The sequence below is a fragment of the Bacillus sp. FSL R9-9410 genome (assembly GCF_038050385.1).
In the GTDB taxonomy this organism is placed as follows: Bacteria; Bacillota; Bacilli; order Bacillales; family Bacillaceae_G; genus Bacillus_A; species Bacillus_A cereus_U.
Map to the genome: position 1 here is coordinate 4,515,344 of NZ_JBBOTV010000001.1, position 94,095 is coordinate 4,609,438.

Genomic DNA, 94,095 nt, shown 5'->3' on the forward strand with positions numbered 1-94,095 from the left:
AAGCACATCTAGCACATTTACGCCATCAGCAGTGATTACTGTTACTCCTGGGATATTGCGAGCAGATAACTCTACAGATTCGTTTGCATCAGCAGTTACGATAAGAGCTTTCTTCTCAACAGTTAATCCTTTAAGTACTGCTACCATGTCTTTTGTTTTTGGTGCATTTAACACTAGGTCTTCAAGAACTACAATGTTGTTCTCTACTACTTTAGTAGCTAATGCAGATTTGATTGCTAAACGACGAACTTTCTTAGGAAGTTTGTACGCATAGCTTCTTGGTGTAGGTCCGAATACCGTACCACCACCACGCCATTGAGGAGAGCGGATAGAACCTTGACGAGCACGTCCAGTTCCTTTTTGACGCCATGGTTTACGACCACCACCACGAACTTCAGAGCGAGTTTTTACTTTATGTGTACCTTGACGTAAAGATGCACGTTGCATCATTACAGCTTCAAATAGTACAGCTTCATTTGGTTCGATACCGAAAATAGCTTCAGCTAATTCGATTTCACCAACCTGTGAACCAGTTTGGTTATATACAGTAACTTTTGGCATTGGAATTCCTCCTTCCTATTGTGAATTATTTGCTAACCTTCACAGCGCCTTGAACAACTACAAGAGATTTCTTAGCACCTGGAACGTTACCTTTTACTAGTAATAAGTTGCGCTCAGTGTCAACTTGAACGATTTCTAAGTTTTGGATAGTAACTTGGTCTCCACCCATACGTCCAGCAAGTTTTTTGCCTTTGAATACACGGTTCGGAGCAACTGGCCCCATTGAACCTGGACGACGGTGATAGCGAGAACCATGAGACATAGGTCCGCGAGATTGTCCGTGGCGTTTAATAACACCTTGGAAACCTTTACCTTTAGAAATTCCTGTTACGTCAACGATTTCACCTGCAGCGAAAACTTCAACTTTTACCTCTTGACCAACCTCTAATCCGTCCACGTCTGCATCGCGGATTTCGCGAATGAAGCGCTTAGGAGTTGTAGATGCTTTAGCAGTGTGGCCTTGTTCAGGTTTGTTAGTTAACTTTTCACGTTTATCTTCAAATCCTAACTGAATTGCGTTGTAGCCATCAGTTTCAGTTGTTTTCTTTTGAAGAACAACGTTTGGATTAGCAGCGATTACCGTTACTGGGATTAACTCACCGTTCTCAGCAAATACTTGAGTCATACCGATCTTTCTTCCTAAGATTCCTTTGGTCATGAGTTACACCTCCTACATTTTTAAGTTATATAATTTATAATTTGATTTCGATATCTACACCAGATGGTAAGTCTAAACGCATTAATGAATCTACTGTTTGCGGAGTAGGACTCACGATGTCGATTAGACGTTTGTGCGTGCGCATTTCGAATTGTTCACGAGAATCTTTGTACTTATGAACAGCACGAAGAATTGTGTAAATAGTCTTCTCAGTTGGTAATGGGATCGGACCAGAAACTGTTGCCCCAGAACGCTTAGCTGTTTCTACAATTTTCTCAGCTGATTGATCAAGAATACGGTGATCATAAGCTTTTAAACGGATACGAATTTTTTCTTTTGCCATTATTTTCCCTCCTTCGTTCGCCTATTTCTAAAATAGACCTTCTCCATGGAAATTTCCCCACACCATGCCATGGCAAAGCGGCCGGGTGTGTCAGCAACCTTCCACTTCATCGCAGTCAAAGACCAACATTGTCTATTATACAATGTTATTCGTCTAGATGCAAGCATCTTTTTGTTTGCATCTGCTTTTCTCTACTTTTGCTATTATACATGGCACTTTAAAGAATATCAAGTTTTCATCTACTCTTATTTAACTTACAGTTTTTGGGTGTTACTTTCGTTTTATATACTATAGAAGAAACTCATCCAAAAATAGAAAATGCATCTCTTTCTTCTATAGTAATAAGCAATAAAAAAACTCAAGGGAGAATCCCTTGAGTTTTTAATAATCTAATTAAAGACTACTCAGCAACGATTGTAGCAACTACACCGTAACCTACTGTACGTCCACCTTCACGAATAGAGAATTTAGTTCCCTCTTCGATAGCGATTGGAGCGATAAGTTCGATAGTCATTTCGATGTTGTCACCAGGCATTACCATTTCAGTACCTTCTGGTAATTGGATGATACCAGTTACGTCAGTTGTACGGAAGTAGAACTGTGGACGGTAGTTAGCGAAGAATGGAGTATGACGTCCACCTTCTTCTTTAGATAATACGAAAACTTCAGCTTTGAATTTAGCGTGTGCTTTTACAGAGCCAGTTTTAGCAAGAACTTGTCCACGTTGGATGTCTTCACGAGCAACCCCACGAAGTAGAGCACCGATGTTGTCTCCAGCTTGAGCTTGGTCAAGAAGCTTACGGAACATTTCTACACCAGTTACAGTTGTAGTAGCATTCTCTTCAGCAAGACCGATGATTTCTACTACGTCACCAACTTTAACGATTCCACGCTCAACACGACCAGTTGCAACTGTACCACGACCTGTGATAGAGAATACATCCTCGATAGGCATTAAGAATGGTTTGTCAGTTTCACGTTCTGGAGTTGGGATGTAAGCATCAACTTCAGCCATTAATTCGATGATTTTTTCTTCCCACTCAGCTTCTCCTTGAAGAGCTTTAAGAGCAGAACCTTTAATTACAGGAATATCGTCACCTGGGAATCCGTATTCAGATAATAGGTCGCGAACTTCCATTTCAACTAATTCTAATAATTCTTCGTCGTCTACCATGTCGCATTTGTTTAAGAATACAACGATGTAAGGAACACCTACTTGACGAGAAAGAAGGATGTGCTCACGTGTTTGAGGCATTGGGCCATCAGCAGCAGATACTACTAAGATACCGCCGTCCATTTGAGCAGCACCAGTGATCATGTTTTTAACATAGTCAGCATGACCTGGGCAGTCAACGTGTGCATAGTGACGAGTTTCAGTTTCGTACTCAACGTGTGCAGTTGAGATTGTGATTCCGCGCTCTCTTTCTTCTGGAGCAGCGTCGATTTGATCGTATCCGCGTGCTTCAGCACCACCAGCTTTTGCAAGAACTGTAGTGATCGCAGCAGTTAATGTAGTTTTACCATGGTCAACGTGGCCGATTGTACCGATGTTAACATGGGGTTTAGAACGTTCGAATTTAGCTTTAGCCATTCTAAATTCCTCCTTAGTTTATATAGGTTATTTTATATTTAGACTAGAAAGCGAGACATAAGCCTCACTTTCTAAGCTTACATAAGTAGTTATACTTGAACAATCGATAAAAATCAATTATTCACCTTTATTTTTTTTAATAATTTCTTCTGAAACAGACTTCGGTACTTCTTCATAATGATCAAATGTCATTGAGAATGTTCCGCGTCCTTGAGTGTTAGAACGTAATGCCGTTGCATAACCGAACATTTCAGAAAGTGGAACCATAGCGCGAACAACTTGTGCGTTACCGCGAGCTTCCATACCTTCTACACGGCCACGACGAGATGTTACGTCACCCATAATGTCACCCATGTACTCTTCAGGAATTACAACTTCAACTTTCATCATTGGCTCAAGAATTACTGGGCTACATTTAGAAACCGCAGCTTTAAGCGCCATAGATGCAGCGATTTTGAACGCCATCTCAGAGGAGTCAACATCATGGTAAGATCCGTCAACTAACGCAGCTTTAATGTCAACTAGTGGATAACCAGCTAGTACACCATTTTTAAGTGAGTCTTCAAGACCCGCTCCAACAGCTGGGATGTATTCACGTGGAACTACACCGCCGACAACCTTGTTTTGGAATTCGAATCCTTTACCTTCTTCATTAGGTTCAAACTCAATCCAAACGTGACCGAATTGTCCACGACCACCAGATTGACGAGCGAACTTACCTTCAACTTTCGCAGCAGCGCGGAAAGTCTCACGATATGCTACCTGAGGAGCACCAACGTTTGCTTCCACTTTGAATTCACGGCGCATACGGTCAACGATGATATCAAGGTGAAGTTCACCCATACCAGCGATGATTGTTTGGCCAGTTTCTTGGTCAGTGTGAGCACGGAATGTTGGATCTTCTTCAGAAAGCTTAGATAATGCTGTACCCATTTTATCTTGGTCAGCTTTAGATTTCGGTTCGATAGCTACAGAGATAACTGGCTCTGGGAATTCCATAGACTCAAGGATAACAAGGCTCTTCTCGTCACAAAGAGTATCACCAGTAGTAGTATCTTTTAAACCTACAGCAGCAGCGATATCACCAGCGTAAACTGTTGAAATCTCTTCACGGCTGTTAGCGTGCATTTGTAGGATACGACCTACACGCTCACGCTTACCTTTAGTTGAATTTCTCACGTATGATCCAGCATTTAACACACCAGAGTACACACGGAAGAACGTTAATTTACCAACATAAGGGTCAGTCATGATTTTGAATGCTAGAGCTGCGAATGGTTCTTCATCGCTAGACTTACGCTCGATAGCTTCTTCTGTATCCGGAAGAGTACCTTTAATAGCAGGTACATCTAATGGAGATGGTAGGTAGTCAATAACTGCGTCTAACAGAATTTGAACACCTTTATTTTTGAATGCAGAACCACAGATTACTGGGAAGAATTCAACAGAAGTTGTAGCCTTACGGATACCAGCTTTAAGCTCTTCTACAGTGATTTCTTCACCTTCTAGGTACTTCATCATCATTTCTTCATCAAGCTCAGCTACCGCTTCAATAAGTTTTCCACGGTATTCTTCAGCTAATTCTTTGTGCTCTTCAGGAATTTCAACACGCTCGATGTCTGTTCCTAAATCGTTACTGTACATGTAAGCACACTCTTCAACAAGGTCAATGATACCATTGAACTCGTCTTCAGCACCGATTGGTAACTGAATTGGATGTGCGTTTGCTTGTAAACGATCGTGGATTGTTCCTACAGAGTATAAGAAATCTGCACCAATCTTATCCATTTTGTTAACGAATACGATACGAGGTACACCATAAGTAGTAGCCTGACGCCAAACAGTTTCTGTTTGTGGTTCTACACCAGATTGTGCATCAAGTACTGCTACTGCACCATCAAGTACGCGTAAAGAACGTTCTACTTCTACTGTGAAATCTACGTGTCCTGGAGTGTCAATGATATTTACACGGTGACCTTTCCATTGTGCTGTAGTTGCAGCAGAAGTAATTGTGATACCACGTTCTTGCTCTTGCTCCATCCAGTCCATCTGAGATGCACCTTCATGAGTTTCACCGATTTTATGAATACGTCCTGTGTAATACAGAATACGCTCAGTTGCTGTTGTTTTACCAGCATCGATGTGAGCCATGATACCAATATTACGAGTGTTTCCTAAAGAGAACTCTCTAGTCATTTGGTGTCTTGCTCCTTCCATATATGGATTGGATTATTTTATTTTAAGTAGCAAAAAAGCCACTTTATATTGTTACATATGCCAGTGTCCAGTACCCTCATTATGTAAAACGAGCGCCCAACGAAAGGGAGAGGCATTCTCCCTCTCCACACTTCCATAAGCGACAAATAAAGCGGTTTATGCTTACATTTATTTTACGTTGAATCCTACCAACGGTAATGAGCAAATGCTTTGTTAGCTTCTGCCATTTTATGAGTGTCTTCACGTTTCTTAACAGCTGCACCAGCGTTGTTAGATGCATCTAAGATTTCGTAAGCTAGACGCTCTTCCATAGTTTTTTCACCACGAAGACGAGCATAGTTTACTAACCAGCGAAGACCTAAAGTTGTACGGCGTTCTGGACGAACCTCAACTGGAACTTGGTAGTTAGCACCACCAACACGACGAGCGCGTACTTCAAGAACAGGCATGATGTTCTTAAGAGCTTGCTCGAATACTTCCATTGGTTCTTTATCTGAACGTTCACGAACGATATCGAAAGCGTTATAAAGAATTGTTTGAGATTTACCTTTTTTACCGTCAACCATCATTTTGTTGATTAGGCGTGTTACAAGTTTAGAATTGTACATTGGATCTGGTAACACGTCACGTTTCGCAACAGGACCTTTACGAGGCATATTGAGTTCCTCCTTTCATTATAAGTTTATTATTTTTTAGCAGGTTTTGGTCGCTTAGTACCATATTTAGAACGTCCTTGCATACGTTTGTCAACACCAGCTGTATCAAGTGCACCACGAACGATGTGGTAACGTACCCCTGGTAAATCCTTTACTCGACCACCGCGAATTAATACTACGCTATGCTCTTGTAGGTTATGACCGATACCTGGGATGTAAGCTGTAACTTCAATACCATTTGTTAAACGTACACGAGCGTATTTACGTAACGCTGAGTTAGGTTTCTTCGGAGTCATTGTACCAACACGAGTACACACACCACGTTTTTGAGGTGCAGAGATATCAGTTGATTTTTTCTTTAAAGAATTAAAACCTTTGTTTAACGCAGGTGATTTAGACTTCCATACTTTATCAGTACGACCATTTCTCACTAATTGGTTAATAGTAGGCATTTGTTTATCCTCCCTTCGCATGTTTGTATGACCACATATCCAGGTGGTTCATTATTAGTTGAAAACAAAGTTTTTGCAAGGAAGAGCAAATGCTCTCTCCTCACAAAAACAGTTTTAACTTATTATTCCTATTGCTGAAGCTCCCACTTGAATCCCCGAAACTTTTCCAAGCTTACGAACTGATTCAACTTTGGTTATGGGTATGTTATGTTGCAAGGCAGTACTAATGATAACATGGGTTAACCGCACATCAGCATCTTCCGCAATAACAACTTCTTTAACTATACCATTTTTGATTGCTTCCAATGTCCGTTTATGACCAACGACTACATTTTCAGCATTTGACACTTTTTGATAAGACATATAAATATCCTCCAAAGCATCGTTCAGGAGCAACCTTGATTATAGTAACATTTTGTCTCATACAATGTCAACTAGGATTAGCTGTTTTTATACAAAATTTACGACGGAAAATTTTACTGTTCCACATAAACTTCATCGTTTTCTACATTCATGTTATCTTGTGTTGTTTTTACAAGATCCACTTGGCGATAACGATTCATACCTGTTCCAGCAGGAACAAGCTTACCGATAATAACATTCTCTTTCAATCCTAGAAGCTCATCGCGTTTACCCTTAATTGCTGCATCTGTTAGAACACGAGTTGTTTCTTGGAACGATGCTGCAGATAAGAACGAATCAGTTTCAAGTGAAGCTTTAGTAATACCAAGTAGAACCGGTCTAGCTGTTGCTGGTTGTTTACCTTTCAGTAACACCTTCGCATTCGCATCAGTAAACTGATGGATGTCTAGTAATGTTCCTGGTAATACATCTGTTTCACCCGCATCACTTACACGAACTTTACGTAGCATTTGACGTACCATTACTTCTACGTGTTTGTCACCAATTTCTACCCCTTGCATACGGTATACTTTTTGAACTTCACGTAATAAGTATTCTTGAACTGCTGTAATATCCGTTACTTTTAGTAATTCCTTCGGATCAATAGAACCTTCTGTTAACTCTTTACCGTGGCTAATTGGCTGTCCTAGAGTTACTTTCAGACGAGCACCGTAAGGAATAGCATACGTACGAGCTTCAACTTCACCCTGTACAACTACTTCTTGGCGATCTTTAACATCGTTGATCGCTGCGATAACACCGTCGATTTCACTGATAACTGCCTGACCTTTCGGATTACGAGCTTCGAAGATCTCTTGGATACGAGGTAAACCTTGTGTGATATCATCTCCGGCAACCCCACCTGTATGGAACGTACGCATCGTTAACTGTGTACCTGGCTCACCGATAGATTGAGCTGCGATAATACCTACCGCCTCTCCTACTTCTACGTCTGTACCAGTTGCTAAGTTACGACCGTAACACTTCTTACATACACCATGGCGAGTATTACACGTAAACGCTGAACGAATATTTACAGTTTCAACACCCGACTTTTCAACGATATAAGCAATATCTTCAGTAATTAATTGATTTTCAGCAATTAATACTTCACCTGTTTCAGGATGTTTTACAGTTTTTCTCGCAAAACGTCCAACAAGACGATCATATAGTGACTCAATAACTTCATTACCCTCTTTAATCGCACCAATTAGTAAACCACGATCTGTTCCACAATCATCTTGACGAACAATTACATCTTGTGCAACGTCTACAAGACGACGTGTTAAGTAACCAGAATCGGCAGTTTTAAGTGCTGTATCGGCAAGACCTTTACGCGCACCATGCGTAGAGATGAAGTACTCAAGCACTGTTAAACCTTCACGGAAACTTGATTTGATCGGAAGCTCAATGATACGACCAGATGGATTGGCCATCAGACCACGCATACCAGCAAGCTGAGTAAAGTTCGATGCGTTACCACGGGCACCGGAATCACTCATCATGAAGATTGGGTTGCGTTTATTCAAGGATTTCATCAGTTTTCCTTGGATAACATCTTTTGCATTACTCCAAATAGAGATAACGCGATCGTAACGTTCTTCTTCCGTGATTAAACCGCGACGGAATTGTTTAATTACATTATCTACTTTTGCTTGTGCTTCATGGAGAATTTCATTTTTTTCGCCTAATACAAGAATGTCTGATACCCCAACTGTAATACCAGCTTTTGTAGAGTATTTAAATCCTAAGTTTTTCATACGGTCAAGCATGCGAGATGTTTCCGTAATTTGGAAACGTTTGAATACTTCCGCAATAATATTACCAAGGATTTTCTTGCTAAATGGCGCCACTTCTTCGCGACTAGCAATAATTTCTTTAATGTTCGCACCTTTTTCAACGAAATATTCCGCTGGTGTTTCTTTTTCAAGGTTTGAGTTTGTTGGTTCATTAATATAAGGGAACGACTCTGGTAAGATTTCGTTAAATATTAATTTACCAACTGTTGTTAATAGAAGCTTACTCTTTTGCTCTTCAGTAAACGTTACATTATTTACCGAACTCGCAGCAACTGCAACACGTGTGTGCAGATGTACATATCCATTTTGGTATGCAAGTATTGCTTCGTTTGCATCTTTGAAGACCATACCTTCACCGATTGCACCCTCGCGCTCAAGTGTTAAGTAATAGTTACCTAATACCATATCCTGAGATGGAGTAACAACTGGTTTTCCGTCTTTTGGATTCAAGATGTTTTGTGCCGCTAACATAAGAATACGAGCTTCTGCTTGTGCCTCTGATGATAACGGAACGTGAACCGCCATTTGGTCACCGTCAAAGTCCGCGTTGTATGCAGTACATACAAGTGGGTGAAGACGGATTGCACGACCTTCTACTAGTGTAGGTTCAAACGCCTGGATACCAAGACGGTGAAGTGTTGGTGCGCGGTTTAGAAGTACTGGATGCTCTTTGATCACAGATTCTAAAACGTCCCAAACTTCAGGGTGTACACGCTCGATTTTACGTTTAGCACTCTTAATGTTGTGTGCTAATCCTTTTCCAACTAACTCTTTCATAACGAAAGGTTTAAACAATTCAAGTGCCATTTCTTTCGGCAATCCACATTGGTACATCTTTAAGTTCGGTCCTACAACGATTACAGAACGGCCAGAGTAGTCAACACGTTTACCTAATAAGTTTTGACGGAAACGTCCTTGTTTACCTTTAAGCATGTGAGATAGTGATTTTAATGGACGGTTACCTGGTCCAGTAACTGGACGGCCGCGGCGACCATTATCGATTAATGCGTCTACAGCTTCTTGTAACATACGTTTTTCGTTTTGAACGATGATGCTTGGTGCACCTAAGTCCAATAGACGTTTTAAACGGTTGTTACGGTTAATTACACGACGATATAAGTCGTTTAAGTCAGAAGTAGCAAAACGTCCACCATCTAACTGTACCATCGGGCGTAGTTCTGGTGGGATAACTGGAAGAACCTCTAAGATCATCCAAGATGGGTGATTTCCAGAGTTACGGAATGCTTCTAATACTTCTAGACGTTTAATAGCACGAGTACGGCGTTGTCCTTGTGCTGTTTTTAATTCTTCCTTTAAGAAGTCTACTTCTTTATCTAAATCGATGTCTTGCAGTAATTTTTTAATCGCTTCTGCACCCATAGCAGCATGGAATGTACTGCCATATCGATCACGATATGCACGGTATTCTTTTTCAGAAAGTAATTGCTTCTTATCAAGTGGTGTATCTCCACTTTCTGTTACAACATAAGAAGCGAAATAAATTACTTCTTCAAGCGCGCGAGGGGACATGTCTAAGACAAGTCCCATGCGGCTCGGGATACCTTTGAAATACCAAATATGAGATACAGGAGCAGCTAATTCGATATGACCCATACGTTCACGACGAACTTTTGCACGCGTTACTTCAACGCCACATCGATCACAAACTACACCTTTATAACGTACACGTTTATATTTTCCGCAATGACATTCCCAGTCCTTTTGTGGTCCGAAAATACGCTCACAGAACAAGCCATCTTTTTCAGGCTTTAACGTACGATAGTTAATTGTTTCTGGTTTCTTAACTTCACCGTATGACCAAGAACGAATCTTGTCAGGTGAAGCAAGTCCAATCTTCATATATTCAAAGTTATTTACATCTATCAAGGGGCCTACCTCCCTTTTAGTCTACAGGTTATCCCAATTATTCCTTAGTTGTCTCAACTTCAACATTCAATTTATCTGCTGATTGATGATCATCATCTTCCGTATCACGCATTTCAATTTCTGTATCATTGATCGACATCATTTTAACGTCCATACCTAAACTTTGCAGTTCTTTAATCAATACTTTGAATGATTCAGGAACGCCTGGTTCTGGAACATTTTCACCTTTAACAATTGCTTCATACGTCTTAACACGTCCAATAACATCATCAGACTTCACTGTTAAGATTTCTTGAAGAGTATAAGCGGCACCATAAGCTTCAAGTGCCCAAACCTCCATCTCACCGAAACGCTGTCCACCGAACTGAGCTTTACCTCCAAGAGGTTGCTGCGTTACAAGTGAGTATGGTCCAGTAGAACGAGCATGAAGCTTATCGTCAACCATGTGCGCAAGTTTGATCATATACATGACACCAACAGATACACGGTTATCGAATGTCTCACCAGTACGTCCATCATACAGGATTGTTTTCGCGTCATTTGCCATACCAGCTTCTTCAATTGTGCCCCATACATCTTCCTCACGAGCACCATCGAATACCGGTGTTGCAATGTGAATACCAAGGTATCTTGCTGCCATACCAAGATGAAGCTCTAATACCTGACCGATATTCATACGAGATGGTACCCCTAATGGGTTTAACATGATATCGATTGGCGTACCATCTGGTAAGTAAGGCATATCTTCTTCCGGTAAAATACGGGAAATAACACCTTTGTTACCATGACGACCGGCCATTTTGTCACCTTCAGAAATTTTACGCTTTTGAACGATATATGCACGTACAAGTTGATTCACGCCTGGTGGCAATTCATCGCCATCTTCACGGTTAAACACTTTTACGTCTAAGATAATACCGCCACCACCGTGTGGTACACGTAGTGATGTATCACGTACTTCACGTGCTTTCTCACCGAAGATTGCATGTAATAGACGTTCTTCTGCCGTTAATTCTGTTACACCTTTTGGCGTTACTTTACCAACAAGTAGATCTCCATCTTTTACTTCAGCACCGACGCGAATAATACCGCGCTCGTCAAGATTACGAAGTGCATCTTCTCCAACATTCGGGATATCACGTGTAATTTCTTCTGGTCCAAGCTTCGTATCACGAGCTTCTGATTCATATTCTTCAATATGGATAGAAGTGTACACATCATCTTTTACAAGGCGCTCACTCATGATGATCGCATCCTCATAGTTATAACCGTCCCATGTCATAAAGCCAACAAGCACGTTACGTCCAAGCGCTAGTTCACCTAGTTCCATAGAAGGACCATCCGCAAGGATTTCACCTTTTACAACTTGGTCTCCAACACTTACGATTGGACGTTGGTTGTAGCAAGTTCCTTGATTAGAACGAATGAATTTTTGCATTTTGTAGCGATCTAAGTCGCCTTTTACTGTTTGACCGTCAACGTCTACATAGCGACGTACCCAAACTTCACGTGCTTCTACGCGCTCAACAACACCAGGCTGTTTACAGATTACTGCAGCACCTGAGTCTTTTGCTGATACGTACTCCATACCTGTACCTACAATCGGAGATTCCGGATTTATTAACGGAACCGCCTGACGTTGCATGTTCGCTCCCATAAGTGCGCGGTTAGAGTCATCGTTTTCTAAGAACGGAATACAAGCTGTCGCTGCCGACACTACTTGTTTTGGAGATACATCCATGTAGTCGATGCGTTCTTTATTTGTGACAATGTTTTCACCACGGAAACGAGCTACGATATCTTCATCAAGGAATTCCCCTACTTCAGATAATTTCATATTCGCTTGGGCTACAACATAGTTATCTTCTTCATCTGCTGTTAAATAATCAACCTGCCCTGTTACAAGACCAGTTTCTGGGTCAACACGACGGTATGGCGTTTCAATGAAACCAAACTCATTTACTTTCGCAAACGAAGATAATGAGTTAATCAAACCGATGTTTGGTCCCTCTGGTGTTTCGATTGGACACATACGACCATAGTGAGAGTAGTGAACGTCACGTACTTCAAAGCCTGCGCGCTCACGCGTTAAACCACCGGGTCCTAATGCAGATAGTCTTCGTTTGTGAGTTAACTCTGCTAATGGGTTTGTTTGATCCATGAACTGAGATAACTGAGAACTTCCGAAGAACTCTTTAATAGATGCAATAACCGGGCGAATGTTAATTAACGCTTGTGGTGTAATTGCATTTGTATCTTGAATCGACATTCTCTCACGAACAACACGTTCCATACGAGAAAGACCGATACGGAATTGGTTTTGTAGTAACTCTCCTACAGAACGCAGACGACGATTTCCTAAGTGGTCAATATCATCTGTATCCCCTACTTTATATAGCAAGTTAAAGAAGTAGCTAATAGAAGCAAGAATATCACCTGGTGTGATGTTTTTTATATCACGAGTAATATTTGCATTCCCAATTACGTTTATAGATCGTTCGCCTTCTGATTCTGGAGCATAGATCTTAATAGATTGCAGCTCAACTTCGCCTGCTACCACTCCACCCATTGGTTTCGCTGTTTTGAATCCAATGTTTTTCTCTAAGTAAGGTAGAATGCGATCCAGTGTACGACGATCTAAGACTGTTCCTTCTGCCGCTAAAATTTCACCAGTTTCTGGATCCACCAGTGTTTCAGCTAAACGTTGGTTAAACAATCTGTTTTTAATGTGTAGCTTTTTGTTGATCTTATAGCGACCTACATTTGCTAAATCGTAGCGCTTCGGATCAAAGAAACGAGACACAAGTAAGCTCTTTGCATTTTCTACTGTTGGTGGTTCACCAGGGCGTAGACGCTCATAAATTTCAAGCAATGCTTTCTCTGTGCTATCTGTGTTGTCTTTTTCTAACGTATTGCTTAAGTATTCGTTATCACCTAAAAGCTCGGTGATTTCTTGATCAGAGCCAAACCCTAATGCGCGTAACAAAACAGTTACAGGAAGTTTACGCGTACGGTCAATACGCACATATACAACATCCTTAGCATCTGTTTCATACTCTAACCAAGCCCCGCGGTTTGGAATTACAGTAGCAGTAAAACCACGTTTTCCGTTTTTATCCACTTTGCCACTATAGTATACGCTTGGAGAGCGAACTAACTGGGAAACGATAACACGTTCTGCACCGTTAATTACGAATGTTCCAGTCTCTGTCATGAGTGGGAAATCTCCCATGAACACATCTTGTTCTTTTACTTCACCAGTTTCCTTGTTGATTAGACGCACTTTTACACGAAGTGGTGCTGCATACGTCACATCACGCTCTTTGCATTCTTCTACAGAGTATTTAGGTTCACCTAAGCTGTAGTCGATAAATTCAAGCGATAGATTTCCCGTAAAGTCTTCGATCGGAGAAATGTCTTGGAACATTTCTCGCAAACCCTCATCAAGAAACCACTGATAAGAAGAGGTTTGAATTTCGATAAGATTTGGTAACTCTAATACTTCACTAATACGGGCATAACTTCTTCGTTGGCGGTGGCGTCCGTATTGAACTAGTTGACCTGTCAACTGCTTCACCCCTCAAATCATGAGTATTATAAATGCACAAAAAAATTTGTGCAAAAATCACAAATAAATACAACTACTGCTATTAGCGTAGTTTTTTTCTCTTAAAGATAGATACGTTGAGTCTTTCTATCTGCTCAAAAAAGAAAAATGGCTTCTATAAGAAAACCATCATTCTGTTTCATAATCTGCTGATTTTACTATCTTTTCCAAGAGAAGCAAAAATATACATCTTTCTCAACGCAGAAAATCATATATTGGCATTGTATAATGTTAACATAGCCAAAAATAACCGTCAACGCTTTTTTGATTTTATGATATAATATCCTTTTTTCTTTTCTACAACTTCAACTTCAGAAAATGCTTCTTCTAGTTTTTTCAGCGCAGATGGCGCACCTTGTTTCTTTTGAATAACAATCCACAGTTCTCCACCTGAAACTAAATACTCCACAGCCTTTTCTAAAATCTCATGCACGATATCTTTACCAGCACGAATTGGAGGATTAGATAGAATAGCAGCATACTTGCCATCTACATTTTCATAGACACTACTTTGCAAAATACGTATATTTTCAATTCTGTTATTAGCGGCATTTTCTTTTGCAAGTCCCAAGGCCCTTTCATTCACATCCACCATGTGAATTTCACGATCTTGAAACTCTTTCGCTAACGACAAACCGATTGGACCGTACCCACATCCTACGTCTAACACATTACCTTTAACATCTGGCATTTGAAACGCTTCAATTAAAAGACGAGAACCAAAGTCCACTTCGTTTTTCGAGAACACCCCATGGTCAGATAAAAAAGTAAATCGAGATTCACGAAGTGTAAATTCCCATCGTTTACGATCACTTTTACTAGAAGGGTCGTTAGAAAAATAATGGTCTGCCATATGGCCACCTCTTTTCTTTACAGTTAAAAAAAAAGCTCGCATGAGAGCGAGCTTTTTTTTAAAGCACCAAAAGTTAATTACTTAACTTCTACAACAGCGCCAACTTCTTCAAGTTTAGCTTTCATTTCTTCAGCTTCCTCTTTAGTAACGCCTTCTTTGATTGCTTTTGGAGTGTTGTCAACTAATTCTTTAGCTTCTTTTAAGCCAAGACCAGTGATTTCACGTACAGCTTTGATAACTTTGATTTTTTGAGCGCCAGCACTTGCAAGTACTACGTCAAATTCAGTTTGCTCAGCAGCAGCTTCACCAGCGCCACCAGCTACAGCTACAGGAGCAGCAGCAGTTACGCCGAATTCTTCCTCGATAGCTTTTACTAAGTCGTTAAGTTCTAATACAGTCATAGATTTAACTGCTTCAATGATTTGTTCTTTAGTCATTGTAAATATCCTCCCTTAAATAGGTTTGTATTGTTTTATAGATAACAAATAATTATCTTTTAAAAAATTAAGCGCCTTGCTCTTCCTTTTGATCTGCAACTGCTTTAGTAGCAAGTGCAAGATTACGGATTGGAGCTTGAAGAACGCTAAGAAGCATAGAAAGTAAGCCTTCACGTGATGGAAGAGTAGCGATAGCTTCAACCTCATCAAGTGTCACAAGTTTACCTTCGATTACGCCCGCTTTAATTTCTAAAGCTTCATGATTTTTAGCGAAGTCGTTTAATACTTTCGCAGGAGCAACTACATCCTCGTTACTGAACGCGATTGCGTTTGGTCCTGTTAAGAATTCGTTTAACTCAGCCATTTCAGCAGACTCTGCAGCACGACGAGTTAAAGAGTTTTTGTAAACTTTGAACTCAACGCCAGCTTCACGTAAGTTTTTACGTAATTCTGTTACTTCAGAAACTGTTAAACCACGGTAGTCAACAACAATTGTAGATTTACTCGCGCGAAGTTTTTCAGCGATTTCAGTTACAACTTGTTGTTTAGTTTCGATTACTTTGCTCATGTTATTACACCTCCTGTAGATTATATAGAAGATGTACCGAAAGTGCACTAAAAACCTCCATGCCCAACTTGTAGACATGGAGGCATATAGTCACAGAAAAAAGATTCCGTTTCGTATATTAACACCTAGGTAGGAAATTAAGTCGAATCGACTCCTACTGTCTACGGTACACTATTAAAATTCACAACATAAATGATTATATTAAAACTTCTTTATGAAGTCAACTTCCAATTTTTACGCAAGTGTAGAAACGTCTACGCGTACGCCAGGTCCCATTGTAGAAGCAACAGTTGCGTTCTTCATGTAAGTACCTTTTGCAGCAGCTGGCTTAGCTTTTTGTAGCGTGTCAGCAATTGTTTTGAAGTTTTCTACTAATTTAGCATCTTCGAAAGATACTTTACCGATTGGAACGTGGATGTTACCAGCTTTATCAACGCGGTATTCAACTTTACCAGCTTTGATTTCGTTAACAGCTTTAGTTACATCGAAAGTAACTGTTCCAGTTTTAGGGTTTGGCATTAAACCTTTAGGTCCTAATACACGACCAAGTTTACCAACTTCACCCATCATGTCAGGAGTTGCTACTACTACATCGAAATCGAACCAACCTTTTTGGATTTTACCGATGTAATCAGCATCGCCTACGAATTCAGCGCCAGCAGCTTCAGCTTCTTTTGCTTTTTCGCCTTTAGCGAATACTAATACACGTTGTACTTTACCAGTACCGTGTGGAAGAACAACTGCACCACGAATTTGTTGGTCAGCTTTCTTAGGGTCAACACCTAAACGGAATGCAGCTTCTACAGTTGCATCAAATTTAGCTGTGTTTGTTTTCTTTACTAATTCTACTGCTTCTGTTGCAGAGTAAGCAGATGCACGATCAACAAGCTTCGCAGCTTCAACGTACTTTTTACCTCTTTTAGCCATGTTTGTTTCCTCCTTGAATGTGGTTTTAGCGGAATAACCTCCCACGTTTACGCCTTCATTCCGGGAACCCCCGAGGATGTGCGCCCATCCATTTATTTAAAAATGATAATCATTTACGATAATAAAGGTTGCGAATTGGAATTCCAGACCCGCAACCTTTTTTACAAAAAACAAATCGAATTAGTCTTCGATAACGATGCCCATACTGCGCGCAGTACCTTCAACCATACGCATTGCAGCTTCTACGCTAGCAGCGTTTAGGTCAGGCATTTTAGTTTCAGCGATTTCGCGTACTTTATCACGCTTAACAGTTGCCACTTTATTACGGTTTGGTTCACCAGAACCAGACTCAATACCAGCTACTTTCTTAAGAAGAACAGCAGCAGGAGGAGTTTTAGTAATGAAAGTGAATGAACGGTCCTCAAATACCGTAATTTCAACAGGGATGATAAGACCAGCTTGATCAGCTGTACGAGCGTTAAACTCTTTACAGAAGCCCATGATGTTAACACCTGCTTGTCCTAATGCTGGACCAACCGGCGGAGCTGGATTAGCTTTACCTGCAGGAATTTGAAGTTTTACTATTTTAATTACCTTTTTAGCCACGAGACACACCTCCTTAAGTCCGTGATGTGGTCAATTGGGCAGTGATTTGCCCTCCCACTTCATATTTTATCATAATGATAAAATCTTTTTCAAAAAACGTCTCCGTTACCGAAGACGTACTGACTTAAAAGATATTATCACTTTTTACAATTCATTTCAAGTTTCATTTTATAATTTTTCAATTTGATGGAAATCAAGTTCAACCGGAGTCTCGCGACCAAACATGTCTACAAGCACGCTAACTTTTTTCTTTTCCACATCAATTTCTTCAATCGCACCCGTATAATCCGCGAATGGCCCTTCATTTACACGCACTGTTTCATGAAGTTCAAATTCGAAATCAACCACTTCATTGTCCATTCCCATATGCTTCATGATGGTAACAACTTCCTCTTCTAATAGAGGCGATGGTTTAGATCCTGAACCAGAAGAACCAACAAAACCTGTTACACCTGGCGTATTACGAACAACATACCAAGAGTCGTCAGTCATGATTAGTTCTACTAATACGTAACCTGGGAACACTTTTCTTTTCGTTATTTTTTCTTTACCATTTTTCATTTCTACTTCTACTTCTTCCGGGACAACAACACGGAAAATTTTATCTTGCATACCCATTGATTCTACACGTTTCTCTAGGTTTGCCTTTACTTTATTTTCATATCCAGAATAAGTATGGACAACATACCAACTTTTTTCCATTCATTTAGGACGAGCGTCCTTCCCTCCCTGACGTACATTTTTTTGCGCAAATGAAAAAACCCGTTCACCGGGCTTTTACACAGTTCTTATAAATAACATTATATCATGGATAAGTGCTTCTTATTCAAGAATTAACCAAGAATTAACCGAATTAAAGAAGAAATGCCCATATCAACCACTGCGAAGAAAATCGCAAAGAACACAACTGTCGCAATAACAGTCGTTGTTGAGCGGAGTAATTCATCTTTTTTAGGCCAACTTACTTTTTTCATTTCGCGACCTACATCGCCGAAAAAGTTCGTTAAACGCATCTACGGGACCTCCAGTGTATTATTTATTTTGTTTCTTTGTGAACTGTATGCTTATTGCATGTTTTACAAAACTTCTTTATCTCAAGTCGCTCTACTGAGCTCGTATCTTTCATCGTAGAGTAGTTTCGATTTTTACACTCTTCACATGAGAGTACAACTTTTTTCCTCATTAGTTACACCAACCTTGTAACATTGTCCCTAAAAATGTATCATACAACAAAAGACAATGTCAATGTCATGACTTTCACTCTCTTAACAAAAAGAAAACAGGTGAATTATTTTACACCTGCGGCACTTGCTATGAATTTAAAGTTGTACTCTCTCTCATCTCCATATATCTTTCTAATTTCCTTTTTACACGCTGCAATGCGTTATCAATAGATTTCACATGCCTGTTTAACTGTTCTGAAATTTCTTGATAGGAACGACCATCTAAGTATAAAGAGAGCACTTTTCTTTCTAAATCGCTTAATAATTCAGATATTTTTGATTCTATGTCTGTATATTCTTCCTGACTGATAATCATCTCTTCTGGATCAGTTACTTTCGATTCCGAAATAACATCTAATAATGTTCGATCAGATTCCTCATCGTAAATTGGCTTGTCTAAAGACACATACGAATTTAACGGAATATGTTTTTGCCTTGTTGCTGTTTTAATAGCGGTAATAATTTGTCGAGTGATACACAGTTCAGCAAATGCTTTGAACGAAGACAGCTTGTCCCCTTTATAATCACGAATGGCTTTAAACAATCCAATCATGCCTTCTTGAACAATATCTTCTCGATCGGCACCCACTAAGAAATAAGATCTTGATTTCGCGCGAACAAAGTTCTTATATTTGTGAATTAAATATTCTAGAGCGTCAGTATTACCTTTTCGAACTAACTCAACGATTGCCTCATCCTCTAAATCACGAAATGTAACGTCGCCTACACTTACGAAGCCTGCTTCCACCTTGATCCCTCCGACCGCTATATATTTAGCAATATTATACAGTAAAAAGATAAAGAGCGTCAATGCTTCAACGCTCTCCTCTTCTTAATTTTTCTAATTTTTCTGTAATATCTTCACTAAATATCTTTCGCATGGCGGGTTGCTTTTCTTTCGTGTCTTTTGTACGCCTTCTTACTTGTTGTTCCATCGCTTGCACTTCTAACTCTAATTCACGCGCAGATTTTCGAAGTGCACCTTGCGCAAATATAATCCACTGCTCCGTATAATCCGAAGTTGCAACGTATATTTGTGTATTTATATTTCTAAGCTCAATCGCAAGTTGCTCTATCTTTTCATCTGCAGTTTGATTCTTTCTCGTGAATATTACTTCCACCCGCGATTGTTTCATCTTTTTTTCAATACCATAGACTGTATAGGCATCAAAGACAATCATTACCTTTGTGCCTGTATAGCCTTGATAATCCGCCATCTTATCAATAAGTGCGTCTCTTGATGATTGTAAATCTACATCCCGCAGTTTCTTCAAGTCTCCCCAAGCCCCGATAATGTTGTAACCGTCAACGATTAAAATATCGTCCATTTTTTATTTACCAATTTCGTGACGTTTACGATATACCTCATACATTAACAAACTTGCGGCTACTGAAGCATTTAAGGATGTAACTTTACCGACCATCGGTAAAGTAATTAGGAAATCACACTTTTCACCAATAATACGACTCATACCTTTTCCTTCACTACCAATTACTAGTCCGATTGGCATATTACCATCTAAATTACGGTAATCTGTTTTCCCTTTGGCATCTGTACCAGCAATCCAAAGTCCACGTTCTTTTAATTCATCAATTGTACGCGATAAATTTGTTACACGTGCAACAGGAATATATTCAATTGCCCCAGTCGACGCTTTCGCAACTGACGCTGTAAGTCCCACCGCTCTTCTTTTCGGAATAATAACCCCATGAGCACCTGTTGCATCCGCAGTACGCATAATAGAACCTAAGTTATGTGGGTCTTCAATTTCATCTAAAATTAAGAAGAACGGATCTTCATTACGTTTTTCTGCTAATTTAAACAAATCCTCTAACTCAGCATATTGATATGCAGCTACTTGAGCAATTACACCTTGATGATTTCCCTCAACCAATTGATCTAATTTCTTCTTTGGTGCGTGTTGCAAAATAACCTTATTCTCTTTTGCTAATGCTAGTACAATCTGCACTTGTCCTTTGGCAGCACCTTCCGCTACCAAAATTTTATTAATATCTCGCCCCGCTCTTAAAGCTTCAATTACAGGGTTACGTCCGATAATATATTCACTACTCATGATGATGTGCTCCCTTCCTTTTCGTCCAAAACGTCAATCGCCTTATATACAATCTCGTCCAATCTTTCACGATTATTCAACAAGTGATGATAACCGATTAGCGCTTCAAAGGCTGTACTGTATCGATATGTTTGTACATCTGTATTTTTCGGAACAGTACCCGAATTTGCATTACGCCCTCTTCTTAATACCGCCTCTTCCTCTTCTGTCAAAAATGCCGTATCTAATAAATGATAAACAACTTTCGCCTGTGCTTTTGCCGAAACAAAGCTCGTCCCTAAGCGATGTAATTGATTAGGGCGAACTTTCCCCTTTTGAAGGAGGTGATAGCGGATATATTGTTCATATACCGCATCACCCATATATGCTAACGCTAAGCTGTTCAATTGCTTTGCATCAATCATTCTTATCCTCTTTTCCATCTTGTACCTTGAGCGGTATCTTCTAAAATAATATTACGTCCTTTTAAATCATCGCGAATTTGATCAGATAATGCGAAGTCACGATTTTGACGAGCTTCAATACGCTTTTGGATTAGTGCTTCAATTTCTTCATCAAGCAACTCTTCTTGTGCTAATTCTAATCCTAAAATACTAAATAATGTTTCAAGTTGTTTTACATACGCTTCAATTACAATTTTAGAAGTATGTTCTTCTAACAAATATTGATTTGCGTGATTTGCTACGTTATATAATTCAGTAATCGCATTAGCCGTATTGAAATCATCATCCATCGCTTCTTCGAATGCAACCTGGAACTTTTCCATTTCAGCTAACCATTTTTCATTATGGTCCGTTAAATCCGTACTACTTTCCATACGATGCTTTAAGTTACCGTAAGCTGTTTTAATTCTTTCTAGTCCATTATTCGTACTTTGCAATAAATCTTCGCTAAAGTTAATTGGGTGACGGTAATGTACCGATAACATAAAGAACCTAATTAACTGTGGATCATATTGTTTAATAATATCATGAACTAAAATGAAGTTTCCAAGCGACTTAGACATCTTCTCGTTATTAATATTAATATATCCATTATGCATCCAATAACGTGCAAATGTTTTTCCTGTCAACGCCTCAGACTGCGCAATTTCATTTTCATGATGAGGAAATGCTAAATCTTGACCACCAGCATGAATATCAATTGTATCCCCTAAATATTTACGTGCCATTGCTGAGCATTCAATATGCCACCCTGGGCGTCCTTTCCCCCAAGGGCTTTCCCAGAAGATTTCTCCTTCTTTCGCAGCTTTCCATAAAACAAAGTCAAGAGGGTCTTGTTTCTTTTCTCCTACTTCAATACGTGCACCGTGACGTAAGTCTGCAATTGGTTGATGTGATAATTTACCGTAACCTTCGAATTCTTTCGTTTTAAAGTACACATCACCTTCTGATTCATATGCATACCCTTTATTCACAAGTTCTTGAATAAATTCAATAATGATATCCATATTTTCTGTTACACGTGGATGAACCGTTGCATGCTTGCAACCTAGTGCCGTTACATCTTCAAAGTAAGCTTCAACAAAACGATCTGCAATTGTTGGCACATCCTCACCTAATTCATTTGCCGCCTTAATTAATTTATCATCCACGTCAGTAAAGTTAGATACATACTGCACATCATATCCTTTATATTCTAAGTAACGGCGTACTGTATCAAATACCATAGGTGGTCTTGCATTCCCAATGTGAATGTAGTTATACACTGTAGGTCCGCACACATACATCTTTACCTTATTTTCTTCTAATGGCATAAACTCTTCTTTTTGACGCGTTAACGTATTATAAATGTGAATAGTCATTTTTATCCTTCCTTTCTACCTTTACTTCGAGTTGCTTTCTCAATTTATCAAGTTCTGCTTCCATAACCTTTAATTTATCAAAAATCGGATCCGGAAGATCAGAATGATTTAATTCTTGACCAATCTTTACTCCATTTTGAATGACGACTCGGCCAGGTATACCTACAACTGTAGAATGCGCTGGAACTTCCTTCAACACGACAGATCCTGCTCCAATTTTAGAATTCTCTCCAACAGTAATAGAACCTAGTACTTTAGCACCTGTTGCAATTAATACATTATCCTGAATTGTAGGGTGCCTCTTTCCTTTTTCTTTACCTGTACCACCTAATGTGACACCTTGATAAATTGTTACGTTTTCGCCAATTTCACACGTTTCGCCAATTACAACCCCCATTCCATGATCAATGAAAAAACGACGACCAATAGTTGCTCCTGGATGAATCTCAATGCCAGTAAAAAAACGACTAACTTGCGAAATCCAACGTGCCATAAAGAAAAAATTCCTTTTATAAAAAGCATGTGCAATTCGATGGGTCCAAACTGCATGTAATCCAGAGTAAGTTAAAATGACTTCGAAATAACTTCGTGCCGCTGGATCCTGTTCAAAAACGACTTCAATATCTTCCCGAAGCCTCTTAAACATCGATGTTCCCTCCCCTTTATGGGCTGCTTTTTTCGAGTGAACTAACTCCCCCTAAATCTTTATACAAGGGGATAAAACTTATACTCACACCCATTTACATGGTATAAAAAAAAGACGCCTCTGTCATATAGACAGAGACGCCTTTTAAGCGCGGTTCCACTCTGTTTAGGCTAAAGAAGCCTCAAACTCATCCATGATAACGGTTTACACCGCTTCTGTTTACTTTGCGCCCTAAGACGTTCCGCGAAATACTTCGCTGTTCAACAGAAGACTCGAAGGGGCATTTCAAAAATCCGCTTATAAACCACTTCCAGCCTAAGGGTGGTTCTCTCTGTAAAAAGCCTGATTTTCTACTTCTCCTTCTCGTCGCTTTTCCTTATTAGATTTTAGGTATACTTATTATATTGCTAAACCTAGAAAATGTTAACCAATTACTTTTTGAATACGATTTAAAACTTTTTCTTTTCCAAGAAGAGCAATAGCGTTAGGAAGCTCTGGACCATGTGTTTGTCCAGTAGTAGCAACACGGATTGGCATAAATAGGTTTTTACCTTTATGTCCTGTTTCCTTTTGAACTGCTTTAATAGCCGCCTTAACTGCCGCTGGCTCCATTGCTTCTAAAGCTTCTAATTGATCGGCAAATGTACGAAGTACTTCAGGTACTTGTTCACCCTTCAATACTTCTTGTCCCTCTTCTTCATGATCAACATGATCTTTAAAGAACATTTCAGAAAGCTCTACAATTTCAGCTCCAAAGCTCATTTGGTCATGATATAAAGCAATTACATCACGAACCCATGCTTGTTCTTGTTCACTTAAGTTTTCACCTACGCGACCCGCTTTCACTAAATGCGGTAAGCTTAGTTCAACAACCGTATCTAAATCTTGTTTTTTCATATATTGGTTGTTCATCCATTTTAGTTTTTGAGAATCAAATAATGCAGGTGATTTTGATAAACGAGCTGCATCAAACATTTTGATAAACTCATCTTGAGAGAAGATTTCTTCTTCACCTACTGGTGACCAACCTAGTAATGCAATAAAGTTAAAGATTGCTTCTGGAAGATATCCAAGCTCTTTATATTGCTCAATAAATTGAATAATAGATTCGTCACGCTTACTTAGCTTTTTACGGCTTTCGTTTACAATTAAAGTCATATGACCGAACTTCGGGATATCCCAACCGAAAGCTTCATAAATCATCATTTGTTTTGGCGTGTTTGAAATATGATCATCACCACGAAGTACGTGTGTAATCTCCATTAAGTGATCATCTACCGCTACCGCAAAGTTATAAGTTGGAATTCCATCTTTTTTCACGATAACGAAATCACCAAAATCATTTGAATGGAATGCAACTTCATCTTTTACGATATCTTTAAACGTGAAGTCGCTATCAGCCGGCACACGGAAGCGAATACTTGGAATACGGCCTTCAGCCTCAAATCCTTTAATTTGCTCCTCAGTTAAATCACGGTGGTTTCCTGCATAACGCGGTGTTTCACTACGAGCGATTTGTCCTTCACGCTCTGCCTCTAGCTCTTCTTCTGTCATATAACATTTGTAAGCTAAATCACGCTCTAATAAATCTTCATATAATTTTTTATAAATATCTAAACGCTCTGTTTGACGATATGGTCCAAATTCACCACCAACATCAACACCTTCATCCCAGTCCATACCGAGCCATTTCAAGTATTTTAATTGGCTTTCTTCTCCACCAGCAACATTACGTTTCACATCAGTATCTTCAATACGAATAATAAACTTACCATCTTGATGACGAGCAAATAAATAATTAAATAATGCCGTACGCGCATTTCCGATATGTAAGTGTCCTGTTGGACTTGGCGCATAGCGCACTCTCACTTGCTTTTCCATAGTTGGTACACCTTCCAATCTTAATGTCAACACATTCTATAATTGTACACCAAAAAAACGTGATTATCCATCTTACGAATTAAAAACCACTATTTTTTCTGTAATAAAACAACCGCTTGAGAAGCAATCCCTTCTTCTCTACCTGTAAATCCTAATTTTTCTGTTGTTGTTGCCTTTACATTAATATTATCAATAGACGTTTCTAGTAGTTCACTAATGCGTTTACGCATGCTTTCAATATGCGGTGCCATTTTTGGCTTTTGGGCAATAATTGTACAATCTAGGTTCCCTAGCTCATAACCTTGTTCACGTACAAATTCCCAAACCTTTTGTAACAATACAGCTGAATCCGCATCTTTAAAGGCAGGATCTGTATCAGGAAAATGCTTTCCAATATCTCCTGCTGCAATTGCTCCTAGACATGCGTCAGCAATCGTATGTAACAATACATCTGCATCCGAGTGACCGATTAATCCTTTTTCATGAGGAATTGTAATTCCGCCGATAATTAACGGTCTACCTTCCGCAAATTCATGTACATCAAAACCTTGTCCAATTCGAAACATTCTTTACATCCTCCTCAGTCTAAACTACTTTATGAATTCTATATTATATTGCTATCTCTATAAAGAAAAGCTCGGCAACTGCCGAGCTTTTCTTTACTATAATACCATCACTTCTATTTCTCCTGAACATGAAGGAAACTTTCAGCAATTAGTAAATCCTCTGGAGTCGTCACTTTAATATTATAGTAACTCCCCTCTACTACGCCTACTTGCTTCCCGACACGTTCTACGAGACTTGCATCATCTGTACCAAGAAAACAACTTTGCTTTGCACTTCTATGAGCTTCTAATAAAAGAGGAACAGAAAATCCTTGCGGTGTTTGAACCGCTTTAAGCTGAGAACGTTCTACCGTTTCAACAACAACACCCTGTTCTACTTTCTTAATTGTATCCTTCACTGGCACTGCACAAATGGAAGCACCATATTTCTCTGCTACAGTTAATACATCTTGCATCATCTTATTCGTTACGAACGGGCGCGCACCATCGTGTACGAGAACATACTCAACTCCGCTCACATACTGAAGCGCATTATACACACTATCTTGTCTTTCAGCCCCGCCTTGAATAAATTGCACCTGCTTTTCAACCGGGTACTTCTGCATTAACTCCTCAAAATAAGGACGTTCCTCTTCGTTAATTGCCATGATAATACATTTACATGCTTTATCTTTTTCAAAAGCACGTAATGTATGCACAATGATAGGTACTCCATCTATAAGTAAGAACAACTTGTTTTTACCAGCACCCATCCGTTTCCCTTGACCCGCTGCCGGAATAATTAATGTATACATATTAATAATCCCCTACTTATAATGCTTTTTCTAATAATTTACGTTTTGCGAAAATCATACGACCAGCCGATGTTTGCAACACACTTGTAACTAGTACATTAAGTTGCGAACCGACATATTCTCTACCGTCTTCTACTACAATCATCGTGCCATCATCTAAGTATGCAACACCTTGATTTTGTTCTTTACCATCTTTCACAACATAAACACTTAATTCTTCACCAGGGAGTACGACTGGTTTAATTGCATTTGCTAAATCGTTAATGTTTAACACTGTTACTCCTTGTAGTTCAGAAACTTTGTTTAAGTTGAAATCATTTGTTACAACAGTTCCACCAGTGATTTTAGCTAACTTTACAAGCTTGCTATCCACCTCTTGGATATCCTCAAAATCGCCTTCATAAATTTCCACCGGAATTGGTAGCTCTTTTTGAATACGATTTAAAATGTCTAATCCTCTGCGACCACGATTACGCTTTAAAGCATCAGAAGAATCGGCAATATGCTGAAGCTCTTCTAATACGAATTGTGGAATCACAATTGTTCCTTCTAAAAACTTCGTTTGGCAAATATCCGCAATACGTCCATCAATAATTACACTTGTATCGAGAATTTTCCAATGAGTTGTAGATTTTTCTACCTCTACCTCTTCGTTCTCGCTATTGTTTTTCTTCTTACCTCCGCGCTGGGGTAATGTAAATAATCCTAGCAATTCATTTCTCTTTTTAAATCCTACTTGGAATCCTAAATAACCAAGTAAAAGAGTAAAGAACACTTGTAATACTGTACTAATGACTGGAATCGTGAATTCACGAATTGGTATCAAAATTAAATATGCAACAATAAGACCAGAGATCAACCCTAATGTACCAAATAAAACATCCGCTACCGGTGCCTTTACAAGGGCTTCTTCGATATGTTTAATAAGTTGAACAATATAATCTACAAGCCAAAATGTTGTTAAAAATAAAATAATGGCACCAATAATTGCACGAACGTACGATCCCTCAAGCCAAGGAACAGCACCGACGTCCAATACATTAATAACTTTTGGGATTAGAAAAATCCCTAACGCTCCCCCGATCACTAAAAAGAAGAGCTGTACGATCCTTTTTAACATCCAACCACCTCCTACTCATTATTAACCATTGTTTTGCTAATCAAAACGCCGAATGCAAAAGCGGACGTGTTTTTTTATATAAATAGTTTTATTTACCAATATACCATATCATATACCAAAAATGTTCTAGTGTCGTTATATTATGGAATCAATGTAATATTCTTAATTGTGTCTACTCATATAGAGATGCTCTTGAATTCTTTTTAGGCCCTCTCGTATTTTCTTCGCCCTAACTTCCCCAATTCCTTCCACATCATCCAATTCATTAATAGTTGCACGACAAACACCTTGTAGCGTTTTAAATCGATTAATTAAATTTTCAATGATAAGTGGTGGAACACGAGAAATTTTGCTTGCGATTCGGTATCCCCTCGGTGTCACGCTTTCTTCTAAGCTCATTTGCCCTGGATAGCCAAGCAATTTAACTAAATCGCTATCCTCTAAAAGCTGTGTATTTGCAAGATCTTGTAACTTTTTCAAAATTTGATGGTGATCCTGCGTTTTTTCTTGATAATAATCCTTAATTAATAACGCTGCCTCTGCTTCTAAGTCGGCTAGTAATTCTGTAAGTTGTAAACGAATTAACCTTCCTTCCGTTCCTAACTCATGAATGTAGCTCACTATTTCATTTTTAATACGCAGTACCATTTCAACACTATGTAAAACGTGAACTACCTCGGACATTGTAACAACCTCTTCAAATTCTAGAATGCCCAAATTCGTAATCCCATCATTCCATACAGCTTTATATTTTTCTAACGTTTGAATAGCTTGGTTTGCCTTTGTTAAAATTACACCTATATCTTTTAGTGTATAACGTAAGTTCCCTTGATATAGTGTAATTACGTTACGTCTTTGTGAAATAGCCACAACAAGGCTAGCCGTCTGCTTTGCTACACGCTCTGCCGTTCGGTGACGCATACCTGTTTCAATAGAATCAATGGATGGATCTGGAACTAATTGTGCATTTGCAATTAAAATTTTGCTCCCAGTTTCATTTAAAATAAGTGCCCCATCCATTTTTGCTAATTCATATAAACTAGCCGGGGAGAATGCACAATTAATGTGAAATCCTCCATCAACAATACTTTTAATCTGCTCATTATACCCAAGAACAATTAGCCCTCCAGTTTGCGCACGAAGTACGTTATCTATCCCTTCGCGTAGTGGTGTTCCTGGGGCAACGAGCTGTAGAATGTTAATCATACTTTTGACACGTTGCTTGTTTTCCTCCATAGCCTAGCCTCCTAATGTCAAACGAAGCGCCTCTCCTAAATTAGAAACACCTACTACCTCAATCCCATCTGGAATTGTCCATCCTCCCAAATTTTTTCTAGGAATAATAGCACGTTGAAATCCTAATTTTGCTGCTTCTTGTACACGTTGTTCAATTCTTGATACTCTTCTTATTTCTCCAGTTAGGCCTACTTCTCCTATTACCGCATCGGTTGGTGCAGTAGCTTTATCTCTGAAACTTGAAGCAATACTTAAGGCAACAGCTAAATCGATTGCTGGTTCATCTAATTTCAAGCCACCCGCGACTTTTAAATATGCGTCTTGATTTTGCAACAATAAACCTGTTCTTTTTTCTAGCACTGCCATAATAAGTGAAACGCGATTATGATCAATTCCCGTCGCCATTCTTCGAGGATTTCCAAAACTAGTAGGGGAGATTAATGCTTGTATTTCTACTAAAACCGGTCTTGTTCCTTCCATTGAAGCAACCACTGTGGATCCTGCAACTCCAACTGGACGTTCCTCAAGGAAAATTTCAGAAGGATTTAGTACTTCTGCAAGACCTAGTTCCTTCATTTCAAAGATACCCATTTCATTTGTGGAACCAAAACGGTTCTTCACAGCTCGCAAAATACGATATGTATGGTGACGATCTCCTTCAAAGTAAAGAACTGCATCAACCATATGTTCTAGCATACGTGGTCCTGCAATTGCCCCTTCTTTCGTCACATGTCCGACGATAAAAATAGGAATCCCTTTCGTCTTTGCAAGCTTCATTAATTCCGCTGTACATTCACGTACTTGCGCTACACTTCCTGGGGCTGACGTCACTTCAGGTAAATGTATCGTCTGAATGGAGTCAATAACAACAAAAGCTGGATTCATCTCTTCAATGTGTGCTGCAATTCGTTGTAAATCAGTTTCTGCTACAACAAATAGATTACTACCCTTTACATGCAAACGATCTGCACGAAGTTTAATCTGCTTTGCTGACTCCTCACCTGATATGTATAGTACATCATATGAAGAATCTGCTAATTGCGATGAAATTTGTAATAACAATGTTGATTTTCCAATCCCGGGGTCTCCACCAATAAGTACTAAAGATCCATCTACAATCCCGCCACCAAGTACACGGTTAAACTCTTGAAATTTCGTTTCAATACGCGCCTCAGAATTTGTTTCTACCTCTGTTAAGCGTCTTGGTTTTGTTACTTCTGATTGAATTGCATTGACATAATTAAGGCGCCTTGATGATACAACTGGTTCCATCTCTTCAACAAGCGTATTCCATTTACCACACCCAGGACATTTCCCCATATATTTTGGCGACTGATAACCACACTCTTGACATGTGAATTTTGTTTTCTTTTTAGCCATATCTTTTATAGTTCACTTCACTTTCATCTACAAACGTTTATCCTTCTCGTACAAGAAAGAGGGCTATCGCGTAGCCCTCTTTGTTTGTCTATACTTATTTTACCTTTTCCGCACTATGAATGACAAATGATTCTCCTTCTATATCAAAGATAACTTTTTGCCCTTTCTCAATAGCACCTTTTAACAGTTCTTCTGATAGTCTATCTTCTACATGTTTTTGAATTGCTCTACGAAGCGGACGAGCACCGTACTCTCGATCAAATCCTTTATCAGCAATTGCTGAAATTGCTCCTTCTGTTAAGTGCAATTCAATCTCTTGTTCTTTTAAGCGATTCACTAACTGATTCACCATAAGAGTTACAATTTCTTGAATATGTTTTTTCTCAAGCATATGGAACACGATAATTTCATCAATACGGTTTAAGAATTCTGGACGAAATGCTTTTTTCAATTCATCCATTACTTTACCTTTCATATCTGAATAATCGCGGCTCTCATCTTGTACGTTAAATCCAAGATGTTTATTACGTTTTAATGCGTCTGCACCAACATTAGACGTCATAATAACAATTGTATTACGGAAATCAACTGTACGTCCTTTAGAATCTGTTAAACGGCCATCTTCTAATACTTGTAGTAAAATATTAAACACGTCAGGATGAGCTTTCTCTACTTCATCTAATAAGACAACTGAATATGGCTTACGACGAACTTTCTCTGTTAATTGTCCACCTTCTTCATATCCAACATATCCTGGAGGAGATCCAACTAAACGAGAGGTAGAATGCTTTTCCATGTACTCAGACATATCAATGCGGATCATTGCATCCTCATCACCGAACATAGATTCCGCTAACGCCCTCGCTAGTTCTGTTTTACCTACACCAGTCGGTCCTAGGAAAATAAATGAGCCAATTGGACGTTTCGGATCTTTTAATCCCGCTCTCGCACGACGAACAGCTTTAGCCACAGCTACAACTGCTTCATCCTGCCCAATTAAACGATCATGTAAAATTGATTCCAAGTTTAATAATTTATCTGTCTCTGTTTGTGCAAGTTTAGAAACTGGAATACGTGTCCATGTGGAAACGACATTTGCAATATCTTCTACTGTTACTTCTGAGTTTTCTTGTCCTTGTTTCTCTTTCCACTGACGCTTTGTATCTTCTAACTTTTCACGTAAACGTTGTTCCATATCACGTAAGGAAGCAGCTTTTTCAAATTCTTGGCTTTGTACAGCCGCATCTTTTTCTTTTCTAATTTCCTCAAGCTTCACTTCAAGCTCTTTTAAGTTTGGTGGTGTTGTATAAGAACGTAAGCGTACTTTTGATGCAGCCTCATCAATTAAATCGATTGCTTTATCAGGTAAAAAACGGTCTGTAATGTAACGATCTGAAAGTTTTACAGCTGCATCGATTGCATCATCTGTAATAGATACGCGGTGATGCGCCTCATAACGGTCACGTAAACCTTTTAAAATTTGAACTGATTCTTCTAAGTTTGGTTCATCAACATGAATTGGTTGGAAACGTCTTTCTAATGCCGCATCCTTTTCAATATATTTACGATATTCGTCTAAAGTTGTTGCACCAATACATTGTAATTCACCACGTGCTAAAGATGGTTTTAAAATATTCGATGCATCAATTGCACCTTCTGCCCCTCCTGCACCAATTAATGTATGAAGCTCATCAATAAATAGAATGATGTTACCAGCTTGGCGAATCTCATCCATCACTTTCTTTAAACGATCCTCAAATTCACCACGATATTTTGTTCCAGCAACAACTGTACCCATATCTAATGTCATAACACGCTTATCTCTTAAAGTTTCAGGAACTTCATTATTTACAATTTGCTGTGCTAATCCTTCCGCAATTGCTGTCTTACCTACACCAGGTTCTCCAATTAATACTGGATTGTTTTTTGTTCTACGGCTTAACACTTCAATTACACGTTGAATTTCTTTACCACGTCCAATAACAGGATCTAAACGATTTTCACGTGCAACAACTGTTAAATCACGTGCTAGACTGTCAAGTGTAGGTGTATTCGCATTTGTTGATGAACCACCTTGGTGACCTGAACTAGCTTCATTACTTCCAAGGAGTTGTAACACTTGTTGTCTTGCTTTGTTTAGGCTTACACCTAAATTATTTAAAACACGTGCTGCTACACCTTCACCTTCACGGATTAAACCAAGTAAAATATGTTCTGTTCCAACGTAGGAATGGCCCAATTTACGAGCTTCGTCCATAGACAACTCAATAACTTTTTTAGCACGAGGTGTGTAATGTACTGTTTGAGAAGCTTCCGTTCCACGTCCAATTAATGCTTCTACCTCTTTTTGAACTTTCTCTGGACTTAATCCAAGAGCAATTAACGCTTTTGCTGCAATTCCTTCACCTTCGCGTACAAGCCCAAGTAAAATATGTTCTGTTCCAATATTATTATGCCCAATGCGAATTGCTTCCTCTTGAGATAAAGCTAATACTTTCTGTGCTCGTTCTGTAAATCTTCCAAACATCATAGAAATCGCCTCCTACTTGCGCTTAATTTTGTTCAATTCGTAATCGCTCACGGATTAAGGTTGCTCTTCGATAATCTCTTTCTTCTGGTCCTAGAGGTCCTCCTGCATATTGTTGCAAAATGCCTGGCTGAGTAAGAACCATTAACTCAGTTAAAATATTTCTCGATATACCTTGTATATATCCTAAGTCAATACCAAGTCGTACATCTGATAAGCAAGTGGCTGCTTCTGCAGATTGAATTAAACGACTGTTAGCTAGTATTCCGTAAGAACGATATACTTTATCTTCAAGCTCAATACTTGAATTTTGTACAATTAATTCTCTAGCCATTTTTTCTTGATGGATGATTTGTTGAATGACACTCTTTAAATCTGCAATAATATCTTCTTCTGATTTCCCTAGTGTCATTTGATTTGACACTTGAAATATATTACCTAACGCTTCGCTACCTTCACCGTATATTCCTCTTACTACTAACCCTAATTTTTGAATTACTTGTATAATACGGTTAATTCTTTTCGTTAAAACCAGTCCCGGCAAATGAATCATTACCGAAGCCCTTAATCCTGTACCGACGTTAGTGGGGCAACTCGTAATATATCCAAGCGATTCATCAAAAGCATATTCAACCTGTTCCTCGATCCAGTTATCTATTTGATTGGCACTTTGAAGCGCCTCTGATAACTGTAAACCCGAAAATAGGCACTGAATCCTAACATGATCCTCTTCATTAAGCATGATACTTATATGTTCACTTTCTGATAGTAGGCATGCTCCGTATTCTGTTCCTGCAAGATTCGGACTAATTAAATGCTTCTCAACTAAAACTCTCCTTTGGAGAGGATTTAATTCATTCATTTTTAATAATTCAAACTCCCCAAAAGGTTCTACAGGTTTATTTATAAACTTCTTCTTAAATAACTCATGAATCTGTTTAGCTTCTTCCTCGTTTTGCATAGTAGAGAATTGATATTTTTTAAAATTACGAGCCAAACGAATTCGACTACTTAAAACAATATCAGAATCAGGGCCATCCCCCTTCATCCATGGACTAATCGCTTCATTCATGATTCTGTCCAGTGACATAGAACTATTCCCCCTCTCTATGCTCACTAAGCTGATTTACAAGACATCGAATTTTATCTCGTACTTCAGCCGCTTTCTCAAATTCCTCTTTCTGTACATATTGTTTCAGATTGAGTTTTAGTTCATCTAATTCTTTCTTTAAGTAGATATTTCCTTCTATACGTTCAGGAATTTTTCCACAATGATCTGTATGCCCACCGTGAAGACGTTTTAACAATGGTTTTAAATGCCCCTTAAATGTATCGTAACAAGAAGCACATCCAAAGCGTCCCACTTTTGTAAATTGTTCATATGTCATCTTACAATTTGGACATCTTGATATATTTGTATTTGAAAATGCATCTTGCCCTTCTTCAAACATTGCTGGTTCACCATGCAATAATCCGGCTAATAGGTCATGGAATGAAAAATTAGACTGCGGCGATTGAAAGAAAGACGTATAGCCACTTTGTTCTGCACATTGCTCGCAAAGATGAACTTCCGCCTTTTTTTCGTTGATTACTTTTGTATAATGTAAAGTTGCTGGTCTTATATTACAGTTTTGACAAGTCATCGCTATCCCCCACCTTTACAACAGGAACGATCTATCTCATGATACTTTTCATACATTACTAGATTGTTCTCTTTCCTTAATCCATTTAGTAAAAGCACATGTCATCTTTCAAAATTCCTACAATATTAAACTGCATTATCTTAGTTATCATTCTTAACAAAAGTTATATTTATTTATATTTCAGTGTTCTTAACATTGCGCATAATATTCGAGCCCTAAGTTCATCTCGAGAAGGAACATCCATTAATAATACAGAACGATCTAGTACGCTTAACATAAGTTTAGCTTCACGATTTGTTATAATACCCTCTTCTATTAAACGTATAATCATGCTTTCTGCATTTCCTTGTGCAACGCTATGATCAATCATATGAAGCATTTGATCAATAATGTCTATATCATCATGCAGTTTGACTTTTATAATGCGAATGTAACCTCCTCCACCTCGTTTACTTTCTACTACGAATCCTCTTTCTAACGTAAAACGGGTATTGATTACATAGTTGATTTGAGACGGCACACAATCGAATCGATCAGCGACCTCATTCCTCTTGATTTCAATCGCATTATTATTGCTTAAGTCAATAACTTGCTTTAGATATTTCTCAATGATATCAGATATATTTCTCATTTATCCGCCACCTTTATTGACTTTGACTATCTTTGACTTTAATTATATACGTATTAAAAAAATTTGCAACTCTTTTGCTTATTCACTATCCTAGCCACATTTCCCTGTCTTTAATCAAAAGGACGATTCTTTAAGAAAATGATTTTTTAAATTACTATGAATTATAAAAGAAACACGAAAAAACACGAGTCAAATGACTCGTGTTTTAGTTGCTTGGCGACGTCCTACTCTCACAGGGACAAGGTCCCAACTACCATCGGCGCTAGAGAGCTTAACTTCCGTGTTCGGTATGGGAACGGGTGTGACCTCTCTGCCATCATCACCAAACTATTGAAGGTATATTCCTTCAAAACTAGATAACATTAGCTTCATATTATATGGTTAAGTCCTCGATCTATTAGTATTCGTCAGCTCCACATGTCACCATGCTTCCACCTCGAACCTATCAACCTGATCATCTTTCAGGGATCTTACTAGCTTACGCTATGGGAAATCTCATCTTGAGGGGGGCTTCATGCTTAGATGCTTTCAGCACTTATCCCTTCCGCACATAGCTACCCAGCTATGCCCTTGGCAGAACAACTGGTACACCAGCGGTGCGTCCATCCCGGTCCTCTCGTACTAAGGACAGCTCCTCTCAAATTTCCTGCGCCCACGACGGATAGGGACCGAACTGTCTCACGACGTTCTGAACCCAGCTCGCGTACCGCTTTAATGGGCGAACAGCCCAACCCTTGGGACCGACTACAGCCCCAGGATGCGATGAGCCGACATCGAGGTGCCAAACCTCCCCGTCGATGTGGACTCTTGGGGGAGATAAGCCTGTTATCCCCGGGGTAGCTTTTATCCGTTGAGCGATGGCCCTTCCATGCGGAACCACCGGATCACTAAGCCCGACTTTCGTCCCTGCTCGACTTGTAGGTCTCGCAGTCAAGCTCCCTTATGCCTTTGCACTCTACGAATGATTTCCAACCATTCTGAGGGAACCTTTGGGCGCCTCCGTTACACTTTAGGAGGCGACCGCCCCAGTCAAACTGCCCACCTGACACTGTCTCCCGGGTCGATAAGACCCGTAGGTTAGAATTTCAATACAGTCAGGGCGGTATCCCACCAGCGCCTCCACCGAAGCTAGCGCTCCGGTTTCAATGGCTCCCGCCTATCCTGTACAAACTGTACCAAAATTCAATATCAGGCTACAGTAAAGCTCCACGGGGTCTTTCCGTCCTGTCGCGGGTAACCTGCATCTTCACAGGTACTATAATTTCACCGAGTCTCTGGTTGAGACAGTGCCCAAATCGTTACACCTTTCGTGCGGGTCGGAACTTACCCGACAAGGAATTTCGCTACCTTAGGACCGTTATAGTTACGGCCGCCGTTTACTGGGGCTTCAGTTCAGAGCTTCGCTTACGCTAACCCCTCTCCTTAACCTTCCAGCACCGGGCAGGTGTCAGCCCCTATACTTCGCCTTACGGCTTCGCAGAGACCTGTGTTTTTGCTAAACAGTCGCTTGGGCCTATTCACTGCGGCTTTCCGTTAAGAAAGCACCCCTTCTCCCGAAGTTACGGGGTCATTTTGCCGAGTTCCTTAACCAGAGTTCTCTCGCACACCTTAGGATTCTCTCCTCGCCTACCTGTGTCGGTTTGCGGTACAGGCACCTTTTATCTCGCTAGAAGCTTTTCTTGGCAGCGGGGAATCAAAGACTTCGCTCCATAAGGAGCTTCCCCATCACAGCTCAGCCTTCACGATAAGCGGATTTGCCTACTTATCAGCCTAACTGCTTGGACGTGCACAACCAATCGCACGCTTCTTCTATCCTTCTGCGTCCCTCCATTGCTCAAACGATAAAGAGGTGGTACAGGAATATCAACCTGTTGTCCATCGCCTACGCCTGTCGGCCTCGGCTTAGGTCCTGACTAACCCTGAGCGGACGAGCCTTCCTCAGGAAACCTTAGGCATTCGGTGGACGGGATTCTCACCCGTCTTTCGCTACTCATACCGGCATTCTCACTTCTAAGCGCTCCACCAGTCCTTCCGGTCTGACTTCACTGCACTTAGAACGCTCCCCTACCACTGATACCATTGGTATCAATTCGCAGCTTCGGTGGTGTATTTAGCCCCGGTACATTTTCGGCGCAGAGTCACTCGACTAGTGAGCTATTACGCACTCTTTAAATGGTGGCTGCTTCTGAGCCAACATCCTAGTTGTCTAAGCAACTCCACATCCTTTTCCACTTAATACACACTTTGGGACCTTAGCTGGCGATCTGGGCTGTTTCCCTCTTGACTACGGATCTTATCACTCGCAGTCTGACTCCTAAGGATAAGTCATTGGCATTCGGAGTTTGACTGAATTCGGTAATCCGATGAGGACCCCTAGTTCAATCAGTGCTCTACCTCCAAGACTCTTACACTTAAGGCTAGCCCTAAAGCTATTTCGGGGAGAACCAGCTATCTCCAGGTTCGATTGGAATTTCTCCGCTACCCACACCTCATCCCCGCACTTTTCAACGTGCGTGGGTTCGGGCCTCCATTCAGTGTTACCTGAACTTCACCCTGGACATGGGTAGATCACCTGGTTTCGGGTCTACGACCACGTACTAAACGCCCTATTCAGACTCGCTTTCGCTGCGGCTCCGCCTCTTCAGCTTAACCTTGCACGGGATCGTAACTCGCCGGTTCATTCTACAAAAGGCACGCCATCACCCATTAACGGGCTCTGACTATTTGTAGGCACACGGTTTCAGGATCTCTTTCACTCCCCTTCCGGGGTGCTTTTCACCTTTCCCTCACGGTACTGGTTCACTATCGATCACTAGGGAGTATTTAGCCTTGGGAGATGGTCCTCCCAGATTCCGACGGAATTTCACGTGTTCCGCCGTACTCAGGATACATTCAAGAGAGAACGAAGTTTCGACTACGGGGTTGTTACCCTCTGTGACGGACCTTTCCAGGTCGCTTCGTCTACCTCGTTCCTTTGTAACTCCGTATAGAATGTCCTACAACCCCAAGAGGCAAGCCTCTTGGTTTGGGCTAGATTCCGTTTCGCTCGCCGCTACTCAGGAAATCGCATTTGCTTTCTCTTCCTCCAGGTACTTAGATGTTTCAGTTCCCTGGGTCTGTCTTCCATACCCTATGTATTCAGGTAAGGATACCATACCATTACGTATAGTGGGTTTCCCCATTCGGAAATCTTCGGATCAAAGCTTACTTACAGCTCCCCGAAGCATATCGGCGTTAGTCCCGTCCTTCATCGACTCCTAGTGTCAAGGCATCCACCGTGCGCCCTTTCTAACTTAACCAAACTAAAATTAAAAAAATATGAGCTACACTGTTATCTAGTTTTCAAAGAACATACATTTAAACTTGAGAGATAGTTCTCTCAAAACTGAACGAAACAAAACAAGTCAACGTTTATTGATGAACTGCGTTCATCAATTCTCCATAGAAAGGAGGTGATCCAGCCGCACCTTCCGATACGGCTACCTTGTTACGACTTCACCCCAATCATCTGTCCCACCTTAGGCGGCTGGCTCCATAAAGGTTACCCCACCGACTTCGGGTGTTACAAACTCTCGTGGTGTGACGGGCGGTGTGTACAAGGCCCGGGAACGTATTCACCGCGGCATGCTGATCCGCGATTACTAGCGATTCCAGCTTCATGTAGGCGAGTTGCAGCCTACAATCCGAACTGAGAACGGTTTTATGAGATTAGCTCCACCTCGCGGTCTTGCAGCTCTTTGTACCGTCCATTGTAGCACGTGTGTAGCCCAGGTCATAAGGGGCATGATGATTTGACGTCATCCCCACCTTCCTCCGGTTTGTCACCGGCAGTCACCTTAGAGTGCCCAACTTAATGATGGCAACTAAGATCAAGGGTTGCGCTCGTTGCGGGACTTAACCCAACATCTCACGACACGAGCTGACGACAACCATGCACCACCTGTCACTCTGCTCCCGAAGGAGAAGCTCTATCTCTAGAGTTTTCAGAGGATGTCAAGACCTGGTAAGGTTCTTCGCGTTGCTTCGAATTAAACCACATGCTCCACCGCTTGTGCGGGCCCCCGTCAATTCCTTTGAGTTTCAGCCTTGCGGCCGTACTCCCCAGGCGGAGTGCTTAATGCGTTAACTTCAGCACTAAAGGGCGGAAACCCTCTAACACTTAGCACTCATCGTTTACGGCGTGGACTACCAGGGTATCTAATCCTGTTTGCTCCCCACGCTTTCGCGCCTCAGTGTCAGTTACAGACCAGAAAGTCGCCTTCGCCACTGGTGTTCCTCCATATCTCTACGCATTTCACCGCTACACATGGAATTCCACTTTCCTCTTCTGCACTCAAGTCTCCCAGTTTCCAATGACCCTCCACGGTTGAGCCGTGGGCTTTCACATCAGACTTAAGAAACCACCTGCGCGCGCTTTACGCCCAATAATTCCGGATAACGCTTGCCACCTACGTATTACCGCGGCTGCTGGCACGTAGTTAGCCGTGGCTTTCTGGTTAGGTACCGTCAAGGTGCCAGCTTATTCAACTAGCACTTGTTCTTCCCTAACAACAGAGTTTTACGACCCGAAAGCCTTCATCACTCACGCGGCGTTGCTCCGTCAGACTTTCGTCCATTGCGGAAGATTCCCTACTGCTGCCTCCCGTAGGAGTCTGGGCCGTGTCTCAGTCCCAGTGTGGCCGATCACCCTCTCAGGTCGGCTACGCATCGTTGCCTTGGTGAGCCGTTACCTCACCAACTAGCTAATGCGACGCGGGTCCATCCATAAGTGACAGCCGAAGCCGCCTTTCAATTTCGAACTATGCAGTTCAAAATATTATCCGGTATTAGCCCCGGTTTCCCGGAGTTATCCCAGTCTTATGGGTAGGTTACCCACGTGTTACTCACCCGTCCGCCGCTAACTTCATAAGAGCAAGCTCTTAATCCATTCGCTCGACTTGCATGTATTAGGCACGCCGCCAGCGTTCATCCTGAGCCAGGATCAAACTCTCCAATAAAGTTAGTTTGTCTAGCATCTAAAAATAAAAATTGACGTTTACGTTGTTTGTTTCGTTCAGTTTTCAAAGAACTTTTTTGGTGGAGCCTAGCGGGATCGAACCGCTGACCTCCTGCGTGCAAGGCAGGCGCTCTCCCAGCTGAGCTAAGGCCCCAAACAAGTATCGGGAAGACAGGATTTGAACCTGCGACCCCCTGGTCCCAAACCAGGTGCTCTACCAAGCTGAGCCACTTCCCGAAAAAAACGCGCCCGAGAGGAGTCGAACCCCTAACCTCTTGATCCGTAGTCAAACGCTCTATCCAATTGAGCTACGGGCGCATATGGTGCCGAGGGCGGGGGTCGAACCCGCACGGTGGTCACCCACCGCAGGATTTTAAGTCCTGTGCGTCTGCCTGTTCCGCCACCCCGGCATGTCATACTGAAAATTGGAGCGGAAGACGGGATTCGAACCCGCGACCCCAACCTTGGCAAGGTTGTATTCTACCACTGAACTACTTCCGCAAGACATGTTTGAGTTATTTTATTAAAAGTGCGGGTGAAGGGAGTCGAACCCCCACGCCAAAGGCGCTAGATCCTAAGTCTAGTGCGTCTGCCAATTCCGCCACACCCGCATATTTCATTAAAATGGTGAGCCATGAAGGATTCGAACCTTCGACCCTCTGATTAAAAGTCAGATGCTCTACCAACTGAGCTAATGGCTCTTGCAATAATAACTGGTGCCGACTAGAGGACTTGAACCCCCAACCTACTGATTACAAGTCAGTTGCTCTACCAATTGAGCTAAGTCGGCTAAATGGTGGAGGATGACGGGATCGAACCGCCGACCCCCTGCTTGTAAGGCAGGTGCTCTCCCAGCTGAGCTAATCCTCCGAATTGCCTGGCAACGTCCTACTCTCACAGGGACAAGGTCCCAACTACCATCGGCGCTAGAGAGCTTAACTTCCGTGTTCGGTATGGGAACGGGTGTGGCCTCTCTGCCATCATTACCAGACTATATTCATTTAAGACAAGAATTATTATAACTTATTTACTTTTGAAAGTCAATAAGTTTTTTATATTCCTTCAAAACTAGATAACATTAGCTTCATATTATATGGTTAAGTCCTCGATCTATTAGTATTCGTCAGCTCCACATGTCACCATGCTTCCACCTCGAACCTATCAACCTGATCATCTTTCAGGGATCTTACTAGCTTACGCTATGGGAAATCTCATCTTGAGGGGGGCTTCATGCTTAGATGCTTTCAGCACTTATCCCTTCCGCACATAGCTACCCAGCTATGCCCTTGGCAGAACAACTGGTACACCAGCGGTGCGTCCATCCCGGTCCTCTCGTACTAAGGACAGCTCCTCTCAAATTTCCTGCGCCCACGACGGATAGGGACCGAACTGTCTCACGACGTTCTGAACCCAGCTCGCGTACCGCTTTAATGGGCGAACAGCCCAACCCTTGGGACCGACTACAGCCCCAGGATGCGATGAGCCGACATCGAGGTGCCAAACCTCCCCGTCGATGTGGACTCTTGGGGGAGATAAGCCTGTTATCCCCGGGGTAGCTTTTATCCGTTGAGCGATGGCCCTTCCATGCGGAACCACCGGATCACTAAGCCCGACTTTCGTCCCTGCTCGACTTGTAGGTCTCGCAGTCAAGCTCCCTTATGCCTTTGCACTCTACGAATGATTTCCAACCATTCTGAGGGAACCTTTGGGCGCCTCCGTTACACTTTAGGAGGCGACCGCCCCAGTCAAACTGCCCACCTGACACTGTCTCCCGGGTCGATAAGACCCGTAGGTTAGAATTTCAATACAGTCAGGGCGGTATCCCACCAGCGCCTCCACCGAAGCTAGCGCTCCGGTTTCAATGGCTCCCGCCTATCCTGTACAAACTGTACCAAAATTCAATATCAGGCTACAGTAAAGCTCCACGGGGTCTTTCCGTCCTGTCGCGGGTAACCTGCATCTTCACAGGTACTATAATTTCACCGAGTCTCTGGTTGAGACAGTGCCCAAATCGTTACACCTTTCGTGCGGGTCGGAACTTACCCGACAAGGAATTTCGCTACCTTAGGACCGTTATAGTTACGGCCGCCGTTTACTGGGGCTTCAGTTCAGAGCTTCGCTTACGCTAACCCCTCTCCTTAACCTTCCAGCACCGGGCAGGTGTCAGCCCCTATACTTCGCCTTACGGCTTCGCAGAGACCTGTGTTTTTGCTAAACAGTCGCTTGGGCCTATTCACTGCGGCTTTCCGTTAAGAAAGCACCCCTTCTCCCGAAGTTACGGGGTCATTTTGCCGAGTTCCTTAACCAGAGTTCTCTCGCACACCTTAGGATTCTCTCCTCGCCTACCTGTGTCGGTTTGCGGTACAGGCACCTTTTATCTCGCTAGAAGCTTTTCTTGGCAGCGGGGAATCAAAGACTTCGCTCCATAAGGAGCTTCCCCATCACAGCTCAGCCTTCACGATAAGCGGATTTGCCTACTTATCAGCCTAACTGCTTGGACGTGCACAACCAATCGCACGCTTCTTCTATCCTTCTGCGTCCCTCCATTGCTCAAACGATAAAGAGGTGGTACAGGAATATCAACCTGTTGTCCATCGCCTACGCCTGTCGGCCTCGGCTTAGGTCCTGACTAACCCTGAGCGGACGAGCCTTCCTCAGGAAACCTTAGGCATTCGGTGGACGGGATTCTCACCCGTCTTTCGCTACTCATACCGGCATTCTCACTTCTAAGCGCTCCACCAGTCCTTCCGGTCTGACTTCACTGCACTTAGAACGCTCCCCTACCACTGATACCATTGGTATCAATTCGCAGCTTCGGTGGTGTATTTAGCCCCGGTACATTTTCGGCGCAGAGTCACTCGACTAGTGAGCTATTACGCACTCTTTAAATGGTGGCTGCTTCTGAGCCAACATCCTAGTTGTCTAAGCAACTCCACATCCTTTTCCACTTAATACACACTTTGGGACCTTAGCTGGCGATCTGGGCTGTTTCCCTCTTGACTACGGATCTTATCACTCGCAGTCTGACTCCTAAGGATAAGTCATTGGCATTCGGAGTTTGACTGAATTCGGTAATCCGATGAGGACCCCTAGTTCAATCAGTGCTCTACCTCCAAGACTCTTACACTTAAGGCTAGCCCTAAAGCTATTTCGGGGAGAACCAGCTATCTCCAGGTTCGATTGGAATTTCTCCGCTACCCACACCTCATCCCCGCACTTTTCAACGTGCGTGGGTTCGGGCCTCCATTCAGTGTTACCTGAACTTCACCCTGGACATGGGTAGATCACCTGGTTTCGGGTCTACGACCACGTACTAAACGCCCTATTCAGACTCGCTTTCGCTGCGGCTCCGCCTCTTCAGCTTAACCTTGCACGGGATCGTAACTCGCCGGTTCATTCTACAAAAGGCACGCCATCACCCATTAACGGGCTCTGACTATTTGTAGGCACACGGTTTCAGGATCTCTTTCACTCCCCTTCCGGGGTGCTTTTCACCTTTCCCTCACGGTACTGGTTCACTATCGATCACTAGGGAGTATTTAGCCTTGGGAGATGGTCCTCCCAGATTCCGACGGAATTTCACGTGTTCCGCCGTACTCAGGATACATTCAAGAGAGAACGAAGTTTCGACTACGGGGTTGTTACCCTCTGTGACGGACCTTTCCAGGTCGCTTCGTCTACCTCGTTCCTTTGTAACTCCGTATAGAATGTCCTACAACCCCAAGAGGCAAGCCTCTTGGTTTGGGCTAGATTCCGTTTCGCTCGCCGCTACTCAGGAAATCGCATTTGCTTTCTCTTCCTCCAGGTACTTAGATGTTTCAGTTCCCTGGGTCTGTCTTCCATACCCTATGTATTCAGGTAAGGATACCATACCATTACGTATAGTGGGTTTCCCCATTCGGAAATCTTCGGATCAAAGCTTACTTACAGCTCCCCGAAGCATATCGGCGTTAGTCCCGTCCTTCATCGACTCCTAGTGTCAAGGCATCCACCGTGCGCCCTTTCTAACTTAACCAAACTAAAATTAAAAAAATATGAGCTACACTGTTATCTAGTTTTCAAAGAACATACATTTAAACTTGAGAGATAGTTCTCTCAAAACTGAACGAAACAAAACAAGTCAACGTTTATTGATGAACTGCGTTCATCAATTCTCCATAGAAAGGAGGTGATCCAGCCGCACCTTCCGATACGGCTACCTTGTTACGACTTCACCCCAATCATCTGTCCCACCTTAGGCGGCTGGCTCCATAAAGGTTACCCCACCGACTTCGGGTGTTACAAACTCTCGTGGTGTGACGGGCGGTGTGTACAAGGCCCGGGAACGTATTCACCGCGGCATGCTGATCCGCGATTACTAGCGATTCCAGCTTCATGTAGGCGAGTTGCAGCCTACAATCCGAACTGAGAACGGTTTTATGAGATTAGCTCCACCTCGCGGTCTTGCAGCTCTTTGTACCGTCCATTGTAGCACGTGTGTAGCCCAGGTCATAAGGGGCATGATGATTTGACGTCATCCCCACCTTCCTCCGGTTTGTCACCGGCAGTCACCTTAGAGTGCCCAACTTAATGATGGCAACTAAGATCAAGGGTTGCGCTCGTTGCGGGACTTAACCCAACATCTCACGACACGAGCTGACGACAACCATGCACCACCTGTCACTCTGCTCCCGAAGGAGAAGCTCTATCTCTAGAGTTTTCAGAGGATGTCAAGACCTGGTAAGGTTCTTCGCGTTGCTTCGAATTAAACCACATGCTCCACCGCTTGTGCGGGCCCCCGTCAATTCCTTTGAGTTTCAGCCTTGCGGCCGTACTCCCCAGGCGGAGTGCTTAATGCGTTAACTTCAGCACTAAAGGGCGGAAACCCTCTAACACTTAGCACTCATCGTTTACGGCGTGGACTACCAGGGTATCTAATCCTGTTTGCTCCCCACGCTTTCGCGCCTCAGTGTCAGTTACAGACCAGAAAGTCGCCTTCGCCACTGGTGTTCCTCCATATCTCTACGCATTTCACCGCTACACATGGAATTCCACTTTCCTCTTCTGCACTCAAGTCTCCCAGTTTCCAATGACCCTCCACGGTTGAGCCGTGGGCTTTCACATCAGACTTAAGAAACCACCTGCGCGCGCTTTACGCCCAATAATTCCGGATAACGCTTGCCACCTACGTATTACCGCGGCTGCTGGCACGTAGTTAGCCGTGGCTTTCTGGTTAGGTACCGTCAAGGTGCCAGCTTATTCAACTAGCACTTGTTCTTCCCTAACAACAGAGTTTTACGACCCGAAAGCCTTCATCACTCACGCGGCGTTGCTCCGTCAGACTTTCGTCCATTGCGGAAGATTCCCTACTGCTGCCTCCCGTAGGAGTCTGGGCCGTGTCTCAGTCCCAGTGTGGCCGATCACCCTCTCAGGTCGGCTACGCATCGTTGCCTTGGTGAGCCGTTACCTCACCAACTAGCTAATGCGACGCGGGTCCATCCATAAGTGACAGCCGAAGCCGCCTTTCAATTTCGAACTATGCAGTTCAAAATATTATCCGGTATTAGCCCCGGTTTCCCGGAGTTATCCCAGTCTTATGGGTAGGTTACCCACGTGTTACTCACCCGTCCGCCGCTAACTTCATAAGAGCAAGCTCTTAATCCATTCGCTCGACTTGCATGTATTAGGCACGCCGCCAGCGTTCATCCTGAGCCAGGATCAAACTCTCCAATAAAGTTAGTTTGTCTAGCATCTAAAAATAAAAATTGACGTTTACGTTGTTTGTTTCGTTCAGTTTTCAAAGAACTTGTCTGCCGCTCAGAAGCGACTTTATTAATATAACATTTCGTTATATTTTCGTCAACAACTTTTTTCAATAAGTTGTTTTTCGTTTGTTTCTTATGTTGTCTTTCGTGACAACGAATATAAATATACCAGTTTGATTATTAAAATGCAATAGTTTTTCTAATAAAATTTTTAACTTAGTAAAAAAGCATAAAAACAGCACCTTTCTTCTATATAAGTATAGTTTTTTAATCTAGCATCCATTTAACGAGCAATAATCTCGCTTTCCTTTTAATAGAAGGTTTCTCCCCCCTCAAATAAATAAAGAAATAAAAAAGCTTTGGAGAAATCTCCAAAGCTTAGTCTTGTTTATGGCGCATAGCTGGGAATAATAGTACATCACGAATAGATGGTGCGTTTGTTAATAACATAACAAGACGATCAATACCGATTCCTAATCCACCCGTAGGAGGCATACCGTACTCAAGAGCTTCGATATAGTCATCATCCATCATATGAGCTTCATCATTACCTTGCTCGCGCTCTTTTAATTGAGCTTCAAAACGTTCCTTTTGATCGATTGGATCATTTAACTCAGTGAATGCATTCGCATGTTCACGAGCAACAATGAATAATTCGAAACGATCTGTGAATCGTGGATCTTCATCATTCTTTTTCGCAAGTGGTGAAATCTCTACCGGATGACCGTAAATAAATGTTGGTTGGATTAATTTATCTTCTACTTTTTGTTCGAAGAATTCATTAATAATATGACCAACTTCCATTGTATTCTTAATTTCTACATTATGTTCTTTTGCAAGTTCACGCGCTTCTTCTACACTCATTGGATTCCAGAAATCCGCTCCAGAGTGTTGCTTAATTGCATCTACCATATGAAGACGTGTCCATTCTGGTTCTAGATTAATTTCATAATCACCATATTGGATTGTTGTTGTACCCAATACTTTTTTCGCGATATGAGCAACCATATTTTCTGTTAGTTTCATAATATCATTATAATCAGCGTACGCCTCATATAATTCAATCATCGTAAACTCGGGGTTATGACGAGTTGATACACCCTCATTACGGAATACACGGCCGATCTCATAAACCTTTTCTAATCCGCCCACAATAAGACGTTTTAAATGAAGTTCAATTGCGATACGCATATATAATTCCATATCTAACGCATTATGGTGTGTAGTGAAAGGACGAGCAGACGCTCCACCTGCAATCGCGTGCATCATAGGCGTTTCTACTTCAAGATAACCGTTGTCATCTAAATATCTTCTCATTTCACGAATGATTTTACTACGAGTAACGAATGTTTCACGGCTTTCCATACTTGTAATTAAGTCCAAGTAACGTTGACGATAGCGTTGTTCAACATCTTTTAATCCATGGTATTTATCCGGTAATGGACGAAGAGATTTCGTTAAAAGTGTAAATCCTGTTACTTTTACTGAAAGTTCTCCAACGTTTGTTTTGAACACTTTACCTTCAATACCTACTAAGTCACCTAAATCTGCTGTCGTAAATAACTCGTACTCTTCGTCTCCAACAGTATCTTTACGAACATAAATTTGAACTTGCCCCTGTAAATCTTGAATGTGCGCAAATCCCGCTTTTCCTTTACCGCGTTTTGTCATAATACGACCAGCGATAGAAACAGTGATTGCTTTCTCTTCTAATTCTTCTTTAGAGAATTCTCCATATAGACTTACTAAGTCAGTTGTTGAATTTGTGCGTTCAAATCGTTTACCGAACGGATCGATCCCTTGTTCACGTAAGTTATGTAACTTTTCACGACGAACAAGCAATTGGTCGTTTAATTCTTCGTGGTTCATGTTATCCATGATATTGATATCACTCCAGCTCCATTAAATTTTACAATATATACAGTATAGCATTTTCTACTCAACTAGAAAAACTGCCAGCAACTAACTGGCAGTTCTTCTTTCTTTCACGTAATTATAGGAAGTGTATAGAAGAATGTCAATCTCCTATGCCCCCTTATTAACCAACGTAAATTGTTTGTTGTTTCGCTTCTACTTCTTCTACAAATGCACCTAATAAATTCGCAAGGTCTTCACGTGTGTTACAAATATTGATACCATTGCGCACACTTGCATTACCACGAACACCTTTTAAATACCAAGCTGCATGCTTTCTCATCTCTCTTACAGCGACATTCTCGTTCTTTAAATCGATAAGACGATCTAGATGCAGCATACATACATCAATTTTCTCACGCACTGTTGGTTCCGGCATTAATTCGCCTGTCTCTAAATACTTTACCGTACGATAAATCATCCACGGGTCTCCAAGAGCAGCGCGGCCAATCATAACTCCATCTACACCAACTTCATCAAGCATACGCTTTGCATCTTGCGGTGTTTCCACATCACCATTTCCGATAACCGGGATATTCACAGATTGCTTTACTTGTTTAATAATATCCCAATCCGCTTTCCCTTCATACATTTGCACTCGTGTACGTCCATGAACTGCTACCGCTTGCCCACCAGCACGCTCAACAGCTCTAGCGTTTTCAACTGCAAAAATATGATCTTCATCCCAACCAATACGCATTTTAACTGTAACTGGTTTTTCAACAGCATCTACAACTGCCGCTACCATCTCATATATTTTATTTGGGTCTAAGAGCCATTTCGCTCCCGCATCACACTTAGTGATTTTCGGCACCGGACAACCCATATTAATATCAATAATGTCTGCTGTCGTATATTTATCTACGTATTTCGCAGCATCTACAAGAGTTTCTTTCTCTCCACCAAAAATTTGTAAACTTAATGGCTTTTCTCTCTCATCGATATATAACATATCTAATGTTCTTTTGTTATTAAGTAATATTGCCTTATCACTTACCATTTCAGCACAAACTAAACCTGCACCAAATTCTTTTACTGTCAAACGGAATGCAGAGTTACACACTCCCGCCATCGGTGCTAGTACAACCGGATTTTTCATCTCAATATTTGCAATCTTTAACACCCGACTTACTCCTTCCTTTACGGTCACTTCGGCATCAATTCGTCTATTGAAACGTTTAATGTTTTAGCGACCTCTACTACAAAATCTTGGGAAGGTGATCTATTGCCCCTCTCAACTTCACCTAAAACCGATACAGATACCCCTAATTCTTTCGCAAAACCTTCTTGCGTATAGCCTTTTAGCTTTCGAAAAGCACGAATGCGTCTTCCCCATTTTTCTGCTTCCATACCGTTACTCCCTCTCGCCTTTTCATTTCTTCTACTTGTGAACGTGAAATGTTTTGTTTTATATCTTGATTAATCTCTAACAACGGAACGATAACAAAAGCTCTTTCGAACATCCGCGGATGCGGAACAATAAGATTCTCTGCTTCAATATTTTCTTGATTATATAGTAAAATGTCAAGGTCGATGGTCCTCGGGCCCCATCTAATTTCCCTTTTTCTTCCTAGGTCATTCTCTACCTTTTGTGTTACTTTCAATAATTCTTGCGGTGATAAATTGGTAGAAATTTTTATAACTAAATTTAAAAAGCAATTTTGGTCAGTATAGCCAACCGGATCAGTTTCATATACAGACGAAACATCATCGACTTGAATATGCTGGTTTTTATTTAAAAACTGAATTGCTTCAGTTAAATAAATATAACGCTCCCCAATATTCGAACCTAATGCAATGTACGCTATATTATTCATGGACGTTCTCTCGTAATTTCTACCGCTACAGCACGATAATGCCCCGGTATCGGCGGATCTGGTTTAATTACCTTAATTGTACATTGTGAAATACTCTCATATTGTTTCAATATATCTGTAGCGATATTTTCAGCGATACTTTCTACAAGCTTATACGTTCTATCTTCAACAACTTTTCTACATAGTTCGAAAAGCTCCCCGTAATTGACAGAATGCTCTAAGTCATCACTTTCTCCTGCACGTTTTAAATCCAACTCCACCGTTAAATCCACTTTAAATCTCTGACCCAATTTATTTTCTTCCGGGAATACACCATGATAACCGTAAAACTCCATATCATGGATATAAATTTTATCCAATTACTTTGCCCCCTTACCAATCATTGCATCCATCATCTTAGCCATACGCGCCATTTCTTTCACATCATGAACACGGATAAACTCACAGCCCTTTTCAATACCAAGACAAACGGTAGCGCCCGTTCCTTCAAGACGTTCCTCCACTGGTAAATCTAATACATGGCCAATAAAGGACTTTCTTGAAGTACCTAATAGAACTGGGTAACCCAGTACATTTAACTGCTCTAAATTACGCATCGCTTCTAAATTTTGCTCAGGTGTTTTCGCAAAGCCAATACCTGGGTCTAAAATAATATTCTCATCTCGCACGCCCGCATCTTTAGCAATTTTAATACTCTCATACAAATCAGCAATCATATCAGCCATTAAGTTGCGGTAGTTCATATTATCTCGGTTATGCATTAAGATAATAGGCACATCATAATAAGCTGCAACTTCAGCAATCTTCGGTTCCGCCTTCGCCCCCCAAATATCATTAATAATATGAGCACCAGCTTCAATCGCTTGTTTCGCAACTTCAGCTTTATACGTATCAATAGAAATAGGTATCTTTGCTTCTTTTGACACTGCCTGAATCATTGGAACAACTCGCTTTATTTCTTCTTCTACTGAAACTTTAGCGAAACCTGGTCGAGTAGATTCGCCGCCAATATCAATAATATGAGCACCTTCATTTTTCATTTCTTTCGCATGTCGTACTGCAGCATCTACTTCGTTGTAACTCCCACCATCAGAAAATGAATCTGGCGTTACATTTAAAATCCCCATAATTAATGTCTTTTCATTTAAGTTCAATGTATATTCGCCGCAGCGCAAATCATAATCCCACTTCAAACTACACATCTCCTCTTCGCAATTCATTTCTGCTCCACAATTTCTCTCTCTGCACTCCATAAAGATCCATAAATCTTTTTGTAACCACTCCCACTTTACCCGGGAAATCTTTCTCCTCTATACGATAAAGGGGAACAATCTCTTGAATAGAGTTCGTTACGAACACTTCATCCGCTGAAAGCAATTCATCTTTTGTAAAGAAACCTTCCTTTACTTCTATATCTAGCTCTTCAGCAGCCTTTATAATAAACGTACGAGTGATTCCGTTTAAAATCCCTGTTTCTAATGAAGGAGTATATAAAATATCTCCTTTAACCAAAAAGAGATTCGAAACAATACCCTCTGCAACATAACCTGTTTCGGTAAGAAAAATACCTTCCTTATTCACAACATTTCCAATTTCGCGTTTCCCTAAAATATTATTTAAATAATGATGGGACTTCAAGCGAAATGCACCCTCTGGTGTATTTCTCACTTGCTTTAAAATAACTCCTTCTTTTTCCACTACATTCCCTGGAGCTGCTAAAGGTTTTATAAAAACAATAACAGACGGTTCTTCATATACTTCCGTTTGTAATCCTATTTCATCTATACCCGCCGATACATTTAAGCGCACATATGCATGCTTTAACCCATTCTTAACGAGTAGATTCTTTAAAATAAGCATCACTTCATCTTTTGTCATTGTCCATTTGATTTGCAATATATCAAGCGCACCCATTAAGCGTTCATAATGATCATCCAATAAAAAGGGATGACCATTATAAATACGAAACGTCTCAAAAACCCCAAGCCCATATAGGTAACCGTGGTCATACGGAGAAATTTTCGCTTCACTCGCTTCTACATACGTGCCATTTACGTAAATTAACACGATGTCACACTTGGGGTATATTTGCGAATGAAATTCTGTAACAACTCTTTCCCGTGAGAAGTCATAATAGATTCCGGATGGAATTGTACCCCTTCAATCGGCAACGTTTTATGACGAAGCGCCATAATTTCACCCTCTTCAGTCCAAGATGTTATCTCTAAACAATTCGGTAACGTCTCTTTTTTTACGATAAGAGAGTGATAACGTGTTGCGGTAAATGGATTTGGAATATCAGAAAAAATCGTCTGCCCATCATGATGCATTAAAGATGTTTTTCCATGCATCAAACGCTCTGCCCTGACAACATCCCCTCCAAATACTTGTGCAATGGATTGATGTCCAAGACAGACCCCAAAAATCGGGAGCTTACCTGCAAAATATTTAATAACATCCATACTGATTCCCGCCTCATTAGGACTACATGGACCTGGCGAAATCATTAAAAAATCTGGTTTCATGTTCTCAATATCCGAAATAGTCACTTCATCATTACGCTTAACAACAAGCTCTTGTCCAAGTTCTCCAAGAAACTGCACTAAATTAAATGTAAAAGAATCATAATTATCAATCATTAATATCATTTCTCTCACCTAACCGTTTCTTCGCTACTTTCTTTTGCACGCCATAAAGCGATTGCTTTTTTTAACGACTCTTTATATTCATTTTTTGGATTTGAATCAATTACAATACCCGCTCCAGCTTGCACATGCGCTTGCCCATCTTTAGCAAGCAGTGTTCGGATTACAATATTCAATTCCGTATCTCCAGAATAACCAATCCAACCAATTGAACCCGTATAAATTCCTCGACGAACAGGTTCTAATTCTTCAATAATTTCCATCGTACGTATTTTGGGGGCACCGGTAATTGTCCCACCAGGAAATACAGCCTTCACCAAATCGAAAGCATCTTTATCTGCTTCCACCTCACCACGCACATTAGAAACAATATGCATAACGTGTGAGTATTTTTCAATTACCATAAATTCATCTACTTCAACAGTGCCATATTTACAAACACGGCCCAAGTCATTTCGTTCTAAATCCACAAGCATTACATGCTCTGCTCTTTCCTTTTCGTTTTCAATTAATTCTTTCGCTAATTCCTCATCCTCTTGCTCACTTGCTCCTCGAGAGCGCGTACCAGCAATTGGTCTTGTACTCACTTCTTTTCCTTGCTTTTTAATTAGCAATTCAGGCGAAGCACTAACAATTTGAAAATCTCCAAACTCCAAGTAACCCATATATGGAGATGGATTAATTTCACGAAGACTTGTATATATTTCTAGCGGATGTGTTTGTAATGTTCTTTCTTGTCTTGTCGACAAGTTTACTTGAAACACATCACCCGCTCCAATATATTCTTGAATACGTTCAACAGCCTTCATAAAGCCCTCTTCCGTAAAAGCGACTGCTTCATTTTTCTTTTCAGGACATTCAAACGGCATAGTCACTTTGGGTGCTTCTTTCATCCAAAGACCCTTCCATTCATTTAATCGCTCTTCTGCCTCTTCACACTCATCTACATAATGCGTAATAATCCATAATACTCTCTCCTGTTGATCATACACAAACACGTCATCAAATAACAAAAAGAATATGTCAGGTATATTAATATCATCCTTCGCAAGAGAAGAAAGTTTTTCAATATAACGGATACAATCATAACTAAAGTATCCAATTGCCCCACCTTGAAAAGGTGGGTACTCCGGATTATAATCCGTTTTCCATTTCTCCATATACGCTTGCATTAAATCTAATGGATTCCCTCGCTTTATTGTTTCCTTACCACTTTCACTTATATGTAACGTCTCATTCTTACCCTGAATTACCGCTACTGGATCCATCCCAACAATGTTATAACGACCACCACGTCCACTTTCTAACAAAATATGTTGCGGCTTATCCTGAGAAAGAAATTTATATTGCTTAAAGAAATCTAACTGATATGGAATAGAAAGAGCTAAAGATTTTCTTCGTTGCATATCAACACCCCGTCTTCTGTTATCCCACCCTCTTAAGCCAATCAACTCAAACTACATAAAATTATTTACATAGAGAATGATTATACTTGAGGGCTAGTGAAAATAAATTAATTATACTACTTCTTATTTTACATGAAGTTTTCTAGTCATTCACTCTTTTCCTTTTTCCAATCAAAAAAGAAAAGCATCCTTTTTTTAAGGATGCTTTTCAAATCAAATTCACTTATGACTCAAATTGATAAAGTGGTGTACTTAAATAACGTTCACCGTTACTTGGGATAATAACAAGTACCTTTTTCCCTTTACCTAATTTCTTCGCAACTTCTATCGCTGCATAAACGACTGCTCCCGAAGAGATACCAACTAAAATACCTTCTTCTCTAGCCACTCTTCTCGCATATTCGAACGCTTGCTCCGTTTTCACTTGAATAATTTCATCATATACCTCTACATCCAATGTCTCCGGAACAAACCCCGCTCCAATTCCTTGGATCTTATGTGGTCCTGGCTTTCCACCAGATAATACTGGTGAATCCGCAGGTTCTACCGCGTAAATTTTGATATCTTTATAAGCTTCTTTCAGCACTTCACCGGCACCTGTAATTGTTCCACCTGTACCAATACCTGCGATAAACGCATCTAATTGATCACCCATTTGTTCAACAATTTCTGGACCTGTTGTTATACGATGGATTTCTGGATTCGCTTGGTTTTGGAATTGTTGTGGTATAAAGTATCCATGTTCTTCCGCTAATTCAGTTGCCTTTCGAATTGCTCCGCCCATTCCTTCAGGTCCTGGAGTCAATACTAATTCAGCACCGTAAGCACGTAATAAATTACGACGCTCAATACTCATTGTTTCTGGCATTACTAAAATTGCCTTATATCCTTTAGCAGCTGCTACCATCGCTAAGCCAATACCTGTGTTACCACTTGTCGGCTCAATGATTGTATCGCCCTCTTTTAATAATCCTTTATTTTCAGCATCTTCAATCATAGCTAACGCGATACGATCTTTAACACTGCTCCCCGGATTCATAAATTCTAATTTTAAGTATACATCTGCGCTGTCTGATTCTACGATGCGGTTCAACTTAACGATCGGCGTTTTCCCGATTAATTCTGAAACTGATTGTGCCACTCGCATTCCTGTCACTCCTAACACCGAGTATTTTTATTGGTTTTATCTATATTTAGATTTTGTCAGAAAATTCCCTATTTGTCAATCTATTTGGTCGGCTGATTCTCCGCCTAAACTTCTTTATTACAGGTTCTCAATTAGACTTGTAATATCTTCTTTAGCGAATTTATATCGTTCATTACAGAAGTGACAGTGAACTTCCGTCTCTTCTTCTTCTGCACGAATTTGTTCTAACTCCGCTTTCCCTAAACTAATTAATACACCTTCAATACGCTCACGTGAACATGTACAATTAAATTGAACATCCATTGTTTCTAACACTTTCACTTTATCTTCTCCAAGCACTTCATACAGTAATTCTTCTGGAGAAAGACCTTGTTCGATTAATTGTGATACCTGCGGGATTTGTTGCAGACGCTCTTCAATAAATGAAATTGTTTCTTCCTGCGCACCTGGCATAATTTGAAGAATGAATCCACCCGCCGCTAATACGCTATCATCTCCATTTACAAGAACACCAACACCTACAGAAGAAGGTGTCTGCTCAGAAACTGCGAAATAATATGTGAAATCTTCCCCTAGTTCTCCTGAAACAATTGGAGATTGACCGATAAACGGTTCACGCATACCGATATCTTTAATTACCGTTACAAATCCTTCTGTACCTACCGCTTGATATACACGTAATTTTCCTTGTTCCGTTCCTTCAAAATCAACATGAGGATTCGTTACATAACCACGTACATCCCCATTTGCATGAGCATCGACTAAGATAGGACCAATCGGGCCGTTACCCTCTACTTTAATCGTTAACTTCTGCTCGCCTTTTAACATAGCACCCATCATTGTACCCGCAGTTAAAGAACGACCAAGTGCCGCTGAAGCTGTTCTCCATGTATCATGACGTTTTTGCGCCTCACTTACTGTATTTGTTGTACGCACACTATAAGCACGAACTTCTCCATTAAACGCTAACGCTTTTACTAAATAATCTTTCATACTTATTTATTCACCCTTCTCATGTTGTAAATTTGCATTACGTTCATATAACATATACAAACCTTTTAACGTTAAAAACGGATCTACAATATCAATTGCATTTGATTCTTCTGAAATTAATTTTGCTAATCCACCTGTTGCAATAACTTTTGGTTCTTGCTTAGCTTCTTCCTTCATACGCTTAACAATACCTTCCACTTGTCCAACGTATCCATAAAGAATACCTGATTGCATTGCACTTACTGTATTCTTCCCTATAACACTACTCGGTTTTGTAATTTCAATACGAGGAAGCTTTGCTGCTCTGCTATATAAAGCCTCTGCCGAAATCATAATTCCTGGCGTAATGACGCCACCCATATAATGCTTCTCTTCGTTAATATAACAATATGTAGTAGCCGTACCAAAATCAACAATAATAAGCGGACTTCCATATAAGTGGATTCCTGCTACTGCATTTACAATTCGGTCCGCGCCTACTTCACGCGGATTTTCATATTTAATATTCAAGCCAGTTTTTATCCCAGGCCCCACTACAAGCGGTTTAATTTTAAAATACTTTTCACACATACGCTCTAAAGCGAACATAATTGGCGGTACGACTGAAGACACAATAATACCTTTCACATCTTCAAAAGAAAGATCTTCATGCTCAAGTAACTGCTTTACAAGCATCCCATACTCATCTTCTGTTTTATGACGATCTGTTTCCATGCGCCAATGCTGACGAAGTTTCCCCTCTTCAAACACACCTAGTACCGCATTTGTGTTCCCTACATCCAATACAAAAATCATATTCTCACCACTTATCTTATTTAATCTATATTTGTGCAGTATGTATAAAACTTATAAAAACATCATATCACACATACTTATATAATCAGTTTTTCTATACTCATCATTGTACAAAAAGATTACTCTCTATTTCAATTTTTAATAATAGTTTCAGTTAAATTCTTTTGCCACTTAAATTCATTCCACAAAAAAAAGGAGTGACTATTGTCACTCCTTCATCTCTTACTTATCTTCTGTATCTTCATCGTCTTTCTTCATATTGATGTTTACTTTCACATCATCTGAAGATGTTGGACGCTCAGGTAATCTGCCATAATCATATAAATGATTAATTTGCTCTGCATCTAATGTTTCTACTTCAAGTAACGTTTTCGCGATAATATCAAGCTTATCTCGTTTTTCAGTAAGAATTTGTTTCGCACGAGCATAACAGCCTTTAATAATGACTTGCATTTCCACATCAATTTCATGTGCGATTGCATCACTGTAGTTTTGTTCTGAGTGGAAGTCTCTTCCTAAGAATACCTGACCACCTTGTGAGCTACCAAATTGCATCGGTCCAAGCTTATCACTCATCCCGAATTCTGTAACCATACGTCTTGCAATACCAGTCGCACGTTGGAAGTCGTTGTGAGCACCTGTACTTGCTTCACCAAATACAATCTCCTCGGCTACTCGACCACCCAGTAAACCAGTGATTTTATCAAGTAACTCTGGTTTTGTCATGAAGTAACGATCTTCCTTCGGAAGCATTACCGCATATCCACCAGCTTGACCACGAGGGACAATTGTTACTTTATGAACGATATCTGCTTCATCAAGGACAACACCAATTACAGTATGGCCAGCCTCATGGAATGCAACAATATTACGTTCTTTTTCAGAGATAACACGACTTTTCTTAGCTGGACCTGCAATAACACGATCCGTTGCTTCATCGATGTCACTCATATCAATTTTCTTCTTATCTTGACGCGCAGCTACTAAAGCAGCTTCGTTTAATAAGTTTTCAAGATCGGCACCAGAGAATCCTGGTGTACGAGTTGCAATTGCTCTTAAGTTGACATTCTCATCAAGCGGTTTATTACGAGAGTGTACCTTAAGTACAGCTTCACGACCATTTACATCTGGACGATCTACTGTAATTTGACGGTCAAAACGACCTGGACGTAATAACGCTGGATCAAGAATATCAGGACGGTTTGTCGCAGCGATGATAATAATACCTTCGTTTGCACCGAATCCATCCATTTCAACAAGCAATTGGTTCAACGTTTGTTCACGCTCATCATGACCACCGCCAAGACCCGCGCCACGTTGACGTCCTACTGCATCAATTTCATCAATGAAAATGATACAAGGAGCATTTTTCTTTGCATTTTCAAATAAATCACGTACACGGGATGCACCGACACCGACGAACATCTCTACGAAGTCAGAACCACTAATAGAGAAGAACGGAACGCCTGCTTCACCTGCAACAGCACGCGCTAGTAAAGTTTTACCTGTACCTGGAGGTCCTACTAATAGAACACCCTTCGGAATACGGGCACCAACTTCAGCGAACTTACGAGGGTCTTTCAAGAATTCAACTACCTCAACAAGTTCTTGTTTCTCTTCATCCGCTCCAGCAACATCTCTGAAACGAATTTTTTTCTTTTCATCATTGTATAGCTTCGCCTTGCTTTTCCCGAAGTTCATAACACGGCTACCGCCGCCCTGAGCTTGGTTTAATAAGAAGAAGAATAAAATGAAGATAATGACAAACGGAATGATGGAAGTAAAGAACGTTACCCAAGCACTTGTTTCTTCTGCTGGTTGATACTTAACTTCAGCCCCTTGCGCTTTATCATTAATTTTCTTTTGTAATTCCTCAGTATTTGGTGCATAAGTAACAAATTGTTCTCCTTGGCTAGAAGTCTTGAATTGTCCCTTTACCTCAAACACACCATTTTTCGGTTGAAGCTGCACATTACGCACTTCACCTTTTTCAAGTTGAGTAATGAATTTATCGTAGCTAACTGATGTCGTTTTTTGCGTCGAACCATTAAAATAGCTTACGATCCCAATTACTACTAAGAATATCAGTAAATAAAAGATGGTATTACGGAAGATACGATTCATTCCTAACCTCCTCTCACGGCATAAACACTATAGTAAATCGTAACATAGAAAAAATTTCCTATACAATTGTAACGCCTATATTTAATTAATTTGAGTAAACACTTGGTTTTAATACTCCTACATAAGGAAGATTACGGTATTGCTCTTTATAATCTAATCCATATCCTACAACAAATTCATGAGGAACAGTAAATCCAACATAATCTGCTTTCAGGTCAACCTTACGGCCTGTTGGCTTATCTAATAACGTAACAATTTTTACAGATTTCGCTTTACGATATTTAAACAGGTCTACTAAATAGCTTAGTGTAAGACCGCTATCAATAATATCTTCAACGATTAAAATATCGCGACCTTCTACCGAAGTATCAAGATCTTTTAAGATTTTTACTTCGCCTGTCGAAACTGTAGAGTGACCGTAGCTAGATACAGCCATAAAATCCATTTCAAGATATGTATCTGTTCTCTTTAATAAATCTGCCATAAATGGCATTGCGCCCTTTAGTACACCAATCGCAAGAGGTACTGTATTTTTGTAATCCTCTGCAATAACTGCACCTAGTTCGTGCACCTTTTCTTGTATTTGTTCTTCAGAAATTAATACTTTTTCGATATCTTGATTCATCATTTCATTATCCTCCCGGAAGACTCCTTGCTTTTGTAGTGAATAATCAGGTATTTACCCTTCTTTGCTAGCCCTTTCGAAGTAGCAAATGCAGATCGTTTCAACAAGGGTACCCAAATAATATTTCCACTTGCGTCACAAACGATCGGCCATTCTTCTCTTTTTTCTTTTGGTACTTTCGCTTCGATAAAAACAGCTTTTATCTTTTTTGTACCATCCATACCTTGCATTGACATGCGATCTCCATTTTCCCTAGACCGAATACGAAGTGGATACGATATATCATTATACTTAGCAACAAATACTGTTTCATTCATGTTACTCGGTATATCTTCGCTCACCTCTGTTACAAGTTTATCCCCATTCGGCAATATAATTGTCCCAGGTACTGATAAATCTTGCGAAAAAGGAGAAACAATTTCTTGTTTAAATCCAAAACCACATTCTTCGTATGTGCGAACAATTTTCAAACCACCTGGAAAATCTAGTGAACCTGAAGGTTGTGCCCGCTTAAAAAATTCAATCACCTTGTCAATATGTATAGAAGAAAGCGAAGATGGAATCTTATATTCATAAAGATAGTTTAATATTAGTTGAATCCCTCTTCTTTGTAAAGGCATAGACATGGATTCAAAGGCAGGAATTGATAAGCTAATTTGTTTATCGCTTTTTTTTGTAATTACTTTATTCATTTTCTCAAAAGCTAATTCCTGCAAATAAGCCTCATCCTCTTGCATCTGCACGCTAAATTTTTGGAATTTCTCATGCATTTGTGGATTTTCTTCTTTCAAATAAGGAAGGACATATTTACGTAATCGATTCCTTGTATATACTTCTTTTTTATTACTCGGATCTATACGCGGAATAACTTTTAATTTATTACAGTAATCAACAATTTCTTCCTTAGTTACCCCAAGTAACGGCCTAATTAAATATCCATTATGAAAAGATCGCTTCACTACAATTCCTGCGTATCCTTTCGGAGTACTCCCTCGTACAAGGCGCATTAAAATCGTCTCTACTTGATCATCTCCATGGTGACCAAGAGCTACATATCTCGCATCATATTTCTTCATTATTCTTTCCAAAAATGCATATCTGCATTCTCTAGCTGCAACTTGTGCATTCATTCCATATTGCTGTTGATATTGCGACACATTAATCCTTAGCGTTTCACAAATAACTCCTAGCTCTTTGCAAAGAGCCTGTACAAACTGTAAATCCTCATAAGATTCATTACCTCTAAACATATGGTCCACATGTGCTACTACAATTTCGAGCTGTTTTTCTGCCCTTTTTTCTAACAAATAATATAAAAGAACCAAAGAGTCAGGACCACCAGAAACCCCTACAACAATTGTTGAATGTTTCTTTAATACATCATGCTGCTTTACAAAGTCATCTACTTTTTCAACAAATGCATCTTTCAACTTCGCAATCACCTTTCATTAAACAAGAACAACAACATTAGTTACCTTGTATATAATGGTACAACTTTTACAAACATTGTGCAAAAAAAAGATGTACAAAATCCACATTTTTATCTTACATCCCTCCTGTATATTTAACAAAGTAATCACATTACCTTTTTAATCAAAAAAACCTAGGCATCTACCTAGGTTTTTTTGATTATTTTATTGCGCCTGCATTCCTACTATTGGAATCGTAGCCCACTTCGGCATATTTTTCTTTACTTTCGCCACCACAATAGTCATATCATCATTTATATAACCATCACCAGAGCGAATTACTTCTTCCATAATAATATCAGCAATTTCCTGTGGATCCTCTGTTTGTAGTTCTTTAATTTTACGTTTTATCCATAATTCATGATTCTCCACATGTTGCGCTCCCTCAAAAATGCCGTCACTCATCATGATAAGAAGATCACCCGTTTTTAATTGCTCACCAACCACATCAACTTCAACATCTTCAATGATTCCCATCGGCAAGTTACTTGCCTCAATTTTCAAAATGTTATTTCCGCGTTTAACAAAACTCGGCGTCGATCCAATCTTTAAAAACTTCGCACTCGCATCCCGTAAATCTACCATAGCCAAGTCAAGCGTTGTATACATCTCCTCTGTCGTCCTTAAAGAAAGAATCGAATTGATGGACTTAATCGCTATTTCTTCATCAATACCTGATTGAAGTATCTTTTGTAATAATTTTACCGTTTCCCTACTCTCCATATGAGCCCTTTGTCCATTTCCCATACCATCACTAATCGCAAGTGCATATTTACCAACGCTCAAATCCATCATCGCGTAGGAATCACCTGAAACAAACCCGCCACCTTTTGCAGCTGTGGCCAATCCTGTATCAAGAGAATACGTCTTCGCTGAACCAAATGATATTAAACTGTGCCCATTTGGATATGAGGATTTCTCTTCATGCTTAACGACGATATTCTCTTTTAAAATATCTGAAAGCATTGGAGCAACCAACTTCTCACATTCCCCATGTTCATTAGATACAGCCGGAATCAACATTTCAATATCAATACTTCCTCTATCTAAACAATAAATATCAACATGCTCCACTTCGACACCAAAATCACGAAACGCTTGTAAAATTTGCTCCTCCTGCGCTTGATGGTTCTCTCTTTCTCGTTGTATCTCCTTAGCGAAATCCTCCATCACTTTTGATACACCTAGTAATTGCTCCGCTACAATTCTACGATTTTCCTTCATTTGTTTTCTTAATTTCTGTCCCTCATAGAAGTGATCTAATTCACCCGCTACTAAATCCGTTACTTTCTTCCCTCTCACACAATGCTTGTCCCATTCACGAACTAACTTCCGATTATGCTGCAGCGTTCCTTCTTCTGTTTCACTCATTATTTGTTTCATATAATCGTATGTTTTATCAAAATTAACTACCCAACATTGATCCTTCTTAAAGCATGTTTGACATGTTTTTGCAGTAATTGTACTTAAAAATAAATCAGCTTCTGTTTCTTTATCTTCCTCCTCCACATACCCATATACAGAAAAGCTATTGGACAAAGCAGCAAATACATTAGCAAATTGATTGATTTTGTTCGCTGTAACATCGCGCACTCTTCTTAAATATTGTTGTTGATCTTGTGAATGCTCCTGTGTACCTGGCATAAACTTAGCAATACGATCCATAACAAGCTTCGGCGTTAATAAGAAGAAAACAATTGCTACACCAGATTCAATTAAAGTTGTTACAATACTTGTTTGCTTGTCTACATATAATGTAATTAAGCTTGTACCAATTAATAAACCTAAACTAACTCCTATACGCTTCCCTTCCTTTAACAATCCCCCAAGCAATCCTGAAAAGGCAAGGAGACTAAGTTGAGACAAGCTAGCCACATTCGCTAAACTTAATATTAACCCAGTGACAACTCCTACTGTGGACCCTGTAGCTGCCCCTGCAATAAAGGCAAATACTAATACTAAATATCTAGTAAAAATATGTTGAATAGAAGCATCATAAACAAACCAATCCGTTGTGCCCGTTAAAACAGATGCTAGTAATATAATTAAACAAACAATTTCTTCTGTTTCTAACGCTTGTTGCTTCCCTTTCCTTTCCACTAAAAGCGGAACACTTTGTAAAAATATCATCGTTAATACGAAGCTAAGCCCCGCTTCGATCGTACTGACGAGCAGATCATACATGGTGACGGTTTGCTGTGCAAAATATACAACAACTAAATGTGCGGTTAATGCGGAGATAAATACTTGGAATGGTACAAGTCCAACAGTTTTACGTGTAAACCGACTAAAGAAGATATTATAAATAAAGAAGGTAAAGATAGATGCAAAAGTAAAAAATAAATTGTCTATTGAAACTGAAAGTGCTCCCCCCATTAGGGCTAAGAACGCGAGCGGCATTTTATCTCGCTTCATAACATAAACAGCAGCAAAAAACGGCAATGCAAACGGTAAAATGTTTGTTAATATATATGCTCGTCCCAAAAGAAAACCAATAACAGCAATAATGAATCCCCATCTAAAGAAAACTTGTTCAAACTTCATTCGCAACTTACTCGTCCACTTTATTGTTCCAAGCTGACTTTCATTCATCGCCAATGCACTTGTGTTCATAGTATTCCTTCCTACTTTAGGCATATGTTTAACACCACCTGCATAGTTTAATTACTGTTATTATAAAAGATGATTATTGGGTTTTTTGTCAAAACAACAGTTTTGACTTTTATAATCGTTCGACTTTTTATTCGAAATAAATCTACATATATACATAGTATTTAATTTATTTAAAGCGAGTTGAAAGAATGTTCAGAAAATATAGGGTGATTTTGTAGAAGTATTGTACGTCTTAATTTATATTTAACAAAAAAAGATCATGCAAATTTGCATGATCTTTTTAGATGACCCGTACGGGATTCGAACCCGTGTTACCGCCGTGAAAGGGCGGTGTCTTAACCACTTGACCAACGGGCCGTTAAATTAAATATAGCGGCGGAGGGGATCGAACCCCCGACCTCACGGGTATGAACCGTACGCTCTAGCCAGCTGAGCTACACCGCCATGTCGTCGTATTTAACGGACAATTAGTATCTTACATCAGATACGTTTTAAAGTCAACACATCTCAAAAACTTTTTTAAAATATATTCTCTCACATAAAAAAGTACCCGAGTAATCACTCTGGGTACCTCTCTATATGTTAAGAATTAAACGGACTTATTATCCGCGACGTGCGCCACGGCCACCACGTTTAGATTCTGTGTTACGCTTTAAAGAAGTTAAACGATCTTCACTATCTTTTAAAAAGCGTGCCATCTTTTGCTCAAATGTTTCTTTTGGAGCTCGTTCGTTACCGCCACCGCGGTTATCTCTGTTGGAAGAACGATTATTATTACGTTGTGGACGTCCAGAACGTTGTTGATCACCACCACCACGTTGGTATTCACCACGTGGACGATCTCCTTCTGTTTTTTCACGTTCTTTCGCTTTCTTAATAGATAGGCCAATTTTGCCATCTTTTTCAACATTGATAACTTTTACTTCTACTTGGTCGCCTACTTTTAAGTGATCGTTAATATCTTTCACATAATTATCAGCAACTTCACTAATATGAACAAGACCTGTTAAGCCTTCTGGCAGCTCAACAAAAGCCCCAAAATTTGTAATACCTGTTACTTTACCCTGTAACTTGCTGCCTACCTCGATTGACATAAAAAAAATGCTCCTCCTTAGTGGTTAAAAAGTCAAATTTTACTTTATTATATATAATCCTAAAATACAGTGTCAATAAGACATACTCTACTTAGAAACAGGAAAAATTATCTCCCCTTTTCCGGAGAAGAAATAATCCCTTCTAGCAATCTTTAAAACGTACTCTTCATCATTCAACTTTTGAACTTCATCTTTTAGATTCTTTTCTTTTTTCGTTAATGAATCCAGTTCTTTTTTCATGTCCTTAACTTTCGCTTCTTTTGCTTTAATGGAACTGTTTTGTTGATAAAACGTCACACTAATACTAGCAATAATTGTAAAAGCAAAGACAAGAAAAACCGCTAAACGGCGATAAAGTCGCTTCCTGTTCTCATCCGTTTGTATTATATGTTCTTTAACAGGATTTGGACTTTGTTTTTCGATTGTTCTTTGTCTCAGTTCCCTCATTTCCGAGGTCCCCCTAACTTCTTTTTTATACGCACCCATAATTGGAAGATATGTCCCTTCAATTTTGCTACATATTGCAGGAACCCTACATGCTTCATTATAAAAAGTTTAACACGATTAGGGAGAAGTTTCCATATGAGCGAAGCAATAAACCGAACAGGCGAGAAAAAAACTTTCCATATGAAAAGTAATATCCAAATCACCATTTTCCATAACACATGTCCAATTGAAAGCAGTATACGAAATAAGAATAATATAAATGCAATAAATAGCTGTGCTATAATAATAACAGGTTTTATCATGAGTAGCTGTATAATTCGAACAAAAAATTGTGTTGTTTGTACAAAAATATAGATGAGAAAATTTAACATCTTCATGTATAGTGCTTTCAATAAGCTTTGATATGCTGCAAAACCACATAGTAACGCCAAAAATACATATATACGTAGTTCGGCTTCATTTACACGCAGTAATACATAAAAAACGAATAATGCTTGGACAATCCAAAATAGTATATCATGTATAAATACAAGCCAACGTTTACGCTCTTGGCGTTTTAAAAACCGTTGGTATGTATCTAAAGAAGCACCAATCCAAGCACCCATTCCAATCATTGAAAGCATTGTATACAACTGAATTGTTAGGCTCATTTAAACAACTTACTAAAGAAGCCTTTAGTTTTCTCCCCTTGGTTCTCATCAATATACAGCATTTCATGAACTTTCCCTTTAATTGATACAACACCCTTTTCTACATCTAAATTCTTCATTTGCAAATTTTGACCACGAATTGTTAAAAAACCCATTACAGTCTCAAGTAAAAACTCTTCGCTATCAAAACTCTCTACTTGCTTTACACCAGTAATATCGATTACACGTCTGCCACGCATGATAATATCATGCTCTACAGAAACATTTTGTTGATTAGAAGACATAGGTGAGTAACCATTATTCACGAAAATCCCCCCATAGCTTTATACTAGCTAATAGTAATGTATGAAGGGCTAACCTATTTTAGAACAAGCCTTCTTCCGCTTTCACTTTTTCCTCACGAACGAGACTATACATGTTTGCTGCATCTTCTTTTTTAGTTGTTTCTTTCAATTCATTTACTTTCACAGTTACTATTTTTTGCCCGAAACGAATTGTTAATTCATCCTCTACCTTCACATCTGAACTTGCTTTTGCCACTTGGCCATTAATCGAAATTCTTCCTTGGTCAGACACTTCTTTTGCTAATGTTCTTCTTTTAATTAAACGTGATACTTTCAAAAATTTATCTAGACGCATATCAAATCCCCCTATTAACACTCTGTTTGTTTTGCCTCTTCCCATAAAATATCTAACTGTTCTAATGATAAATCTTGCATTTCCTTATTCATTTCAGCTACTTTTGCTTCCATGTATAAAAAGCGAGCCATAAATTTCTCATTAGTTGAACGTAACGCTTCTTCTGGATCTAATTTATAATGACGAGCTATATTAACAAATGCAAATAGTAAATCACCAAATTCACCTAGCATCTTTTTCTCATCCATGTTTACAACTTCTTGTTGGAATTCTTGCCATTCTTCTAAGGCCTTCTCTATCATCGGCTGCACATCAACCCAATCAAATCCAACCTTTCCAGCTTTCTTCTGAATTTCATAAGCACGCATTAGCTGTGGCAAGCTTTTTGGAATACCCGCTAAAACAGACTCTTTCACGAATCCCTTTTCTTGTTTTTTAATTTCTTCCCAATTTGCAATCACTTCATCAGCATTATTTACATCCGTATTCTCAAACACATGCGGATGACGACGAACCATTTTCTCAGCTAAAGTCCGAATAATATCATCTATAGAGAACCAACCTTCATCCTCTCCAATTTGAGCATGAAGCATAACTTGTAATAATATATCACCCAGTTCTTCTACTAAATGATCATCATCCTCTTCATCAATTGCTTCTAGCACTTCATATGCTTCTTCAATTAAGTATTTCTTTAAAGATTGATGAGTTTGTTTTTTATCCCACGGGCAACCATTCGGTCCACGCAGTTCCGCAATAATTCCTCTAAGCACATCAAACTGCTGATACAAAGACGCACGTTCCTTAACCGGGGGTACATATACACTCGTTAAATTATTTAACTCCGTTTCATGATCTAACATGTATAACGGTACCTTTTTTACTTGCTCAAATGAAGTTCCTGCAGCTGTTACGATATACACTTCATAATCATCTGGCAACATCTCCATTAACATCAGTTTCACATCTGAAGCAACGAACGCATCATACACTTGGCAAAAGATTAAATGTTGACGTAATTCTAATTGTCCTCTTTCAAATGATGTAGCATCAATTAATTGGAATCCTTCAATCGGATCAATCTTTAGGCTCGCAAACATCGGATCAAGGAAACTTTGTCCACCTTCAAGTCGCACTTCAATATTTGCTACTTCTCCTTTTTCCAAAAGTAGCTGAACGGTTCTTTCTGCTACAAGCGGATGACCAGGAACTGCATAAATAATTTCTGTACCTTTCGCTTGTTCTAACAACCTATTCGCGATTGTTTCATATACGATTTCAAAGGTATCATGCGCTTCGTATACCTCGTCAAAAGCTGTATATTTTATACCTTCTTGCTCCAATTCTTCTATAACTGGGTGTTCCTTCGTTCTAACAAACATATGATCCGCTTCTTTTATCTTTCGATATACGCCCATCGTTAACTGATCTAACTCACCAGCACCTAATCCTAAAATAGTAATAATTCCACTCACAACCAGTCACCTCTATCCACTCTTCTTCAATGAACCTTCTTTTTTCTCTTGTTTCATAACGGTTCCTAATTCTTCTTTTGTAAATACACGTAATTTTAAAATTAAAAACATATATGCTAATCCGCCGATAGCTACACCTAACAGCGCTTCAACCGTCGCAATTCCTCTATGTCCTGTATCAATTACTAATCCAGACATTCGCAACATACGCATAAAGATTATTAATACAAACCCCATACCGATACCACTAATAACCACACCTAACATATTCCGCCTATCAATAAGCGGCTCCGATACAGCTCGCATAAGCAACACACTATTTAGCAAGGCAATTACAATAAGCGCAACTAAAGTTGCAATTGCAGCTCCCTTCACACCAAAATACGGCATTAATATATAGTTTAAAGCTAGCTTTAAACTACCTCCAAATACAACGAATATTGCTGGTTTTAATGTTTGTCCCACTCCTTGTAAAATAGAAGCAGTTGTAATTGACAATGAACTAAATAAAATAGATAAAGATAAAATCGATAACACATCTGATCCATCACTATTTTCAAACAACATAATATTTGTAGGTTGAATAATACAAGTTAATCCAATAGCAGCTGCAAATCCAATAACAAATGTTATTTTCATTGCTAACTTTACCTTTTCTTGAATAAATGAAAGATCTCCTCTTTCTTTCGCCGCTGTAATAATAGGAATAAGTGACAATGAGAAAGAAGTTGTCACAACAGTACCTAATTGCATAAGCGGGATACTTCTATCATAAACACCTTTTAGTACCTTTGCATTTTCAACTTGCTCTCCCGCGCGAATAAGCAAAGTATAAAAGGAAATAGAATCCGCCATTTGTATAAAAATAAGGACTAAATTACTAACACAAATCGCTAATCCCTGCCAAAAAAGGATTCGAATAATCCTTTTTTTATCTCCAATTCTCTTCCAACTTTTAAAGAAAATAGCATGGAAATCATGACGCATATAAAATAAAAGTACGATAATCCCAATAAGCCCGCCTGCAATTGAACCTAGCATAGCACCCGCACCAACTGTATATAAATCAAATCCATGAGCAATAAGGAATAGTGATAAAAATACAATGATAGAAACACGAATCGTTTGTTCAATTACTTGCGAAACAGCCGTCGGCATCATATTATTGAATCCTTGAAAATATCCTCTCGCTACAGATAAAAATGGCATTAGTAGGAATGAAAACGAAATAACACGTAATAATTTATCTAAATGTATATCACCCATAGCCGATGCAATTGTTTCGGCCCCAAAGAATAATGTGAAAAACCCTATAAATCCAATTCCTAATAAAAACCAAAAAGATACACAAATAATTTCTTCTGCTTCTTTTTGTTTTCCTCGTTCTAATCTTTCTGCGACCATTTTTGAAATAATAATGGGAAACCCATAAGTGGCTAAAATTAAACAAAATCCATAAAATGGATAAATTTGTTGGTAAATATAAAAACCAACATCACCCGCTATATTTTGATATGGAATACGGTAAAAAGCGCTTAATACCTTTGTAACAAAACTTGCGATTGTTAATATAATAGCCCCACGCCAAAAGGCTTGGTACTTCTTCGCTTCCATACAAGAAAACTCCTTTTTCTATTCTCACCCCTCGTATTATATCACAAAGAAAAACTGTCTCTCCTTCATATTCCTTACATTCACTGACTTCTTTCAACAGCAAAAATACTCAATGAAAAAAGGTAGCAAAGCGCTACCTTCATTCAATGCTTATATCTCCAAATAGTTAATTTCTCAAATAGAAATATCATAATTAGGAAAGATTGCTACTTATAGAAATTACACTTCACTACTGCTCCATTTGTTTCGCTAAAAAACTTGCAGCTGTATTTACTGACTTATGCTCTACTTCACTTATAATAGCTTCTTTAGAGAAGATAATAACAGCCCCAATTGGATCCCCATTCGCAACAATCGAGCCAATTGTATAGGAGCTGACTTTTTCTGTTACTCCATCAATAATTGAAATTTCACTTTCATCTGTCATAATTACAGACTTGCGCTCTTCCATTGTCTTCTCAATTAAATCGCCAACACTTTTATTTAAGTATTCTTTTTTAGATGCGCCTGCTACTGCGATAATAGAATCACGATCGCATACAAGCACATTATGTCCTAAGCTATCATATAAAGCTTCCGTATATTCTTTTGCAAAATTACCTAGTTCACTAATCGGAGAATATTTCTTTAAAATGACTTCTCCATCGCGATCAACAAATATTTCTAGTGGGTCCCCTTCTCGAATACGTAAAGTTCTACGAATTTCCTTTGGGATTACTACCCTGCCTAAATCATCAATTCGACGTACGATTCCAGTTGCTTTCATTCTATGCTGCCTCACTTTCTACTGATGATCAAAGTGGTGAATTTACCTGTTCATGTAAAAATCACCAACTATTAAACATAGTATTTTACACATTAGTTCTTCTATGCACGTCGAATTGTATTTTTTATCTTATATTAGGCATTTATTACTTCTTTTTTTACATCTGGTAAGCCTTTTAATAAATTTTCAGCAATTGTTAACCATTTCGATGTCTCTAATCCATTCGTTTTCATCACAATTTTCAATTGTGACCCCTCCATACCAAGACCGATCATACGACCAAAACTACTTCCTAGCATGAATAATTTTCCACCATCTATATTTTGGCTCGCTTGTTCAGAAAACAGGAATGTTACTTCAAACTTATTTTGCTTAATTAACTCAATTTGTTCTTTCATCGCCAACACTTTAATGTTTGCAATTTGTAATAAATAACCAACTTCTTGTGGATAATCACCAAACCTGTCGATCATCTCTTCCTGCAACTCTTCAATATCTTCAATTGCAGAAATACCTCTAAATTGTTTATACATCATAATTTTTTGTTTACTATCTGAAATATACGCATCCGGTAAATATGCGTCTACTTCTAAATCAATTTCAACATTAACGGTATTTTCAACTCCATCTGTCCCTCTACGTTGCTCAATTGCATCTTTTAACATTTGAGAATATAGATCAAATCCGACAGAATCAATAAATCCATGTTGTTCTGCCCCTAACAAATTACCCGCACCACGAATTGATAAGTCTCTCATCGCAATTTTGAAACCAGATCCAAGCTCTGTAAACTCTTTAATTGCCTGCAGACGCCTCTCTGCAACTTCCGATAACACTTTATCACGTTTGTATGCAAAGTAGGCATACGCGACGCGATTAGAACGTCCAACACGCCCACGAAGCTGATACAACTGCGATAATCCCATACGATCTGCATCAAATACAATTAATGTATTTACATTCGGAATATCTACACCCGTCTCGATAATTGTTGTACTTACAAGAACATCATGCTGCCCTTCTAAAAACGATAGCATAACAGACTCTAATTCACCTTCATTCATTTTCCCATGTGCGTATGTTACACGAGCATCTGGAACTAACATCGAAATTTCATCTGCTTTTCTTTCAATATCCTCCACACGGTTATATAGGAAGTAAATTTGACCGCCTCTTGCCAACTCTCGCTCTATTGCTTCTCGCATTAACGCTGGATTATACTCTACTACATATGTTTGTACTGGGAAACGATTCTCTGGTGGTGTCTCAATAACAGATAAATCGCGCACACCAAGCATAGACATATGGAGTGTACGTGGAATCGGAGTTGCCGTTAATGTTAACACGTCAACATTTGCTTTCAATTGTTTAATTTTTTCTTTATGTGTAACGCCGAATCTTTGTTCTTCATCAATAATAAGAAGTCCTAAATCTTTATACGTAACATCTTTAGATAAAATACGATGCGTTCCGATTACAATATCCACCGTTCCATCTTTTAAACCTTTAATCGTTTCATTTTGTTGTTTTCGTGTGCGGAATCTACTTAATAACCCTATATTAATCGGGTAATCTTGAAAACGCTCTCGAATTGTTTCATAGTGTTGTTGTGCAAGGATTGTTGTCGGTACTAAAATCGCAACTTGTTTTTCATCCATAATTGCTTTAAATGCCGCACGAATAGCTACTTCAGTCTTTCCATATCCTACGTCGCCACAAAGAAGCCTATCCATCGGACGTCCGCGTTCCATATCTTTCTTAATCTCTTCAATAGAACGTAATTGATCCTCTGTCTCTTGATATGGGAAAGAAGATTCAAATTCCTGTTGTTCTGCCGTATCTGGTGTATATGCATAACCTTTCGAAGCTTCACGCTCGGCATATAATTTAATTAGGTCATCTGCAATGTCTTGTACAGATTTTTCAACTTTCGTTTTGACCTTCTTCCAATCATTTCCGCCTAATTTATAAACTTTTGGATCCTTACCTTCAGACCCTACGTATTTTTGCACTTGATCAATTTGTTCAATTGGAACGTATAACTTATCATTACCTTGATATTTAATATTTAAATAATCTTTATGAACACCATTAATCTCTAATGTCTCAATACCTAAAAATTTACCTATACCATGATTTACATGAACTACATGGTCTCCAACTTTTAATTCCGAATAACTTTTAATACGTTCAGCGTTAGATAACTTTTGCTTACGTTGTGATTTTTTAACCTTCTTATGAAAAAGCTCTTTTTCAGTAATGACAACAAACTTTTGCATCGGCATTTCAAAGCCTGCATGTAAATCACCTACAGCAATTTGTAACCTTCCAGGCAATAAGACATCTGTGGCCTCTACAATGTCTGCATCAATATCATAATCACTTAAAATATGTTGTAGTTTTTTTACACGTTCATCATCTGTTCCAAGCACAACGGTCGTAAAATGCCCTTCATTCCATCTATCAATTTCAGTTTTTAACAACTGCATCTGTCCGTGGAAATCTTGCATCGTTTTACATGTCACATTCACAATGTTTTGAGGATGTGTGTGTGCTATATGGCGTAAGAATAACGTTAAATATACAAAACTTCTTTTTTTATTATGAAGAAACTCCTCAAATGAGTGGGAGAAAGATAAATCCTGAATAATTGTTCCTTCGCCAAGAAGTGAGATATACCATTCCGCTTCTTCTGTTTCAAGATGTGATGCTGTTTCTTGAATACGGGAAATCTCATCTAAAATTACAACACCGTTTTCTGGTAAATAATCTATCAGACTAGCAGGTTCTTTATAGAAAATAGATAAATATTTAAACATTTGTTCTATACTTTGCCCGTTTTTCAACATTTCAATTTCATGACTAACCGTCTCAAGTACAGCAGTCTTTAATTTATCATCGGAAAGCTTTTGCATCGTCTTAGTCAAACCTTCTTCAAGATGCTTAATTCCCGATTTCAATTCTTCCTGTGAAAATAAAAACTCTGTTGCCGGACCAAACCGAACACTTTCCCTTTTATCTTGAGAGCGCTGTTCTTCCACATCAAATAATCGAATAGAATCAACCTGTGTATCAAAGAATTCAATACGAAATGGTAATTCTTCAGTTAATGGGTAAATATCTAATATTCCCCCGCGCAAACTAAACTCTCCTGGAGCTTCTACCATCGACTTACGCTCGTAGCCAATATGATGTAAGGTATGCAAGAGCGCATCTAAATCAATCTCTTGCCCTAGATTGATTTCAATTTGCCTTTGCTTCCATAATTCTTTTATTGGTAAAAACCTACGCAGCCCTGCAACTGGCGCTACAATAATCCCATTCTCTCCCGCAGCTAAGCGATTTAACACTTCAATACGCTGCGCCTTCAATTCTGGACTTGCAACACCAACTTCCGATGCTATCAATTCATTTACCGGATATAGCCAAACATCCTTTTCACCAAGTAACGCCACTAAATCTTCATGTACTTTTTGTGCTTGGTATAAATTGTGCGTCACAATAAGTTGTGATTGCTTTGTTTTTTTATATAAAGCTGCGATTAATAATGAACGAGAGGATGTTGCCATACCCGATACAAGTTGTTCTTTCAACCCATCTTCTAGCCCATTAATAACCGATTGTATTTCTTCATTTTTATAAAATTGCTCTAATAAACCTATCATTTTCAAAACTCCTCTCAACATAAAGAGCAAGTTACTATATTTTATGCAAATATTTTGGAAAAAGAAAACAGAAAAATGCTTTGGACATGCCAAAGCGACAACATTTTATTGCAGAAATTTTTCATATTCATAATACTCAGGATAAGATGCGAGCGTTTCTTGACACGATTCACAAATCGTTTTTATATATATATTTCCATTCTCATGAAAATGAATCATATCCACTACTTCTTGCTCTGTTAGTTGAAACAAAACGTCGCTATGTACTTTTTCTGCGATAATGGAGCCCACATTACTTCCGCAATGTCTACAGTAATAATAACCTTCCATACTAGCCTCCTAAATATCCAATTGCTACTAGTATGGGATAAAACAAAATAAAATATTCCAGATTGTGCGCTTAACTATTAAAAGTATTCATGATTTGGAGAAAAGGTTTATTTAACCATTCCTCACATGCATCTGCTGCATTTTCAATGGATTGATTAACGCCAGATATTTCTTCAGATGTAAAACGTCCTAATACGTAATCCACTACTTTTATCCCATTTTTCGGACGATCGATTCCCATACGTATACGTTGAAATTCTTGTGTTCCTAAATGTGAAATTGTTGATTTCACACCATTATGTCCACCCGCACTACCTTTCATGCGAAGACGTAACTTACCTACAGGAATATCTAAATCATCGTACATAACAATGAAGTCCTCAACATCAATTTTATAATAATCCATGAGCGGACGGATACTTTCCCCAGATAAATTCATATATGTAAGTGGCTTTAGTAAGATTACTTTTTCCCCATTAACAAAGCCTGCGCCAAATACTCCTTTAAACTTTTGTTCATTCAAAGAAATACTCCAACGCTTTGCAAGTTCATCGATCGCCATAAATCCAATATTATGCCTTGTTAATTCATATTCTCTACCTGGGTTCCCAAGTCCTACTATTAATTTCATTCTTGTACCACTACTTTCTTTTTTCGATACGAAAAGACGTAACCAAGCTTGGTTACGTCTCATTCTATCCAATTAATTGAATAATACACTTACAGATTCTTCTTCGTATACACGAATGATTGCTTCTCCGATTAATGGAGCAACTGAAAGTTCATGTACTTTGTCAATTTTCTTCTCTTCTGGTAATACAATAGAGTTCGTTACAACTAACTCTTTAATATTCGAATTTTGAATACGCTCAATTGCTGGGCCAGATAATACTGGGTGTGTACAGCAAGCATATACTTCAGAAGCACCGTTCTCAACAAGAGCGTTTGCCGCTAATGTAATTGTACCAGCTGTATCAATGATGTCATCAATTAAAATTGCTGTTTTACCTTCGATGTTACCGATAATGTTCATTACCTCTGATACATTCGGACGAGGACGACGCTTATCAATAATAGCGATTGGCGCTTTTAGGCGATCCGCCATTTTTCTAGCACGCGTTACACCACCGTGATCAGGAGATACGATTACGATATCTTTAAGGCCTTTTGCTTCAAAGTAATCTGAAAGAATCGGTACACCCATTAAGTGGTCGATCGGGATATCAAAGAATCCTTGAATTTGTGGAGCATGTAAATCTAGAGTGATTACACGAGTTGCACCTGCTGTTTCAAGCAAGTTTGCTACAAGTTTCGATGTAATTGGTTCACGAGAACGCGCTTTACGGTCTTGACGCGCATAACCATAGTAAGGAATAACGATATTAATTGTTTTTGCAGATGCACGTTTCAATGCATCAATCATAATAAGTAATTCCATGATATGTTCGTTTACTGGGAAGCTTGTAGATTGAATAATGAATACATCGCAACCACGGATACTTTCTTCAATGTTAATTTGAACTTCTCCATCACTAAAACGATCAACAGAACATTTTCCTAGTCCTACTCCAATATGCTTTGCGATTTGCTCAGCAAGTTCCTTATTAGAGTTTAAAGAGAATACTTTCAAATTAGAATTTAGATATTGAGTCGACATCTAGATTAACCCTCCACATTATGATTTTTTCTTATTCAGCAATTGATCAACATAGTCTTCTTTGTTAACTTGACGTGCACGTGCTACTGATAATGCTTTTGATGGAACATTCTCTGTTATTGTAGAGCCTGCTGCCACATAAGCACCATCTTCAACTGTTACAGGAGCAACAAGGTTTGAATTACATCCAATAAATACCCCATTACCAATTACAGTTTTAAATTTATTCTTGCCGTCGTAGTTCACCGTAATTGAACCACAACCAAGATTCACGTCTTCTCCAACTTGTGCATCCCCGATATAACTTAAGTGTGAAGCTTTACTTCTATTACCAAAAACAGTTTTTTTGATTTCTACGAAGTTTCCAACGCGCACTTCATCTCCAATAACTGAATCTGGGCGAATATGTGCAAATGGACCAACCGATACTTCTGTACCAAGTTTGCTGTCATGTACAGTAGATTGACGAATTACCGTACGATCTCCAATTTCACTATCGCGAATTACTGTATGCGGTCCAATTTCACAATCAGAACCAATCACAGTGTTACCCTCAATAACCGTTCCTGGGTGAAGAACTGTATCACTACCAATAATTGCATCCGCAGAAATGTATGTGTTACTTGGATCAATAATTGTAACACCATTTACCATGTTCTTTCGGTTGATACGATTTTTCATAATAATTTCCGCTTGCGATAGAGCGACTCTGTCGTTAACACCTAACGTTTCATCGAAGTGCTCTGTTTGATAAGCTGATACAATATGACCTTCATTTTTTAAAATTTCAATAACGTCCGGAAGGTAATATTCGCCCTGTACATTATCATTTGAAACTTTAGAAAGTGAAGCAAATAAAGCTTTATTATCAAAACAATACGTACCTGTATTGATTTCTTTAATAGCTAATTCTTTTTCATTTGCATCCTTATGCTCAACAATCTTTTCAACATGACCATTCTCATTACGAACGATACGGCCATATCCAGCAGGCTCTTCTATGTACGCTGTTAGTACCGTCGCCATTGCTCCCGCTTCTTCGTGTTGCTGAAGCAATGCTTCCATCGTTTCAGCAGTTATTAGAGGTGTATCACCACAAATAACTAAAGTTGTTCCTTCTTCATTTGCAAGCACACTTGCAGCTTGATCGACAGCATGAGCTGTACCAAGTTGTTCTGCTTGTAATGCAAACTCACTTACGTTTCCTAGCTGTTCTTGTACCTTTTCAGCACCATGTCCAACGACTGTTACAAGTTTCTGCAATCCTAATTGAGATACTTCATTGACTACATGTTGTACCATTGGTTTTCCACATACAGGATGCAGCACTTTGTATAGCTTGGACTTCATACGTGTGCCTTTACCTGCAGCTAGAATCACTGCAAATCTGTTTGACATATAGACCCTCCATCGCAACCTATTTATCCATTAACGATATTATCCTAAATCATCATATATTTCAAGAAACACATTATAACTATTAAATTTTACCATAATTCTTATAAGATGTTTTACTCTTTAGTATCTTTTTTAAGGAATAAGCTATACTATTTTAAATGATTTTGAAAAAATTAGAAGTTTTTCATCTTTATTTTTTCAAAATATGAATTTTTATAATTAGAAACGTGTATTATTCAAAAAAAAAAACAAACTCCTGTAAATGCTTACAGGAGTTTGCTACAAAATTATAAGGCTTTCTTTCAAAAGCCCTTTTCATTCGAATTTTACGAAGCGCCTGCTTCTTCAAACTCAACCTCTTCTAACTCGCCTAAACGATGATACTCTGTTAAAACCGCATCTTGAATTTTAGAGCGTGTATTAGAATTAATTGGATGTGCAATGTCACGGAATTCTCCATCTGGAGTACGTTTACTTGGCATTGCTACAAATAATCCATTATTACCATCAATTACACGAATATCATGAACAACAAATTCATGGTCTAGAGTAATAGAGGCAATTGCTCTCATGCGGCCTTCTGTGTTTACGCGGCGTAATCTTACGTCAGTCACTTCCATCTTGTGTTCACCACCCTTTTCTAAATAAGCGATATATTTGTATAAATTCCACAAAATTTCTATTTTCCCTTTAATTTTTTAAAAATTTTTAAGATAAAAATTTTTAAGTTAGTTGAATATAAGGATTAGTAGAGGTTATCGCTTACAAAGAGTTACTTAACTAGGGCAATTACTTCAATTTCAACAGAAACATCTTTCGGTAATTTTGCTACTTGTACACAAGAACGCGCTGGTTTATGAGTAGAGAAATAAGAACCGTATACTTCATTAACAGCATTAAAATCATCCATATCCTTTAAGAATACTGTTGTTTTTACCACTGTATCAAATGAAGCACCTGCTTCTGCTAATACCGCTTGTAAATTTTCAAATACTTGCTCTGTTTGTACTGTTACATCTCCTGTTACAAGTTCTCCACTTGTCGTTAACGGAATTTGTCCTGAACTATAGAACATATTATTTACAATAATTCCTTGTGAATATGGTCCGATTGCCTGTGGTGCTTTGCTTGTTTGAACAACTTTCATACTTTTCACCCTTTTATTATTTATTTTTACTCTTTAAAAATAGTGTACCAAAGGCAGTTTGTCCATCTATTTTGTAATTTATAAATAGGAATAAAAAAAGGTAAAGCTATCTGCTTTACCTTTTTACTCAGCCTCTACAAGCCCTTTATCAAATGGTGCAAGTGAATAATTTCCCTTTTCCACTTGAATCGCTTTTTCTTTCACATCAACTTCTGACAGACGAATTAATGATACAAAGTTATTAATAAGTCTTTCTTCAATATCCGTAGACTCTACTAATACGCCAATTCCAACAACATTAGCTTTAAACTCTTCTAGCATGCTCATCATGCCTTGAATGGTTCCGCCAGCTTTCATAAAGTCATCAATAATTAAAACATTGGATCCTTCTGGAAGGCTACGCTTTGCTAAAGTCATCGTTTGGATTCGCTTAGAGGAACCTGATACATAGTTAATACTAACAGTGGGTCCTTCTGTTACCTTATTATCTTTTCTCGCAATTACTACCGGTACATCTAAGTAGTTCGCTACTGCATAAGCAAGCGGAATTCCTTTTGTCGCTACCGTCATAACCGCATCAATTGGTTGCCTAGCAAAAACAGAAGCAAATAAACGACCTGCGCCATTAATCTGGCGAGGATTACTTAAAAGATCCGTCATATATAAGTAACCGCCAGGCAAAATACGGTCTGGTTTTTCAAATAAGCTACAAAGCTCATTAATAATCAGATTCGCCTCTTCTTCACTTATATAGGGAATATATTTCACTCCTCCTGCTGCTCCTGGTATCGTTTGCAATGTGCCGACCCCTTGTTGTTCAAACGTTTGCTTAATAATAACTAGATCTTCACTAATGGAAGATTTAGCCGATTGATACCTTTCAGCAAAAAAAGTGAGGGAAACTAGCTGACGAGGATTTTGTAGCAAGTAATAAGTCAGATCGACCAATCTTGTACTTCGTCTAATTTTCATACTCTCACCTCAAATCACGAATATTCTAAACAAATCATAACGTATTATACGTCTTTATTCAAGCGTTTCTCGCTCTCCTAATAAACGAACTGCATATACTTGTTCGCAAAATCCTTTTAAACCGTTATATATACGATGCATTCGTGAATCATGGTGTACAAGACCAAATACAGTTGGGCCACTTCCACTCATTAATACGGCATCCGCACCGAATCGTTTCATCTGCGCCTTAATACGTGCAACCTCTGGATGCATCACAAACGTCACATCTTCTAAAATGTTACCAACAGTATCACAAATTCCTTTATAGTCCCCGTCATTAATGACTTCAACCATTTTATCTACATTTGGATGTGTAACACGATTTAATTTTAAATTCCCATACACATCAGCAGTAGATACACCAATGTGGGGCTTTGCTAAAATAACCCAACAAGAAGGTGGAGTCTTTATATGTTCAATTTTTTCTCCTCTTCCGGTGGCAATTGCAGTTCCGCCATATACACAGAACGATACATCTGATCCAATTTCTGCGCCAAGCTCTGCTAATTCCTTAATTGTAAGCCCTAAATCCCATAACTTATTAAGGCCGCGTAATGTCGCTGCTGCATCACTACTTCCACCTGCTAATCCAGCTGCTACTGGAATCGTTTTTTCAATAGTAATAGATACACCTTTTTTCACATTAAACTTCTCTTTTAATAATTTCGCTGCTTGATAAGCTAAGTTGCGTTGGTCGTCTGGGACATACCGATTATGGGACAAAATTTCAATACGGTCTTCTGCTAATTCCATTAGCTCTAAACGATCTGCTAAGTCGATTGTTGTCATAATCATTTTCACTTCATGATATCCATCTTGTCTTTTTCCCAGTACATCTAACGACAGATTAATCTTTGCTGGTGCTTTCACTAGTAGCTTCAATCTATTCACCCACTCTATGTACTCAATCTTTTATCGTTTATTTTACCATAAATTTATAGTAAGACGATGACACTTCCCTAATTATAACGAAAAGCATTCAGAATGAAACTACTTATGTCAAATGATGGCACCTTTTAGCGTGCAAAAAGCCGAGGAATCTCTCCTCGGCTACCGCAGCATAGAAAGTATCTTACAACTACTGGTTTTGTTTCATTAATTGCTGTTCTGCAATTTCTATAGCACGTTTCACCATATTACCAGCATCTTTCGCACGAATTCCGCCCCATCCTTCTTTCTGAACAACATCATAAAAGCCAAGCTCTTTTGCAAGCTCTTCTTTAAATTGATTTGACATGACTCCTCTTCGTCTACTCAATGCAGAGTCCCTCCTTATTTTGCTACGGTATAATTAGTATGCAAAATAATATAGCTTTTCATTTGTGGGAATATATGTAACAAATAATACATTAATTATAAAATGCTTCATTATGAGGTTCATCGTAAAATGTTAACTCTACTGTCTCTGTTAAAACATCTGCATAACTATAAGATACACGTTGCAATGCATCTTCTTGCTGATCTAACTGGACAACAAACACAGAACGATACGTTTCTGCAAGTACACCCGATTGCTCCACAGTTTTTCTTCTTCCGCTATTTGCCTTTAACACAAGTCGCTGTCCAAGATGGTGATCTAATTCGCTTTTAATTTCATCTAAACGTTTTGACATATACCTTGCTACACCTCGCTGTAATTTAGATTGAACACTTAAAACACGATATATCTATCCCAATTATTAACCGCAATTTACAGACAATATCATTATAAAAGCATCATGCGTTCGAATAGATAGAAGAAATACTATATTGTACAAGTATCATTGTATAGTCTGCACATTCTTGTCGCGTTTTATCCAGATTCATTTAAATCATTTCCACATAAAAAAGCAAGATACGTATGTACCTTGCTCATTCATCGTAATGTTGAAAGGGTAATCCCGTTCGTAAAATCCCTCTTGTTTCAATTCCACCTAGTCCCTTTTCACCAGTAATTGTATTACGCACAACGTCCCATACATTGACTCTTTCCATAAATGAGGTGAAACTAACTTTGCCAACTACATATACCGGATCTAGAGCATGAATATTAATTCTAGACGGTGAACTAGCAAAATTAGCACCTGCTCGAATCAACGCCTCAAAGTGTGATTGACAAGCCCCAGCAAAAATAACGAGTTGATCTAATGATGGATACTTTTTTCGCACTTCTCGAACAGCCTGTACAAAATGTTTAGAATGTCTATATGCTGCTAAATCTCCCATAACTCCTTTTGACTTTGTATATGCATCATGTCCTGTAATAACTAAAATATCTGGGCGAAAATGATCTATTAAGTCTACTACCTTTTCATGCATCTCCGTTTCCTTACAATGAATACCTTGAACAGGAACGCCTATTTTATTATATAAATCTAGGCACTTGCGCAAATATAAAGGATCTCCATCTATATGCAGTACACGCCCTGGCATTTGAAAATAATTCACTTCACTTGTATATCCACCAGTTGAATTATGTTCATGTCTTTGTTTCATCAACACGTAATCTTGCTGAAACAACCGGTAAGTACGCTCCATCGTTTCTTTTTCACGCTTCACTCTATTTTTATGCTCTCGTTGGTCTATACTAACTAAATCTGCAAGTGGTGCATCCGCCACAAGTCTAATTTCCTCTCCAAATAATATTGCCATATCGCCTTTTATTTCTATAATACGAAAAAGAATATCCCTATTATGAGAATATCGTTCAACTAATTCTCCAACATGTAAAGCCATTCTCCTACCTCCAAACTCGTTAGGCCATCTTACCTGTTTTTAAAGTATGAATTTAGGAAAGGAAAGGTGACAAAAGGGACAGCTCAAGTTGAACTGTCCCTTTCATATTCTTATGACAATTTATGAAGAATTAATGCATTACTTAATGTTGCAAACTCTTCGATAGATAGCGTTTCGCCTCTTCGCTTCGGATCAATTCCTACCTCTGTTAAAATTCGATCCAACAGCTCTTTATCTTTCGGGAAACCATTTAAATTATTTGATAAGTTATTCATTAAAGTTTTACGACGCTGTGCGAAACTTGCTCGTACTACTTCAAAGAAGAAATTTTCATCTTTCACTTCTACAACTGGTTTAGGACGCTTTAGAAGACGGATAATCGCAGAATCAACATTTGGTTGTGGCACAAACACTGTACGCGGTACAGTCATAACTGTTTCTACCTCTGTATAATACTGAATGGCAATTGATAAAGAACCATACTCTTTCGTTCCTGGTTTAGCAGCTAAACGATCCCCAACTTCTTTTTGCATCATAACAACAAATCCACGAACCGGTAATTTTTCTTCAAGCAATTTAAATAAGATTGGCGTTGTAATATAGTATGGTAAGTTAGCTACTACCATTACATCTTGCCCTTCTTCAAATTGCTCACTAAACACTTCATGTACATCTGCTTTTAGTACATCTTTATTTATAACTGTAACGTTGCTATATGGAGCTAACGTCTCGTCTAAAATTGGTAATAATCTCTGATCAATTTCAAAAGCCACTACTTTTTTAGCACGCTTCGCCAATTGCTCTGTTAACGCACCGATACCTGGTCCAATTTCAATTGCGCCACTTTCTGAACCGATTTCTGCGTGATCAACGATACGATTTAATACATTTGTATCAATTAAAAAATTTTGTCCTAAACTTTTTTTGAATGAAAATCCATACTTTTCAACAATGTCTTTCGTACGATTTGGTGTTGCGATATCCTTCATTTTTTTTCCTCCTGTATTACTTGCTTATAAGCTTCTGCAAATGATTCCTTTGAAACTTGAAACATTTGTAAACGTTTATGTAACTGTTTTGCATTTGTATAACCAATCTTTAATAGCTTACCCACTCTTTCTCTGCGACTCTTTGCCATTTCTCCGCCCACTAAGCCCGCATCGACTAGGTCACTCCAACTAATTTCACTTGTGTAAGCTTCCATTTCTTCATGTATATTCTCTAAAGCACGGCGAATCGACTCATTAGAAGCATGTTCGATTCCAACGCCTTTCTTCCTTTTCGCAAGTGCTTCTTCCTTCGGTAAAAAAGCATGCTTACATCCAGGAACCTTGTCAGAAATAATCTTTCGAATACGCTCTCCAGGATAATCCGGATCTGTGAAAATAATAACGCCTCGTTTTTGCTGCGCTAATTTAACTCGCTCAATAACATGATCACCGATTGCTGAACCGTTCGTTTCGATTGTATCTCCATCAACAGCACGTTTAATCGCAACTGTATCATCTTTACCTTCTACAACGATAATCTCTTTAATTTTCATGCTTGCCTCCACACTCGTTTCATCTCTACTTAGTAAAACAAAAAAATGACGACTTTTCCATTATTATTTTCCCAATCTTACATTTTAAAAAGTAGAAGAGAAAAATCTTTGTTCACTCCCCTTATTGTAACACTTCTATCTCCATCTTAATTTATCTGCAATATTTCTACACTTATGTTATGAGTAAATAGTGGGTTCTTATCATTTCTATTATCTCTCTTCTCAAAAAACAAAAAAAGAATGGGACTCCCCATTCTTTTTTATTCAACACCAAATAAGGCTTTGGCATTCTTTGTTGTTGTTTGTGCTACTTCCTCATAAGAAATTCCTTTTAAATTCGCAATTTCTTCTGCTACCAGTTTTACATAACTCGGTTCATTTCGTTTCCCTCGAAATGGATGTGGTGTTAAATATGGACAATCTGTCTCTATCAATAATTTTTCTAACGGAATCTCCATAGCAACTTCTTTCGGTTTCTTCGCATTTTTAAATGTTACTGGCCCACCTAATGAAATTAAAAAGTTCATATCGACACATCGCTGTGCTACTTCTACACTACCGCTAAAGCAATGCATAATGCCTCCTACTTCAGCTGCATTCTCTTCCTCTAGGATATCAACAATATCTTGAGTTGCATCGCGGTTATGTATAATAATCGGTAATTTTACCTTTTTTGCTAATGCAATTTGTTTGCGGAATACTTCCTTCTGTATTTCTTTTGGAGACTTATCCCAGTGATAATCTAATCCCATTTCTCCAATGGCAACTACTTTAGGATGAGCAGCTAATTCTTCTAACCAAGCTAAATGTTCTTCATTCATGTCGATTGCATCAACGGGATGCCATCCAACTGCAGCGTAAATAAAATCATAAGCCTCTGCTAATTCAATTGCTTTCTTTATCGTTACTTCATCAAATCCAACAACAACTGTATAGGTAACTCCCGCTTCTTTCATCCTCGCGATAACTTCTTGTAAATCTTCTTCAAATTGCTCTGCATTTAAATGTGAATGTGTATCAAACAACATAATAAATAACTCCTTTTATATTGAAATCAATTCTCTCATAGAAAACTACGCTCTTTCTAACTTAACGATAACAATACTACAATTTTAATGCAAAAAAAGGGAATGTAAAAAGAAAAAAGACGCTTCACCAATGTTACACGTGAAACATCCCTTTTCTTGTCTCAATTACTTGATTTTTGTACCATTCGGTAAATTTTGGTCAATTGATGCTAATGACAATACGCCATTCTCTTCACCTGCTAAAATCATACCTTGTGATAATTCACCACGTAATTTTACAGGTTTTAAATTCGTTACACAAATAACCTTTTTACCTTTTAGTTCTTCTGGCGAATAGAATTTAGCAATCCCAGAAACCACTTGGCGCTTCTCTGTACCTAAATCAAGCTGAATTTTTAACAACTTATCTGCTTTTTTCACAGGTTCAGCAGATATTACTTCAGCTACTCGTAATTCTACTTTAAAGAAATCATCAATTGTAATTTCTTCTGCCTTTGGTTCTTCTGCTTTTTTCTCTTCTACTTTAGGAGCAGAACCTTGCATTTGTTCTTTAATATACCCCACTTCTACTTCCATTTCCAAACGAGGGAAAATAGGGTTTCCTTTTTCTACTTTTGTTCCAGCTGGAATACATCCAATTGTAGATAGGCTTTCCCAAGATTTATGCGTCTCTTCAGTAAGCCCAAGTTGAGCAAACATCTTACTTGGTGCTACTGTTAGGAATGGCATAAGCATAATACCTGTTTGACGAAGTACCTCAGCTAAGTGGGCCATTACAGACGCAAGTTTTTCACGATCATTCTCATCCTTCGCTAATACCCATGGCTGCGTTTCATCAATATATTTGTTCGTACGGCTAACTAATTGCCAAATGGAACTTAACGCTACAGAGAACTCCATATTCTCCATTGCCTCTTCTACTTTTTTCAATGTATCTTTAGCAAATGTCACTAGCGTTTCATCGAACTCAGTTACATTTGCTTTAAATGCAGGGATTTCCCCATTAAAGTATTTATCAATCATAGCTACTGTACGATTTAATAAGTTCCCTAAATCATTCGCTAAATCAAAGTTGATTCGTTCAACAAATCCTTCTGGTGTGAATACTCCATCAGATCCAAATGGAACTTCGCGAAGTAAGTAGTAACGCAATGCATCTAATCCGTAACGATCAATTAGTGTAACTGGATCTACTACGTTTCCTTTTGACTTACTCATTTTTCCATCTTTCATTAAAATCCAGCCATGAGCAAAGACTTTCTTCGGAAGTGGTAAATCTAAAGCCATTAAAATAATTGGCCAATAAATTGTATGGAAACGAACGATTTCTTTCCCAACTAAATGGACATCTGCTGGCCAGAATTTTTTATACTTCTCTTCATTTTCTGTTCCATATCCTAATGCAGTAATGTAATTAGACAACGCATCTACCCATACGTAAATAACGTGTTTTGGGTTACCTGGAACACGAACTCCCCAGTCAAATGAAGTACGAGAAACAGCTAAATCTTCTAATCCTGGTTTAATGAAGTTATTAATCATTTCATTTTTACGGGACTCCGGCTGAATGAAATGAGGGTTATCTTCATAGAACTTTAATAGTCGGTCTACATATTTACCCATTCTAAAGAAATACGATTCTTCGCGAACAAGTTCTACAGCGTGACCACTATCTGGGCTTTTCCCACCAACTACTTTGTCACCTTCCATAATTGGATCTACTAATTGATGCACTGTATAGAATGTTTCATCTTGTACAGAATACCAACCTTCATATTCATCAAGATAAATATCGCCTTGATCTACTAGCTGCTTGAAGATTTTCTCAACAACATCTTTATGACGATCTTCAGTTGTACGAATAAAATCATCATAAGAGATATCCATCTTCTCCCAAAGTTCTTTAATCCCTGATACAATGTTATCCACATATGCTTGTGGTGTAACATTTAGTTCTTCTGCTTTCTTTTGGATCTTCTGTCCATGCTCATCAGTTCCTGTTAAATAATGAACATTGTATCCTTGCATACGCTTATATCGTGCCATCGCATCTCCTGCTACTGTCGTATAAGCATGTCCAATGTGTAACTTTCCACTTGGATAATAAATTGGGGTAGTAATATAAAAGGACTTATTTTCCTCTTTCATCGTTTTGGACCTCCCGAATAACCTCATATGTATTTATAAACAGTATATCAAAAACTCACATATAAAAACGAGTTAATGCTCGATATCTTTATCATCTATTACTCATATTCAAAAAAATAACACGAAACAATTATAGAAATGACTCACATTCTATTATATATAAGAAGTATAAAAATCTATAAATCTTTTTTAAAAATATAGAATTTAAGAATTGACGGAAATGTAAATGATTGGTATCATATGTCCATAGGGTATTTTGTCGAAAAATGACGAATCAAAAAAATAGACTCGAAACTTATAAACTATTTATTTAGGAGGAAAAGAATTATGAAATCTACTGGTATCGTTCGTAAAGTTGATGAATTAGGTCGTGTAGTAATTCCAATCGAATTACGCCGTACTTTAGGTATTGCAGAAAAGGATGCTCTTGAAATCTACGTGGATGAAGAAAAAATCATCTTAAAGAAATATAAACCAAACATGACTTGTCAAGTAACTGGTGAAGTATCTGATGGTAACCTATCTTTAGCTGAAGGTAAAATTATCTTAAGTAAAGAAGGCGCTGAACAGGTCTTAAACGAACTTCAAGATTATATCGAAACAGCAAAATAAGCTTCTCAATTATGAGAAGCTTATTTTTTATCAACATGATAGATTTGATATACATCACGTTTCGACAAATCTCGGTCTTTAGCGACTGTTTTAATCGCTTCTTTTGAATTCATACCTTTTTCATTTATATAATGTTCAATATGATTATATACTGAAATAGCTTCCCACCATTGTTCTTCTTGAGTAGGTTCTTCTGTTGAACCTGCTACTAAAATACAAAACTCACCACGAACTTCATTTTGCTTCGTCCACTCAATCGCTTCTTCAATTGTTCCACGAATAAACTCTTCAAATTTTTTCGTTAGCTCACGACATAATACGATTTCCCTATTTCCTAATACTTCTTGCATAGAGATTAAAGTGTCATCTAAACGATGCGGTGCCTCGTAAAACATCATTGTAGTTGGAATATAGCGTAGTTTTTCTAATTCAAGCTTACGTCCCTTTTTATTTCTTTGCAGGAAACCATAGAAATAAAAATGTTTTGTCTCAAGTCCTGATGCAATTAATGCTGTAAGAGCCGCATTTGCCCCAGGAAGCGGAATAACATGATATTGTTCTGCTACAGCCTCTACAACGATATCATAACCAGGATCTGAAATACATGGCATACCAGCATCGCTCACAATGGCTACAGTCTTACCTTCTTCTAACTTATCTAAAATTTTCCGTCCACTTACTCCTTTATTATGCTCATGATAACTCATAACTGGTGTTTCAATTTCAAAGTAATTACAAAGTTTCTTCGTTTGCCTTGTATCTTCCGCAGCAATAATGTCTGCCTCTTTTAAAATTCGGATTGCACGAAATGTCATATCCTCTAAATTTCCGATTGGAGTCGGTACTAAATATAAAACTCCCTTTTCATTTTGCTGAAAGCTTTTTTGCTGCCACATAGCGTTCTCCTTTTTGCATATATTCTTCTTTTTGTTTCCTCGTTAACTGTTTAAAGTGATATTCAGCTTGCATAGCCGTTCGTTTATCCTCATGATCCTCTACATATTTTAAACCAACTGGAAGCCTAGCGCGGGTATATCTAGCACCTTTTCCACTATTATGGGTCTGAATCCGTTTTTCTATATGATTTGTATATCCAGCATAATAACTTCCATCAGAACACTCCACCACATAAAAACAATGCTTATTCTTCTCCATATAAAATTGAACGAAGCTCCTTTGTATATTCGTTGTTTTCTTCATATACAAAAAGAGGTGGTAAGATTTTTAAATCTGCATTCCCATCCTTAATTCCTTCAATTAACAATGTATTCGCTTCTTTACCAGCCTTAGGATAAACAAATCGCACGCGTTTCGGTTCGATTTTGTATTTACGCATTAATGTGACGATGTCGAGCAAACGACCTGGACGATGTACAAATGCTACTTTCCCGCCCTGCTTCACTAACTGGCTACTTGCATATACAACATCCTCTAATGTGCACATAATTTCATGACGAGCTATCGCTAAATGTTCATTGATATTCTTCTCAGAAGTTTGTGGTGTTTGAAAATAAGGAGGATTACATGTTACAACATCATATTGATGACGTCCAAGTTTCTCCGGCATATCTTTCAAATCTCCATGGATTAAATGAATTCTTTCTTCTAAATTATTGTATTGAACGCTTCTTATTCCCATATCATATAAGCGCTCTTGAATTTCTACACCTGTAATTTTCCCTTTTGTCCTTGTACTTAATAAAAGAGGGATAACTGCGTTACCTGTACACAAATCAAGTAAATTACCTTTTTGAATTGGCACCCAAGCAAAATCTGCAAGTAAAACAGCATCCAAAGAAAAATTAAATACTGATGGACTTTGTACAAGCTTCATATCTTGCGCTAATAAGTAATCTAAACGCTCATCTTCATATAAATTCATATATTGCTCCCTTTCTTACACTTAACCTACCCTATTTCATCCTCTATCAATGTAAAAATAAATTTCATTCTACCCTCATGTATAAAAAATTACCTTTCCAATTATATTGGAAAGGTAATCTCACTTTTTATTTAAAAATGACAGACAGAATAAACAATCTCCCTCTTTACGTACACTTCCATAATGTAGATTGCAAATATGAAAACCTTCTTGATATAGTCTCGCTAGGTTATCGTAGCCTTCACCAATATCTGTCTTCGCCTTCATTTCTTTGCGTTTTTGAGTTTTTTGTTTTTCCTTGTTCTGCACTTCTTCAAAACGATGTCGCAAATTTTCATTTTCCATTTTTATATGTTGGTTTTCTTCCAATAATTCTGCAAGATGTTGTTTTAATTCTCCCAACTGTTTGTATAAATGTCCAATTTGCTCTTCCATACTAGAAACCGATGCAAAAATATCCTTTTTCTCCACAAGCACCCACCTCATTAATCTGTGGTTTGACTCGAAACGACCCCTTTATTCATTAATTCATCTAACGTATATTCTACTATCCGTTCCTTGTCTACTAGTTCCACTTGAATTAATCTTTCTAAAATATTTAATCCGATAACACGGCCAGTACCTTGCGGTGTTTGTATACGTTGATCTAAATCAGGAAGTTGTTCCTTTGCTGCCTCATATTCATCATTCTCATATTTTAAGCAACACATTAAGCGACCACATAAACCAGAGATTTTTGCAGGATTTAATGATAAATTTTGATCCTTTGCCATTTTAATGGACACAGGTTCAAAATCTCCTAAAAAAGTAGAACAACAAAGCATACGACCGCATGGGCCAATACCACCAAGCATTTTTGCTTCGTCACGAACGCCGATCTGTCTCAGCTCAATTCTTGTCCTAAAAATTGCCGCTAAGTCTTTCACTAGTTCGCGAAAATCAATCCGACCATCCGCAGTAAAGTAGAAAATAATCTTATTACGATCGAACGTATACTCTACATCTACAAGCTTCATATCAAGATTATGTTCTCCTACCTTTTGTTGACAAACTTGATATGCTTCTTTCGCAGCATGCCTATTCTCTTCAACAATGGTACGATCATTTTCATTTGCAATACGAATAACTTTTTTAAGCGGTAATACAACGTCGTTTTCATCAACTTGCTTTTTGGTAATAACTACTTTTCCGTATTCAATACCTCTTACCGTTTCTACAATTACAAACTCATTTTCTGAGATATCGAACTGATTTGGATCAAAGTAATATACTTTTCCGGCCTTCTTAAAGCGAACACCTACTACATCATACAAAACGGTCATCCCTCCTGCAACCGCAACACTAACTGTTCGAACACAAGCTGCGCATTTACATTAGCGTTGATTCTATTTTTTGCCTCTAATATATTAAAGAGAGCTGATACAATGCGCTTCTGAGCATAAGAAAAGGATTCAAACATCTCTTTCTGCTCATGAAAAACAAGACGATCTTCTTCTCCAAGTTGAACATATAATAAATCCTTATAAATAAGGAGTAACATATCTAAGCCTTGCTGTAATTGTTCTTTCTCTCCAAAGTGCTTCCCCCATTTTTCTTGTACAAAAAAAATAGAGGCCTTATCTTTTTCGAGCGCTTCACATAATTTTATCACTAAAGCTCTCGCTTGTGCAAACCATTCATCATTACACATTAATAAAGCTTCTTCAAAACTGTTTGTAAGCTGCGCAGCAAGTGTAGATAAAGAAACTGTAATACCCTCTTCCTCTAATCTCTTAATTAAAGATTTTGTAGGCAACGGTCTAAATGTAACAACTTGACAACGAGATAAAATTGTATTTAAAATCTGATGACTTTGTTCAGTAAGTAAAATAGCTGTTGTATCACTACTTGGTTCTTCTAAAAACTTTAAAAGCGTATTCGCTGCATTTGCTGTCATACGATCTGCATGCTCAATAATATATACTTTTTTATTTGCCTCTAATCCTGTTTTTGAAAACTCTTCTTGTAAATCGTGAATTTGCTGTTTTTTAATAGATAATCCATCTGGTTTTACAATATGTAAGTTTGGGTAGTTACCTGAATCAATTCGGCGACAATTCGTACATACATGACAAGGCTCTACACCATTTCTTTGTGAACAGAGGAAACTTTTTGCCATTTGAATTGCTGTGGCGAACTTCCCAGTCCCTTTCCCTCCCTCTAACAAGTAAGCGTGGGATATACGCTCTTTTGCAATGCTATTCATCAACATTTTGACACCGATGGGCTGTATAGCAGAAAGCTGCTCCCACGTATTTATCATACTGCATACCTCACTTATTTCATTCTTTCCTTCTATTATAACAATTTATCTTCTATAATCTGAACAACTTCTTCTATAAGTTTTTTCATTGGTTGATCAGCATTTACTAATACAATGCGATTAGAAAAACGCTCTACAACTTGTAAATACCCCTCACGCACACGTTTATGGAAAGAGATATCTTCCATATCTAGTCGATTTACTTCACGTCCTGCATCTTTTTCAATTCGTGCTAAACCTACCTCTGGCTCAATATCTAAATAGATTGTTAAACTAGGCATACAATCTTCCGTTGCGAAACGATTAATTTCAAATACTTTATCCATACCTAAGCCTCTTGCATACCCTTGATACGCTAAAGAGCTATCTATAAAACGATCACATAGTACAAGATAGTTTTCCTCAAGTGCCGGCATAACTTTTTCCACTAAATGTTGTCTACGTGCAGCAGCATATAAGAGCGCCTCTGTACGTGCCTCCATCATCGTATACTCTTGTTTATGTAAAATTGTTCTAATATCTTCAGAAATTGCAATACCACCCGGTTCCCTGGTCGCCATTACCTTTTGTGCCTTTTGCTCAAAATATGGCAATAAACTTTTAATTAATGTTGTTTTACCCGAACCTTCTGGCCCTTCAATTGTTACAAATAATCCCTTCATCCTAAAACCTACTTTCTATATCATACACGTTCATATATTTCGTACTACCTTGAAAACGAGCCCCTGTTTTCTCTAAATGAGCAATTTGCTTTGTATGTTCTTGAGTAATTCTCTCTCCATACATGATCAATGGAATTCCAGGTGGATACGGAATCACCATTTCTGCTGCTATCATACCAACGGCCTCTTCTAGAGATACTAACTTCGTTTCGTATCTCTCTAATTGTTTATACGTATACGGTAAAGGGGAAATTTCCCCTTTATAAGTATAACGAATTGATGCTGTCTTGTCTTTTACCTTATATTGTTGCAAAGCTACTCGAATTATCTCTATAGCTTTCATATACCCCTCATTTACTTGTAACGGTAATATAAATAGGACGTTATATGGATCTGCCATTTCCGTATATATACCGACCTTTTCAAATACAGACTGTAATTCATACCCCGATAACTGACAGCGAGTTTGCACCGTAACCTTTAATTCATCTTGCGATGGATATTGCAAGATGGCTATTTGTGGGATAGATCGCAATCCTTCCTTAAATCGGCGTAAAAACTCAACAATTTCATCATGACCCTCTTCCTTTATAACTGCTATTGCAAAACGTGCTATATCAAGAGAAGCCATAATTGGATACGATGGGCTACTAGATTGTAGCATACTTAAATAGGAGGAAACTTTTTCTTCGCTCACCAAACGGCTATTTATATGTAAATAAGATCCCATTGTCATCGCAGGTAATGTTTTATGTGCGGAATGAACTACAATATCCGCACCATAAATTAATGCTGACTTCGGGAAGGGGTCCCCTATACAAAAATGTGCCCCATGGGCTTCATCTACTAGAACAGGAATTTTATGTGCATGTGCGTAAGCGATACTTGCCTCTAAATCAATTCCCATACCATAGTAATTAGGATGTGTTAAAATAAGTGCTTTTGCATTTGGATACTTTGTAATTGCCTCCTTAATAATGTCATCATGAACACCTACTGGTACGTTATGTACTTCATCAATCCATGGGTTTAAAAAGACCGGATTCGCCCCTGCTAATTTCAAACCATTAATGATTGATTTATGACAATTTCTTTGTACGAGGACAATATCATATTCGCCGCAGCAAGACAAAATCATTGCTAAATTTCCAACTGTTGAACCATTAATTAAAAAATAACTTTTGTGCACGCCATATACTTCAGCTAATAATTGCTGTGCTTCATCTATACATTCAAATGGACTATGTAAATCATCTAATCCTGTTAACTCTGTTACATCAATCGATAATATGTCCTTAAACCCCCCTGAAGCTTTCTGAGGGAAGTTCAAACCATTCTTATGACCCGGAACATGAAAAGATAGTAGTCGCCTTTCTTTAAATTCCATTAACGCCTCATATAAAGGCATACGATTTTGATTCATATATATCTCTTCCTTATTATTCATTCTGTATCTATTATACAGATATTAGGGCAAAAAAAATAATAGGCATAATGCCTATTTAAAAATATGATACTTCTAATTTTCGCAGTTGTGTTAAATAATGTATATACTTCGGATCATTTGTCTCAGTATTCACCAGATTTCTTTCGCACTCATAACATATTAAATTATTATATACATATATTCCTTCTCCCCTTTTTGTCTCACAAACGATGCAAATTTCACTTGGTAATTTCATAATCTTTCCTCCCTTTTTAAGTAAACATATTATATACCTCTATTCCTTAACAAATTTCCGGAAAATATACATCAATTTCTTATATAATATGATTTATTCTTGGGCAACGTGTTTGTATTACTTATGTATTCCCTTTACTTCTTTCGTGTACTGTTTAAAAACAAAAAAACACAAGTCAAAAGACTTGTGTTTTTATCTTGCTTGGCAACGTCCTACTCTCACAGGGACAAGGTCCCAACTACCATCG

84 protein-coding genes, 11 tRNA genes, 6 rRNA genes and 2 other annotated features (1 of these 103 running past the window's edge) are annotated in these 94,095 nt (G+C 38.9%); of the genes, 1 reads left to right on the top strand and 100 read right to left on the bottom strand.

Translation table 11 applies throughout. The annotated features are described in order from the left end of the window. The 91 genes from rplD to metG form a co-directional block, all read right to left on the bottom strand. Window positions 1-561, bottom strand: the 5' portion of a protein-coding gene (gene rplD, locus MKX77_RS23420) for a 50S ribosomal protein L4 (protein ID WP_001127261.1). It extends 63 nt beyond the left edge of the window; only the first 561 of its 624 coding nucleotides appear in the window; the start codon lies at window positions 559-561; the stop codon falls past the left edge of the window. A 25-nt stretch (window positions 562-586) separates the two neighbouring features. Next, window positions 587-1,219 (bottom strand): 50S ribosomal protein L3, encoded by a 633-nt coding sequence (gene rplC / locus MKX77_RS23425; protein ID WP_000160209.1) that lies wholly within the window; start codon window positions 1,217-1,219, stop codon window positions 587-589. 34 nt (window positions 1,220-1,253) lie between these two features. Beyond that, window positions 1,254-1,562: a 30S ribosomal protein S10 gene (rpsJ, locus tag MKX77_RS23430; RefSeq protein ID WP_001040595.1), complete on the bottom strand. Its 309-nt coding sequence runs from the start codon at window positions 1,560-1,562 to the stop codon at window positions 1,254-1,256. Window positions 1,563-1,962: 400 nt separating this feature from the next. Further along, the gene (tuf, locus tag MKX77_RS23435; RefSeq protein ID WP_002091518.1) at window positions 1,963-3,153 is read right to left on the bottom strand and encodes an elongation factor Tu; all 1,191 of its coding nucleotides are present in this window, start codon (window positions 3,151-3,153) and stop codon (window positions 1,963-1,965) included. A 117-nt stretch (window positions 3,154-3,270) separates the two neighbouring features. Continuing rightward, the gene (gene fusA, locus MKX77_RS23440) at window positions 3,271-5,349 is read right to left on the bottom strand and encodes an elongation factor G (protein WP_215554963.1); all 2,079 of its coding nucleotides are present in this window, start codon (window positions 5,347-5,349) and stop codon (window positions 3,271-3,273) included. 206 nt (window positions 5,350-5,555) lie between these two features. Then, the gene (rpsG, locus tag MKX77_RS23445) at window positions 5,556-6,026 is read right to left on the bottom strand and encodes a 30S ribosomal protein S7 (protein ID WP_002091511.1); all 471 of its coding nucleotides are present in this window, start codon (window positions 6,024-6,026) and stop codon (window positions 5,556-5,558) included. Between the two features lie 29 nt (window positions 6,027-6,055). Continuing rightward, entirely contained in the window at window positions 6,056-6,478 is a 423-nt protein-coding gene (gene rpsL / locus MKX77_RS23450) for a 30S ribosomal protein S12 (protein ID WP_001142341.1), read from the bottom strand. A gap of 114 nt (window positions 6,479-6,592) precedes the next feature. Beyond that, window positions 6,593-6,841 carry a ribosomal L7Ae/L30e/S12e/Gadd45 family protein gene (locus MKX77_RS23455; RefSeq protein WP_341307901.1) on the bottom strand — a complete coding sequence of 83 codons (249 nt, stop codon included), beginning with the start codon at window positions 6,839-6,841 and terminating at the stop codon, window positions 6,593-6,595. Between the two features lie 113 nt (window positions 6,842-6,954). Next, window positions 6,955-10,566 carry a DNA-directed RNA polymerase subunit beta' gene (rpoC, locus tag MKX77_RS23460; protein WP_341307902.1) on the bottom strand — a complete coding sequence of 1,204 codons (3,612 nt, stop codon included), beginning with the start codon at window positions 10,564-10,566 and terminating at the stop codon, window positions 6,955-6,957. Between the two features lie 37 nt (window positions 10,567-10,603). Continuing rightward, the gene (rpoB, locus tag MKX77_RS23465) at window positions 10,604-14,134 is read right to left on the bottom strand and encodes a DNA-directed RNA polymerase subunit beta (protein WP_341307903.1); all 3,531 of its coding nucleotides are present in this window, start codon (window positions 14,132-14,134) and stop codon (window positions 10,604-10,606) included. 292 nt (window positions 14,135-14,426) lie between these two features. Beyond that, on the bottom strand, window positions 14,427-15,026 hold the full coding sequence (locus MKX77_RS23470) for a class I SAM-dependent methyltransferase (RefSeq protein WP_016103300.1): 600 nt from the start codon (window positions 15,024-15,026) through the stop codon (window positions 14,427-14,429). A 77-nt stretch (window positions 15,027-15,103) separates the two neighbouring features. After that, on the bottom strand, window positions 15,104-15,463 hold the full coding sequence (gene rplL / locus MKX77_RS23475; protein ID WP_002091507.1) for a 50S ribosomal protein L7/L12: 360 nt from the start codon (window positions 15,461-15,463) through the stop codon (window positions 15,104-15,106). 67 nt (window positions 15,464-15,530) lie between these two features. After that, window positions 15,531-16,031, bottom strand: coding sequence for a 50S ribosomal protein L10 (gene rplJ / locus MKX77_RS23480; protein ID WP_341307904.1), 501 nt, complete (start codon window positions 16,029-16,031; stop codon window positions 15,531-15,533). A gap of 39 nt (window positions 16,032-16,070) precedes the next feature. Beyond that, window positions 16,071-16,216, bottom strand: a sequence feature (ribosomal protein L10 leader region). Window positions 16,217-16,265: 49 nt separating this feature from the next. Next, the gene (gene rplA / locus MKX77_RS23485; protein ID WP_002009792.1) at window positions 16,266-16,958 is read right to left on the bottom strand and encodes a 50S ribosomal protein L1; all 693 of its coding nucleotides are present in this window, start codon (window positions 16,956-16,958) and stop codon (window positions 16,266-16,268) included. Between the two features lie 180 nt (window positions 16,959-17,138). Beyond that, a complete protein-coding gene (rplK, locus tag MKX77_RS23490) occupies window positions 17,139-17,564 on the bottom strand; it encodes a 50S ribosomal protein L11 (RefSeq protein ID WP_002159610.1) in 426 nt (141 codons plus the stop codon). Window positions 17,565-17,732: 168 nt separating this feature from the next. Beyond that, on the bottom strand, window positions 17,733-18,266 hold the full coding sequence (gene nusG / locus MKX77_RS23495; RefSeq protein WP_002009795.1) for a transcription termination/antitermination protein NusG: 534 nt from the start codon (window positions 18,264-18,266) through the stop codon (window positions 17,733-17,735). A 131-nt stretch (window positions 18,267-18,397) separates the two neighbouring features. Next, complete coding sequence (gene secE / locus MKX77_RS23500) at window positions 18,398-18,577, bottom strand: preprotein translocase subunit SecE (RefSeq protein ID WP_002009797.1); 180 nt, start codon at window positions 18,575-18,577, stop codon at window positions 18,398-18,400. Window positions 18,578-18,600: 23 nt separating this feature from the next. Further along, window positions 18,601-18,747: a 50S ribosomal protein L33 gene (gene rpmG, locus MKX77_RS23505; protein ID WP_012260172.1), complete on the bottom strand. Its 147-nt coding sequence runs from the start codon at window positions 18,745-18,747 to the stop codon at window positions 18,601-18,603. 128 nt (window positions 18,748-18,875) lie between these two features. After that, a complete protein-coding gene (locus tag MKX77_RS23510; RefSeq protein WP_002009799.1) occupies window positions 18,876-19,535 on the bottom strand; it encodes an RNA polymerase sporulation sigma factor SigH in 660 nt (219 codons plus the stop codon). 67 nt (window positions 19,536-19,602) lie between these two features. Further along, window positions 19,603-20,115, bottom strand: coding sequence for an NYN domain-containing protein (locus tag MKX77_RS23515; RefSeq protein ID WP_070140529.1), 513 nt, complete (start codon window positions 20,113-20,115; stop codon window positions 19,603-19,605). A 3-nt stretch (window positions 20,116-20,118) separates the two neighbouring features. Next, window positions 20,119-20,862, bottom strand: coding sequence for a 23S rRNA (guanosine(2251)-2'-O)-methyltransferase RlmB (gene rlmB / locus MKX77_RS23520; RefSeq protein WP_002091503.1), 744 nt, complete (start codon window positions 20,860-20,862; stop codon window positions 20,119-20,121). After that, window positions 20,859-21,266: a Mini-ribonuclease 3 gene (locus MKX77_RS23525; protein ID WP_341307905.1), complete on the bottom strand. Its 408-nt coding sequence runs from the start codon at window positions 21,264-21,266 to the stop codon at window positions 20,859-20,861. The genes rlmB and MKX77_RS23525 overlap by 4 nt, the downstream gene beginning before the upstream one ends. Window positions 21,267-21,268: 2 nt before the next feature. Next, on the bottom strand, window positions 21,269-22,666 hold the full coding sequence (cysS, locus tag MKX77_RS23530; RefSeq protein ID WP_078174993.1) for a cysteine--tRNA ligase: 1,398 nt from the start codon (window positions 22,664-22,666) through the stop codon (window positions 21,269-21,271). Next, window positions 22,647-23,312, bottom strand: coding sequence for a serine O-acetyltransferase (cysE, locus tag MKX77_RS23535; protein WP_215554959.1), 666 nt, complete (start codon window positions 23,310-23,312; stop codon window positions 22,647-22,649). The genes cysS and cysE overlap by 20 nt, the downstream gene beginning before the upstream one ends. Before the next feature lie 130 nt (window positions 23,313-23,442). Beyond that, window positions 23,443-23,688 (bottom strand) — a binding site (T-box leader). 47 nt (window positions 23,689-23,735) lie between these two features. Then, window positions 23,736-25,193, bottom strand: a complete 1,458-nt coding sequence (gene gltX / locus MKX77_RS23540; RefSeq protein WP_215554958.1) for a glutamate--tRNA ligase — start codon at window positions 25,191-25,193, stop codon at window positions 23,736-23,738. Window positions 25,194-25,282: 89 nt separating this feature from the next. After that, on the bottom strand, window positions 25,283-25,759 hold the full coding sequence (gene ispF, locus MKX77_RS23545) for a 2-C-methyl-D-erythritol 2,4-cyclodiphosphate synthase (RefSeq protein ID WP_000488386.1): 477 nt from the start codon (window positions 25,757-25,759) through the stop codon (window positions 25,283-25,285). Between the two features lie 113 nt (window positions 25,760-25,872). After that, entirely contained in the window at window positions 25,873-26,553 is a 681-nt protein-coding gene (gene ispD / locus MKX77_RS23550) for a 2-C-methyl-D-erythritol 4-phosphate cytidylyltransferase (protein WP_215554957.1), read from the bottom strand. A 16-nt stretch (window positions 26,554-26,569) separates the two neighbouring features. Next, window positions 26,570-27,673, bottom strand: coding sequence for a PIN/TRAM domain-containing protein (locus MKX77_RS23555; RefSeq protein WP_002159616.1), 1,104 nt, complete (start codon window positions 27,671-27,673; stop codon window positions 26,570-26,572). A gap of 162 nt (window positions 27,674-27,835) precedes the next feature. Then, the gene (disA, locus tag MKX77_RS23560) at window positions 27,836-28,909 is read right to left on the bottom strand and encodes a DNA integrity scanning diadenylate cyclase DisA (protein ID WP_000392162.1); all 1,074 of its coding nucleotides are present in this window, start codon (window positions 28,907-28,909) and stop codon (window positions 27,836-27,838) included. A gap of 3 nt (window positions 28,910-28,912) precedes the next feature. Next, complete coding sequence (gene radA, locus MKX77_RS23565; protein WP_002159617.1) at window positions 28,913-30,289, bottom strand: DNA repair protein RadA; 1,377 nt, start codon at window positions 30,287-30,289, stop codon at window positions 28,913-28,915. Window positions 30,290-30,383: 94 nt separating this feature from the next. After that, window positions 30,384-32,819: an ATP-dependent protease ATP-binding subunit ClpC gene (gene clpC, locus MKX77_RS23570; protein ID WP_215554956.1), complete on the bottom strand. Its 2,436-nt coding sequence runs from the start codon at window positions 32,817-32,819 to the stop codon at window positions 30,384-30,386. Window positions 32,820-32,841: 22 nt separating this feature from the next. Continuing rightward, window positions 32,842-33,906, bottom strand: coding sequence for a protein arginine kinase (locus tag MKX77_RS23575; RefSeq protein WP_002091490.1), 1,065 nt, complete (start codon window positions 33,904-33,906; stop codon window positions 32,842-32,844). Window positions 33,907-33,910: 4 nt separating this feature from the next. Next, window positions 33,911-34,459, bottom strand: a complete 549-nt coding sequence (locus MKX77_RS23580; RefSeq protein ID WP_002159618.1) for a UvrB/UvrC motif-containing protein — start codon at window positions 34,457-34,459, stop codon at window positions 33,911-33,913. 169 nt (window positions 34,460-34,628) lie between these two features. Beyond that, window positions 34,629-35,090: a transcriptional regulator CtsR gene (gene ctsR / locus MKX77_RS23585; RefSeq protein WP_002029353.1), complete on the bottom strand. Its 462-nt coding sequence runs from the start codon at window positions 35,088-35,090 to the stop codon at window positions 34,629-34,631. A gap of 211 nt (window positions 35,091-35,301) precedes the next feature. Beyond that, window positions 35,302-35,417: ribosomal RNA gene (gene rrf / locus MKX77_RS23590) — 5S ribosomal RNA — on the bottom strand. A 50-nt stretch (window positions 35,418-35,467) separates the two neighbouring features. Further along, window positions 35,468-38,389: ribosomal RNA gene (locus MKX77_RS23595) — 23S ribosomal RNA — on the bottom strand. A 146-nt stretch (window positions 38,390-38,535) separates the two neighbouring features. Further along, window positions 38,536-40,087 (bottom strand): 16S ribosomal RNA (locus tag MKX77_RS23600). A 77-nt stretch (window positions 40,088-40,164) separates the two neighbouring features. Beyond that, window positions 40,165-40,240: transfer RNA gene (locus MKX77_RS23605), tRNA-Ala, on the bottom strand. Window positions 40,241-40,249: 9 nt separating this feature from the next. After that, window positions 40,250-40,323, bottom strand: a tRNA-Pro gene (locus tag MKX77_RS23610). Between the two features lie 7 nt (window positions 40,324-40,330). Continuing rightward, window positions 40,331-40,404, bottom strand: a tRNA-Arg gene (locus MKX77_RS23615). A gap of 3 nt (window positions 40,405-40,407) precedes the next feature. Continuing rightward, window positions 40,408-40,496: transfer RNA gene (locus tag MKX77_RS23620), tRNA-Leu, on the bottom strand. 16 nt (window positions 40,497-40,512) lie between these two features. Further along, a tRNA-Gly gene (locus tag MKX77_RS23625) sits at window positions 40,513-40,587 on the bottom strand. A gap of 29 nt (window positions 40,588-40,616) precedes the next feature. Then, window positions 40,617-40,697, bottom strand: a tRNA-Leu gene (locus tag MKX77_RS23630). Between the two features lie 14 nt (window positions 40,698-40,711). Continuing rightward, window positions 40,712-40,787 (bottom strand) — tRNA-Lys (locus tag MKX77_RS23635). Between the two features lie 13 nt (window positions 40,788-40,800). Then, window positions 40,801-40,876, bottom strand: a tRNA-Thr gene (locus MKX77_RS23640). Between the two features lie 4 nt (window positions 40,877-40,880). Further along, window positions 40,881-40,956, bottom strand: a tRNA-Val gene (locus tag MKX77_RS23645). Between the two features lie 5 nt (window positions 40,957-40,961). Continuing rightward, window positions 40,962-41,077: ribosomal RNA gene (rrf, locus tag MKX77_RS23650) — 5S ribosomal RNA — on the bottom strand. Between the two features lie 102 nt (window positions 41,078-41,179). Next, window positions 41,180-44,101, bottom strand: a 23S ribosomal RNA gene (locus MKX77_RS23655). Between the two features lie 146 nt (window positions 44,102-44,247). Further along, window positions 44,248-45,799: ribosomal RNA gene (locus MKX77_RS23660) — 16S ribosomal RNA — on the bottom strand. The 16S, 23S and 5S rRNA genes sit together here with 9 tRNA genes alongside, the layout of an rRNA operon. A gap of 409 nt (window positions 45,800-46,208) precedes the next feature. Continuing rightward, window positions 46,209-47,708: a lysine--tRNA ligase gene (gene lysS / locus MKX77_RS23665; protein ID WP_002107326.1), complete on the bottom strand. Its 1,500-nt coding sequence runs from the start codon at window positions 47,706-47,708 to the stop codon at window positions 46,209-46,211. A gap of 160 nt (window positions 47,709-47,868) precedes the next feature. Next, entirely contained in the window at window positions 47,869-48,867 is a 999-nt protein-coding gene (dusB, locus tag MKX77_RS23670; protein ID WP_002159621.1) for a tRNA dihydrouridine synthase DusB, read from the bottom strand. A gap of 23 nt (window positions 48,868-48,890) precedes the next feature. Then, the gene (locus tag MKX77_RS23675; protein ID WP_002009706.1) at window positions 48,891-49,094 is read right to left on the bottom strand and encodes a helix-turn-helix domain-containing protein; all 204 of its coding nucleotides are present in this window, start codon (window positions 49,092-49,094) and stop codon (window positions 48,891-48,893) included. Beyond that, the gene (gene folK, locus MKX77_RS23680) at window positions 49,046-49,561 is read right to left on the bottom strand and encodes a 2-amino-4-hydroxy-6-hydroxymethyldihydropteridine diphosphokinase (RefSeq protein ID WP_002144510.1); all 516 of its coding nucleotides are present in this window, start codon (window positions 49,559-49,561) and stop codon (window positions 49,046-49,048) included. Before folK ends, MKX77_RS23675 begins: the two co-directional genes overlap by 49 nt. Continuing rightward, window positions 49,558-49,920, bottom strand: coding sequence for a dihydroneopterin aldolase (gene folB / locus MKX77_RS23685; protein WP_002113276.1), 363 nt, complete (start codon window positions 49,918-49,920; stop codon window positions 49,558-49,560). Before folB ends, folK begins: the two co-directional genes overlap by 4 nt. Continuing rightward, window positions 49,921-50,781 carry a dihydropteroate synthase gene (folP, locus tag MKX77_RS23690; protein WP_219916808.1) on the bottom strand — a complete coding sequence of 287 codons (861 nt, stop codon included), beginning with the start codon at window positions 50,779-50,781 and terminating at the stop codon, window positions 49,921-49,923. Beyond that, window positions 50,756-51,628 carry an aminodeoxychorismate lyase gene (pabC, locus tag MKX77_RS23695; protein WP_341307906.1) on the bottom strand — a complete coding sequence of 291 codons (873 nt, stop codon included), beginning with the start codon at window positions 51,626-51,628 and terminating at the stop codon, window positions 50,756-50,758. Before pabC ends, folP begins: the two co-directional genes overlap by 26 nt. After that, window positions 51,622-52,209 carry an aminodeoxychorismate/anthranilate synthase component II gene (pabA, locus tag MKX77_RS23700; protein ID WP_215554950.1) on the bottom strand — a complete coding sequence of 196 codons (588 nt, stop codon included), beginning with the start codon at window positions 52,207-52,209 and terminating at the stop codon, window positions 51,622-51,624. Before pabA ends, pabC begins: the two co-directional genes overlap by 7 nt. A gap of 5 nt (window positions 52,210-52,214) precedes the next feature. Further along, window positions 52,215-53,612 carry an anthranilate synthase component I gene (trpE, locus tag MKX77_RS23705; RefSeq protein WP_341307907.1) on the bottom strand — a complete coding sequence of 466 codons (1,398 nt, stop codon included), beginning with the start codon at window positions 53,610-53,612 and terminating at the stop codon, window positions 52,215-52,217. Between the two features lie 223 nt (window positions 53,613-53,835). Next, window positions 53,836-54,759, bottom strand: a complete 924-nt coding sequence (gene cysK, locus MKX77_RS23710) for a cysteine synthase A (RefSeq protein WP_340821419.1) — start codon at window positions 54,757-54,759, stop codon at window positions 53,836-53,838. Window positions 54,760-54,876: 117 nt separating this feature from the next. Beyond that, a complete protein-coding gene (gene hslO, locus MKX77_RS23715) occupies window positions 54,877-55,752 on the bottom strand; it encodes a redox-regulated molecular chaperone HslO (protein WP_341307908.1) in 876 nt (291 codons plus the stop codon). A 6-nt stretch (window positions 55,753-55,758) separates the two neighbouring features. Then, window positions 55,759-56,547, bottom strand: coding sequence for a type III pantothenate kinase (locus tag MKX77_RS23720; RefSeq protein ID WP_215554947.1), 789 nt, complete (start codon window positions 56,545-56,547; stop codon window positions 55,759-55,761). Between the two features lie 222 nt (window positions 56,548-56,769). After that, window positions 56,770-58,671, bottom strand: a complete 1,902-nt coding sequence (ftsH, locus tag MKX77_RS23725; RefSeq protein ID WP_341307909.1) for an ATP-dependent zinc metalloprotease FtsH — start codon at window positions 58,669-58,671, stop codon at window positions 56,770-56,772. An 85-nt stretch (window positions 58,672-58,756) separates the two neighbouring features. Then, window positions 58,757-59,299 carry a hypoxanthine phosphoribosyltransferase gene (gene hpt, locus MKX77_RS23730; RefSeq protein WP_002124550.1) on the bottom strand — a complete coding sequence of 181 codons (543 nt, stop codon included), beginning with the start codon at window positions 59,297-59,299 and terminating at the stop codon, window positions 58,757-58,759. Beyond that, window positions 59,296-60,726, bottom strand: coding sequence for a tRNA lysidine(34) synthetase TilS (gene tilS, locus MKX77_RS23735; RefSeq protein WP_341307910.1), 1,431 nt, complete (start codon window positions 60,724-60,726; stop codon window positions 59,296-59,298). Before tilS ends, hpt begins: the two co-directional genes overlap by 4 nt. 204 nt (window positions 60,727-60,930) lie before the next feature. Beyond that, the gene (gene spoIIE, locus MKX77_RS23740) at window positions 60,931-63,402 is read right to left on the bottom strand and encodes a stage II sporulation protein E (protein ID WP_215554944.1); all 2,472 of its coding nucleotides are present in this window, start codon (window positions 63,400-63,402) and stop codon (window positions 60,931-60,933) included. 261 nt (window positions 63,403-63,663) lie between these two features. Then, window positions 63,664-63,735 (bottom strand) — tRNA-Glu (locus MKX77_RS23745). 13 nt (window positions 63,736-63,748) lie between these two features. Continuing rightward, window positions 63,749-63,822, bottom strand: a tRNA-Met gene (locus MKX77_RS23750). 158 nt (window positions 63,823-63,980) lie between these two features. Further along, window positions 63,981-64,472 (bottom strand): S1 domain-containing RNA-binding protein, encoded by a 492-nt coding sequence (locus MKX77_RS23755; RefSeq protein WP_215554943.1) that lies wholly within the window; start codon window positions 64,470-64,472, stop codon window positions 63,981-63,983. An 87-nt stretch (window positions 64,473-64,559) separates the two neighbouring features. Beyond that, window positions 64,560-64,919, bottom strand: a complete 360-nt coding sequence (gene divIC, locus MKX77_RS23760) for a cell division protein DivIC (RefSeq protein ID WP_002124547.1) — start codon at window positions 64,917-64,919, stop codon at window positions 64,560-64,562. Next, window positions 64,916-65,569 (bottom strand): spore cortex biosynthesis protein YabQ, encoded by a 654-nt coding sequence (gene yabQ, locus MKX77_RS23765; protein ID WP_002091573.1) that lies wholly within the window; start codon window positions 65,567-65,569, stop codon window positions 64,916-64,918. Before yabQ ends, divIC begins: the two co-directional genes overlap by 4 nt. After that, window positions 65,566-65,874 (bottom strand): sporulation protein YabP, encoded by a 309-nt coding sequence (gene yabP / locus MKX77_RS23770; protein ID WP_001059101.1) that lies wholly within the window; start codon window positions 65,872-65,874, stop codon window positions 65,566-65,568. Before yabP ends, yabQ begins: the two co-directional genes overlap by 4 nt. A 58-nt stretch (window positions 65,875-65,932) precedes the next feature. Further along, window positions 65,933-66,208 carry an RNA-binding S4 domain-containing protein gene (locus tag MKX77_RS23775; RefSeq protein ID WP_002009677.1) on the bottom strand — a complete coding sequence of 92 codons (276 nt, stop codon included), beginning with the start codon at window positions 66,206-66,208 and terminating at the stop codon, window positions 65,933-65,935. Window positions 66,209-66,222: 14 nt separating this feature from the next. After that, entirely contained in the window at window positions 66,223-67,683 is a 1,461-nt protein-coding gene (gene mazG / locus MKX77_RS23780) for a nucleoside triphosphate pyrophosphohydrolase (RefSeq protein WP_341307911.1), read from the bottom strand. 12 nt (window positions 67,684-67,695) lie between these two features. Continuing rightward, window positions 67,696-69,297, bottom strand: coding sequence for a putative polysaccharide biosynthesis protein (locus MKX77_RS23785; protein WP_341307912.1), 1,602 nt, complete (start codon window positions 69,295-69,297; stop codon window positions 67,696-67,698). 229 nt (window positions 69,298-69,526) lie between these two features. Next, a complete protein-coding gene (gene spoVT / locus MKX77_RS23790; RefSeq protein WP_215554940.1) occupies window positions 69,527-70,063 on the bottom strand; it encodes a stage V sporulation protein T in 537 nt (178 codons plus the stop codon). A 134-nt stretch (window positions 70,064-70,197) separates the two neighbouring features. Continuing rightward, window positions 70,198-73,728 (bottom strand): transcription-repair coupling factor, encoded by a 3,531-nt coding sequence (gene mfd / locus MKX77_RS23795; protein WP_341307913.1) that lies wholly within the window; start codon window positions 73,726-73,728, stop codon window positions 70,198-70,200. 105 nt (window positions 73,729-73,833) lie between these two features. Continuing rightward, window positions 73,834-74,058, bottom strand: a complete 225-nt coding sequence (locus MKX77_RS23800) for an anti-sigma-F factor Fin family protein (RefSeq protein ID WP_215554938.1) — start codon at window positions 74,056-74,058, stop codon at window positions 73,834-73,836. A 70-nt stretch (window positions 74,059-74,128) separates the two neighbouring features. Further along, a complete protein-coding gene (gene pth / locus MKX77_RS23805) occupies window positions 74,129-74,689 on the bottom strand; it encodes an aminoacyl-tRNA hydrolase (protein ID WP_087943057.1) in 561 nt (186 codons plus the stop codon). A gap of 72 nt (window positions 74,690-74,761) precedes the next feature. Further along, window positions 74,762-75,715: a ribose-phosphate diphosphokinase gene (locus MKX77_RS23810; RefSeq protein ID WP_002091580.1), complete on the bottom strand. Its 954-nt coding sequence runs from the start codon at window positions 75,713-75,715 to the stop codon at window positions 74,762-74,764. 18 nt (window positions 75,716-75,733) lie between these two features. Beyond that, complete coding sequence (gene glmU, locus MKX77_RS23815) at window positions 75,734-77,113, bottom strand: bifunctional UDP-N-acetylglucosamine diphosphorylase/glucosamine-1-phosphate N-acetyltransferase GlmU (protein WP_002091584.1); 1,380 nt, start codon at window positions 77,111-77,113, stop codon at window positions 75,734-75,736. Window positions 77,114-77,439: 326 nt separating this feature from the next. Continuing rightward, window positions 77,440-77,733, bottom strand: a complete 294-nt coding sequence (spoVG, locus tag MKX77_RS23820; RefSeq protein WP_000454042.1) for a septation regulator SpoVG — start codon at window positions 77,731-77,733, stop codon at window positions 77,440-77,442. 152 nt (window positions 77,734-77,885) lie between these two features. After that, the gene (locus tag MKX77_RS23825; RefSeq protein ID WP_341307914.1) at window positions 77,886-78,260 is read right to left on the bottom strand and encodes a RidA family protein; all 375 of its coding nucleotides are present in this window, start codon (window positions 78,258-78,260) and stop codon (window positions 77,886-77,888) included. Window positions 78,261-78,383: 123 nt separating this feature from the next. Then, window positions 78,384-79,232, bottom strand: a complete 849-nt coding sequence (purR, locus tag MKX77_RS23830; RefSeq protein ID WP_002159635.1) for a pur operon repressor — start codon at window positions 79,230-79,232, stop codon at window positions 78,384-78,386. A 54-nt stretch (window positions 79,233-79,286) separates the two neighbouring features. Beyond that, on the bottom strand, window positions 79,287-80,156 hold the full coding sequence (gene ispE / locus MKX77_RS23835) for a 4-(cytidine 5'-diphospho)-2-C-methyl-D-erythritol kinase (RefSeq protein WP_131232837.1): 870 nt from the start codon (window positions 80,154-80,156) through the stop codon (window positions 79,287-79,289). A gap of 196 nt (window positions 80,157-80,352) precedes the next feature. Continuing rightward, window positions 80,353-80,532 carry an acid-soluble spore protein SspF gene (gene sspF / locus MKX77_RS23840; protein WP_001985066.1) on the bottom strand — a complete coding sequence of 60 codons (180 nt, stop codon included), beginning with the start codon at window positions 80,530-80,532 and terminating at the stop codon, window positions 80,353-80,355. A 91-nt stretch (window positions 80,533-80,623) separates the two neighbouring features. After that, window positions 80,624-80,887, bottom strand: coding sequence for a biofilm formation stimulator Veg (gene veg, locus MKX77_RS23845; RefSeq protein WP_002107294.1), 264 nt, complete (start codon window positions 80,885-80,887; stop codon window positions 80,624-80,626). 238 nt (window positions 80,888-81,125) lie between these two features. Next, a complete protein-coding gene (gene yabG, locus MKX77_RS23850; protein ID WP_341307915.1) occupies window positions 81,126-81,989 on the bottom strand; it encodes a sporulation peptidase YabG in 864 nt (287 codons plus the stop codon). 110 nt (window positions 81,990-82,099) lie between these two features. Next, complete coding sequence (gene rsmA, locus MKX77_RS23855) at window positions 82,100-82,978, bottom strand: 16S rRNA (adenine(1518)-N(6)/adenine(1519)-N(6))-dimethyltransferase RsmA (protein WP_215554935.1); 879 nt, start codon at window positions 82,976-82,978, stop codon at window positions 82,100-82,102. Next, window positions 82,975-83,532 (bottom strand): ribonuclease M5, encoded by a 558-nt coding sequence (gene rnmV / locus MKX77_RS23860; RefSeq protein WP_002159637.1) that lies wholly within the window; start codon window positions 83,530-83,532, stop codon window positions 82,975-82,977. The genes rsmA and rnmV overlap by 4 nt, the downstream gene beginning before the upstream one ends. A gap of 260 nt (window positions 83,533-83,792) precedes the next feature. Beyond that, the gene (locus MKX77_RS23865; RefSeq protein WP_002159638.1) at window positions 83,793-84,560 is read right to left on the bottom strand and encodes a TatD family hydrolase; all 768 of its coding nucleotides are present in this window, start codon (window positions 84,558-84,560) and stop codon (window positions 83,793-83,795) included. 165 nt (window positions 84,561-84,725) lie between these two features. Beyond that, window positions 84,726-86,708, bottom strand: coding sequence for a methionine--tRNA ligase (gene metG / locus MKX77_RS23870; protein WP_445819108.1), 1,983 nt, complete (start codon window positions 86,706-86,708; stop codon window positions 84,726-84,728). Between the two features lie 327 nt (window positions 86,709-87,035). On the opposite strand from metG, the gene MKX77_RS23875 reads away from it, so the two are divergent. Continuing rightward, on the top strand, window positions 87,036-87,320 hold the full coding sequence (locus MKX77_RS23875) for an AbrB/MazE/SpoVT family DNA-binding domain-containing protein (RefSeq protein WP_002063374.1): 285 nt from the start codon (window positions 87,036-87,038) through the stop codon (window positions 87,318-87,320). Window positions 87,321-87,340: 20 nt separating this feature from the next. Here MKX77_RS23875 and rsmI read toward each other — a convergent pair whose 3' ends face one another. The 9 genes from rsmI to MKX77_RS23920 all read right to left on the bottom strand — a co-directional run bounded on the left by rsmI (window position 87,341) and on the right by MKX77_RS23920 (window position 93,848). Continuing rightward, window positions 87,341-88,216 (bottom strand): 16S rRNA (cytidine(1402)-2'-O)-methyltransferase, encoded by an 876-nt coding sequence (gene rsmI, locus MKX77_RS23880; protein WP_002159640.1) that lies wholly within the window; start codon window positions 88,214-88,216, stop codon window positions 87,341-87,343. Beyond that, window positions 88,185-88,475, bottom strand: coding sequence for a GIY-YIG nuclease family protein (locus MKX77_RS23885; protein ID WP_002107287.1), 291 nt, complete (start codon window positions 88,473-88,475; stop codon window positions 88,185-88,187). Before MKX77_RS23885 ends, rsmI begins: the two co-directional genes overlap by 32 nt. Continuing rightward, complete coding sequence (locus tag MKX77_RS23890; RefSeq protein ID WP_341307917.1) at window positions 88,462-89,202, bottom strand: tRNA1(Val) (adenine(37)-N6)-methyltransferase; 741 nt, start codon at window positions 89,200-89,202, stop codon at window positions 88,462-88,464. The genes MKX77_RS23885 and MKX77_RS23890 overlap by 14 nt, the downstream gene beginning before the upstream one ends. A 120-nt stretch (window positions 89,203-89,322) precedes the next feature. Further along, window positions 89,323-89,673, bottom strand: a complete 351-nt coding sequence (gene yabA, locus MKX77_RS23895) for a DNA replication initiation control protein YabA (RefSeq protein WP_002009639.1) — start codon at window positions 89,671-89,673, stop codon at window positions 89,323-89,325. Window positions 89,674-89,687: 14 nt separating this feature from the next. Then, window positions 89,688-90,515, bottom strand: a complete 828-nt coding sequence (locus MKX77_RS23900) for a PSP1 domain-containing protein (RefSeq protein WP_215554932.1) — start codon at window positions 90,513-90,515, stop codon at window positions 89,688-89,690. 5 nt (window positions 90,516-90,520) lie between these two features. After that, window positions 90,521-91,504, bottom strand: coding sequence for a DNA polymerase III subunit delta' (gene holB / locus MKX77_RS23905; protein WP_002159641.1), 984 nt, complete (start codon window positions 91,502-91,504; stop codon window positions 90,521-90,523). A gap of 35 nt (window positions 91,505-91,539) precedes the next feature. Continuing rightward, a complete protein-coding gene (gene tmk / locus MKX77_RS23910; protein ID WP_002107283.1) occupies window positions 91,540-92,166 on the bottom strand; it encodes a dTMP kinase in 627 nt (208 codons plus the stop codon). A gap of 1 nt (window position 92,167) precedes the next feature. Continuing rightward, window positions 92,168-93,589: an aminotransferase class I/II-fold pyridoxal phosphate-dependent enzyme gene (locus MKX77_RS23915; RefSeq protein ID WP_341307918.1), complete on the bottom strand. Its 1,422-nt coding sequence runs from the start codon at window positions 93,587-93,589 to the stop codon at window positions 92,168-92,170. Between the two features lie 79 nt (window positions 93,590-93,668). Then, window positions 93,669-93,848 carry a sigma factor G inhibitor Gin gene (locus MKX77_RS23920; protein WP_002159645.1) on the bottom strand — a complete coding sequence of 60 codons (180 nt, stop codon included), beginning with the start codon at window positions 93,846-93,848 and terminating at the stop codon, window positions 93,669-93,671. Window positions 93,849-94,095 lie beyond the last annotated feature (247 nt).

Excerpts from the sequence above, each read along its gene's own strand:
- rplC (WP_000160209.1), bottom strand. The coding sequence starts at position 1,219 with ATGACCAAAGGAATCTTAGGAAGAAAGATCGGTATGACTCAAGTATTT.
- rpsJ (WP_001040595.1), bottom strand. The coding sequence starts at position 1,562 with ATGGCAAAAGAAAAAATTCGTATCCGTTTAAAAGCTTATGATCACCGT.
- tuf (WP_002091518.1), bottom strand. The coding sequence starts at position 3,153 with ATGGCTAAAGCTAAATTCGAACGTTCTAAACCCCATGTTAACATCGGT.
- fusA (WP_215554963.1), bottom strand. The coding sequence starts at position 5,349 with ATGACTAGAGAGTTCTCTTTAGGAAACACTCGTAATATTGGTATCATG.
- rpsG (WP_002091511.1), bottom strand. The coding sequence starts at position 6,026 with ATGCCTCGTAAAGGTCCTGTTGCGAAACGTGACGTGTTACCAGATCCA.
- rpsL (WP_001142341.1), bottom strand. The coding sequence starts at position 6,478 with ATGCCTACTATTAACCAATTAGTGAGAAATGGTCGTACTGATAAAGTA.
- MKX77_RS23455 (WP_341307901.1), bottom strand. The coding sequence starts at position 6,841 with ATGTCTTATCAAAAAGTGTCAAATGCTGAAAATGTAGTCGTTGGTCAT.
- MKX77_RS23470 (WP_016103300.1), bottom strand. The coding sequence starts at position 15,026 with ATGGCAGACCATTATTTTTCTAACGACCCTTCTAGTAAAAGTGATCGT.
- rplL (WP_002091507.1), bottom strand. The coding sequence starts at position 15,463 with ATGACTAAAGAACAAATCATTGAAGCAGTTAAATCTATGACTGTATTA.
- rplJ (WP_341307904.1), bottom strand. The coding sequence starts at position 16,031 with ATGAGCAAAGTAATCGAAACTAAACAACAAGTTGTAACTGAAATCGCT.
- rplA (WP_002009792.1), bottom strand. The coding sequence starts at position 16,958 with ATGGCTAAAAGAGGTAAAAAGTACGTTGAAGCTGCGAAGCTTGTTGAT.
- nusG (WP_002009795.1), bottom strand. The coding sequence starts at position 18,266 with ATGGAAAAAAGTTGGTATGTTGTCCATACTTATTCTGGATATGAAAAT.
- secE (WP_002009797.1), bottom strand. The coding sequence starts at position 18,577 with ATGCGTTTAACGAACTTTTTCGGCGATGTAGGTCGCGAAATGAAAAAA.
- rpmG (WP_012260172.1), bottom strand. The coding sequence starts at position 18,747 with ATGAGGAAAAAAGTTGTACTCTCATGTGAAGAGTGTAAAAATCGAAAC.
- MKX77_RS23515 (WP_070140529.1), bottom strand. The coding sequence starts at position 20,115 with ATGGACGATATTTTAATCGTTGACGGTTACAACATTATCGGGGCTTGG.
- rlmB (WP_002091503.1), bottom strand. The coding sequence starts at position 20,862 with ATGAGTAGTGAATATATTATCGGACGTAACCCTGTAATTGAAGCTTTA.
- MKX77_RS23525 (WP_341307905.1), bottom strand. The coding sequence starts at position 21,266 with ATGATTGATGCAAAGCAATTGAACAGCTTAGCGTTAGCATATATGGGT.
- cysS (WP_078174993.1), bottom strand. The coding sequence starts at position 22,666 with ATGACTATTCACATTTATAATACGTTAACGCGTCAAAAAGAAGAGTTT.
- cysE (WP_215554959.1), bottom strand. The coding sequence starts at position 23,312 with ATGTTTAAGAGGCTTCGGGAAGATATTGAAGTCGTTTTTGAACAGGAT.
- gltX (WP_215554958.1), bottom strand. The coding sequence starts at position 25,193 with ATGGAAAAGCAAGTGAGAGTGCGCTATGCGCCAAGTCCAACAGGACAC.
- ispF (WP_000488386.1), bottom strand. The coding sequence starts at position 25,759 with ATGTTTCGAATTGGACAAGGTTTTGATGTACATGAATTTGCGGAAGGT.
- ispD (WP_215554957.1), bottom strand. The coding sequence starts at position 26,553 with ATGTATACATTAATTATTCCGGCAGCGGGTCAAGGGAAACGGATGGGT.
- MKX77_RS23555 (WP_002159616.1), bottom strand. The coding sequence starts at position 27,673 with ATGTTAAAAAGGATCGTACAGCTCTTCTTTTTAGTGATCGGGGGAGCG.
- disA (WP_000392162.1), bottom strand. The coding sequence starts at position 28,909 with ATGGAGGAAAACAAGCAACGTGTCAAAAGTATGATTAACATTCTACAG.
- radA (WP_002159617.1), bottom strand. The coding sequence starts at position 30,289 with ATGGCTAAAAAGAAAACAAAATTCACATGTCAAGAGTGTGGTTATCAG.
- clpC (WP_215554956.1), bottom strand. The coding sequence starts at position 32,819 with ATGATGTTTGGAAGATTTACAGAACGAGCACAGAAAGTATTAGCTTTA.
- MKX77_RS23575 (WP_002091490.1), bottom strand. The coding sequence starts at position 33,906 with ATGTCACTGGACAGAATCATGAATGAAGCGATTAGTCCATGGATGAAG.
- MKX77_RS23580 (WP_002159618.1), bottom strand. The coding sequence starts at position 34,459 with ATGACTTGTCAAAACTGTAATATAAGACCAGCAACTTTACATTATACA.
- ctsR (WP_002029353.1), bottom strand. The coding sequence starts at position 35,090 with ATGAGAAATATATCTGATATCATTGAGAAATATCTAAAGCAAGTTATT.
- lysS (WP_002107326.1), bottom strand. The coding sequence starts at position 47,708 with ATGGATAACATGAACCACGAAGAATTAAACGACCAATTGCTTGTTCGT.
- MKX77_RS23675 (WP_002009706.1), bottom strand. The coding sequence starts at position 49,094 with ATGGAAGCAGAAAAATGGGGAAGACGCATTCGTGCTTTTCGAAAGCTA.
- folK (WP_002144510.1), bottom strand. The coding sequence starts at position 49,561 with ATGAATAATATAGCGTACATTGCATTAGGTTCGAATATTGGGGAGCGT.
- folP (WP_219916808.1), bottom strand. The coding sequence starts at position 50,781 with ATGAATTGCGAAGAGGAGATGTGTAGTTTGAAGTGGGATTATGATTTG.
- pabA (WP_215554950.1), bottom strand. The coding sequence starts at position 52,209 with ATGATATTAATGATTGATAATTATGATTCTTTTACATTTAATTTAGTG.
- trpE (WP_341307907.1), bottom strand. The coding sequence starts at position 53,612 with ATGCAACGAAGAAAATCTTTAGCTCTTTCTATTCCATATCAGTTAGAT.
- cysK (WP_340821419.1), bottom strand. The coding sequence starts at position 54,759 with ATGCGAGTGGCACAATCAGTTTCAGAATTAATCGGGAAAACGCCGATC.
- hslO (WP_341307908.1), bottom strand. The coding sequence starts at position 55,752 with ATGAAAGATTATTTAGTAAAAGCGTTAGCGTTTAATGGAGAAGTTCGT.
- MKX77_RS23720 (WP_215554947.1), bottom strand. The coding sequence starts at position 56,547 with ATGATTTTTGTATTGGATGTAGGGAACACAAATGCGGTACTAGGTGTG.
- ftsH (WP_341307909.1), bottom strand. The coding sequence starts at position 58,671 with ATGAATCGTATCTTCCGTAATACCATCTTTTATTTACTGATATTCTTA.
- hpt (WP_002124550.1), bottom strand. The coding sequence starts at position 59,299 with ATGATGAATCAAGATATCGAAAAAGTATTAATTTCTGAAGAACAAATA.
- spoIIE (WP_215554944.1), bottom strand. The coding sequence starts at position 63,402 with ATGCCTAAAGTAGGAAGGAATACTATGAACACAAGTGCATTGGCGATG.
- MKX77_RS23755 (WP_215554943.1), bottom strand. The coding sequence starts at position 64,472 with ATGTCAATCGAGGTAGGCAGCAAGTTACAGGGTAAAGTAACAGGTATT.
- divIC (WP_002124547.1), bottom strand. The coding sequence starts at position 64,919 with ATGAGGGAACTGAGACAAAGAACAATCGAAAAACAAAGTCCAAATCCT.
- yabQ (WP_002091573.1), bottom strand. The coding sequence starts at position 65,569 with ATGAGCCTAACAATTCAGTTGTATACAATGCTTTCAATGATTGGAATG.
- MKX77_RS23775 (WP_002009677.1), bottom strand. The coding sequence starts at position 66,208 with ATGCGTCTAGATAAATTTTTGAAAGTATCACGTTTAATTAAAAGAAGA.
- MKX77_RS23785 (WP_341307912.1), bottom strand. The coding sequence starts at position 69,297 with ATGGAAGCGAAGAAGTACCAAGCCTTTTGGCGTGGGGCTATTATATTA.
- spoVT (WP_215554940.1), bottom strand. The coding sequence starts at position 70,063 with ATGAAAGCAACTGGAATCGTACGTCGAATTGATGATTTAGGCAGGGTA.
- mfd (WP_341307913.1), bottom strand. The coding sequence starts at position 73,728 with ATGATAGGTTTATTAGAGCAATTTTATAAAAATGAAGAAATACAATCG.
- MKX77_RS23800 (WP_215554938.1), bottom strand. The coding sequence starts at position 74,058 with ATGGAAGGTTATTATTACTGTAGACATTGCGGAAGTAATGTGGGCTCC.
- pth (WP_087943057.1), bottom strand. The coding sequence starts at position 74,689 with ATGAAATTAATAGTAGGACTTGGGAACCCAGGTAGAGAATATGAATTA.
- MKX77_RS23810 (WP_002091580.1), bottom strand. The coding sequence starts at position 75,715 with ATGTCGACTCAATATCTAAATTCTAATTTGAAAGTATTCTCTTTAAAC.
- glmU (WP_002091584.1), bottom strand. The coding sequence starts at position 77,113 with ATGTCAAACAGATTTGCAGTGATTCTAGCTGCAGGTAAAGGCACACGT.
- spoVG (WP_000454042.1), bottom strand. The coding sequence starts at position 77,733 with ATGGAAGTGACTGACGTAAGATTACGCCGCGTAAACACAGAAGGCCGC.
- MKX77_RS23825 (WP_341307914.1), bottom strand. The coding sequence starts at position 78,260 with ATGAAAGTTGTTCAAACAAGCAAAGCACCACAGGCAATCGGACCATAT.
- purR (WP_002159635.1), bottom strand. The coding sequence starts at position 79,232 with ATGAAAATTAGACGAAGTACAAGATTGGTCGATCTGACTTATTACTTG.
- veg (WP_002107294.1), bottom strand. The coding sequence starts at position 80,887 with ATGTCAAAACGTTTAGATGAAATTAAAAGCGAATTAGATCACCATCTT.
- yabG (WP_341307915.1), bottom strand. The coding sequence starts at position 81,989 with ATGGCTTTACATGTTGGAGAATTAGTTGAACGATATTCTCATAATAGG.
- rsmA (WP_215554935.1), bottom strand. The coding sequence starts at position 82,978 with ATGAAGGATATCGCAACACCAAATCGTACGAAAGACATTGTTGAAAAG.
- rnmV (WP_002159637.1), bottom strand. The coding sequence starts at position 83,532 with ATGAAAATTAAAGAGATTATCGTTGTAGAAGGTAAAGATGATACAGTT.
- MKX77_RS23865 (WP_002159638.1), bottom strand. The coding sequence starts at position 84,560 with ATGTTGTTTGATACACATTCACATTTAAATGCAGAGCAATTTGAAGAA.
- metG (WP_445819108.1), bottom strand. The coding sequence starts at position 86,708 with ATGAAAGAGGAAAATAAGTCCTTTTATATTACTACCCCAATTTATTAT.
- MKX77_RS23875 (WP_002063374.1), top strand. The coding sequence starts at position 87,036 with ATGAAATCTACTGGTATCGTTCGTAAAGTTGATGAATTAGGTCGTGTA.
- rsmI (WP_002159640.1), bottom strand. The coding sequence starts at position 88,216 with ATGTGGCAGCAAAAAAGCTTTCAGCAAAATGAAAAGGGAGTTTTATAT.
- MKX77_RS23885 (WP_002107287.1), bottom strand. The coding sequence starts at position 88,475 with ATGGAGAAGAATAAGCATTGTTTTTATGTGGTGGAGTGTTCTGATGGA.
- MKX77_RS23890 (WP_341307917.1), bottom strand. The coding sequence starts at position 89,202 with ATGAATTTATATGAAGATGAGCGTTTAGATTACTTATTAGCGCAAGAT.
- holB (WP_002159641.1), bottom strand. The coding sequence starts at position 91,504 with ATGATAAATACGTGGGAGCAGCTTTCTGCTATACAGCCCATCGGTGTC.
- tmk (WP_002107283.1), bottom strand. The coding sequence starts at position 92,166 with ATGAAGGGATTATTTGTAACAATTGAAGGGCCAGAAGGTTCGGGTAAA.
- MKX77_RS23915 (WP_341307918.1), bottom strand. The coding sequence starts at position 93,589 with ATGAATCAAAATCGTATGCCTTTATATGAGGCGTTAATGGAATTTAAA.
- MKX77_RS23920 (WP_002159645.1), bottom strand. The coding sequence starts at position 93,848 with ATGAAATTACCAAGTGAAATTTGCATCGTTTGTGAGACAAAAAGGGGA.